This is a genomic window from Streptomyces sp. NPDC046925 (assembly GCF_040644915.1).
In the GTDB taxonomy this organism is placed as follows: Bacteria; Actinomycetota; Actinomycetes; order Streptomycetales; family Streptomycetaceae; genus Streptomyces.
In genome coordinates this window covers 1,253,194-1,368,536 of record NZ_JBEYWZ010000001.1, presented here as the reverse complement: position 1 = coordinate 1,368,536, position 115,343 = coordinate 1,253,194, and the positions used below count along the sequence as shown (strand labels likewise).

The 115,343-nt window shown below is 70.9% G+C and carries 85 protein-coding genes (2 of these 85 only partly in view); 46 read left to right on the top strand and 39 right to left on the bottom strand.

The features are described 5' to 3' along the window. From ABZ906_RS05665 to ABZ906_RS05655, 3 genes are all read left to right on the top strand, one after another. Window positions 1–297 carry the 3' portion of a helix-turn-helix domain-containing protein gene (locus tag ABZ906_RS05665; protein WP_361186009.1) on the top strand. Its footprint begins 60 nt before the window's first position, so 297 of the gene's 357 nt are visible here — the last part of the coding sequence; its start codon lies beyond the left edge, outside the window; it ends in the stop codon at window positions 295–297. Next, entirely contained in the window at window positions 294–605 is a 312-nt protein-coding gene (locus ABZ906_RS05660; RefSeq protein WP_361186006.1) for a hypothetical protein, read from the top strand. Before ABZ906_RS05665 ends, ABZ906_RS05660 begins: the two co-directional genes overlap by 4 nt. Window positions 606–830: 225 nt before the next feature. Beyond that, a complete protein-coding gene (locus ABZ906_RS05655) occupies window positions 831–2,951 on the top strand; it encodes an MMPL family transporter (RefSeq protein WP_361377710.1) in 2,121 nt (706 codons plus the stop codon). A 30-nt stretch (window positions 2,952–2,981) separates the two neighbouring features. Here the strand turns inward: ABZ906_RS05655 and ABZ906_RS05650 are convergent, their stop codons facing one another. Next, complete coding sequence (locus ABZ906_RS05650) at window positions 2,982–4,556, bottom strand: serine hydrolase domain-containing protein (protein WP_361377707.1); 1,575 nt, start codon at window positions 4,554–4,556, stop codon at window positions 2,982–2,984. Window positions 4,557–4,651: 95 nt separating this feature from the next. Between ABZ906_RS05650 and ABZ906_RS05645 the strand changes: the two genes are divergently transcribed. Beyond that, window positions 4,652–5,290: a TetR/AcrR family transcriptional regulator gene (locus tag ABZ906_RS05645; protein WP_361377704.1), complete on the top strand. Its 639-nt coding sequence runs from the start codon at window positions 4,652–4,654 to the stop codon at window positions 5,288–5,290. A gap of 12 nt (window positions 5,291–5,302) precedes the next feature. On the opposite strand, the gene ABZ906_RS05640 is transcribed toward ABZ906_RS05645, so the two are convergent. Continuing rightward, window positions 5,303–5,707, bottom strand: a complete 405-nt coding sequence (locus tag ABZ906_RS05640) for a hypothetical protein (protein ID WP_361185995.1) — start codon at window positions 5,705–5,707, stop codon at window positions 5,303–5,305. Window positions 5,708–6,237: 530 nt separating this feature from the next. On the opposite strand from ABZ906_RS05640, the gene ABZ906_RS05635 reads away from it, so the two are divergent. The 8 genes from ABZ906_RS05635 to ABZ906_RS05600 all read left to right on the top strand — a co-directional run bounded on the left by ABZ906_RS05635 (window position 6,238) and on the right by ABZ906_RS05600 (window position 15,639). Next, a complete protein-coding gene (locus ABZ906_RS05635; RefSeq protein ID WP_361377701.1) occupies window positions 6,238–8,205 on the top strand; it encodes a hypothetical protein in 1,968 nt (655 codons plus the stop codon). A gap of 212 nt (window positions 8,206–8,417) precedes the next feature. Continuing rightward, window positions 8,418–9,032 carry an alpha/beta fold hydrolase gene (locus ABZ906_RS05630; RefSeq protein ID WP_361378111.1) on the top strand — a complete coding sequence of 205 codons (615 nt, stop codon included), beginning with the start codon at window positions 8,418–8,420 and terminating at the stop codon, window positions 9,030–9,032. A 145-nt stretch (window positions 9,033–9,177) separates the two neighbouring features. Further along, a complete protein-coding gene (locus ABZ906_RS05625; protein ID WP_361377698.1) occupies window positions 9,178–10,461 on the top strand; it encodes an FAD-dependent oxidoreductase in 1,284 nt (427 codons plus the stop codon). Further along, entirely contained in the window at window positions 10,458–11,201 is a 744-nt protein-coding gene (locus ABZ906_RS05620) for a DUF1365 domain-containing protein (RefSeq protein ID WP_361377695.1), read from the top strand. The genes ABZ906_RS05625 and ABZ906_RS05620 overlap by 4 nt, the downstream gene beginning before the upstream one ends. Window positions 11,202–11,248: 47 nt before the next feature. Continuing rightward, complete coding sequence (locus ABZ906_RS05615; RefSeq protein ID WP_361377692.1) at window positions 11,249–12,472, top strand: cyclopropane-fatty-acyl-phospholipid synthase family protein; 1,224 nt, start codon at window positions 11,249–11,251, stop codon at window positions 12,470–12,472. Continuing rightward, window positions 12,469–13,758 (top strand): cyclopropane-fatty-acyl-phospholipid synthase family protein, encoded by a 1,290-nt coding sequence (locus ABZ906_RS05610; RefSeq protein ID WP_361377689.1) that lies wholly within the window; start codon window positions 12,469–12,471, stop codon window positions 13,756–13,758. The genes ABZ906_RS05615 and ABZ906_RS05610 overlap by 4 nt, the downstream gene beginning before the upstream one ends. Next, on the top strand, window positions 13,755–14,564 hold the full coding sequence (locus ABZ906_RS05605; RefSeq protein WP_361377686.1) for a DUF1295 domain-containing protein: 810 nt from the start codon (window positions 13,755–13,757) through the stop codon (window positions 14,562–14,564). The genes ABZ906_RS05610 and ABZ906_RS05605 overlap by 4 nt, the downstream gene beginning before the upstream one ends. A 325-nt stretch (window positions 14,565–14,889) precedes the next feature. After that, window positions 14,890–15,639 (top strand): GAF and ANTAR domain-containing protein, encoded by a 750-nt coding sequence (locus ABZ906_RS05600; protein ID WP_361377683.1) that lies wholly within the window; start codon window positions 14,890–14,892, stop codon window positions 15,637–15,639. Window positions 15,640–15,649: 10 nt separating this feature from the next. On the opposite strand, the gene ABZ906_RS05595 is transcribed toward ABZ906_RS05600, so the two are convergent. Then, on the bottom strand, window positions 15,650–16,993 hold the full coding sequence (locus ABZ906_RS05595; RefSeq protein ID WP_361377680.1) for a DUF11 domain-containing protein: 1,344 nt from the start codon (window positions 16,991–16,993) through the stop codon (window positions 15,650–15,652). Window positions 16,994–17,328: 335 nt separating this feature from the next. Between ABZ906_RS05595 and ABZ906_RS05590 the strand changes: the two genes are divergently transcribed. From ABZ906_RS05590 to ABZ906_RS05565, 6 genes are all read left to right on the top strand, one after another. Next, window positions 17,329–18,099 (top strand): GntR family transcriptional regulator, encoded by a 771-nt coding sequence (locus tag ABZ906_RS05590; protein ID WP_361185975.1) that lies wholly within the window; start codon window positions 17,329–17,331, stop codon window positions 18,097–18,099. 56 nt (window positions 18,100–18,155) lie between these two features. Further along, window positions 18,156–18,383, top strand: a complete 228-nt coding sequence (locus tag ABZ906_RS05585) for a ferredoxin family protein (protein WP_190086068.1) — start codon at window positions 18,156–18,158, stop codon at window positions 18,381–18,383. A gap of 80 nt (window positions 18,384–18,463) precedes the next feature. Then, entirely contained in the window at window positions 18,464–19,813 is a 1,350-nt protein-coding gene (locus ABZ906_RS05580) for an ABC transporter substrate-binding protein (RefSeq protein WP_361378108.1), read from the top strand. Next, complete coding sequence (locus ABZ906_RS05575; protein ID WP_361377677.1) at window positions 19,810–20,739, top strand: ABC transporter permease; 930 nt, start codon at window positions 19,810–19,812, stop codon at window positions 20,737–20,739. Before ABZ906_RS05580 ends, ABZ906_RS05575 begins: the two co-directional genes overlap by 4 nt. Window positions 20,740–20,742: 3 nt before the next feature. After that, a complete protein-coding gene (locus tag ABZ906_RS05570) occupies window positions 20,743–21,546 on the top strand; it encodes an ABC transporter ATP-binding protein (protein ID WP_361377674.1) in 804 nt (267 codons plus the stop codon). Between the two features lie 28 nt (window positions 21,547–21,574). Continuing rightward, entirely contained in the window at window positions 21,575–24,268 is a 2,694-nt protein-coding gene (locus ABZ906_RS05565; protein ID WP_361377671.1) for a fumarate reductase/succinate dehydrogenase flavoprotein subunit, read from the top strand. Window positions 24,269–24,277: 9 nt separating this feature from the next. On the opposite strand, the gene ABZ906_RS05560 is transcribed toward ABZ906_RS05565, so the two are convergent. Then, a complete protein-coding gene (locus tag ABZ906_RS05560; RefSeq protein WP_361377669.1) occupies window positions 24,278–24,763 on the bottom strand; it encodes a hypothetical protein in 486 nt (161 codons plus the stop codon). 241 nt (window positions 24,764–25,004) lie between these two features. Here ABZ906_RS05560 and ABZ906_RS05555 point away from each other — a divergent pair, with 241 nt between their 5' ends. Further along, window positions 25,005–27,377 carry a SpoIIE family protein phosphatase gene (locus tag ABZ906_RS05555; protein WP_361377666.1) on the top strand — a complete coding sequence of 791 codons (2,373 nt, stop codon included), beginning with the start codon at window positions 25,005–25,007 and terminating at the stop codon, window positions 27,375–27,377. Window positions 27,378–27,392: 15 nt separating this feature from the next. Here ABZ906_RS05555 and ABZ906_RS05550 read toward each other — a convergent pair whose 3' ends face one another. After that, entirely contained in the window at window positions 27,393–29,189 is a 1,797-nt protein-coding gene (locus ABZ906_RS05550; RefSeq protein WP_361377663.1) for an NAD(P)/FAD-dependent oxidoreductase, read from the bottom strand. A gap of 173 nt (window positions 29,190–29,362) precedes the next feature. Between ABZ906_RS05550 and ABZ906_RS05545 the strand changes: the two genes are divergently transcribed. Together ABZ906_RS05545 and ABZ906_RS05540 are read left to right on the top strand one after the other, a co-directional pair. Continuing rightward, complete coding sequence (locus ABZ906_RS05545) at window positions 29,363–30,424, top strand: SDR family NAD(P)-dependent oxidoreductase (protein WP_361377660.1); 1,062 nt, start codon at window positions 29,363–29,365, stop codon at window positions 30,422–30,424. An 85-nt stretch (window positions 30,425–30,509) separates the two neighbouring features. Next, window positions 30,510–31,556: an SMP-30/gluconolactonase/LRE family protein gene (locus ABZ906_RS05540; protein WP_361377657.1), complete on the top strand. Its 1,047-nt coding sequence runs from the start codon at window positions 30,510–30,512 to the stop codon at window positions 31,554–31,556. Between the two features lie 63 nt (window positions 31,557–31,619). Here the strand turns inward: ABZ906_RS05540 and ABZ906_RS05535 are convergent, their stop codons facing one another. Further along, a complete protein-coding gene (locus tag ABZ906_RS05535; protein ID WP_361377654.1) occupies window positions 31,620–32,216 on the bottom strand; it encodes a helix-turn-helix domain-containing protein in 597 nt (198 codons plus the stop codon). 136 nt (window positions 32,217–32,352) lie between these two features. Here ABZ906_RS05535 and ABZ906_RS05530 point away from each other — a divergent pair, with 136 nt between their 5' ends. Further along, a complete protein-coding gene (locus ABZ906_RS05530) occupies window positions 32,353–33,381 on the top strand; it encodes a YncE family protein (protein WP_361377651.1) in 1,029 nt (342 codons plus the stop codon). Between the two features lie 5 nt (window positions 33,382–33,386). On the opposite strand, the gene ABZ906_RS05525 is transcribed toward ABZ906_RS05530, so the two are convergent. After that, complete coding sequence (locus tag ABZ906_RS05525; protein ID WP_361377648.1) at window positions 33,387–35,036, bottom strand: thiamine pyrophosphate-binding protein; 1,650 nt, start codon at window positions 35,034–35,036, stop codon at window positions 33,387–33,389. Continuing rightward, a complete protein-coding gene (locus ABZ906_RS05520; protein ID WP_361377645.1) occupies window positions 35,033–35,869 on the bottom strand; it encodes a cyclase family protein in 837 nt (278 codons plus the stop codon). Before ABZ906_RS05520 ends, ABZ906_RS05525 begins: the two co-directional genes overlap by 4 nt. A gap of 146 nt (window positions 35,870–36,015) precedes the next feature. On the opposite strand from ABZ906_RS05520, the gene ABZ906_RS05515 reads away from it, so the two are divergent. Continuing rightward, on the top strand, window positions 36,016–36,654 hold the full coding sequence (locus ABZ906_RS05515; RefSeq protein ID WP_361377642.1) for a M15 family metallopeptidase: 639 nt from the start codon (window positions 36,016–36,018) through the stop codon (window positions 36,652–36,654). Window positions 36,655–36,887: 233 nt separating this feature from the next. On the opposite strand, the gene ABZ906_RS05510 is transcribed toward ABZ906_RS05515, so the two are convergent. The 8 genes from ABZ906_RS05510 to ABZ906_RS05475 form a co-directional block, all read right to left on the bottom strand. Next, complete coding sequence (locus ABZ906_RS05510; RefSeq protein WP_361377639.1) at window positions 36,888–38,645, bottom strand: complex I subunit 5 family protein; 1,758 nt, start codon at window positions 38,643–38,645, stop codon at window positions 36,888–36,890. Further along, the gene (locus tag ABZ906_RS05505; protein ID WP_361185937.1) at window positions 38,642–38,992 is read right to left on the bottom strand and encodes a sodium:proton antiporter; all 351 of its coding nucleotides are present in this window, start codon (window positions 38,990–38,992) and stop codon (window positions 38,642–38,644) included. Before ABZ906_RS05505 ends, ABZ906_RS05510 begins: the two co-directional genes overlap by 4 nt. Next, on the bottom strand, window positions 38,989–39,795 hold the full coding sequence (locus ABZ906_RS05500; protein WP_361377636.1) for an MnhB domain-containing protein: 807 nt from the start codon (window positions 39,793–39,795) through the stop codon (window positions 38,989–38,991). Before ABZ906_RS05500 ends, ABZ906_RS05505 begins: the two co-directional genes overlap by 4 nt. Next, window positions 39,792–40,064: a DUF4040 domain-containing protein gene (locus ABZ906_RS05495; protein ID WP_361377633.1), complete on the bottom strand. Its 273-nt coding sequence runs from the start codon at window positions 40,062–40,064 to the stop codon at window positions 39,792–39,794. The genes ABZ906_RS05500 and ABZ906_RS05495 overlap by 4 nt, the downstream gene beginning before the upstream one ends. 52 nt (window positions 40,065–40,116) lie before the next feature. Beyond that, window positions 40,117–40,578 (bottom strand): MrpF/PhaF family protein, encoded by a 462-nt coding sequence (locus ABZ906_RS05490; protein WP_361377630.1) that lies wholly within the window; start codon window positions 40,576–40,578, stop codon window positions 40,117–40,119. After that, window positions 40,575–40,769, bottom strand: coding sequence for a hypothetical protein (locus ABZ906_RS05485; RefSeq protein WP_361185926.1), 195 nt, complete (start codon window positions 40,767–40,769; stop codon window positions 40,575–40,577). Before ABZ906_RS05485 ends, ABZ906_RS05490 begins: the two co-directional genes overlap by 4 nt. 20 nt (window positions 40,770–40,789) lie before the next feature. After that, window positions 40,790–41,158, bottom strand: coding sequence for a VOC family protein (locus tag ABZ906_RS05480; protein WP_361185923.1), 369 nt, complete (start codon window positions 41,156–41,158; stop codon window positions 40,790–40,792). 252 nt (window positions 41,159–41,410) lie between these two features. Next, window positions 41,411–42,058 carry a TetR/AcrR family transcriptional regulator gene (locus ABZ906_RS05475; RefSeq protein WP_361377627.1) on the bottom strand — a complete coding sequence of 216 codons (648 nt, stop codon included), beginning with the start codon at window positions 42,056–42,058 and terminating at the stop codon, window positions 41,411–41,413. A 144-nt stretch (window positions 42,059–42,202) separates the two neighbouring features. Here ABZ906_RS05475 and ABZ906_RS05470 point away from each other — a divergent pair, with 144 nt between their 5' ends. From ABZ906_RS05470 to ABZ906_RS05460, 3 genes are all read left to right on the top strand, one after another. Then, complete coding sequence (locus ABZ906_RS05470) at window positions 42,203–43,600, top strand: MFS transporter (RefSeq protein ID WP_361377624.1); 1,398 nt, start codon at window positions 42,203–42,205, stop codon at window positions 43,598–43,600. Further along, window positions 43,597–44,829 carry an FAD-dependent monooxygenase gene (locus tag ABZ906_RS05465; RefSeq protein ID WP_361377621.1) on the top strand — a complete coding sequence of 411 codons (1,233 nt, stop codon included), beginning with the start codon at window positions 43,597–43,599 and terminating at the stop codon, window positions 44,827–44,829. The genes ABZ906_RS05470 and ABZ906_RS05465 overlap by 4 nt, the downstream gene beginning before the upstream one ends. 75 nt (window positions 44,830–44,904) lie before the next feature. Further along, entirely contained in the window at window positions 44,905–46,959 is a 2,055-nt protein-coding gene (locus tag ABZ906_RS05460) for a glycoside hydrolase (RefSeq protein ID WP_361377618.1), read from the top strand. 31 nt (window positions 46,960–46,990) lie between these two features. On the opposite strand, the gene ABZ906_RS05455 is transcribed toward ABZ906_RS05460, so the two are convergent. From ABZ906_RS05455 to eccD (ABZ906_RS05415), 9 genes are all read right to left on the bottom strand, one after another. Continuing rightward, window positions 46,991–66,748, bottom strand: a complete 19,758-nt coding sequence (locus tag ABZ906_RS05455) for a hypothetical protein (RefSeq protein WP_361377615.1) — start codon at window positions 66,746–66,748, stop codon at window positions 46,991–46,993. Window positions 66,749–66,871: 123 nt separating this feature from the next. After that, entirely contained in the window at window positions 66,872–67,249 is a 378-nt protein-coding gene (locus ABZ906_RS05450; protein WP_361185907.1) for a hypothetical protein, read from the bottom strand. Window positions 67,250–67,251: 2 nt separating this feature from the next. Next, window positions 67,252–67,707, bottom strand: a complete 456-nt coding sequence (locus ABZ906_RS05445) for a YbaB/EbfC family nucleoid-associated protein (protein ID WP_361378105.1) — start codon at window positions 67,705–67,707, stop codon at window positions 67,252–67,254. A 112-nt stretch (window positions 67,708–67,819) separates the two neighbouring features. Further along, on the bottom strand, window positions 67,820–71,473 hold the full coding sequence (locus ABZ906_RS05440) for an AAWKG family protein (protein WP_361377612.1): 3,654 nt from the start codon (window positions 71,471–71,473) through the stop codon (window positions 67,820–67,822). A 126-nt stretch (window positions 71,474–71,599) separates the two neighbouring features. Beyond that, the gene (locus ABZ906_RS05435) at window positions 71,600–72,067 is read right to left on the bottom strand and encodes a type VII secretion system-associated protein (protein ID WP_361185901.1); all 468 of its coding nucleotides are present in this window, start codon (window positions 72,065–72,067) and stop codon (window positions 71,600–71,602) included. Window positions 72,068–72,185: 118 nt separating this feature from the next. Beyond that, window positions 72,186–72,494, bottom strand: coding sequence for a WXG100 family type VII secretion target (locus ABZ906_RS05430; protein ID WP_361185899.1), 309 nt, complete (start codon window positions 72,492–72,494; stop codon window positions 72,186–72,188). Window positions 72,495–72,582: 88 nt separating this feature from the next. Further along, entirely contained in the window at window positions 72,583–72,918 is a 336-nt protein-coding gene (locus ABZ906_RS05425; protein WP_361185896.1) for a hypothetical protein, read from the bottom strand. A 487-nt stretch (window positions 72,919–73,405) separates the two neighbouring features. Continuing rightward, window positions 73,406–74,986 (bottom strand): type VII secretion protein EccB, encoded by a 1,581-nt coding sequence (gene eccB / locus ABZ906_RS05420; RefSeq protein ID WP_361377609.1) that lies wholly within the window; start codon window positions 74,984–74,986, stop codon window positions 73,406–73,408. A 94-nt stretch (window positions 74,987–75,080) separates the two neighbouring features. Next, on the bottom strand, window positions 75,081–76,487 hold the full coding sequence (eccD, locus tag ABZ906_RS05415) for a type VII secretion integral membrane protein EccD (protein WP_361185890.1): 1,407 nt from the start codon (window positions 76,485–76,487) through the stop codon (window positions 75,081–75,083). A 492-nt stretch (window positions 76,488–76,979) separates the two neighbouring features. Between eccD (ABZ906_RS05415) and eccCa (ABZ906_RS05410) the strand changes: the two genes are divergently transcribed. Next, window positions 76,980–80,981 carry a type VII secretion protein EccCa gene (eccCa, locus tag ABZ906_RS05410; protein ID WP_361377606.1) on the top strand — a complete coding sequence of 1,334 codons (4,002 nt, stop codon included), beginning with the start codon at window positions 76,980–76,982 and terminating at the stop codon, window positions 80,979–80,981. A 74-nt stretch (window positions 80,982–81,055) separates the two neighbouring features. Here the strand turns inward: eccCa (ABZ906_RS05410) and ABZ906_RS05405 are convergent, their stop codons facing one another. The 4 genes from ABZ906_RS05405 to ABZ906_RS05390 all read right to left on the bottom strand — a co-directional run bounded on the left by ABZ906_RS05405 (window position 81,056) and on the right by ABZ906_RS05390 (window position 87,694). Further along, window positions 81,056–82,297: a S8 family serine peptidase gene (locus ABZ906_RS05405; protein ID WP_361377603.1), complete on the bottom strand. Its 1,242-nt coding sequence runs from the start codon at window positions 82,295–82,297 to the stop codon at window positions 81,056–81,058. Next, window positions 82,294–85,611: a right-handed parallel beta-helix repeat-containing protein gene (locus ABZ906_RS05400; protein ID WP_361377600.1), complete on the bottom strand. Its 3,318-nt coding sequence runs from the start codon at window positions 85,609–85,611 to the stop codon at window positions 82,294–82,296. The genes ABZ906_RS05405 and ABZ906_RS05400 overlap by 4 nt, the downstream gene beginning before the upstream one ends. A gap of 146 nt (window positions 85,612–85,757) precedes the next feature. Further along, a complete protein-coding gene (locus ABZ906_RS05395) occupies window positions 85,758–86,939 on the bottom strand; it encodes a ricin-type beta-trefoil lectin domain protein (RefSeq protein ID WP_361377597.1) in 1,182 nt (393 codons plus the stop codon). Further along, a complete protein-coding gene (locus ABZ906_RS05390) occupies window positions 86,936–87,694 on the bottom strand; it encodes a type VII secretion system-associated protein (RefSeq protein ID WP_361377594.1) in 759 nt (252 codons plus the stop codon). Before ABZ906_RS05390 ends, ABZ906_RS05395 begins: the two co-directional genes overlap by 4 nt. A 536-nt stretch (window positions 87,695–88,230) precedes the next feature. Between ABZ906_RS05390 and ABZ906_RS05385 the strand changes: the two genes are divergently transcribed. From ABZ906_RS05385 to ABZ906_RS05375, 3 genes are read left to right on the top strand one after another with little or no spacing between them, the layout of a single operon-like run. Further along, the gene (locus ABZ906_RS05385; RefSeq protein ID WP_361378102.1) at window positions 88,231–89,355 is read left to right on the top strand and encodes a mannose-binding protein; all 1,125 of its coding nucleotides are present in this window, start codon (window positions 88,231–88,233) and stop codon (window positions 89,353–89,355) included. A gap of 57 nt (window positions 89,356–89,412) precedes the next feature. Continuing rightward, window positions 89,413–90,330 carry a hypothetical protein gene (locus ABZ906_RS05380; RefSeq protein ID WP_361377591.1) on the top strand — a complete coding sequence of 306 codons (918 nt, stop codon included), beginning with the start codon at window positions 89,413–89,415 and terminating at the stop codon, window positions 90,328–90,330. Window positions 90,331–90,334: 4 nt separating this feature from the next. Continuing rightward, entirely contained in the window at window positions 90,335–90,547 is a 213-nt protein-coding gene (locus tag ABZ906_RS05375) for a hypothetical protein (RefSeq protein WP_361185869.1), read from the top strand. 4 nt (window positions 90,548–90,551) lie between these two features. Here ABZ906_RS05375 and ABZ906_RS05370 read toward each other — a convergent pair whose 3' ends face one another. The 7 genes from ABZ906_RS05370 to ABZ906_RS05340 all read right to left on the bottom strand — a co-directional run bounded on the left by ABZ906_RS05370 (window position 90,552) and on the right by ABZ906_RS05340 (window position 97,096). Further along, entirely contained in the window at window positions 90,552–92,264 is a 1,713-nt protein-coding gene (locus tag ABZ906_RS05370; protein ID WP_361377588.1) for an ABC transporter ATP-binding protein, read from the bottom strand. Further along, window positions 92,261–93,022: a class I SAM-dependent methyltransferase gene (locus tag ABZ906_RS05365; protein WP_361377585.1), complete on the bottom strand. Its 762-nt coding sequence runs from the start codon at window positions 93,020–93,022 to the stop codon at window positions 92,261–92,263. Before ABZ906_RS05365 ends, ABZ906_RS05370 begins: the two co-directional genes overlap by 4 nt. 88 nt (window positions 93,023–93,110) lie before the next feature. Continuing rightward, entirely contained in the window at window positions 93,111–93,935 is an 825-nt protein-coding gene (locus tag ABZ906_RS05360; RefSeq protein WP_361377582.1) for a nuclear transport factor 2 family protein, read from the bottom strand. A gap of 80 nt (window positions 93,936–94,015) precedes the next feature. Then, entirely contained in the window at window positions 94,016–94,606 is a 591-nt protein-coding gene (locus ABZ906_RS05355; RefSeq protein WP_361185858.1) for a hypothetical protein, read from the bottom strand. Further along, entirely contained in the window at window positions 94,603–96,429 is a 1,827-nt protein-coding gene (locus tag ABZ906_RS05350; RefSeq protein ID WP_361377579.1) for an alpha/beta fold hydrolase, read from the bottom strand. Before ABZ906_RS05350 ends, ABZ906_RS05355 begins: the two co-directional genes overlap by 4 nt. Window positions 96,430–96,657: 228 nt before the next feature. Beyond that, the gene (locus tag ABZ906_RS05345; protein ID WP_361185852.1) at window positions 96,658–96,861 is read right to left on the bottom strand and encodes a hypothetical protein; all 204 of its coding nucleotides are present in this window, start codon (window positions 96,859–96,861) and stop codon (window positions 96,658–96,660) included. A 43-nt stretch (window positions 96,862–96,904) separates the two neighbouring features. Then, a complete protein-coding gene (locus ABZ906_RS05340; RefSeq protein WP_361185850.1) occupies window positions 96,905–97,096 on the bottom strand; it encodes a hypothetical protein in 192 nt (63 codons plus the stop codon). A 384-nt stretch (window positions 97,097–97,480) separates the two neighbouring features. On the opposite strand from ABZ906_RS05340, the gene ABZ906_RS05335 reads away from it, so the two are divergent. From ABZ906_RS05335 to ABZ906_RS05325, 3 genes are all read left to right on the top strand, one after another. Then, a complete protein-coding gene (locus tag ABZ906_RS05335) occupies window positions 97,481–98,437 on the top strand; it encodes an ABC transporter ATP-binding protein (protein WP_361377576.1) in 957 nt (318 codons plus the stop codon). Then, window positions 98,434–99,198, top strand: a complete 765-nt coding sequence (locus ABZ906_RS05330) for an ABC transporter permease (RefSeq protein ID WP_361377573.1) — start codon at window positions 98,434–98,436, stop codon at window positions 99,196–99,198. The genes ABZ906_RS05335 and ABZ906_RS05330 overlap by 4 nt, the downstream gene beginning before the upstream one ends. A gap of 85 nt (window positions 99,199–99,283) precedes the next feature. Next, entirely contained in the window at window positions 99,284–100,762 is a 1,479-nt protein-coding gene (locus tag ABZ906_RS05325; RefSeq protein ID WP_361377570.1) for an NAD(P)/FAD-dependent oxidoreductase, read from the top strand. A 39-nt stretch (window positions 100,763–100,801) separates the two neighbouring features. On the opposite strand, the gene ABZ906_RS05320 is transcribed toward ABZ906_RS05325, so the two are convergent. Then, window positions 100,802–101,641 (bottom strand): formylglycine-generating enzyme family protein, encoded by an 840-nt coding sequence (locus ABZ906_RS05320; protein WP_361377567.1) that lies wholly within the window; start codon window positions 101,639–101,641, stop codon window positions 100,802–100,804. A 269-nt stretch (window positions 101,642–101,910) separates the two neighbouring features. Between ABZ906_RS05320 and ABZ906_RS05315 the strand changes: the two genes are divergently transcribed. Continuing rightward, window positions 101,911–104,130 carry a sulfatase-like hydrolase/transferase gene (locus ABZ906_RS05315; RefSeq protein ID WP_361377564.1) on the top strand — a complete coding sequence of 740 codons (2,220 nt, stop codon included), beginning with the start codon at window positions 101,911–101,913 and terminating at the stop codon, window positions 104,128–104,130. Between the two features lie 156 nt (window positions 104,131–104,286). Next, window positions 104,287–105,039, top strand: coding sequence for a VOC family protein (locus ABZ906_RS05310; RefSeq protein ID WP_361377561.1), 753 nt, complete (start codon window positions 104,287–104,289; stop codon window positions 105,037–105,039). A gap of 43 nt (window positions 105,040–105,082) precedes the next feature. Here ABZ906_RS05310 and ABZ906_RS05305 read toward each other — a convergent pair whose 3' ends face one another. Beyond that, a complete protein-coding gene (locus tag ABZ906_RS05305; protein ID WP_361185833.1) occupies window positions 105,083–105,382 on the bottom strand; it encodes a hypothetical protein in 300 nt (99 codons plus the stop codon). Window positions 105,383–105,709: 327 nt separating this feature from the next. On the opposite strand from ABZ906_RS05305, the gene ABZ906_RS05300 reads away from it, so the two are divergent. Then, the gene (locus ABZ906_RS05300) at window positions 105,710–105,982 is read left to right on the top strand and encodes a hypothetical protein (RefSeq protein ID WP_361185830.1); all 273 of its coding nucleotides are present in this window, start codon (window positions 105,710–105,712) and stop codon (window positions 105,980–105,982) included. A 100-nt stretch (window positions 105,983–106,082) separates the two neighbouring features. Here ABZ906_RS05300 and ABZ906_RS05295 read toward each other — a convergent pair whose 3' ends face one another. Continuing rightward, window positions 106,083–106,580, bottom strand: a complete 498-nt coding sequence (locus tag ABZ906_RS05295) for a cupin domain-containing protein (protein WP_361377558.1) — start codon at window positions 106,578–106,580, stop codon at window positions 106,083–106,085. 89 nt (window positions 106,581–106,669) lie between these two features. Between ABZ906_RS05295 and ABZ906_RS05290 the strand changes: the two genes are divergently transcribed. The 10 genes from ABZ906_RS05290 to eccCa (ABZ906_RS05245) form a co-directional block, all read left to right on the top strand. Then, the gene (locus ABZ906_RS05290; RefSeq protein WP_361377555.1) at window positions 106,670–107,362 is read left to right on the top strand and encodes a helix-turn-helix domain-containing protein; all 693 of its coding nucleotides are present in this window, start codon (window positions 106,670–106,672) and stop codon (window positions 107,360–107,362) included. 412 nt (window positions 107,363–107,774) lie between these two features. After that, window positions 107,775–108,104 carry a hypothetical protein gene (locus tag ABZ906_RS05285; protein ID WP_361185822.1) on the top strand — a complete coding sequence of 110 codons (330 nt, stop codon included), beginning with the start codon at window positions 107,775–107,777 and terminating at the stop codon, window positions 108,102–108,104. A 59-nt stretch (window positions 108,105–108,163) separates the two neighbouring features. After that, the gene (locus ABZ906_RS05280) at window positions 108,164–108,475 is read left to right on the top strand and encodes a pore-forming ESAT-6 family protein (protein WP_361185819.1); all 312 of its coding nucleotides are present in this window, start codon (window positions 108,164–108,166) and stop codon (window positions 108,473–108,475) included. 53 nt (window positions 108,476–108,528) lie between these two features. Further along, window positions 108,529–108,921, top strand: a complete 393-nt coding sequence (locus tag ABZ906_RS05275; protein WP_361185816.1) for a DUF6507 family protein — start codon at window positions 108,529–108,531, stop codon at window positions 108,919–108,921. After that, window positions 108,918–111,548 carry a hypothetical protein gene (locus ABZ906_RS05270; protein ID WP_361185813.1) on the top strand — a complete coding sequence of 877 codons (2,631 nt, stop codon included), beginning with the start codon at window positions 108,918–108,920 and terminating at the stop codon, window positions 111,546–111,548. Before ABZ906_RS05275 ends, ABZ906_RS05270 begins: the two co-directional genes overlap by 4 nt. After that, on the top strand, window positions 111,508–112,374 hold the full coding sequence (locus ABZ906_RS05265) for an immunity 49 family protein (RefSeq protein ID WP_361185810.1): 867 nt from the start codon (window positions 111,508–111,510) through the stop codon (window positions 112,372–112,374). The genes ABZ906_RS05270 and ABZ906_RS05265 overlap by 41 nt, the downstream gene beginning before the upstream one ends. 80 nt (window positions 112,375–112,454) lie before the next feature. After that, window positions 112,455–112,745: a hypothetical protein gene (locus tag ABZ906_RS05260; protein WP_361377552.1), complete on the top strand. Its 291-nt coding sequence runs from the start codon at window positions 112,455–112,457 to the stop codon at window positions 112,743–112,745. Window positions 112,746–112,776: 31 nt separating this feature from the next. After that, the gene (gene eccD, locus ABZ906_RS05255) at window positions 112,777–114,141 is read left to right on the top strand and encodes a type VII secretion integral membrane protein EccD (RefSeq protein WP_361377549.1); all 1,365 of its coding nucleotides are present in this window, start codon (window positions 112,777–112,779) and stop codon (window positions 114,139–114,141) included. Window positions 114,142–114,150: 9 nt separating this feature from the next. After that, window positions 114,151–115,281, top strand: a complete 1,131-nt coding sequence (locus tag ABZ906_RS05250; protein ID WP_361377546.1) for a hypothetical protein — start codon at window positions 114,151–114,153, stop codon at window positions 115,279–115,281. Beyond that, a protein-coding gene (eccCa, locus tag ABZ906_RS05245) for a type VII secretion protein EccCa (RefSeq protein WP_361377543.1) crosses the window boundary here: on the top strand, window positions 115,278–115,343 show its 5' end (the start). Its footprint extends 3,942 nt past the window's final position; 66 of the gene's 4,008 nt are visible here — the first part of the coding sequence; its start codon is at window positions 115,278–115,280; the stop codon falls past the right edge of the window. The genes ABZ906_RS05250 and eccCa (ABZ906_RS05245) overlap by 4 nt, the downstream gene beginning before the upstream one ends.

Here is a 115,343-nt window from a genome sequence, read left to right as displayed (position 1 = left end):
CTGGGCAATCCGCACCGCATGCGGATCGTCGCGGCACTCACCGAGCGCCGCAATTACGTCAGCGCCCTCGCCCGTGAGATCGGCATGGGCCGTCCGCTGCTGCACATGCACCTGAAACTGCTCGAGGCCGCCGGTCTCGTCATCGGGTCGCTGGAGGTCGCCGAGGACGGCAAGTCCATGAAGTACTTCGAAGTGGCGCCGTTTCTCTACGAGTTGACGCCACAGCTGTTCGCCAGGGCGGTCCGGACGCTCTCGGAGCCCCGCTCGAAAGACACCACGAAAGAGGAAGCGAAGTGAACGGACAACTGGTGACGCTCGCGGAAGGCGATGCCGTGGGCCTCTGGGTCGGGGCCGTCGGCGCGGCCGGCTTCTTCCTTCTGCTGATCGTGATCGTCTGGCAGGTCGCCGCCACCTGGCGGGCCCGGATGCTCGCCGCCCGCGAGGAGCAGTACAAGGCCCTGGCCACGAAGTACGCACAACTCCTCGAGGACAACGTCGAGTTGCACCGGCGCTCCGTCGAGGAGCTGAAGCAGACCCGTGAGGAGCTGGCGCAGACCCGCTACTCCGTCAGCTCGATGGAGAAGATGATGCGCGAGATCGAATAGCGGCGGCACACCGCGACCACGGCCGGAGAACGGCCGGGTACGGCCGGGAGCGGCAACTCCCGGCCGTACCAGTGCGGCACACGCCCCGGGCCTCGACGGCCCGGACTCACACACCCACCCGTACGCCACGGCAGGTCATCACACCTACAGCGCCGTGGTGCGGGTCCCGTGCGCCCTGTGCCGGTCAGCGACCGGCGGCGCGCTCCCCACAGAAGGAGACTACTCATGCGTCCGCTGCTCCGGCGTGTCGCCACCGCCCCCTCGGGTCGGCGCTCGAAATGGCTGGTCCTCGCGGCCTGGCTGATCCTCGTGGTGGCCCTCGGCCCGCTGGCCGGGAAACTCGGCGACGTCGAGGACACGAGCGCCAACGCCTTCCTGCCGCGCGGCGCCGAATCCGCGCAGGTCAACACGGAGCTGGAGAAGTTCCGTGACGACACCGTCATGCCGGCCGTCGTCGTCTACACCGGCGGGGGCGTCAGCGAGCGGGTGGTCGCCGCCGACCGGGCTTCCTTCGCGGAGTTCGCCGCCAAGGGCGAGCAGGTCTCGCCGCCGGCGCCGTCGGACGACGGCAGGGCCCGACTCGTCGTGGTCCCGCTCTCCAGCGACGACGACGTGACCGACAAGGTCGACGAACTGCGCGAGATCGCCGGGGCCAACGCGCCGCCGGGCGTGGACGTCGAGGTCGGCGGTCCCGCGGCCTCCCTGACCGACCAGGTCGCCGTCTTCGACACCCTCGACTCGACGCTGATGATCGCCACCGGCAGCGTCGTCGCCGTCCTGCTCCTGATCACGTACCGCAGCCCGATCCTGTGGCTCTTCCCGCTGCTCTCGGTCGGCTTCGCCGCCGTCCTGACGCAGGTCGGCACCTATGCCCTCGCCAAGTACGCCGACCTGCCCGTGGACCCGCAGAGCTCGGGCGTCCTGATGGTGCTCGTCTTCGGCGTCGGCACCGACTACGCCCTGCTGCTCATCGCCCGCTACCGCGAGGAACTGCACCGCCAGGAGGACCGCCACCAGGCGATGGGGACCGCGCTGCGCCGCTCGGGTCCGGCGATCCTCGCGTCGGCCGGGACCATCGCGGCCGGCCTTGCCTGCCTGGCCTTCGCCGACATCAACTCCTCGCGCTCCCTGGGTCTCGTGGGCGCCGTGGGGGTGGTCTGCGCGCTCCTCGCGATGATCACCGTGCTGCCCGCGCTGCTCGTCGTCACGGGCCGCTGGGTGTTCTGGCCGTTCGTGCCGCGGCACGGCACCCCGGCGCGCAAGGAGCGGACGGTCTGGTCGCGTATCGGTGCGGCCGTCGCCCGGCGCCCCCGCTGGTCCTGGATGATGTCCGTCGCCGTCACCGGCGTCCTTGCGCTCAGCGCTGTGGGCATCAACATGGGCCTGACGCAGTCCGAGATGTTCCAGGACAAGCCCGAGTCGGTCGTCGCCCAGGAGAAGATCTCCGCCCACTACCCGTCGGGCGCGTCCGACCCAGCGAAGATCGTCACGAACACCGGGCAGACGGCGCAGGTGCGTTCGGCCGCGTCCGGCGTCGACGGGGTCGCCCGGGTCGAGAGCGGCGACCGCTCCCCCGGCGGTGAACTCACCCAGCTCTCCGTGGTGTTGAAGGACACCCCGGACAGCCAGGCCGCCAAGGACACCGTCGACGCGCTGCGTGACGCCGTGCACGCGATCGACGGCGCGGACGCACTCGTCGGCGGCACCACGGCGCAGACCCTGGACACCCAGCGCGCCGCCGACCGCGATCTGCGGACGGTCATCCCGATCGTCCTCCTGGTCGTCCTGGGCGTACTGATCTGGCTGCTGCGGTCGCTCGTCGCCCCGCTGCTGCTCCTGGCGACCGTGGTCCTGTCCTTCCTCGCGGCCCTGGGCACGTCGAACGTGCTCTTCGAGAGCGTGCTCGGTTTCGCGGGCGTCGACTGGTCGATTCCGCTGATGGGCTTCGTCTTCCTGGTCGCGCTCGGCATCGACTACAACATCTTCCTGATGCACCGCGTCAAGGAGGAGGCCGCCCGCCTCGGCCACTCCCGCGGCGTGCTCGAAGGCCTGACGAGCACCGGCGGAGTGATCACATCGGCGGGCATCGTGCTGGCCGCGACGTTCGCGGTCTTCGCCGGGCTGCCCCTGGTGACGATGGCGCAGATGGGCGTGATCGTCGGCGTCGGCGTCCTGCTCGACACGTTCCTCGTGCGTACGGTCCTGGTGCCCGCCCTGGCCCTGGACCTGGGCCGCTGGTTCTGGTGGCCGGGCCGCCTCTTCCGCGACCTGCGCGACGAAGAGGCCGACGCCGAACGGGCCGCCGTCACAGCGACGGCACCGGCCCCGACCCGGGAACCCGCCTGAGCAGCCCGCCCGGATGGCCGGGGCCGCGCGTCACGCGGCCCCGGCCATCCGCCGCTCTCGGCGGCTGCCGCTGTCTCGTCGCAGATCCAGGACACCGAGCGCCGTCCGCTCCAGGGCCAGCAGCAGGGCAAGAGCGATGGCGGCCACCAGACCCCACCCCACGTCGGGCAGCCACAGCAGCGCCATCGGGAGCGTGCCCCCGAGGAACGCGGGCAGCTGCCACAGGAGCGCCGCTGTCGCCAGCGCGGCGGCGGCCGACGCGACGGTGGTGAGGGCGATCCTGCGCCGGGAGCGGGCCCGGACCGCGGCGCGCCGTCCCGGCAGTTGGCGCAGGGCCGGGGCGACCGCGCTCAGGAGCAACACCGCGACGAGGGCGGCCGTGGCCCATGGCAGGGCGACGGCGAACCCGTCCGCCGGGGTGGTGCGGGGCGCGGCGCCGGAGAGCAGCTGCGCCGCCCCGATCGCGGCGTCGGCGAACTCCTTCGCGCGCAGCTGGTGGTAGGCGTTCTGCAGGACGATCACGGCGCGGTCGCTGTCGGGCAGCATGACCAGCATCGCGTGGTGGCCGGGCAGCGCCCCGTCGTGCCAGACCATGCGCTCACCCGTGCCCTTGAGCGTGCCGACCGACCAACCGAGGCCGTAGCGGCCCGCGCTGCTTTCGACGTGCCCGCGCTGGCTGTCGGCGATCCCCTTCGCCGAAAGCACCCGGTGGCCGTCCAGGACGCCGCCGCCCAGTTCGGCGAGGGCGAACCGGGTCAAGTCCTCTGCGCTGCCGCCCACATGGCCGTACGGGACGCCCGAAGTGTCGTAGGGCGCGTCGAACGGGACGGCGGTGCCGAAGACGGAGCGGTGGCCGGGTGCGACCCGCTCGCGGGTGAAGTCGCCTTCCGTGGCGACGGCGTGCCGCATGCCGAGCGGGTCGAGGATCTTCTGGTGCAGGTAGGTGCCGAACGGCCGTCCGGTCACCTCTTCGACCAGGGCGCCGAGTACGGCGTAACCGGCGCTGGAGTACTCATAGGAGCCGCCGGGCCGGTCGGCGGGTTCGACCCGCGCGAGATCGCGGGCCGCGTCGGCGAGGGCGCCGGGGGCATTGTCGTAGCGGTCCCCGATCTCGCCGGACGCCGAGGTGGGGATGCCGCTGGTGTGGGTCAGCAGATGCCGGACGGTGATGCGGTCGGACGCCTCCCGGTCGGAAAGACGGAACCACGGCAGATATGCGCGCACCGGCGCGTCGAGTTTCACGCGGCCCGCCTCCACCTGCTGGAGCACGGCAAGGCCGGTCACCGGCTTGGACAGCGAGCCCCACAGGAAGGGGGTGTCGGGCGTGACCGGCCGCCCCCGGCCGTCCTCGCCGAAGCCCCGCTGGTGCACGACGCGGCCGTCCTCGATCACGGCGAGCGCGGCGCCGGGTGTGTCCGTCGCGTCGAGTCGGCCGCGCACGAACGCGTCCACCTCCGACCAGTCCGCCGCCTCAACAGCCGCCTCAGCAGCCGCGACGGGTGGAGTCGGACCCGTCGCCACCACTCCCGCGAGGAGCACCACAAGTATCAACTGCCGTAAGAACGTGGGCCAATGATGCCTGCGCCCCCTCACTTCCCCTGCCATGTCCGCAGTCCTCCCCTGGTCGGCGTCCGGCGTTTTTACCATATGAGCATATGGTAAAAACGTTCCGCAAGGCCGTCGGCGGATACCCTGACGGCATGCCGAAGGTCGTCGATCACGAAGCAAGGCGCATCCAGGTCGCCGACGCCGTACAGAAGTTGGTCACCGAAGAAGGGCTCGACCGGGTCACCGTGGCGCGCACCGCCGCGACGGCGGGTTTCTCGGTCGGCCATGTGCAGCATTACTTCCCGACCAAGGACGAGATGCTGCTGTTCACCCACGAACGCGTCGTCCGGAAGATCCTCGACCGGGTCTCCACCCTGGGCGAACGGGCCACGCGGCAGAAGTTGCCGATCCGTGACGTGGTGGTCGAGGGGCTGAGCGAATGGCTCCCGGCGGACGCGCGCCGCCGCTCGGCGCACCGGGTGGTGCTCGCCTTCCTGGGCCGCACCGTCGACAACCCCCGCCTGGCCCGGTCCCACGCCGAGACGGGCAGGCTCATCCGCTCGATGCTCGCCACGGCCGTCCACAACGGCAAAGAGTGCGGCGAGGTCCCGGCCGACACCGACCCGGACCTCGCCGCCCTCGAACTCCACTGCCTGACCGAGGGACTGGCCCTGCAACTCGGCTCCGACGCCGGGACGGATCCCGACATCGCCGCGTCGCAGGCAGCCCTCGGCCTCGTCACCGCACGCGTCCGGGCCGTCTTCTCCGGCCACTGCCGCCAGTACGGGTGACGGGTAACGGGGTCAGTCGGTCAGGGTGACGCAGGGGAGGCCCACGCTGTCGCCGCCGCGGAAGCCCTCCGCGCAGAGCCGGGTGCCCGCCGGGAAGTGGCGCTGCGGGTAGGCCTGGTCCCGGTAGGTCCTGAACGCGGCGACGTCCTCCACCTTGGTGTGGGCGCTCCAGCCGTTGGTGGTCCACACGCGTGCGCTGATGCGGTGCGGCTGGTTGGTGTTGACCACCGACACCTCGACCCTGCCGAGATACGTGCCGCTGTCGTAGGTCTCGATGCAGACCGAGTGGTTGCACCACTTGCCGTCGGCCGCAGCGGGCGGCGCGCCGACGACGACGCAGCCGAGCGCCGCGGCCATGGCGCCGGTCCACGCGACGATCTTCCTGGTGATGCCGTGCATGTTGAGCAGGATGCGCATGATGAGTGCCCCTCAAGCTTTCGTCATGGCCCGGCCTGAGGTGCCGGGTCCCGGCCGACCAACGCGAGAGCAAGATCATCGGTTACGCGGCCTCCTCCGCTCGCGCCGACGGCTTCCCCCGCGCGCGCCGACCGGACAGGGCGTCGCCGTACACGTCGGCGAAGCGCGTCGCGTACCGCGGTGAAAAGGGCCAATCCGTTCCGCACGCGCCGACGAATCATCTGTGTCCGACAGGGTTGTGAGGGACCCGGACCGGACGAACGGAGGTGGCGACGGGCGCAGGCCGTCCCGGTGGAGTGGCGAGGCGTGAGCCTCCTCCGCCCGGACGCCGCCGTCGCCGCCTCCGCCCTGCCCCCTGCCGCCTGGCACCGGCACCGGCACCGGCACCGGCACCGGCACCGGCGACTTACCTCACCTGACTTGACCTGGCCTGACCCCGCGTCGGCGCGTCGGCTGTGACCATCCCAAGATTCACTCGTTTGAACGTGGTCAGGACGCAACGTCGTCAGCCTTTGGAAGGCTCTTGATCGATGAGCACATCGCAACGGCGCTCCGCGAGAGTGTCCGGGCGGGTGGCCCGTGACCAGGCCGAAGCCGTCATCGTCGACCAGTACACCCGGCTCGTACTCCTCGCCTATCTCACGCTCCCCCACACCCTCAGCAGGCACCGGCGCGTTCTCGTCGCGCACGCTCTGGTCCAGCGCTCCCTGCCCGGATTCCGCATAGCGCGAGCAGACCACCGTGTGCCGGGACAGCGAAGAAGCGCCCCCGTCCCCGCGTTGACCCGCACACGAGCGAGCGTGGTGCACGCGGCGCTCGCCCATGACCGTCGTCCGCGCGGCTGGCCGGGCTTCCTGCCGTCTCCCCGCGCACTGCGCCCCATGCTCCCGGTGGTCTGGGGGCTGAAGCTCTTCCCCCGTGCGGGCGGCGGCGAGGAGATCGCCCTGGGGCAGGCGCTCTCCGAGGTCTCCGCCCCCGCCCGGGCGGCGTTCGTGCTGCTCCAGCTGGAGGGCCTGTCCCGCTCCGAGGTCACCGAGCTGCTCACCGCGGCCGATGTGCCGGAGCCCGAGCAGGCGCTGATCGCCGCCCGCGGATTGGAGGCGACCGCGGGCGGGGCGACGGAAACGCTGTTGCGTTCGCGGGAGTTCGACGCCTGTTCCGTGCAGACCCGCCCAACCGATCTGCTGCGCCGCAGACGCCGGTTCCGGCTCGCCTGGCTCACCGCGGGGATCACCGCCCTCTGCTGTGCGGTACTGGCCACCACCGTCGGGCTCTCACCGTCGGACGAGCCAACCCGGACCATCGACGTACAGCCCGCGATCGACGCCGCCCAGTTGGTCCACACCCCGCGTGACAGCTGGGCCGACACCTCGCGCGTGGACTTCACGGCGTGGCCGGCGCGGGGCTCACGCGTCGGGGACACCGGTCTCGTCACTCGCGCCCTCGCCACCTGGACCAAGCCGCCGTCCGGCACCCGGGTCAGCGTCGCCAAGGCCACCAGCGACGAACCGCCGCCCGGCAACACCCAGTTGCTGTACGCGGGCGAGGTCGACGGGGAGGCGGTCGTCCTGTTCCACGACGGTCGGCGCGTCGTCCGCTACGTCGAACCGCCCTCCCCCCTGGACCCCGCGTCCCTGGACATCACCCGCAGCGACGAGGCCGACGTGACCACGGCCGCGTCCCTCGTCGTCAGCCGCAAGGCGGGCAAGGTCCGCTACCTCACCGCTCCCTGGATCGCCGAGGCCCAGACCCGTGACCTGCTGACCCCCAACTCCCCCGGCCGTCCGCTGGACGTGTCGGACGAGGGCGTCACCGACGCCGTCCCCGAACTGCCGGGCAAGGGATCGTGCGACAGCCTGCCGGTGCTGCAACTGCGCTCCTCCAGCAAGATCGTGGAGAAGCACGCCTTCCTCGTCGCCGACCTGGGCGGCCTCACCCCCGTACATCTCAGCTACACTCCCCTGCCCGGCACCGGAGCACCGCCCCGGCAGCCCCGCGAAGCCACCAGTACGGCGGCGCTGCTGAGTTGGGCCCGCACCGCGTGCCGGCTCCCCGAGATGCGCCACAGCGGGGTTCGGGCCGTCAACCAGTGGGACTTCGCCGAGCAGGACCTGCCCGAGCGAGGGGGCGACGCGGTGTGGTCCTGTACCCGGGCCTTCACCTGGCGCGGCCCCGGCGACATCCTCGTGCAGTTCCGTACGTCCAAGGAGTCTGCCACCGCACCGGCGAAGCTCGTCGGACAGGCACGGTCGACCGCTTCCTGCAGCCGGTTCGGCCAGCACATCGTGGCCAGCACCCCCTGGACGGCGGGCTCCGGGCAGCACTACCTCCTGGCCGCGGGCAGCCGCGAGGTCACCGGGATCGATGTGACGGGCGAGGTCAAGGCGTCCGGAAAGGACAGATCACTGGCCGTCAAGGCTCCCGCGGACCCCGATGTGACCGTGCGGGCGCGCATGAAGGACGGTGAGACCCTGGACGAGGTCGGCTCGCGGCCCTAGGCGGGCCGGGCCGATCGGAGCCGATGAGGGGCGGTGGCGGAGGCAACCGCGGCGTACGACCCATCCGACACCGGCGCGGCTCCGAATCAGTCACGTCCGGCGCGTACGGCCGGTCGCCGACATGCCGAGGAGACCCTGTGCCCTTCCGCGATGGCCCCCGTGCCGCGCTCGTGCCGCAAGGACCGGTCGAGAAGCCACGCGCCGCCGTGCTCATGCTGCACGGCGGCCGTGAGCACGGGACCGCTGCGCCCCCGCCGTGGAATCTGCCGGGTGCGCGGCTGCGGGTCTTCGAGAGCGCCATCCGCCGGTCGACGGCGGGTGGCGACGTACTGATCGGGCGGGTGCGCTACCGCCACCGCGGCTGGAACGGGGACCGGGAGGACGCGGCCCAGGACGCCCGCCGGGCCCTGCGTGAGCTCGAAGAACTCACGGGTGACGTGCCGACCGTCCTGGTGGGGCACTCGATGGGGGCCCGCGCCGCGCTGCGGGCCGCCGGGAATCCGCTGGTGCGCGGGGTGGTCGGCCTCGCCCCCTGGTGCCCCGCGGAAGACCCCGTGGAGCAACTGCGCGGCCGTCGCGTGGTGCTGCTGCACGGCGACCGGGACCGTACGACCGACCCCAGGTCGTCGCTGGCCTTCGCGGCCCGCGCCGGTGCCGCGGGCGCGGAGGCGGCCAGCGTGCTGATGGACGGCAGCGACCACGCCATGCTGCGACGGGCACCGGCGTGGCACGCGCTGACCGGCAGGGCGGTGGCCGGGTTCCTGGGGCTTGCCGAACTCCCCGCCGTGATCGCCGACCAGTTTCCCTCCACCGATACCTCCTGGTGAGACAAACCAGGACGCAGTGACGCAAAGCCGCGGCATGCCGCGGTGAAAGCAGAGATCGTGGCGCTCGTGACCAAACCATGGTCCATGCCGCTCCGAATCATCTTCAGAGCACGTCCGGCGGGTCCGGACGAGGAGATGGGACGGCATGAGAGAACAGCGACGGCGTACCGCGGTGGTCGGATCGGGGGTGGCGGGGCTCACCGCCGCCTACATCCTGCGATCCGCGCATGACGTGACCCTCTACGAGGCGGGCGACCGCCTGGGGGGTCATGCCCACACCCACGACGTCACGGCGACGGACGGCCGGACACGCAGCGTGGATTCCGGCTTCATCGTGCACAACGACCGCACCTACCCGAACCTGCTGCGTCTGTTCCGGGAACTGGCCGTCACCTCGCGCCCGGCGGAGATGAGCATGTCCGTGCGGTGCGAGGGCTGCGGCCTCGAATACGCGGGCGCGCGCGGCCCGCGCGGCCTGTTCGCGCAGCCGCGCAACGCGCTGCGCGGCCCGTATCTGCGGATGCTCTCCGAGGTACCGCGCTTCCACCGCAGGGCATCGGAGTTCCTGGCCGTCGCGGAAGACCCGGACGGCACGGACCCCGCCGAGACGTTCGGCGCGTTCCTCGCCCGGCACCGCTTCTCCGCGTACTTCGTGCGGCACTTCGCGGTGCCCCTGGTGTCGGCGGTGTGGTCCTGCCCGCCGGGCACGGCCCTGCGCTATCCGGCCCGCTATCTGTTCCGGTTCCTGGACCACCACGGGATGCTCGCCGTGACGGGATCGCCCGCCTGGCGCACCGTGGCGGGCGGCTCCCGCGAGTACGTGGAGCGCATCGGCAAGCAGCTCCAGGAGGTGCGGATATCCACGCCGGTGCGGTCCGTGCGCCGTGGTGACGGCCGCGTGGAGGTCACCACCGAGGACGGCACGACCGACGCCTACGACTCCGTGGTCATCGCGGTCCACCCGGACCAGGCGCTGCGCCTGCTCGCGGACGCGACCGGGCAGGAGCGCGAGGTTCTGGGGGCCTTCCGCTATTCGAGCAACCCCGCCCAACTGCACACCGACACCTCGGTCCTGCCCCGCAGCCAGGCCGCGCGCGCCTCGTGGAACTATCTGCTCCCCTCGTGCGCGGCCACCACCGACCACGTGCGCGTCAGCTACGACATGACCCGCCTGCAGCATCTCGACGCCCCCGAGAGGTACGTGGTGACCCTGGGCGGCAAAAGCCTGGTGAGCCCCGATCGGGTCCTCGCCCGGATGGCGTACGAACACCCCGTCTACACCCCGGAGTCACTCGCCGCGCAACGCCGGCTGCCCTCGCTGAACGGTCCTGTCACCGCTTTCGCGGGCGCTTATCACGGCTGGGGATTCCACGAGGACGGCTGCCGCTCGGGGGTCGAGGCGGCCCTGGCGATGGGGGTGCGCTGGTGAACGCGTCCCCCGGGCCGGAACCCGCGCTGTATCCGAGCCTCATCACCCATGTCCGCACGAGCCCGCGTCAGTACAAGCTCGCCCACCGCACGTACCTGTGGCTGATCGACCTGGACGCGCCTCCCCGGCTGCCCCGCGCGCTGCGTCCCCTCGCCCGGTTCGAGGGACGCGACCACTTCGGCGGCCGGACCACGGACATAAAGGCCGGGCTGGAAGCATTCCTCGCCAAAAACGGCATCACGCTCGACGGGGGCCGCGTGCTGATGCTCGCCCACGCCCGCGTCCTCGGATACGTCTTCAACCCGCTCTCCCTGTACTGGTGCCACGGCCCGGACGGGGAGCTGCGCTGTGTCGTGGCCGAGGTGCACAACACCTACGGCGAGCGGCACTGCTATCTCCTGGGCCCCGAGGCGGCACAGGACGCCGACGTGCCCAAGGAGTTCTACGTCTCGCCCTTCTTCCCCGTCGAGGGCGAGTACCGCATGCGCCTTCCCGTGCCGGACGAGCGCCTCGGCATCACCCTGCACCTGCGGCAGGGCGGCGCGCGGAGGTTCACGGCGACCGTGCGCGGAGAGCGCCGGCGGGCGACGGCCGGGGTGCTGCTGCGGGCTGCCGTCCGCCACCCCTGGTCCACAGTGGCCGTCTCGGCGGCCATCCGGCGGCACGGCATCGCCCTGTGGCTGCGCGGCCTGCCCGTACAGCACCGACCCAGACACCGTCCCCAGGAGGGCATGAAGTGAGTTCGTCCGTATCCGGTTCACCCGGCGTTTCCCGTCCGCGGGGCCCGATGGACGCCGAACGGTGGCCCGATGTCGTGGCCGTTCCGCGCTGCTCCGCGGTGCGCCTCGCGCTGACCCGGAGCGTCGTGCGCCACGCCCTGAACGGGTTGCCGCTGACGGTCGCGATGGGCGGCGGCGAACGCCTGGGCGAGGGCGGCCCGTTGCTCGAGGTGCATGACCCCGACAGCTTCATGCGGCGCATCGGGACGAACGGTCTCGTCGGTTTCGGCGAGTCGTACATGGCCCACGAATGGGACGCGCAGGACCTGGTCGCGGTGCTCGCGGTGTTCGCCGAGCACGCGGCCACGCTGGTACCGCCCTCGCTGCAGCGGCTGCGCGCCCTCTGGGCACCCAGGAAGCCGGCCGGGCAGCGCAACACCCCCGACGGCGCGCAGGCCAACATCCGTCATCACTACGACCTGTCGAACGACCTGTTCGCGCAGTTCCTCGACGAGTCCCTGAGCTACTCCTCGGCGCTCTTCGAGCGGCTGCCCGCGGCCTGGTCCGATCTGGAGACGGCACAGCACCGCAAGATCGACCGGATGCTCGACCTGTGCGGCGTGGGCCCCGGCACCCGGCTGCTCGAAATCGGCACCGGCTGGGGCGCCCTGGCCATCCGCGCGGCGGCGCGGGGCGCGGACGTCCACTCGGTCACCCTCTCCGCCGAACAGCGCGACCTGGCCGGGGAACGCGTGCGCGCCGCGGGGCACGAGGACCGGGTCCGCATCGACCTGTGCGACTACCGCCGGGTGGAAGGGCAGTACGACGCGATCGTCAGCGTCGAGATGATCGAGGCGGTCGGCGCGGAGTACTGGCCCACCTTCTTCCGGACCCTGGACACTCTCCTCGCGCCCGGCGGCTCGGTGGCACTCCAGGCGATCACCATGCCGCACGACCGCATGATCGCCGCCCGGAACACCTACACCTGGGTGCACAAGTACATATTCCCCGGCGGGCAACTGCCCTCCGTGCGCGCCGTCGAGGAGACCGCACACACCCACACCGGGCTGCGGGTGACCGCGTGCGAGGGCTTCGGCGCGCACTACGCGCAGACGCTGAAGCTGTGGCGCGAACGGTTCGCACAGCGGGACGAGGCGGTGGGAGACCTGGGGTTCGACGCCACCTTCCGGCGCATGTGGGACTTCTATCTCGCCTATTCCGAGGCGGGTTTCCGCTCCGGCTACCTCGACGTGCACCAGATCCAGCTGACCGGACAAGGAGCAGAGCAGTGACTTCGACCGCCGAAAGGCTGGGCGGCCTTCTCGCCGACGTTCTCGGCGGCCCCGTGCCGCTTCGGCTGCGCGCCTGGGACGGCAGTGAATGCGGACCGGCCGGGGCCCCGGTCGTGATCGTCCGCTCCCGCCGCGCGCTGCGCCGACTGCTGTGGCGGCCGGGCGAACTCGGCCTGGCCGAGGCGTACATCACCGGTGACATCGACATCGAGGGCGACCTCGCCGACGGGCTGCGGACCATGTGGGCCGGAGCTCGTGAGCAGCGGCTCTCCCCGACCAGGCCCGGTGTGGCGCAGTTGGCGTCCGCCCTGAAGGCGGCGGCCAGGCTCGGTGCGGTCGGCCCGCCGCCGAAGGCACCGGCGGGCCGCGCCCGGTTGCGCGGAACACGGCACAGCACGGCCAGGGACCGCGCGGCCATCAGCCACCACTACGACGTGTCCCACCGCTTCTACGAGTTGCTGCTCGACTCCTCGATGGCGTACTCCTGCGGCTACTGGGAGAGCGAGGACCCGCGCTACGGTCTCGCGGAGGCCCAGCGCGCCAAGCTGGAGCTCATCTGCCGGAAGCTGGGCCTGGCCCGCGGAACCCGGCTGCTCGACGTCGGCTGCGGCTGGGGGGCTCTCACCCTTTACGCGGCCGAGCAGTACAAGGCGCAGGTCACGGCGGTGACGCTCTCCCGCGAGCAGCGGAACTTCGTGCGGGCGCGGGTGCGGGAACGCGGTCTGGAGGACCAGGTCGACGTGCAGCTTCGGCACTACCGCGACATCGAGAGCGGGGAGTACGAGGCCGTCAGCGTCATCGAGATGGGCGAGCACGTCGGGGACGAGGAGTATCCGGGGTTCGCGGCCCAGCTGTTCGGTCTGCTGCGGCCGCAGGGCCGGATCCTCGTCCAGCAGATGTCCCGCGGCTCCAAGGCGCCGGGCGGCGGCGCGTTCATCGAGTCGTACATCGCGCCGGACATGCACATGCGGCCCGTGGGCGAGACGGTCGGCCTGTGGGAGGCGGCGGGCTTCGAGGTGCGTGCGGCCGAGTCGCTGCGCGAGCACTACGTACGCACCGTCGACGCGTGGCGCGTCACGCTGGAGGAACGCTGGACGGAGTTCGTCTCGCTGGTCGGGACGGAGGCGGCCAGGACGTGGCGGCTGTATCTCGTGGGCGGATCGCTCGCGTTCGAGGAGAGGCGCATGGGCGTGGACCAGATTCTGGCCGTACGGACCGGTGACCGGGGCCGGTCGGGGATGCCCGCCACGACGGCTGACTGGTACCGCGGGGACGGTGCGTCGTGAGCGGCTTCGACTGGGGCGCGTTCGGCGTCAATCTCGGCTTCGCCGCGCTCACTTCGCTGGCCGTCCTGTTGATCACCTTCGCGTGCGCGCTGGTCCGCGGGCTGCACCGGATCGTGGACATCGCCTGGGGGGTCGCCTTCGCGGCCGTGGCCCTCACGACGTACGTCCTCTCGGCGGGCCACGGCGACGACGGGCGGCGGCTGCTCGTGACGGCCCTGACGATGGTGTGGGGCCTGCGGCTCGCGGGGCACATCGCCTGGCGCGGCCGGGGCCACGGCGAGGATCCGCGCTACGAGCGGATGCTGTCCAAGGCTCCGGGCAGCCGGGCCGCGTACGCCCTGCGCATGGTCTATCTGCTGCAGGGCGGCCTGGTGTGGCTGGTGTCGCTGCCCGTGCAGGCCGCCGCTTACATCACGGGCCCGATGAGTGCGCTCGCCGCCGTCGGGGGGCTCGTGTGGCTGGTCGGCCTGGTCTTCGAGGCGGTCGGAGATCACCAACTGGCGCGGTTCAAGGCGGATCCGGCCAACAAGGGCCGGCTCATGGATCGCGGCCTGTGGTCCTGGACGCGCCATCCGAATTACTTCGGCGACTTCTGCGTCTGGTGGGGCCTGTTCCTCATCACGTGCGAGGCGCCCGCGGCGGCGGCCGCCACGATCGTCTCGCCCCTGGTCATGACGTATCTGCTGACGCGGGGCAGCGGCAAGGCGCTCCTGGAACGGCACATGGCCCAGCGGCCCGGCTACGCCGCCTACCAGGAGCGCACTTCGGGATTCTTTCCCATGCCACCGCGAACGAAGGGACCGTAATCCTTCTTTCAACAGAAAGAATAGGAACCGGTTAATTGCGTTCCTTACTACCTTCCGACCGAATCTGTTCGAAATGTGTCCGATATGAGGAGACCGTTCGCGGTAGCGTGGAGAGGATTCCGTGAATTCCTCAACTGGAGCATGAACGCGGTTCTGTTGCTGGCATTGGGCGACCGTCGACAAGGGGGACCAAGGTTCCGTCGCCAGCGGGACACATCCCCCGGTCCCCTGCGGCCGGCCCCTCACACCGCCTTCCGCGCGACGAAGCCTCGGCTGACGGTCGCCGGATGCTGTGGACGGTGTGCCCACGGAAGGGAGAGGCGGCATGACCGCCATGTCCGAGTGGCAGCGCGAGGAGCGGCTGGCGTCCGCGTTCGGGGATCTCGCTGCCCCGATGGTGCGGGACGTGAGCGCGACCGACGTTCTGCACACGCTGACGGAACACTGCGTGGAGCTCCTGGACGTGTCGGCGTCCGGTGCTCTGCTGGATGTTCCGCACGGCCGCGGCGCGGAGGTGGTGGCCTCCGACGAGTACACCCGCGCTCTTGAGCTCTTCGGTCTCGAATGGGACGAGGGCCCTTGCCGGGACTGCTGTGACTCCCGGACTCTCGTCTCCGAGACCCGGTTCGACGCCGAGAACGCCTGTCCGCGCTGGCCCCGGTTCACGCCGCGCGCCCTGCTGCTCGGCTTCACTTCGGTCGCCACGATCCCGCTGCGCCACCAGGACACGGTGGTGGGCGCCCTGAGTCTCTACCACGACCAGCAAAGACCCCTGGACGATGCCGAGTTACGGCTGGCCGGGGCGCTGGCGGACAGTGCCGCCATCTGCGTGGTCCAGCAGCAGGTCGTGCACGAACAGATGACGCAGATCGCGCGGCTCCAGACCACCCTCGACACCCGCATCGTCATCGAGCAGGCCAAGGGATACCTCTCCAACTCCCGTAAATGCAGCGCGGACCAGGCGTACGCCCGTATGCGGACGTACGCCCGGAACCGTCAGCTCAAGCTCACCGACGTGGCACACCAGGTCCTGAACGGCAACGCCGGGAACACGCTCCTCGACCCCGAGCGCTGAGCCCCTGCCCTCAGCGGCGCCTGAGAGTGCGCCTGAGCAGGATGCCGATTCCCACCAGAGTGATTGCTGCGAATCCGATGCCAAGGAGCGCGATGTCGCGCTGCCCGCTCTCGGCCAGCTCGTCGGGGTGCGAGCCCGGATAGGTCGGAGAGGGGGACTCCGGACCGCCGGTGTCCGAGGGAGCGGGGGTGGGGGTGGGTTCCCGCGTCGTGGACGGGCTGGGCGCGGGCTCGTCCGTCGATGTGGGCTCGTCCGTCGGCGTCGGCTCGTCGGTGGGGGTCGGCTCGTCCGTCGGCGTCGGCTCGTCGGTGGGAGTCGGCTCGTCCGTCGGCGTGGGCTCGTCGGTGGGGGTTGGGGTCGGCTCTTCCGTGGGCGTCGGCGTGGGCTCGTCGGTCGGCGTCGGCGTGGGCTCGTCCGTGGGAGTCGGAGTCGGCTCGTCGGTCGGCGTCGGGGTCGGCTCGTCCGTGGGCGTCGGCGTGGGCTCATCGGTGGGCGTCGGGGTCGGCGTGGGCTCGTCCGTCGGCGTCGGCGTCGGCGTCGGGGTGGGTGTGTCCGGCGGGACTACGTCCGTGGTGGCGCAGGAGCGGTTGTTCTCGGTGTTGTTCTCCCGCGAACCGGTGTAGACCTGGGCGCAGTTGGGGATGGCCTGGCCCTCCGCGTCGGGGTTCGCGCGCATGGTGACGGTGAACGTGCGCGTCTCGTCCGGGGCGAGGGTACCGAGAGGGCAGGTGATGGTGAGACCGGAGTCCGGGCACTCCTCGGGGCGCTCCACGATGGAGGAGAGGTTGCCGTCCGTGGGGTCCTGGACGGTGACGTCGACGGCGTTGGAAGGGCCGTGATTGGTCACCGTCAGAGTGAAGGTGTAGGTCCCGTCCGCCTCGACCTGCGGGGTCGCCGTCTTCGTGATCTCCACGTCCGTCAGGGTGGTGGACTGCGAGATCAAGGTGGTGGAGGCCCTCTGTGAGCCGTCCTGGAGGACATCGGCCTGGTTCCTGATGTTGGTTCCGTCGGAGAGGGACGGGTCCACGGTGACCGGGATCCGGAACTCACGCGTGCCGCCCGCCGGTACGGTGACGCCCGAGCCTCCGCAGGTGACCGTCTGCCCCTGTGCCGTGCAGGAGTCCGGGAGTCCGCCGACGCTGACCCCGTCCCCCAACTGGTCGCTCACCGTCACGCCCGAGGCGTCCTCGTCACCGCTGTTCGTCACGGTCAGGGTGTAGACGGCGTCGTCGCCGATGACCAGCGGATCGGGTGTCACCGACTTCGAGATCTGCAGATTGGCCGCCGCCCTCACACCGGTACCGGTACCGGCGTCGATCGGGACGGCCTGCCCGGTGGAGGCGACTGCGGACATCACCACTGCGGCGGAAACGGTCGCTCCGCGGCTCAGCTTCGCAAGCCTCACGTGTGCCTCTCGCTCGGGGATCTCGTTCGTTCTCCGCAGGCCGCGGCCCGGGAGTTTTACCGCACTACATATAGACGGATAATTCGCAACTTACCCGGCGACACTCCAAGGCCCTGACCGAAAGGGCGCTCTCCTCGCCCGGCGGGACCACAACCCGGCCCGTCGTGGCAGATCTCCCCGCCGGATTCACGAACACACAGGTCAGAGCCGGTACGCGGGGTCCGCCGAGTGGCGCAATACTCCGGCAACACCACGGCCGGGGTGGCGTCGGTATGGTCCCTCGCATGCCAGCCGAACGTATCCGCGAGCACACTGTGCCGGTCGCCGCCGCACGACGGCGCCGGCTGCGCGCGGACCAGGCGCGGCAGCTCGCCGACCTGTTGCGTCACCAGGTGCGCACCGGGGGCTTTCCCAGCGGTGTGCTGCCGCTGGAGGGCACGCTCGGCAACGACTACCGCGTGTCCCGGAACACCGTCCGGCAGGCGCTCGATCTCCTTCGTACGGAAGGGCTGCTCGAACGGCAGCCCGGTGTGGGCACCGTCGTGGTGTCCGAGAAGTACCCGCACGGCCTCGACCGGTTGCAGGGCCTCGCCGAGACCCTGCACGAACACGGCGACGTCACCAACGAAGTCCGTACGGTCGGCCCCGTCCCCGCGCCCGCACCCGTGGCCCGGCGGCTGGGCCTCGTGGAGCACACCGACGTGCTCTACATCGAGCGGCTGCGCAGGCTGAACGGCCTGCCGCTCTCGCTCGACCTCACCTACATCCCGATGGACATCGGCGCCGGTCTCATCGGCTGCGACCTGGAGAACACGGATGTGTTCCGGCTGCTCGAGACCCTGACCGGGCAGCCGCTCGGCACCGCCGAGATCACCCTGGAGGCCGTCAACGCCGACGTGCACTCCGCCGCCGTTCTCGAAGCCCCGCGCGGTGCTGCCGTGCTCATGCTCGAACGCCTCACCTCGCTGTCCGACGGGCGCCCCGTGGACCTGGAGTTCATCCGCTTCCGCGGTGACCGCATCGCCATGAGCGGGCTGCTGCACCGCGCCCTCTGACCTGCTGACCTTCTGACCTTTTACTTTTCCCCGCCACCACTTTCCGGGAGACAGCCATGCCTCTGGCCCCCCAGCGCGCCGACGTGCCCGTGACCATCGACGAGTCGAAGTGCATCGACGGCTGCACGCTCTGCGTCGACATGTGTCCGCTCGACTCGCTCGCGATCAACCCGGAGAGCGGCAAGGCCTTCATGCACGTCGACGAGTGCTGGTACTGCGGGCCGTGCGCGGCCCGCTGCCCCACCGACGCGGTCACGGTCAACATGCCCTACCTGCTCCGGTGAAGCCGCCGACGAAGGCCGCCGAAGGCCGAGAGGTTCCCCCTTCCATGAAACGCACGGCTCCCCCGAAACACACGGCTCCTCTGAAACGCACGGCACTCAACACGGCCCTCGCCGCCCTCCTGACGGTCCCGCTCGCGGGCTGCGGCGGGGCGAGCGCGGACGAGTCCGGCACGGTCACCGTCACCATCGGCTATCAGTCCAAGACCATCAACACCGTCACCGCGGGCACGCTCCTGCGGTCGCTCGGCTACTTCGAGCGCGAACTCGCCGCACGCGGCAAACGCGAGGGCGTCACCTACAAGGTGAAGTGGCAGGACTACGCCACCGGCGCACCGATCACCGCACAGATGACCGCCGGGAAGATCGACATCGGTTCGATGGGCGACTTCCCCCTGCTGATCAACGCGGCCCGCGGCACCCAGCTGAACCGGCCGACGAAGCTCGTCTCCGTGACGGGTTACAACCTCCGCGGTGGCCTCAATACCATTGTCACCGCGCCTGGTTCGAAGCTTTCGTCGCTGTCCGACCTGCGCGGCAAGAAGGTCTCGACGAGCGTCGGATCGGCCGCGGACGGCACGCTCGTACGGGCGCTGCGGCAGGCGGGTATCGACCCCGAGGAAGGCATCCGCAAGCTCAACCAGCAGCCCGCGGTCGGCGCTTCGGCGCTCCAGGCGGGCAGTGCCGACGCGCTCTCGCAGTTCGTGGCGTGGCCGGGTCTGCTGGCCTTCCAGGACCGGGCACGGGCGCTGTACGACGGCGCGGAGCTGAATCTGCCGACCTTCCACGGGGTCACCGCGCGCGAGGACTTCGCGAAGAAGCGGCCAGGCGTCCTGGAGGACTTCCTGCGCGCGCAGAACAAGGCGACCGGCTATCTCAACAAGCGTCCGGTCGCCGCGGCCGAGTCGGTGGCGAAGGCCACCGGCCTCCCGGCCGAGGTCGTCTACCTCTACAACGGCGCGCACGGCATCGCCACGTTCGACCCCACGATCAAGCCCGCGCTGGTGGCCGCGCTGAAGAAGGACGTGCCCGTACTGAAATCGGCGAAGCTGGTGGGCGACGTGGACGTGGACGGCTTCGTCGACGAGCGGTACGTGAAGAAGGCGTACGGCGACGGATACGCCTCCGCGCTGAGCGCCACCCCGAAGCCGCCCCGCAGCCAACTCTGGCTCAAGGGCGAGAGCAGGACCCGGTCCTTCGACAGTCCGGCGGAGCTGCTGCGCCAGGCGGCGGCACGGCAGGGCAAGGTGCGCGCGGCGTACGTTCCCGACACCACCACCGGCACACCCTGGTTCGCCGACAAGGCCGTGTGGGTGGCGGACGGCGAGAAGCTGCTGCCCTTCGTCACTCCCGCCACCGCCGGCGCGTACATCAAGGCGCACCCGGGTGCTCGTAAGATCTCATACAACAAGGCGCTGGAGCGGGCGTCATGACGGTTCGTCATCTGATACGGCTCCTTTCGCTCGCCGCCGCGCTCGGCCTGTGGCAGCTCCTGACCGCGTTCGACGTCAGTGTGTGGCTGCGTTTCGAGCAGTTCCCGACGGTCGTCGACGTCGCGCGGGAGTTCGGGGAGCGTGTCGGCAGCGAGGCGTACTGGCAGGACCTCACCGACAGTCTCAGCCGCATCGTCACCGGCTTCGCGCTCGCGGCGGTCGCCGGGGTGGCCGTCGGCACGGCGATCGCCCGCTCGCGGCTGGCGGCCGATCTGCTCGGGCCCGTCCTCGAAGTGCTGCGGCCCATACCGGCGATCGCCCTCGTGCCGGTGGCGATCCTGCTCTTCCCCAGCAACGAGCAGGGCATCGTCTTCATCACCTTCACCGCGGCGTTCTTCCCCGTCATGGTCTCCACGCGGCACGCGGTGCGCGCTCTGACGCCGGTGTGGGAGGAGGCGGTCCTCACGATGGGCGGCGGGCGCTGGCGCGTCCTCGGCTCGGTGGTCCTGCCGGGGGCGCTGCCGGGCATCCTCGGCGGGCTCTCCGTCGGCATCGGCGTCTCGTGGATCTGTGTGATCTCGGCGGAGATGATCTCCGGGGAGTACGGCGTGGGCTACCGCACCTGGCAGGACTACACGGTGGTCGACTACCCCGGCGTCTTCGTCGGCATGGTCACGATCGGCGCGCTCGGCTGGCTGACGTCGACGGCGGTGGAGGTTCTGGGCCGCCGTGTGACGCGGTGGCTCCCCCGCACGGAGTCCCGCACCGAGGCCCTGGTGCCACGCCGGTCTCCCTCGCGAGGGCCGCGCCGCGCGCTGCCCGGGGCTCCGGACCCGGAGCCTCTGCCCGGGACTCCGAACCCCGCGTCTCCGCCCGCCGCTCCGGACCGCGAGCCCCTCACCTCGACGAAGACGAAGGAGGCGTGAGCCATGACCACTCCCCCCGAGACCGCCCTCGCCCCCGTCCTCGCCCCGCCGCGCGGCACCCGGCTCACCCTGCGCGACGCGTCGATCGGGCGGCAGGGCACCCCCGTACTCACCGGGCTCGAACTGGACGTCTCCCCCGGCGAGATCCTCACCGTGGTCGGCCCTTCGGGGTGCGGGAAGTCCACCCTCCTGCGCACCCTCGCCGGACTGCTGCGGCCACTGGGCGGTGAGGTCACCCAGGACGGCGACCCCATCACCGCACCGCACGCCGAACGGGCGCTGATCTTCCAGGACGACGCGCTGCTGCCGTGGCGCACCCTGCGGGCCAACGTCGAACTGCCCCTGGCCATCAAGGGGGTGGGACGGAGCGAGCGCCGCGCCCGGGCCGAGGGCTGGCTGGCGCGGGTCGGCCTCGACGGGCACGGCGCCAGGCTGCCGCACCGCGTATCGGGCGGGCAGCGGCAGCGCGTCCAGCTCGCGCGCGCCCTCGCGGGCGAGCCCCGGGCCGTGCTCATGGACGAGCCGTTCGGCGCCCTCGACGCACAGACCAGGGCCGGGATGCAGCAGCTGCTCGCCGATGTGCTGCGCGGCACGGGTGCCACCGTCGTCTTCGTCACCCATGACGTGGACGAGGCGCTCTTCCTCGGCGATCGCGTCGCCCTCCTCGGCTCCGGTACCGGCCGGGCCCCCGGCGCCCCCAACGCCCTCGACGTGCTCGACGTGCCGCGCCCGCGCGACCGTACGGCTCACGGCGACCCCGCCACCGCAGAGCTGCGCCGCACCGTTCTGACGTCCCTCGGCACCTGATCCCCCGGCACCTGAGAGGCCCCCTTCCATGCACATCCCCGCAGTCACCGACGCCCTGGAGCTCTCCTGTGACGTCCTCGTCATCGGCGGCGGAACGGCCGGCACGATGGCGGCGCTCACCGCGGCCGAGCAGGGCCGGGACGTCCTCCTCCTGGAGAAGGCCCACGTCCGCCACTCCGGCGCCCTCGCCATGGGCATGGACGGCGTCAACAACGCCGTGATCCCCGGCCGCGCCGAGCCCGACGACTACGTCGCCGAGATCACCCGCGCCAACGACGGCATCGTCGACCAGTCCACCGTCCGCCAGACCGCGACCCGCGGCTTCTCGATGGTGCAGCGCCTTGAGTCGTACGGCGTGAAGTTCGAGAAGGACGAGCACGGCGAGTACGCGGTGCGCCAGGTGCACCGCTCCGGCTCGTACGTCCTGCCGATGCCCGAGGGCAAGGACGTCAAGAAGGTCCTCTACCGGCAATTGCGCCGCCGCGAGATGCGCGAGCGCATCCGCATCGAGAACCGCGTGATGCCGGTACGGGTGCTCACCGCGGAGGGGAGGGCCGTCGGCACGGTCGGATTCAACACGCGTACGGGCGAGTTCGTGACCGTGCGCGCGGGGGCGGTGATCCTCGCGACGGGCGCGTGCGGCCGGCTCGGCCTGCCCGCGAGCGGATACCTCTACGGCACGTACGAGAACCCCACCAACGCGGGCGACGGCTATGCGATGGCCTACCACGCCGGTGCCGAACTCACCGGCATCGAATGCTTCCAGATCAACCCGCTGATGAAGGACTACAACGGCCCCGCCTGTGCCTACGTCGCCAACCCCTTCGGCGGCTACCAGGTCAACCGGCACGGCGAGCGCTTCGTCGACTCCGACTACTGGTCGGGGCAGATGATGGCGGAGTTCGCCGCCGAACTCGACTCCGACCGCGGTCCGGTGTATCTCAAGCTCAGCCATCTCCCGGAGGAGTCCATCAGCGCCCTGGAGGGCATCCTGCACTCCACCGAGCGCCCGACGCGGGGTACGTTCCACGCGGGCCGCGGCCACGACTACCGCACCCACGACGTCGAGATGCACATCTCCGAGATCGGCCTGTGCGGCGGCCACTCGGCGTCGGGCGTCCGCGTGGACGAGCACGCGCGCACCACCGTGCCCGGTCTGTACGCCGCCGGGGACCTGGCCTGCGTGCCGCACAACTACATGATCGGCGCGTTCGTCTTCGGTGACCTCGCGGGTGCGGACGCCTCTCGATTCGACGTCTACGAGGGCGAGTTGCCCACGGCCCAGGTGCGGGACGCCCACGACCTGATCTACCGCCCGCTGCGCAACCCCGACGGTCCTCCGCAGCCGCAGGTCGAGTACAAACTGCGCCGCTTCGTGAACGACTACGTGGCGCCGCCCAAGACGGGCGCCCGGCTCTCGCTGGCCGTCGACCACTTCGAGCGGATGCGCGGCGAGATCGACGAGATGGGCGCCACGACCCCGCACGAGCTGATGCGCTGCGCGGAGGTGAGTTTCATCCGGGACTGCGCCGAGATGGCGGCCCGCTCGTCGCTGGCCCGCACGGAGTCCCGCTGGGGTCTCTACCACGAGCGTACGGATCACCCGAAGCGCGACGACGACGGCTGGCTGCACCATCTGGACCTGTCCAAATCCCCTTCCGGGGCGATGGAGTTCACGGCACGCCCGGTGGAGCCCTACCTGGTCCCGGTCGATGAATTCACGCCCGGCGGCGGCGCCTCACGCCATCTGGGCGAGGTGCACCCGGAGAACGTGGCCACCGCCGGGCAGCGCGACATCGCCCCGGTCGGTTCCGGCATCCGCACCGCCCCTTCGCGCGGCACGGTCGCCGCCTCACACTCCCCGCGCATCCTGGAACTGCTCGCCCTCACCGAGGACGAGCCCGAACTCCCGCTACTGCGGCCCTTTTTGACCGACCCGGATCCCGCGGTACGCCGGGCGGCCGTGGCCACGCTCACCGAGACCGTTCCGGCGGGCACGGGCCCGGCCCTCGCCGATACCCTCGCGGACCCGGATGCGGGCGTGCGCGCCGCCGCTGCCGCTTCCCTGCTCGAACTGGTCGAAGTCCTGCCGCCAGAACGGGAGTTGTCGCGCGGGCTGCACGACGCCCTCGGTCACGAGGACGCCCTGGTCCGGGCTACCGCCCTCGACGTGCTGCGCGCCCTGCGCCTCGGCGAGCCCGACGCCTACGCCCTCGCGCTCGGCGACCCGGACATCGAGGTCCGCATCGCGTCGGTCCGCGCCCTGGTCTCGGTCGGCGACCTCGACGCCGTGGCCCGCGCGGGCGCCGACCCGGCCCGCGAGGTCCGTGTCACGGTGGCACGCGGCCTCGACAACCCCGGGGCGCTGGCTCCGCTGCTCCGGGACACGGACGTCCTGGTCCGCGCCGCAGCGCTGACGGCCCTGGCCACCGTGGGCTGCCCCACCCCGTACGACGAGACCGCGCTGGCCGCCCTGACCGCACCGCCCTGGCAGGTCCGGGCCGGCGCCGCGGCGGCCCTGGGCGCTGCCACCGCCGAGCGCGCCGTACCCGCCCTGACCGAGGTGCTCGGCGACCCCAACGCCGACGTCCGCAAGGCCGCCGTCCTGGCCCTCCTCAGGCACACCGCGAGCGAGGAGGCCCGCACGGCACTGGCCACCGCGGTCCTTGACCCGGACGCCGACGTCCGCGCCTACGCGGCACGGGCGGCGGCCCCTGCCTGAATCCGGATCTCATCGCCCCAATTGCTCGCGGCACAACGCCACGGTCGCGGGGTCGGCCACGCCGTTCGCCATCCGGCACACGATCTTGCCGTCGTACGTCTGCCGGGGACGCGCGGGACGCGGTGTCACCGGCTCGGGGCGTCGCTCCGGGCGCTGGGTCACGGGCCGGGGCGGTGCCGGTGCGCGGTGGGCGGGGGAACGCGGCGGGGCCGGGGCCGGACGCTGGTAGTCGACGGCGGCGGGCTTCTCGGGGCGGGGCGCCGTCTGCCGGGACTTCGAGAGCTTCTCGGGCTTCTTGGGCTTCGGGCTGCCCATGCTGCTCTTCACCAGCGCGTCACGCGCCGACGGCTGCACGGCGGCCGGTGTGCGGGGCCCGGAGAGCGACGGGGGCGCGCCGCCTGCCGGTCCGGGCGGCTGGCGGGGTGGTAGCCGGTCCGGCGGTGTCACGGAGGTGCACCCGGCGGTGCTGAGCAGGGCGAGGGCTACGAGGGTCACGATCCGGCGATGCACGCGGCCACTCTCCCCCATGACGGGCCCGGAAGCGGGACCGTCACGGCCGGGCCACCGGTCCGAGTGGTCACCGGTGCGACCGGTCGACGCCGCTTGATCCGACTCGACGCCGCTTGGTCCGACTGGCCCTGTGGCGCCTTCCCCGGGCGCGGGTGGGCGTACCGCGGTTGTGTCTCCTGCGCGGGCAGCGGATTCTGTAGGGGATGAACGGGGCTGATGTGGCGCCATGACGGCATGGAACGAGGAACAGAGAACCGACTTTCGTAGTCCCCTCGACGTCACCAGGGCGGCCACGGCGGTCGTCGACGCCCGCGACACGGTCATCGGCTGGAGCCCCGCGGCCGAGCGGCTCCTCGGCTACCGGCCGCAGGAGATCGTCGGCAGGCCCGTGGACACGTTCCTGACACCGGGCCCCGTGCCCTCGGATCTCCCCGTCCCCGCCGAGCTCCGGAGCAACCAGATCCGCGTCGCCCTGCACCGGGACGGGCGTGAGCTGATCGTCGCCATCGCGGTGTGCCCGCTGCCGGGTGCGGGGACCGTGCAGCGGGTTCTCGTCGCGACGGAGCTGAAGGACCTGCGGCTGTGGGAATCCCGGCTCGCCCTGTTGCACGGACTGACCACGCAGTCCCCCGTCGGCCTCGCCATCTACGACACCGACCTCTGCCTGACCTGGTGCAACGCGGCGTACGAGCGGGAGATCGGACGGCCCTTCGCCGAGTTCCGCGGCCGGCGGGCCGATCAGCTGTACTCCGAGGGGAAGTTCGTGAGCAAGGGGCATCCGCCCACGCTCGACGCGGTCATGCGGCACGTCCTGGACACCGGCGAGTCCTTTCTGGACCTGCACTTCCAGGGGCGGCCGCCCAGCGACCCGGGGACGGACCACCTCTGGTCGTGCGCCTACTACCGGCTCGAGGACGCCGACGGACATGTATTCGGAGTGTGCGAGGACGCCTACGACATCACCGACCGCCACCGGGCCCAGCGGCGGCTCGCCCTGCTCGTCGAGGCCGGCCGCGGAATCGGGAACGGCCTCGACGCCCTGGTCACCGCCAACAAGATCACCGAGGTGGCGGTGCCGGAGTTCGCCGCCACGGTGACGGTCGACCTCGCGAGGGTGGTCCTGGCGGGCGAGCTGCCCGCCACCAGCGGCTCGGCGGCGGGCTCCCTCGTACGGGCGGCCCGCTGCCCGGCCGGGGACACCGACCGCGCGCCCGGCAACGACTCCCCCGTGGAGTACCCGCCGGGGTCGCCGCAGGAGCGCAGCCTCTCCTCGGGCGGGACGGTGCTCGACGGCAAGGTCCTCGTCGTGCCGCTGCGGGCCGGGAACAGCACGCTGGGGCTCGTCACCTTCACCCGCGGCGCCGCTTCGGCCACCTTCGACAGCGGCGAAGTGGCACTCGCCGACGAGCTCGTCGCCCGTACGGCCGTATCCATCGACAACGCCCGCCGCTTCACCCGCGAGCGCACCGCGTCCCTGGCCCTCCAGCGCCAGCTCCTGCCGCAGCACGTGCCGGAGCAGTCGGCGCTCGACGTGGCCCACCGCTTCCTCCCCACGGACGACGTGACGGGGGTCGGCGGTGACTGGTTCGACGTCATCCCGCTGTCCGGGACCCGGGTGGGACTCGTGGTGGGCGACGTGGTCGGCCACGGTCTGCAGGCGGCCGCCACCATGGGACGGCTGCGTACGACCGTGCGCGCGTTCGCCCAGATGGACATGGACCCCGCCGAGCTGCTTTCGCGGCTCGACGACCTGGTGGCGCAGGCGGCGGAGGAGCAGCGCGGCGAGCTGGGAGCACCCGACGGCGACTACGCCGACGTGACCACCGGTGCGACCTGTCTGTACGCGGTCTACGACCCGGTCTCGCGGCGCTGCTGCATGGCCAGGGCAGGCCATCTGCCGCCCGCGGTCGTCGACCCGGACGGCGAGGTGACCTTCCCCGACCTGCCCGCGGGGCCGCCCCTGGGCCTCGGTGGCCTGCCGTTCGAGGCGGCGGAGCTCGAACTGCCGGTGGGCAGCCTCCTCGCCCTCTTCACCGACGGCCTGGTCGAGGCCCGCGACCGCGACATCGACCACGGCCTGCAGACGCTGAGCCGGGTGCTCGGCAACCGGGACGCGTCGCTCGAAGAGCTGTGCGACCGGGCGGTGGCGGAGCTCCTGCCGGACGGCTCGACGGCCGACGACACCGCTCTGCTGCTCGTGCGCACCCGCGAACTCGACAGTTCGCAGGTCGCCCAGTGGGAGCTGCCCGCGGAGCCGGTCACCGCGGGCCGCGCCCGCGATCTGGCCACCGAGCAGCTGCACGCGTGGGGGCTGGAGGAGCTGTCGTTCGCGACCGAGCTCGTCGTCAGCGAGTTGGTGACCAACGCGGTCAGGTACGCGGCGGGGCCCGTCCACGTACGTCTCATCCGCGACCGGACCCTGCTGTGCGAGGTCGCCGACACGGGCCACACCTCACCGCACCTGCGCCACAGCGGCGAGGAGGACGAAGGCGGGCGCGGCCTGTTCATCGTCGCGCAGCTCGTGCAGCGGTGGGGTACGCGCTACACCCCCACCGGCAAGACGATCTGGACCGAACAGGCCTTTCCCGCCACGGGTTGAGACGGCCCCCCGCTGCTACACCCGCAGCGCCTCGCCCATGTTCTCCTCGCGCCAGCGGCGCAGCAGTTCGTGGAAGGCGACGGCACCGTGCGGGTAGGCCGTCGGGCCGTTCGGGCGGCCGCGCCCCTCGGCGTTGTAGTAGCCGGGAGTGCACTCGGCGTGGAACCAGGCGTGGTCCGGGGCTCCCTGCGCGCAGACGTCGACCCAGGCGTCCTCGGCCTCGGGGGCGGGCTCCACGACGGCGCCCTTCTCCCGCGCGGCGGCGATCAGGGCGGCGGCGTGCACGGCCTGCTCGTCCAGGATGTGGGTGAAGTTCACGCTGCTGGCGTTCTGCAGCGAGCCCATCCGGATCAGGTTCGGGAAGCCCTGGCTGATGAAGCCGTGCAGGGTGCGCGGGCCCCGCTGCCGCCAGGAGTGCAGGAGCTGGACGCCGTCGCGGCCGGTCACCGGCAGCCGGCCCGAGGTGATGCCGGATGCGCCCACGGAGAACCCGGTGGCGAACACCAGGCAGTCGACCTCGTACTCCGTTCCGTCCACGACGACGCCGCGTTCAGTCATGCGCTCGATGCCGTGGGTGTCGGCCGTGTCGACGAGGGTGACGTTGTCGCGGTTGAACGCGGGCAGGTACTTGTCGGAGAAGGTGGGGCGCTTGCACGCGTACCGGTACCAGGGCTTGAGGGCCGCGGCGGTGGCGGCGTCGGTGACTTCGGCGGCCACGCGTGCGCGGATCTGGTTCATCGTGGCGTGGTCGGCGGCCTCGTAGGCGATCTCGAAGTCCGGCTCGCCGTGGCGGCGGAAGCTGGGCAGGAGCTTTTCGAGGAGGCCTGCCGACTCGGTCCACCGGTCCGCGACCAGGTCGTGCCCGGCGTGTTCTCCGGAGCAGATCCGCAGGAAGTTCTCGCGGCGCTCGGCGGCCCAGCCGGTGCGCTCCGCGCCGACTTCCCCGGGCGTCATCCGCCGCTGGCCGCGCACGTCCACGGCGGAGGGGGTGCGCTGGAAGACGTACAGGTGTCCGGCGTCCTCGGCCAGCATCGGGATGACCTGCACCCCTGTCGCGCCGGTGCCGACGACGCCGACCCGTTTGCCCGCGAGGCCGGTCATGCCGCCCTCGGGGCTGCCGCCGGTGTACGCGTAGTCCCAGCGGGAGGTGTGGAAGGTGTGACCCCGGTAGTCCTCGATGCCGGGGATGCCGGGGAGCTTGGGCTCCGAGAGCGTGCCGGTGGCGGTGATGACGTAGGCGGCGCGGAACTCGTCGCCCCTGTCGGTCGTGACGGTCCATTGCCGGGCCGTCTCGTCCCAGGTCAGGGAGGTGACGGCGGTGGAGAACAGGGCGTGCTCGTACAGACCGAACTGCTCGGCGATGCGCACCGCGTGGCGGCGGATCTCCTCGCCCGGCGCGTATTTCCACTCGGGCACGTAGCCGGTCTCGTCGAGCAGCGGCAGATACACGTGCGACTCGATGTCGCAGTGGATGCCCGGATAGCGGTTCCAGTACCAAGTCCCCCCGACATCACCGCCCTTGTCGATGACCCGCACCGTCGCCACGCCCTGGTCGCGCAGCCGCGCAGCCGCCAGAATCCCGCCGAAGCCGCCGCCGACGACCGCGACGTCCACCACGTCGTGCAGCGGCTCTCGCTCTGCCGCCTCACCGGTGTACGGGTCGGCGGCGAAGTAGCCGAACTCCGCCTCCGTGGAACGGTATTGGGCCGTGCCCTCGGGGCGGACGCGGCGTTCGCGCTCCAGGCGGTAGCGCTCGCGCAGGGCGGCGGTCTCCTGCGGGGTGGGCGGGTTGGCGCAGTGCGGCAGAGGCATGGTGCGGACGTCCTCTCGTGGGGGTGCATCGGGCTGCGCGCAGGGGTGATCGCCGCCCTCGCCGGGGCGTCCCGCGCGGTCCCAGGTACGGTAACCCAGCAACCGGACAGTGTTGTCCGGTTGGGGTCGTCTCCCCCTGGCCCGCCCCGCCGTCCTGACCCGAAAGGCCCGCGATGCCGAACCTCTCCCCCGCCTCCCCGTTGCGCGACTGGCTGGCGGAACCCACCGCCGGACAGGTCCTGCGCGGCATGCTGGCCGCACAGGGCCACAGCGAGGAGGCCCTGGCCCCCGCCCTCGGCCTGCCGCTCGAACAGCTCGTGCGGATGTCGGGCGGCAAGTTCCCGCCGGAACTCGTGGACGTGCTGGTGACCGCCGCCGAGACCGGACAGCTCCCCGAGGGTCTGCCGACCGCGCCCCCGGTCGAGGCCGCCACGGCCGTCGAGCCCGGAACCGGCGTCGAGATCGGCACTCCCGAGCCATGGACCGAGCAGGTCACGCCGAGGCGCTTCGGCGGCCAGACCGTCGTCGTCACGGGCGCCGCTTCCGGCATCGGCAAGGCCGTCGCGTCGCGCATCGTGCGCGAGGGCGGCCGCGTGATCGCCGTGGACGTCTCCGCCGAAGGGCTCACGGCGCTGACCGCGGAACTGGGGGCCGCGGTCGTGCCCGTCGCCGCGGACATCACCGGGCCCGCGTCCGCCGACGCGGTGCTTGCCGCCGCGGACGGTCGCGTGCACGCCCTGGCGAACGTCGCGGGTGTGATGGACGACGACGCGGCCGTGCACGAGGTCGACGACGCGATCTGGGAACGCGTCATGCGCATCAACGTCGAAGGACCCATGCGGCTGATGCGCGCCGTCGTGCCCGGCATGCTCGCCGCGGGCGGCGGCCGGATCGTCAACGTCGTCTCCGAGGCGGCCCTGCGCGGTTCGGCGGCCGGTGCCGCGTACACCACCTCCAAGCACGCCCTGGTCGGCCTGACGATGTCGTCGGCCTACCAGTACGCGGGCACCGGCGTGCAGATCAACGCCGTCGCTCCGGGCGCGGTCGCCACCGGCATCCCGGTGCCCGCCGCCGCCCCCTACGGCTCGGCCCGCACCGCGAAGATGCGCGTGGCGATCCCCGGTTTGGCCATGGCGGAGGAACTGGCCGCCTCCATCACGTTCCTGCTCAGCAGGGACTCCGTGAACATCAACGGCGCCGTACTGCCCTCGGACGGCGGCTGGTCGGCGGCCTGACGGCGACCGGCCGCCCGGAGCCTCCCGCCTCACGTCCCCCGCGCGTCTCCTCTTGCCCCCACCTCGGAAGGAGCACCACCCCCGCATGCCCACCTACCGCGCACTCCTCCCCCGCCCCCGCACCGCCCTGACGGGTGTCGCCGCCCTCGGCCTGCTGGCCCTGACCGCGTGCGGCACCCAGACCACCACCGCGGCGTCGGCCTCGCACCCCGAGCCGTCCGGCGAGGGCCGGACCATCAAGGCCACCCGGGTCGCGCATGTGACCGACCCTCACGAGGCCACCGGCAGGACCCTGTTGGAGGGCCCGGTCCTCCAAGAGAACGGCGACCTGTACGTCGTGGACGTCACCGCCCCCGCAGGCGAACCCAAGGTCCTCTCCGTCGACCTGGCCACCGGCAAGCACCGGAGCGTCCACACCGACAAGACCGGCGCCTATACCTCCGCGCAGATCAGCCCGTACGACGGCCGCCTCTACCTGACCGACTACACCGGGCCGGTCGTCAGCATGGAGCCGGACGGATCAGATCCGCGCACGTTCTTCTCCGGCGAGGTGGACGGCTCCGCCATGAACCCCGACGACATCGCCTTCGACGACGAGGGCAACCTGTACGTGAGCGATCTGCACGGCATGAAGCCCGGTGAAGCCGAGGGCCGCATCGTGCGCATCGACCGCGACGGCAAGAAGACGACCGTCCTGGCGGACGAACTCGCCCACCCCAACGGGGTGATGTTCGACCCCGCCACGCGTGGCCTGTGGATCAGCGAACTCGCCGAGAACACCGTGTCCTACCTGCTCCTCGACGCCGACAAGACCGCGGTGGCCTCCCAGCACGAGGCCATCCATGTCGACGCGGGCGTGGCGCAGACCGACTCCATCGCCGTGGACGCCGACGGCAACCTCTACCAGGCACTGCACGGACGGCCGGCCATGGCCGTGTACAGCCCGCACGGCGAACGCCTGGCCACCGTCGAGATTCCGGCCAAGGCGGCCAAGGGCCTGGAGTCGGCGACCAACGTCGCGATCTCGCCGGGCGGCAGGAAGGCGTACATGACCGTCAGCGGCCCCGACGGCGGTTACATCTACCGCTTCACCGCGCTCGCCGACGGCATACGGCAGTCCAACGGCGGCTAGCGGGAGCTGCCGGCGGCTGTCGGCGGCTGTCGGCGGCTGTCGGCGGCTGCCGGCAGCTGAGGTTCACGCGTCGTCGACGGTGGTCTCGACGGGCCGCATCGGCCCCACCTCCACGCCGAGCAGGCTCCATGCGGCCAGAGCTCGGCGTTCCCGGTCCTCCGGGGTGGGGCCGCCGACGGCTCCGGAGACCATCGCGACGGCAAGCATGACGTCGTCGGCGGTCAGGCGATGGCCTGTCGGCAACAACCGGGACAGGACGGTGTGGACGCGCCCGGCCAGCGCCCTGGCGTGCTCGCCGTCGCCCCGTATGCGCAGCAGGTCGACGAACGCGGTCGACCGGGTGATGTGCCAGGTGACCACGCCCAGGACGCTCGCGAGGTCCGCGCCGGGCTCGGCGGCGGCCTGTTCGACCTGCTGGACGTTCTCCTCCAGGACGGCGGTGGCCAGCGCGATGCGGTCGGCGAAGTGCCGGTAGAGGCTGCCCTGCCCCACCCCGGCACGGCGGGCGACGGCCGAGAGCGGGGCGTCGAGGCCCTGTTCGGCGAAGACCTCGCGGGCGGCGGCGATGAGGGCGGCTCGATTGCGGGCCGCGACCCGCCGCCCCTGATTGGCCGGCCGACCCGCGTCGTGCGGCTCCTCGGGCTCGGTGGGGTTGATCACGCCGGAAGCGTAGTACGAGCACGAAACGACCACGCAACCTCATCCGCCTCACGAAGGCGATCTGGACGCCGCAGTCCCGCGTCGAGCAAGCTCGTCTCGCGATGGCGACCATGGATCAGGATCGGGGTGCGGGACTGTGACGACACGCAGGACAGTGATCAAGGCGGTGGGTGCCGGAACGGTGGCGAGCGGGCTTTCCACGCCCGCGTCGGGCGTCTCCGGCGCTCCCCGGGCGGCCAGGACCGACGTACTGGTGGTGGTGGAGAAGAGCAACCACTCGGTGAGCTTCTACGACGCCGTGACGGGAGAGCGCCAGGAGACGATCCGCCTGCCCGAATACCCCCATGAGATGGTCGTCGACTCGCGCGGGCGTTTCGCCTACGTCGGGCACTACGGGGTGCGCATGGCTTCCACCGTCGGCGAGGGCGGCTCCGCGGTCTTCGTCGTCGACCTGGCCGAGCGGACCCTGGCCCGGACCATCGACACCCGCCCCTTCAACCGCATCCACGGCATGGGCATCGACCGTCACGACCGGCTGTACGCCCTGAGCGAGGAGAAGGCGGTATTGCTCGGCTTCGACGCGCCGTCCACCGACACGGCACCGACCAGGGCGGTGCCCACGCAGGGGGTGAAGACGCACCTGTTCGCGCTCAGCCGTGACGGCGAACGGGCCTATGTGACCGGCCTGTTGTCCCACACGGTGAGTCTCGTACGCCCTCACGACGCCTCCGTGGCGCCCGTCCTGGTCACTCCCGGCCTGCTGCCCGAGAGCAGTTGCCTGAGCCGGGACGAGAAGACCCTGTTCGTCGGCGCCCGCAAGAGCTCCGCGCTGGTCGCCGTCGACACCCGCACCATGAAGGTACGCCGGACCAAGAGGGTCGGCGGCGACCCCTTGCGGGTCTACATGATCGACGACGAACGACTCCTGGTGACGGACATCGCCGCCAAGACCCTCACCGCGTACAGCACCGACCTGCGCCCGCTGCGCACGCTCCACCTGAACGGAACCCCGTCCGCGGTGACCCTCCACCCCGGCAGGCCGCTGGCGTACGCGTCCCTGCTTGACACCAACGAGATCGCCGTCGTCGACCTGAACCGCTTCACCGTCACCCACACCTTCGCCACCCACTCGGAACCGGACGCCGCCGTGCTGCTGGCCCGTTAGCGCGCTCAGTGACCGCGGAATGCCTCCTCGAGCCACCATGCTCCGCGCTCCCGCACCACCTTGGCGTCGACGAGCAGCGGTGTGGTCCGCGGGCCCGCCACCCAGTCCCGCACGGGCTTCAGGTCGGCGGGGGTGCGTACGGTCACCGCGTCGAAGCCGTAGCCGCGGGCCACGGCGGCGATGTCGGTGGGCGGGAACTCGACCGTGGAGAGCGGGAATCCGTCCGGGCCGAAGTGATGCACCTCGGCTCCGTACGCGTCGTCGTTGTACACGACGATCACCATCGGCAGTCCGATCCTGCGCACCGTGTCGAGTTCGACGGCGCTCATCAGCGCCCCGCCGTCGCCGAGCGCGGCCACCGCGAGCCGGTCCGGGCGGGCCAGGGCCGCGCCGATCGTGGTGGCGAGACCGAGGCCGATGGACTGGAAGGCCTGCGTGAAGCACAGGCCCTGTTCGTCGGGGACGGACAGGTACATCGTCGGGTAGCCCATGAAGTTGCCCGAGTCGACGCCGATGACCCGTTGCGCGGGAAGGATGTCGTCGAGGGCGGCGCTGAGCGTGCGCGGGTCGATGCGGTCGCGGGTGCCGGTGTCCTCGTACGGGATGTCGCGCCAGCTCAGTCGCTCGGCGAGGGCGTCGGCGATGTCGGGGGTGCGGTAGCCGGGGCCGCCGTCCTCCTCCAGTGCGGTGCGCGTCCTCTCCGCCGTCAGGCGCACGTCGCCGGTGACTCCGAGGTGGACGGGGCGGTGCGCGCCGAGTGCCGTGGGGTCGTCGTCGACCTGGACGAGGGTCGTGTCCGGGCCGATGAGGCCGCCGTGCCGTGTCGTCCACATGGTGAGCGAACAGCCCAGGGCCACGATCACGTCGGCGTCCCGGATCAGTTCGGCGGCGAGCGGCGAGGAGAATCCGCCCGCCACGTCGAGCGACCACGGGTTGCCACGGAACAGGCCGCGCGCCACCGCCGACGTCGCGAGCAGCGCACCGCACCGCTCGGCGAGCGTCTCGATCGCCCGGCGGCAGTCGGGTCCGCGCGCACCGCGTCCGGCGACGATCACCGGGCGCTCGGCGTGCGCGAGGATCGCGGCGAGGGCCGCGACGTCGTCGGCGGCGGGTTCGACGGCGCGGCGCGGCGGCGGAGGTGCGACGGCGGCCAGGGCCCGGTCCGCGTCGGGAACGTCCAGTGCCTGTACGTCGAGCGGCAGGTTGAGCACGACGGTGCACCGCTCGTGGACGGCACGGAGGACGGCGCCCGACGTCTGGGCGACGGCGTCGGCCGCCGACGTGACGCGGACGCTCAGGGCACCGACCGCCTGCGCCAACGCGCCCTGATCGACGTGGAAGTTGGAGTGCGGTTCGGTCGCCTCGGCCGCGAGCACGACGAGCGGCGTCCGGCTCTTGGCCGCTTCGCCGATTCCGGTGAGGGCGTTGGTGAGCCCGCACCCCTGGTGCACGCTGACCACCGTCACCGCGCCCCGCACCCGGGCGTACGCGTCGGCCATGGTGGCGGCGCCGCCCTCGTGGCGCGCCGCGACGAACCGGGCGCCCGCCGCCACCATCGCGTTGGTGGTGTGGAAGTTCCCGGAGCCCACCACCCCGAAGACCTGGCCGACTCCGGCCGCGACCAGGGCCCGCCCGACTGCTTCGGCGACCTTCACGACGACCGTCCCGCCCGTTCGACGAGGGCCAGGACCCGCGCGGGCGCCCCCGAGCCCGTGACGATGGGCAGCGGCCCAGCGATCACGACGGCCCCGGTGGGCGGCAGTTCCGCGAGATTCTGAAGCTGTGTCAGGCCGTATTTCCCGCTGCCCATGAGGTACGAGTGACAGGGGAACGCGGGCTCGAAGGCGTGCGCGCGGCCCGCGTCGGTGCCCACCGTCTCCACGCCGAGCCCGATGACGGGCGACTCCTGGGCCACCCAGCGGGCGCAGGCCGCGGACAGGCCCGGCGTGTGCGGGCCGTTCTCGTCGGCGTTGAGGAACGGCTCCTGCGCGTACGCCCTGCTGTCCCACCCGGTGCGCACCAGGAGCCAGCCGCCGTCGGGCAGCGCCCCGTACCGGTTCTGCCAGGCCTGTATGTGCTCGACCTCGATCAGGAAGTCGGGGTCCTTGGCTGCCTCGTCGGTGACGTCCAACACGGCTGCGGGAGCTACGAGTTGACCGGCGGGCACCGAGGCGACATCGGCGAGGTCCTTGCCGGTGACCCAGTGGTTGGGGGCGTCGAAGTGGGTTCCGGTGTGCTCGCCGGTGCGGATGTTGTTCCAGTACCAGGCGGGGCCCCGGTCGTCGTACCGGCTGATCTCCTCCAGCTCGAACACCTGGGTCTGCCCGAACTGGGGCGGCAGTTCGAGCACCGGTGTGGTGGACGACAACGGCGCGGTGAGGTCGACGACTTCGATACCGCCACCACGCAACCCGGCCACCAGGGCGGCGAGAACGGAGGGTGTCGACGGCCCGGACGCTGCTGCGGATGCTGACGTTGACTCAGGCATGCCTGCATCCTGAAGGCACCGGCAACCCCGCACAAGCGTCCCGTCCCCAGCGCACGCATGTCGCTGATGCTACGAGTCGGCCCGTATCGCCGGTGTATCAAGAACCGCATACGTGCCGACAACGCCGTGCTGCCTTGACTTGCGGCATGAATCGATTACCGCAAGCAGCATCGACAACGCCCCGCCGGACGAGCCGACTTCCGGTCGTCGGCATCATCATCGTCCTGGCGGCGGTCGTCGCCTTCCTCGGCTACCGGGTGGCGGAATCCTCGTCCTCCTCGGCCGCCGCGGCAGCTTCCAGTGCCCTTCGCGATGACCAGCGCGGTGGGCTCGGCGAGGCCGACGGTGTCGTCCCCGACGGCGTGACGGTCTTCGACGACACGACGCCCGCCGTGGCCGAACTCGATCCGGATCTGCTCACAGCCCTCCGCCGGGCCGCGACGGCCGCCGCCGACGACGGAATCACGATCTACGTCAACAGCGGCTGGCGTTCCCCGGAGTACCAGAAGCAGCTCTTCCGCGAGGCGGTCTCCGAGTACGGGTCCGAGGACGAGGCCGCCCGCTGGGTGGCGTCCCCGGCAACATCGCCCCATGTGTCGGGGGACGCGGTCGACGCCGGACGCTCCGACGCGACGCGGTGGCTGTCCGAGCACGGCGCCGGTTACGGGCTGTGCCAGATCTACGAGAACGAGCCCTGGCACTACGAACTGCGCACCGCCGCGATCGCCGATCACTGCCCGCCCATGTACGCGGACGCCACGCAAGACCCGAGGATGCAACGGTGACCGAGCAGGCCGGTCCGTGACGTGGGGACTCATACCCGGCGACTGAACGTCCTCGGCCGGGTCACAGCCCCGTACAGCACACGCCGCATGCGCCTGATGGTCCGCATGATGTGGTTTCCCCTCTTCTGATCCCTGCCGTCGTTCCGCCGGGTCTGCCCGGGCAGCTTCCCTTCAGTGCCCCGCTTCGCGGATCTCTAACAGGCAAAGACGCACCAGTCGTCCCGTGGCGGAAATCAGGGGCCGGTGCCGACGACTCCCGGCAGCGCCAGCGCGCCCATGACCGCCGTGCCGAGCACGAACCAGGCGACGTAGTCCCCGATGTGCCCCGAGTGCAGACGAAGCAGTGTCGCCGTCCACGCGGAGGGCTCTCCCGGCGCCGCCCGCCGCACGGCGAGGGCGGCGCATCCGGCCGCGCAGGCCGTGGCGAGCGCGCCGGTGAGCAGAGCGGCCGGCGTCCAGTGCGGAGCGGGGGCGTCCGGGCCCGCGAAGGCCCTGCCCGCTCCTGCCGCAAGGGCGGGGACCAGCCCCACGGCCAGCGCGCCCGCCAGAAGGGCGGCGGGTACGGCCACCATCGGCAGCGGAACCCGCCTGCCCAGCGGCTCGCGCGTCTCGGGCTCCTCGTCCCCGGACGTCGAGTCGGGCGACTTCGAACGGTCGGGCTGCGGACCCGCACCCAGAAACACCCGCGCCCCGGCGCGCATCACGGCCGCGCCGGTGACGACGGAGACGGCGAGGAACAGCGCGGTGGCGGCGCCCGATGCCTCCTCGGCCACCCCCTTGCCCAGGGCCGTACCGAAGGGCGGCAGGCCCGTCAGGGCGAACGCGGCCATGCCGTAGAGCACGGCGACGACGGGCAATTCCCGCCCTTTGCCGTGCAGTTCGCGTTCGTCCACGCTGCCGTAGCGGTCGAGCAGGATTCCGGTGCACGCGAACAGTGCGGCCTTGGTGCCCGCGTGGCCCAGCACGTAGAGGGCGACTCCGGCGGTCGACTCGGGCCGCAGCAGGCCGATCCCCACGAGGAAGAGTCCCGTGTGGGCGATCGTCGAGTAGGCGAGCATGCGCTTGAGGTGGCGCTGCCGCCAGCACAGCACCGCGCCGAGCAGTGCCGTGGCGGCCCCGAGGACCACGAGGCAGCGGGTGAAGTCGGCGGCGGGCAGACCGCCCGCCCCGGCGAAGACGACGGTGTAGACCCGCCAGACGCCGTAGACACCGAGTTCGACCATGACGCCGGACAGCAGCATGCAGACCGGGGTCGGCGCCACGGCGTGCGCGTCCGGCAGCCAGAAGTGGAAGGGTACGGCCGCGGCCTTCACCAGGAGCCCGGTCATCACCAGGACGAACGCGCCGAGAACGAGTGCGTCCGCGGGCTCTCCGGTCCGCAGCGCGTCGCCGATCTGCCGCATACCGAGCTCGCCGGTACGGGCGTACAGCATCGCGATCCCCATCAGCGTCGCGTACGCGCCCAGCGAGTTGACGACGCCGAAGGTGAGGGCGCCCTGCACCGCTTTGGGCTCCTCCACCCGGTAGCCGGTCAGGGCGTAGGCGACGACGCTCATCAGCTCGAAGAAGACGAACGCGTTGAAGAGGTCACCCGTCAGCGCGAAGCCGCACATGCCCGCCTGGAAGAGGAGCACCAGTGCGGGGAAGGCTCCCGCGCGGCCCTGCGGCACCTCGTCGAAGTAGCGCCAGGAGTAGGCCAGTACGGACACGGTCAGCAGGGAGACGAGTGCGGCGAGCCCGGTGCCGGGTGTGTCGCCGACCAGGACGATGCCCACGCTCTTGCCGTCGCCGCCGGGTTCCCAGCCGCCGACCCACTCTGTGGCGCCCGGTGACGCGTGGGCGAGGAGCAGGACGGCGAGGGCGGTCGTGGCGACGGCCACCGCTGCGGCGATGCCGTCGGCGGCGATGCGCGGCAGCAGCCGGCCGACCGCGACGAGGAGGGCGGCGCCAAGCAGGGGCAGGACCACGACCAGGGGCAGCAGTTGGCTCATCCGCGCAGCTCGGAGAGTTCGTCGGGGTCGGCGGTGCCGTGCCGTTTGGACACCTGGATGACCAGGGCCAGGAGCAGGGCGGTGACGGTCGCGCCCACGACCACGTCGGTGAGTGTGAGCGCCTGCACCACGGGGTCGACCAGGGGGCGGGAGCGCGGGGTCAGGTCGGAGTGGACGGGCGCGGTGCCGCCGTCGCGGTAGCCGACGGCCAGGAGCAGGACGTAGGTGGCGGACTGGCAGACGGCGAGGCAGCCGACGGCGTGCACCAGGTGGCGGCTCGTGGCCAGTCCGTAGCAGCCGACGAGGAAGATCCAGCCGGAGATCAGGTACGGGAAGGCGTCCATCATTCCGCGCCCGCCTTTCCCGGATTCTTGTCTGTGTTCTTCCCGGCGCTCTTTCCGGCGCTCTTCCCCGCGTTCGACGGAGCCTCGGTGATCTCCACGGCCTGGTCGAGGAAGCAAGCCACCAACACCACTACCGCGCACGCCACTTCGATGCCGACCGCCAAGTTCAACAGGGGCACGGTGCCGCCCGACGCCAGGGTGTTGAACGTTCCGTACGGCAGCACGTTGGCCAGGAACGCGGTGCCGCCGATCAGCCCGGCCACACCGACAAGGAGGTAGGCGGCTTCGCCGATCGCGTCACCCACCGCGTACAGGGAGACCGGACGGATGCGTTCGAGAGCCCGGTAGTCCACCCCCACGTACAGAAGGTGCACGGCGGTGGCCACGATGACGCCGCCCTGGAAACCGCCTCCCGGGCTCAGTTGTCCGTGTGCGACGACATACAGGCCGACCACGAGGGTGATGGGGAGCGCGATGAGGGCGTAGCGCCGTACACCGGGGTCGACGGCGGCGGACCGGGGAGGCACCCGGTCCTCGTCGCGGGTCTGCCGGAGCAGGACGACGGTGCCGAGGACGGCCGCGAACAGGATGGACTCCTCGCCGAGGGTGTCGAAGGCACGCAGGTCGAAGTTGATCGACGCCACCACGTTGGAGGTGCGCCGGGCCAGGGCCGCGTCGGTCGCACGGTCGCCGTAGGGATGGAGGGCGCCGCCGAACCGCGGCAGACGCAGGAACGCGGCGACGAACAGCGACGCGAGGCCGATCGCGCCGATGCCCAGAACCCAGCGCCGCGTCCGGATGTTCACTGCTCGGCCCCGTCACCGGCGCCGGGGTGCCCGCGGCGTCTGACCTTGCGGACGGACAGCAGGATCATCAGCGGCGTGATGACGGACCCGACGGCGAGTTGGGACAGTGCCACGTCCGGCGCCTGGAGGACCGTGAAGAGGGCGGCAAGGGTGAGCCCGAGGACCGCGAGGACCAGGGCCTGCCGGGCCGGCTCCCGCACCGCGACCGCCACCGTCGCCGACGCGGCCACAAGGACGAGGCACAGGGAGATGATCAGATCGTTGCCCACAACGCTTCACCTCTGGTTCTGCCGGGATGAGTCTGCCGTGCGTGCGCGCCGCTCATCGCGCCGCGTCCGCTTCGTCCACCACGCCCACGGACAGGGCGCGCGAGGCGATCACGTTGCCGATCGCCACCAGGGCTCCGATGAGGACGAGCTTCGCCGTCGGCCTGCCGAAGGCCGTCGCCGCGCACACGGCGACGGTCACCGCCAGCGAGGCGGCGACGCTGAGGACCGTCACCGCCGTCGCCCCTCGTGGCCTGCCTCCCTGAAGGTCATCGGCAAGGAGCCGGACGCACACGAGGGTGCCGACGGGACCCAGCAGCGCGAGGACCAGGGACAGATCGGCGTACGAGGGCCGCCCGTACCCCTGGGCGAGCAGGAGGAAGGCGAGGGCGACCACGGTGCTGCCCGTGTTCTGCGCGAGGACCCTGCGGCCCAGCGGCCCGGACGCCACGCCCCAGATCACGGCGGGCAGCCCCGACGCCAGCAGTGCGGCCCCGCACCACAGCCAGGCGTTCACCCGGAGCCCGCCGCGCGCCGGGCCGCCGTGGCGGCCAACGCCCCGGCCAGGCCGCAACCGGCCCCGACCGCAAGCTCCAGCACGTCGACCTCGGTGATCAGCACGAGCCACAGCGCGAGGAGAGCAACCCACCAGCACACAAGTTCCGCGGCGGCTGACCCGAGCCCGCCGCGCCACCGTCCGGTTCCCATGGCGTACGACGGGCAGCGCGTCAGGCGCGGCACAGACAGAACGGGTGGCCCGCCGGGTCGGCATAGACGCGGAATCCGCGCTGTCCGTCCTGGTCGTCGAGGTCGAGGGGCACGGCACCGAGCGACAGGGCAAGGGACTCGGCCGCTCCCATGTCCGTGACCTCGAAGTCCAGGTGCATCTGCTGGGAGTTGTCGCCGCGGGGCCACTGGGGCGGCTGCTGGCCCTCGGCCCGCTGGAAGGCGATGCGGTGGCCGCCCGGCGCGTACAGGTCGTACCAGTCGTCGCTGTCCTGTTTGAGGTCGCCCCCGAGGAGCGCGGCGTAGAAACCTGACAGGGCAGCGGGATCGGGACAGTCCACGGCGACGAGACAGTAGGTGGCTACGGGCATGGTGTTCTCCTAGTCCACGTCTGCGACACGTTCTCTCGGCGGCTCCGGGGTACCCCGGGCCGGAGCTCGCACACGGCGGTGCCGCCGCGGAATCCGGGACAACGCGTCAAAGCCGCTCCGGGGCCCGCAGAGGCGGCTGACGGAAACGCACTCTCCCATGAACCCCCTCTTCAGGGGCTTCATCCGGAGCCGCGCCTGCGTGTCGGCCTGCGCGGCACGGACCTGCGGGGCGCGGACCTGCGGGGCGCCGGGCTACGCGGCGCGGTACGCGCGCAGGAAGGTGCGCACTCCCTCGACCACGAGGGGGCGGACACGGCTGTCCTCCGTGGCATTCGCGGAGCCGAGGCGGTCCAGCGCGACGCCGAAGGTCAGCGCGATGAACTGGTCGGCCGCGAGGCGGGGGTCGGGGACGTGGAGCAGTCCGGCGTCGGCGAAGGCGGCGAACCGCTCGGCGATCGCTTCGTCGGGGGTGTCGGCCATGGAGTTGTAGCCCCGGTGCGGCAGGTTGCCGGACTCCGCGCGGACCAGGCGTTGCAGCGTTGCGTACTCCGCCGAGCCGAGCATGTCGGTCGCGATGCGCATCGAGAACGTGACCAGGGCGTCTTCCAGGTCGGCGCCCTCGGGGAGGTCGGTGAGGGTGTCGTCGAGGGTGCGCCGGATCGTGGTGATCATCGCCTCGCCGACAGCGTCGACGACTGCTTGCAGCAACGTCCGCTTGTCGCCGAAGTAGTCGTAGACCGTCCGCTTGGACACCTCGGCCCGGGCGGCGACCGCGTCGACGCTGGTCCGGTCGAAGCCGTCGGCGAGGAACAGTTCCCGGGCCGCCGAGAGGATGGCGGCCCGCTTCTGTGCGGATCCCTCGCGCAGGGTCTTCGTGGTCGGCGTCTTCGTTGTCGGCATGGGCTCATCCTAGCCGCCCACCGAACTACACTGCACGGTGTAGTGTAATACTGGTTCAGCAAATCGCCCGGCCCACTCGCCCGGTGACTCGCCCCGCCCGACTGCCGCCCGGCCCACCCGCCCGGCAATGACGGAAGGACGTCCATGACCGCAACCCTGACTCCGCCGGTCCGCATCACGAAGGCCGCCATCTGGGCCCTCGGCCTGCTGGCCCTTGCCACCGGCGCCCTGGAGTCGGTGGTGACACCGACACTCCCGCTCCTGCAACGCGAGTTGGACATGAGTCCGGCCGAAGGGGCGTTACTCAGCATCGTTCTCCTCATCACCGGCGCGCTCATCACGCCCGTCGCAGGCAAGTTCGGCGACCGCTACGGCGGAAAACGGGTCCTGATACGGCTGATGGCGGTGGTCTCGACCGGCGGCCTGGTCTCCGCCCTGGCACCCAACCTGCCGGTGCTGCTGCTCGGTCAGATCCTCCAGGGAGCGATGGTGGGCGCGCTGCCCCTGTCGTTCATCCTGGTGCGCAAACACCTCCCCGCCGGCGAGGCGAAGGTGGCCATCGGCACGGTCAGCGGATTGTTCGTCGGCGGCGGGATGGCGGGCACGCTGTCGGCCGGGCCGGTGGCGGAAGGTCTTTCGCGGCACTGGATGTTCGCGCTTCCGACGCTCGCGGTCATCGGGGCGACCATCTTCGTGAACCGCCTGATGCCCCATGACGCGCCGGTCCGGTCGGACGACGCAGGGATCGACTGGGCGGGACTCGTCCTCCTCAGCGGGACGCTGGTCACGCTCATGCTCGTGCTCGCCCTCGCGCCCGATCTCGCCTCGCAGCCACTCGCGCTCGGCGCCCTCGTCGTGGTGCTTGCCGCCTTCGTGACGGGATGGACGGCCGTCGAGCGCCGCGCGGCCTCACCCATGGTCGATCTGCGGATGCTGGCACGGCCCGCGGTGTGGAAGTCGTGCGTGTTGACGTTCGTGATCTGCGTCGGCACCTCGGTACCGGTCTATCTCGTCCCGCAGTTGTTCGATGTGCCTGCCGACGCGTACGGATTCGGGGCCAGCGCCACCGAGATCGGCTTCTACCTGCTGCCCGGCGCCGTGGCCGCGTCGCTCGCCGGGCCGATCGGCGGGATGGGAGCACGGCGTTTCGGGTCGCGTGCCGTCGTCACCGCCGGGATCGTCATCATGGTCGTCGGTCTGACCGGCCTCGCAGCCGTCCACACCGAGGTCTGGCACCTCGTCGTCGGCAAGATGCTGATCGCGCTCGCCAACGGCCTGTGCGTCACGGCGATGGTGACGAGCACCGCCACCTCTGTCGACCAGAGCGACACCGGCATCGCCACCAGCCTCGTCCTGGTGACCCGCGTGCTCGGCTTCGCCGTGGGGTCGCAGGCCAGTGGTGCGCTCCTCACCGCCGCGACCCCCGCCGGATCGGATGTACCGGCCGAATCGGCCTTCGTCACCGGCTTCGTCATAGCCGGCGTCGTCACGGCACTGGCCCTGCTTGTCGCCCGCACCATGAGCAAAGGAGTCAAGGAATGACCCGCACCGGTCTGTTGAGGGGCGTCGGTACGACACCGAGGCGTACGGCACTGATATCGGGGGCCAGCATCGCGGGACCCGCCCTCGCCTACTGGCTCAACCGCTACGGCTTCGCGGTCACGGTGGTCGAGAAGGCGAGCGCCCTGCGCGGCGGCGGCTACCCCATCGACGTACGCGGCACCGCACTTGAGGTCGTACGGAAGATGGGCATCCTGCCGCGGCTGCGGGAGGCGCACATCGATCTGCGTCGGCTCACTTTCCTTGACGCGGACGGCGGCGAGGTCGCCTCGATCGACCCGCACGCCGTCACCGGCGGAGTCGCGGGACGCGACATCGAGGTGCGGCGCGGGGACCTGACCGACGCGCTCTACGCGGCCGTCCGCGACGACGTGGAGTTCCTCTTCGACGACTCCATCGCCGCCCTGGACCAGTCGTCCGGGCACGGGGTCGACGTCACCTTCCACGGGGGCGGCAGGCGCACGTTCGACATGGTCTTCGGCGCGGACGGCATGCACTCACGCACCCGCGAGTTCCTGTTCGGCCCCGAGGAACAGTTCCATCGGTACCTCGGCTACTGCTTCGCGGGATTCACCATGCGCAACACGCTCGGGCTCTCCGACGAGCTCATGATGTGGAACACCCCGGGCAGGGCGGCGGCCCTCTACGCCGTGGGCAACAGCGACCACGTGCACGCCTTTCTGAACTTCGCCCGTCCGCAACCGCCATACGACGCGTTCCGGAACCCGGCGGCCCAACGGGACCTGGTCGAGGCCGTCTTCGCCGACGCGGGCTGGGAGGTGCCGGGCATGCTCGCCGCCCTGCGCGACGCGGACGACCTGTTCTTCGACGGGGTCAGCCAGATCCGTATGCCCCGCTGGTCGAGCGGCAGGGTGGCGCTGGTGGGCGACGCCGCGTACGCGCCCTCGTTCCTCACCGGGCAGGGCTCGAGCCTCGCGCTCGTCGGCGCGTACATGCTCGCCGGTTCGGTGGCCGACCGGGACCACACCGCGGGCTTCGCCGCCTACGAACACGACACGCGTGGCTTCGTGACCGTGAACCAGGACCAGGTCGGCAAGGGCGATGCCGCGCTCTTCCCGACCACCGCCCGGGCCCTGGAGCAGCGCAACACCATGCTGCGCAATCTCAGCGCCAGGCCGTCCGCGCCGTCCGGGGAGGGGCGACCGGCTCATTCGGCGCTCGCCCTGCCGGAGTTCATGCCGGTTCCGTAGCGCAGAAAGGCGGCTCTTCACCGGCGCCGAGCCGCTCTTAAGAACTTCTTACCCTCAGCCCCGATGCTCTCCCCCGTGGATCACGTGAAGAGCAACAGCAGTCAGACACCCACAGCACGGCACGGTGATGTCGCGGGCGCGACGCGTCGGCGCCGCATCCGTACGTACGGCATCGCCGCGGCTGTCGTGCTGACCGTCACGACGGCGTCGGCCGGATATCTGGCCATGGCCGAGCCGTCGGCCGACGGCGGCACGGCGGCCGAACCGCCCCAAGTGCACGGCAGCGCGGTCGACTTCACCGTGCGGGGCGGTGTCGCGCGCGTGGACACCGGGTCGCTGCGCGTCACGGGGCGCACCGACGACGGGGCCTCGCTCCCGGTGTCCGGCGCGGCGGGACAGCGGCTCGGCAAACCGGGCAAGGTGACCGTGGACGGCGGCTCGGCCCGCTGGTCGTACCCCGGCAAGAAGCTCACCGTCACTGCGGGAAGCGTTCACGGCCGGCTGCGCATGACGGTGCACTCCGATGCCGACCAGAACCTGTCCTGGCCCAGTACCGCGCCCGGGGCGGGCGGAGCGCTACAGATTCCCCGTGGCGAGGGCCTGCGCGTCCCGGTCGGCGACACCTTTTGGAACTCCGCCGAAGCCGGCCTGAAGGACTCCGAGGCCGAGCTCTCGGGCGGCCTCACCCTTCCCGCCTGGGGCTACACGCGGGGCAAGCACGGCGTCAGCTACATCGTGCCGGAGGAAGTCGGCACGTCCCTGGGCTTCGCCTCGAAGGACGGCCGGATCGGCTCCACGGCGCGGCACGAGTTCTCGCGGCACGAGCAGACCCGCGACTACACGGTGCACTTCTCCCTCACGGACTCCTCCCCCGTCTCCTCCGCGACCGACTACCGCGCCTACCTCGACGAGCACGGCAAGCTGAGCTCCTTGAAGCAGAAGATCAAGGAGAACCCGAACATCAGCACGATGCTCGGGGCCCTGCACGCCTACGCGTGGGGCGACGCCCGTACCGCGAAGGGCGTGAACGAGCTGCACAAGCTCGGCGTCTCGCGGCTCTGGCTCGGTTACGACGCCGACGAGCAGCCGATGGACAAGCAAGCCGTGCGGGCCGCGAAGCAACACGGCTACCTGGTCGGCCCGTACGACTCCTACGCCAACGGCCAGCCCTCCGCGAGCGCCGACAACCCCTCCTCGAAGTGGCCTGGTTCGGTCTATCCGGACTTCTGCGTACGGAACTGGAAGGGCGAGATCAAGGAGGGCTTCGGCGGCCGGGGCTGCTACCTCAGCTCCCGGGCCTTCAAGCAGGCCGAGCCCGGCAAGCACTACCTGGACGATCGGGCGAAGAAGATGACGGCCAACGGCGCCGACAGCTACTTCCTGGATGTCGACGCGGCGGGCGAGCTGTTCTCGGACAGCAGCAAGGGCCACCGCATGAACAAGAAGCAGGACCGCGCCAACCGCCTGGAGCGGATGCGGAAGCTCGCGTCCGACGACAAGTTCGTCCTCGGCTCCGAGTCCTCCGGCGCCTGGGCCGCCCCCGTGCTCAGCTTCAACCACGGCGGGCAGACACCGGTCGCGGACGGTTTGTGGAAGCTGGAGAAAGACAAGGAGAAGTGGGGCGGTTACGCGCCGCAGGGCGAGCCCGCGGTCTTCTTCAAGCAGGTCAAGCTGCCGTCCGCGCTCGCGAAGGCGATGTACGAACCGCGCTACCGCGTCCCCCTGTACGAAACCGCCCTGCACGACTCCGTCATCAACACCGACCGCTGGGAGATGCCGTACAACAAGCTTCCGGACCAGAAGACCGACCGGGCGTTGATGTCCGCCCTCTACAACACTCCGCTCAACTTCACGCTCGGCGGCACGAATCTGACGTCCACGGGCAAGGAGATGGCTGCGCTCCAGCGCTACTTCGCGCCCCTGCACAAGGCCGTCGGCACGGAGCGGATGACGGGCTACCAGCGGCTCACCGGTGACGGCACGGTCCAGCGCTCGGAGTTCGCCGACGGAAAGCTGACCGTGACCGCCAACTTCGGGGAGCAGCAGTACGGTTCACTGCCCGGCGGCTGCGTGGACGCCAAGCTCAAGAGCGACGCGAAGCCCCGGCGCCTCTGCCCCGAGCTTCTCTGAAGGGGACTGCTGAAATCGCCTCGCCGTGGGATCAGTCCGGGACGGTGGGCTGTCGGATGCTGTCGCCGCGGTTGTTGGTTCCGACGCTGGTGGCGAGGGCGGCGAAGTCACCCAGGACACCGAACCGACCCTTGTCGGCGGGCAGCAGGGGCCGTACGGGGCTGTCCTCGGCAAGCTGCTCGGCCAACTGCGCCTTGTAGGCGTTGTAGGCCCTGGCCGTATAGCTGGGGTCGGTGACCGCCTTCGCCCGGTGGTCATTGGTCACCGCGATGGACGCCAGGTCCATCAGATAGGTGTCGATCAGGTCGGTGACGTCCTTGGCCTTGGCACCCGCCACTCCCACCCGCGCGTGCTGAGCAAGCACCCGGGCCATCTCCAGCACGATGTCTCGGTAGATGCCGTGCCGGATGGTGTGCGGGAACGCCGCCATGACGTGGTCGGCCTGGCCCGCATCCAAGGTATTCATGAACCGCGGCGTCTTCAGCGTCTCAAGCCCCGGCACCATGAGCGGCATCCCCGCGTACAGCTCCTCTTCCTCGGGGATCTTGGTGTTCGCGGAGGCCAGCGGGTGCAGCCCGATCTCGTGGGCCAGCATGCCCATCACGTAACCGATGTCGTACTTCTCGAAGTAGTAGCTGGCCAGATTGATCTCGACGCCTTGGTCACCCCGGTCATGCACGTCGGCCGGGGTCTCCGTCGTCCGCACATGCAGGGTGATCCGGACGGGCCGGCCGCCGACAAACTCCTTGATGGTGGCGTGCTCGTCCAGCAACTCGACGATACGCATCGCCTTCTCGACGTACTTGTCCGTCTGATTCAGGTTGGTGAACTCGTAGTTACCCAACTTGAAGGTGGCCGGGGCGGCTGGGGCGGCAGGGGGCGCCGTGTTCTCGGTGTCATCGCTCTGGGGCAGTCGGGGGCGGGCTTCGCCGGTGTTGTCCCGGGTTTGGTCCGGGGCTACGGGCTTCTGGATGCTGTCGCCGCGATTGTTGACCCCGACGCTGGCGGTCAGGCCCGCGAAGTCGCCCAGCACGCCCGCCGCGCCCTTGTCGGCGGGCAGCAGGGGTCGTACGGGGCTGTCCTCGGCAAGGTGCTCGGCCAGTTGAGCCTTGTAGGCGTTATACGCCCTGGCCGTGTAGCTCGGGTCCTTGATTGCCCGCGCCCGATGGTCATTGGTCACCGCGATCGACGCCAGGTCCATCAGGTAGGTATCGATGAGGTCGGTGACGTCCTTCGCCTTGGCACCCGCGACCCCCACTCGCGCATGCTGGGCAAGCACCTGGGCCATCTCCACGACGATGTCACGGTAGATGCCATGCCGGATGGTCTGCGGGAAGGCCGCCATCACGTGATCGGGCTGCCCCGCATCCAGCGTGTTCATGAATCGCGGCGTCCTCAGCGACTCAAGCCCCGGCACCCGCAACGGCATCCCCGCATACAAGTCCTCCTCCTCGGGAATCTTGGTGTTCGCCGAGGCCAACGGGTGCAGCCCGATCTCATGGGCCAGCATGCCCATCACATAGCCGATGTCGTACTTCTCGAAGTAATAACTCGCCAGGTTGATCTCGACGCCCTCGTCGCCCCGGTCGTGCACATCAGCCGGCGCCTCCGTCGTGCGCAGCCGCAGCGTGATCCGGACGGGCCGGCCGCCGACGAAGTCCTTGATCGTGCTGTGCTCGTCCAGCAGCTCGACTATTCGCATCGCCTTCTCGACGTACTTGTCCGTCTGATTGAGGTTGGTGAACTCGTAATTGCCCAGCTTGAAGGACCGGAGGCTCGGTTCCGGCGCGGCGGGTGCCGCCGTGTCCGAGTCCTGTGGGGCGTGGGCCGGGACCTCGGTGGTCTCCGTGCCGTTGGTAGGCCGGGGCAGGGAGACCGGATCGACCCAGATGGATTCGCGCAGTTCCTCGACGGCGGAGCTCCGGGCTTCCGCCCAGCTCTGGTCGGCTTGGTCACTGTCGTTGTCGTTCCGAGGCGCCGGGGTTACGTCTCCGATGAGCGCTCCGAGCAGGGCCAGGTGCCGGTCGCGCAGGCCGGAGGGGGCGAGGGACGGGTCCTCGGGAGCCTCGTTGAGGTCGCCGAGGAGGCTGCCGAGGATGTGGGGGCGCTGCGGGGAGTCGGTGTCCCGGTACTCGTCACGCAGGCCGAGCTGGTGCGTGAGTTCGTGCACCAACTGCACCGGTGCGGCATCGGCCCACCACGTGGTCTGATCCATCCCCCGGTCCCGACCCGCCAGGTCCACCGTGAGGTGCGGGGCATCGGCGGGGTCGACGTACTCGACGGTCACGTGCAGACGGTCGCCGTTGAACAGGCGGTACTGCGGGCCGTTCAGGAACTCCTCCACCCCTGCACTGAGTTGGTCGAACACGTGCGAGGCCTGGTCGCTCTTGCCGCGCAGGGCGACACGGACGGTGAGGTCGGTGACCGGCTCACCCTGGTACGAGAACCGTCGCGCGTCGAATCCGGAACGCACCACGAACCGGGGGCGGTTGTCACGCGGGCCGCGGGTCTGCGGGGTGGCGGACGGTGACGCGGGCTGCGGGAGCCGGGGTCGGGCCTCGCCGGTGTTGGCGCCTGTTTCCGGGGCGGCGGGCGGTTGGATGCTGTCGCCTCGGTTGTTGGTCCCGATACTGGTGGCGAGTTGGGTGAAGGAACGCGCGACGCCGAACAGGGTCTTGTTCGACGGCAGAAGGTCTCGAAGCGCGGGGTTCTCCGCCAACTGGGCGTGGAGCATCTCCTTGTAAGCGTTGTAGACCCGCGCCGTGTAGTTGGGCTCCTTGACGGCATTGACCCGGTAGTCGCTGGTGACCGCGATGGAGGCGAGATCCATCAGGTAGGTGTCGAAGAGGTCGGTGACGTCCCGGGACTTGGCTCCCGCCACGCCGACCCGCGCGCGCCGTGCGAGCACCGTGGCCATCTCTATGACGATGTCGCGGTAGATGCCGTGGCGGATGGTGCGGGGGTAGGCGGCCATGATGTGGTCGGCCTGACCCGCTTCCTCGGTGTTCATGGTGCGCGGCGTCGCCAGATCGGTCAGCCCCGGCACCGGCAGCGGCATGCCTTGGTAAGCCTGCTCCTGCTCGGGGATGTCCGTGTTGCGGGACGCCAGCGGGTGCAGGCCGATCTCGTGGGCCAGCATGCCCATCACGTAACCGGTGTCGTACTTCTCGAAGTAGTAGCTGGCCAGGTTGATCTGCACGCCCTCATCACCCAGGTCGCGTACGTCGGCCGGGGTCTCGGTCGTGCGCAGGTGCAGGGTGATCCGGACGGGGCGGCCGCCGACGTAGCTCTTGATGGTGTTGTGCTCGTCGAGCAACTCGATGATGCGGACCGCCTTGTCGATGTACCGGTCCGTCTGATTCAGGTTGGTGAATTCGAAGTTCCCCAGCTTGAAGGTGGCCGGGGCGGGGGTGTCGGCGGGCGCCGTGCTGTCGGTATTGGCCTGAGGCAGCCTCGGGCGTGCCTCGCCGGGGTTGCCAACGGTGTCGGTGCTGGTGCCGGTGGCGGTGCTGGTGTCGCCGCCGGTGATGGTGTCGGTCTGGTCGGGGGCTGCCGGTTGTTGGATGCTGTCGCCGCGGTTGTTGGTCCCGACGCTGGTGGCGAGGGCCGCGAAGTCACCCAGGACACCGAACCGACCCTTGTCGGCGGGCAGCAGCGCACGAACGGGGCTGTCCTCGGCCAGCTGCTCGGCCAACTGAGCCTTGTAGGCGTTATACGACCTCGCCGTGTAGCTGGGATCCGTGATCGCCCGCGCCCGGTGGTCGTTGGTCACCGCGATCGACGCCAGGTCCATCAGGTAAGTGTCGATCAGGTCGGTGACGTCCTTCGCCTTGGCACCCGCCACTCCCACACGCGCGTGTTGAGCAAGCACCCGGGCCATTTCCAGCACGATGTCTCGGTAGATGCCGTGCCGGATGGTGTGCGGGAAGGCCGCCATGACGTGGTCGGCCTGGCCCGCCCCTTCGGTGTTCATGAAACGCGGTGTCTTCAGAGTTTCCAGGCCAGGTACCAGCAAGGGCATGCCCGCATACAGCTCCTCTTCCTCGGGAATCTTCGTATTCGCCGAGGCCAGCGGGTGCAGGCCGATCTCGTGGGCCAGCATGCCCATCACATAGCCGATGTCGTACTTCTCGAAGTAGTAACTCGCGAGGTTGATCTCGACACCCGCGTCACCCCGGTCATGCACGTCAGCCGGGGTCTCCGTCGTCCGCACGTGAAGCGTGATCCGGACCGGACGGTCGCCGACGAAGTCCTTGATCGTGCTGTGCTCGTCCAGCAGCTCGATGATCCGGACTGCCTTCTCGACGTACTTGTCCGTCTGGTTGAGGTTGGTGAACTCGTAATTGCCCAACTTGAAGGTGGCCGGGACCGCCGGGACGGCGGGGGTCGCCGTGTTCTCGGTGTCGTTGCTCTGGGGCAGTCGGGGGCGGGCTTCGCCAGTGCTGTCGCCGGTGCCGGTCTGATCGGGGGCGACGGTCTGATCGGGGGCGGCAGTCTGCTCGGTGGCGGCGGGCTTCTGGATGCTGTCGCCGCGATTGTTGGCCGCGACGCTGGCGGTCAGGCCGGCGAAGTCACCGAGCACACCCACCGCGCCCTTGTCGGCGGGCAACAGGGGTCGTACGGGGCTGTCCTCGGCAAGGTGCTCGGCCAGCTGCGCCTTGTAGGCGTTGTACGCCCTGGCCGTGTAGCTCGGGTCCTTGATCGCCCGCGCCCGGTGGTCATTGGTCACCGCAATGGACGCCAGGTCCATCAGGTAGGTGTCGATCAGGTCGGTGACGTCCTTGGTCTTGGCACCCGCGACCCCCACCCGCGCATGCTGGGCCAACACCTGAGCCATCTCCACGACGATGTCGCGATAGATGCCATGCCGGATGGTCTGCGGGAACGCCGCCATCACATGGTCCGCCTGACCCGCATCCAGCGTGTTCATGAAACGCGGCGTCCTCAGCGACTCAAGGCCCGGCACCCGCAACGGCATCCCCGCATACAAGTCCTCCTCCTCCGGAATCTTCGTATTCCGCGAGGCCAGGGGGTGCAGGCCGATCTCGTGGGCCAGCATGCCCATCACATAGCCGATGTCGTACTTCTCGAAGTAGTAGCTGGCCAGGTTGATCTCGACGCCGTCGTCGCCCAAGTCACGTACGTCGGCCGGGGCTTCGGTCGTGCGCAGGCGCAGGGTGATTCGCACGGGACGGTCACCGACGTAGCTCTTGATCGTGCTGTGCTCGTCCAGCAGCTCGATGATCCGGACTGCCTTCTCGACGTACTTGTCCGTCTGATTGAGGTTGGTGAACTCGAAGTTGCCCAGCTTGAATGTCCGGAGGCTCGGCTCCGGCGCTGCGGGCGCCGCCGTGTCCGAGCCCTGCGGGGCGTGCGCCGGGACCTCGGTGGTCTCCGTGCCGTTGGTAGGCCGGGGCAGGGAGACCGGATCGACCCAGATGGACTCGCGCAGTTCCTCGACCGCGGAGCTCCGGGCTTCCGCCCAGCTCTGATCGGTGTTCTGCTGCGGCGCCGGAGTCACGTCGCCGATGAGCGCCCCGAGCAGAGCCATGTGCCGGTCACGCAGCCCGGCGGGCGTCAGCGAGGCATCTTCTGGGGCTACGTTCAGGTCGCCGAGGAGGCTGCCCAGAATGTGGGGGCGCTGCGGGGAGTCGGTGTCCCGGTATTCGTCACGCAGACCGAGCTGGTGCGTGAGTTCGTGCACCAACTGCACCGGTGCGGCATCGGCCCACCACGTGGTCTGATCCATCCCCCGGTCCCGACCCGCCAGGTCCACCGTGAGGTGCGGGGCATCGGCGGGGTCGACGTACTCGACGGTCACGTGCAGACGGTCGCCGTTGAACAGGCGGTATTCCGGGCCGTTCAGGAACTCCTCGACACCCGCGCTGAGCTGGTTGAACACGTGGTCGGTCTGGTCGTCGGTACCGCGCAGTGCGACACGGACGGTGAGGTCGGTGACCGGCTGCCCCTGGTACGAGAACCGCCTGGCGTCGAATCCGGAGCGCACCACGAACCGGGGACGGCTGTCGCGCGGGCCGCGCGGCGATGAGCTTGTGGGCGGCACGGCCCGGGGCGCGGTGTCGGCGCCGGTCTGCGGCAGTCTGGGGCGTGCCTCACCGGTGTTGCCGCTGGTCTGCTCCCCGGTCTGGTCCGGAACGACGGGCTGTTGGATGCTGTCGCCACGGTTGTTGGTCCCGACGCTGGTGGCAAGGGCGGCGAAGTCACCCAGCACACCGAACCTGCCCTTGTCCGCAGGCAGCAAGGCATGCAGGGGGCTGTCCGGCCCCAGGTGCTCGGCCAGCTGGGCCTTGTAGGCGTTGTAGGACCTGGCCGTATAGCCCGGATCCGTGACCCCCCTCGCCCGGTGGTCATTGGTCACCGCGATCGACGCCAGGTCCATCAGATAGGTGTCGATCAGGTCGGTGACGTCCTTCGTCTTGGCTCCAGCGACCCCCACCCGCGCATGCTGGGCCAACACCTGAGCCATCTCCACGACAATGTCCCGGTAGATGCCATGCCGGATGGTCTGCGGGAACGCCGCCATCACGTGATCGGGCTGCCCCGCATCCAGCGTGTTCATGAAACGCGGCGTCCTCAGCGACTCAAGCCCCGGCACCCGCAACGGCATCCCCGCATACAAGTCCTCCTCCTCGGGAATCTTCGTATTCGCCGAGGCCAACGGGTGCAGCCCGATCTCATGGGCCAGCATGCCCATCACGTAACCGATGTCGTACTTCTCGAAGTAATAGCTGGCCAGGTTGATCTCAACACCCGCATCACCCCGGTCATGCACATCGGCCGGGGTCTCCGTCGTCCGCACATGCAGCGTGATCCGGACCGGACGGCCGCCGACGAAGTCCTTGATCGTGCCGTGCTCGTCCAGCAACTCGACGATCCGCATCGCCTTCTCGACGTACTTGTCCGTCTGATTGAGGTTGGTGAACTCGTAATTGCCCAGCTTGAAGGAACGCAGGGTCGGTTCCGGCGCGGCGGGTGCCGCCATGTCCGATGAGGTTGTGGGGACGTCCGTGTTCGTGTCGTTGCCGGACAGCGTACTCAGTTCGTACGCCTCCTCCTCCAGGATGGCGGGGAGGTCGCTGCCCTTCGGTGACGGGGGCAGCGGAATGGCCGCCGGGTCCTGCGAGACCGGGGCGGGTGCCGGGGTGTGGAGGGTCAGGGGTACGAAGTCTCCGCCCCGGCGGCGGAGCCGGATGTGCGGGCCGCTGTCGCCGCCCGGGCCCGCGTAGGTGTGGGCGGTTCCGTTCTCCTCGATCAGGGTGACGGTGGTGCCGGTCGCGGTGGCGGCCCACTCCGCCACCGCACGGTCCGCGCCGGGGCCCCACGGGGCTTCGGCGAGGTGGCGGCGCAGGTGGCCGTCGCGGGCGTCCTGGCTCGGTGTCGGCGCGCCGGGGCGGACCCGCAGGGGTGGGGGCGTGAAGAGCGAGTCGTGCTCCGCCCGGCTGCCGGGCAGGCCGTTGAGGCGCATCAGTTGGGCGGGCGTCGCCCCGGCGCGGGTGCGCAGTCGCGCCGCTTCCTTGGGGGCAAGGCCCGGCTGCTCCGCGGCCTGGCTCAATGTGGTGGACAGTGCGCCGAAGAAGCCGTTGCCGCGGCCGGTGGGGGTGCCCTGGGTGTAGGTGGCGCCGTCGGGTGCGGTGAGGACGCCGTCGCGAGCGAGGCGGTAGCGCGGGCCGCTGCTGTCGGCGGGCGGCAGCCAGGGCGCAGTGGTGTGGCTGCGGTGCGCGGGCGGCTTCGCGGAGTTCCCCGTATCCGTACGGGAGCCGGCCGTGGTCGTCGCACCCGGCAGCGCGGTGGTGACCGGGGCCGGAGTGCCGGTCGGGAGTGCGGCGGAGAAGAAGCCGTCCGTGGCGAAGAGAACCGGGTCGGCGGCGGGGTCGACGGCGGCCGGGTCGGTGCCGTGCGGCAGGAAGAGCTGGTCGCGGCCTTCGCCGGTCACCACGGTGAGCGGTGTGCCCAGGACGCGGGCGGCGAGGGCGGGCAGCAGGTCGGCTCCCCCGTGGTCACCCGCGCGGCGCTCGGGGGGTGTGCCGTTCGCGGAGGGTGTGCCGTTCGCGGGCGGCTCGACGGCGAACGGGCGTGACAGGGCCGCGACGGCGAGCGCCGCCCGCTGGCCGGGAGTCGGCCAGTAGGTCTGCGGGAGCCGGCCGAAGGCGTCGAACTCGGCCTGCTGGGCGGGGGTGAACTTCACACCGGCGGCGTTCAGTTCGTCCTGTGTGAAGGTGTCCGCGGCGTCCAGGGCGAGGGCGTCGAGCAGGTCTTCGTTGCTGTCGTCGCCAAGGGCCCAGGCGAGGCGGTCACGGGCGGCGCCGATCGCTTCGGCGGTGATGGCCGGGTCGCCGGGGGCGTTCGTGAACCGGTCGGCGAGGTCGGTGCCGAGCAGGTGGGGCAGGCGGCCGCGGTTGTCGGCGGCGGACAGGAGCGCGTGGAAGAACGAGGCGCCGTCGTGCGGCATGGCGTGCACCTCGCGCACCGTGGCGCCGTCCGGCGAGGTGAGGGTGCGCGGGCCGGGGCCGGCGCCTTCGGTGCTGACGCCGTCGGTGATGACGTACGGCTCGGGTGCCTCGGACTGCCAGGCGGGCTTGGTGTACTTCTGCGGCTGGTCAGGCGACGGGCCGGATGCCGGGCCGGTGGCCGGGCCCTGGTGGTGGGCGGTGAGACGGGAGGCGGCGAGGTGCAGCCGGTGGTGGTCCGCGGCGGCGGCAGTGGTGTGCTGCTCCCAGCGGTGGACGTCTTGGCGGGCGTTCTGCCAGGCGACGACGGCCGGTGACCAGATCACGTCCTGCGGGAGGTCTGTCGGCGGGCCGGAGTTGTCGTCGCCGAGTGCGGTCTGCTCCGCCGCGCTCAGGTCGAGCCATGTCTCACGGGCCCGCGCGCGGGCATCGTAGTAGCCCTTCTCGGCCGCGGCGAGGTCGGCTGCGGCCTTGGCCTGGTCGTCCCAGGCCGTGCGGGCCTCGGGGGTGAACGTGGTGTCGTCCAGGAGGCCGTAGTCGCGGGCGAGGTCCTCGCGCAGCCAGACGAGCGCGGTGGTCTCGGCCTCGACGGCGCGCGGGCCGCGCTTGGCCTTGCCGAGCGCGTGCAGCGGGCGGCTGTCGGTGAACCGGTGGTCCACCTCGGCGACCGAGAGCCAGCTCACCGGCACCGCGAAGAGCATGCTGCGGTCGGTGACGACCTTGAGGTGGGTGCCCAGGGTGGTGTCCGCGGCGCCCTTGAGCGTGGTGCCGTCGTTCGAGCCGCCGATCGGGACCGTGGCGCCCGGGTTGGTCACGCCGGCGTTGCTGGTGCCCGCGAGGGGTGCGGTGCCCACGGCGCCCTCGACGTTGTCGGTGATGCCCGCCTCCGACGCGTCGGAGGTCTTCGCCCGCTGCATGGCTTCCATGCGGGGCTTGTTCTCCACGGCGAGCAGCCGCGCGCCGCTCCGGTGCATCTTCGCGTAGAGGCGGGAGTCGGCGGTGTGGGACTGACCGAAGAGGTGCGACGAAGCCTGCGTGGGCAGGGATGCGCCGTTCGCGCCGAGCGCCTCGCGGAAGCCCGCGGTCAGGCCCACTTGGGTGGTGGCCTCCTCCTGGGCCTGGGCGGGCGCGGTACCGATGCCGGTCAGCGGCGTGAGGCGTGCGGTGCGCAGACGGCCGTCGAGGACCTTGCCGGTGTGCCGCTTGCCGAGGTCGGTGTCGCCGAGGCCGTCGGCGCGCGCGGTGGCGAGGGTCAGGGCGTCCCGTACGTTGCCCGCGCCGCGGATGTCCACGGCGAGGATGCCGGAGCCGATCTGGTCGTCGAAGGGCAGTACGTCGGATGCGGTGCCGTCGGTGGAGGTGTCGCGCCAGGCGGAGATGTTCTCCGGGCGGGCCTGCTCGGCGGTCAGCATCCGCACCGCGCGCTCGGGCTCCGGCACGTCCTGCTCGGTCAGCGCGCCGTCGGCGCCTTCGCCGTCCGGGGTGAGCAGGCTCGCGGGCAGGATCTCGTTGAGGCTGCCGACGGGGGTGGCGTCGACGCGGGGGGCGAGCTGATCGCCGGTCGCGTCCGTCATGGTGACGGTCAGGGTGTAGCTGGTGACGACCTCGGCGTGCGCCTGGGTGGTGGCGATGTTCGGCATCGAGGTGGTGCCGGAGGTCTGGGTACGGGTGCTCGCGCGCTGCTTGGCCGCGGTGCCCTGGAGCGACGGATTGGCGACGAGGATGCCGCTGTCCGCGGCGCGCTCGCCCCCGCTGAGCGTCACGTCGGCGCCGCGGTCCTGGGAGGTGCCGTCGGCGTCGTCGCGGGCGGTGGTGCGGTAGTCCTCCAGCTCGAAGCCGGTACGCAGCCTGTCCACGGTGGTGGTGACCGGCGTCAGCTCGAACCGGAGCCGGCCGGGGCTGCCGCCGACCGGCAGGTGGAACGGGCTCGACCAGGTGCGGTAGCGCACCGGCAGGGTCATGCCGCCGGTCGTCAGCTCGTGCAGATGCGATTGGAGGAAGTCCGGGGAGAGCCGCTGCAGGGCCTGCTCCCGGTCGTGCGAGGGCACCCCGATCTTCGCGAGCTGTGCCGTCAACTGCTGTGCCGCGCCGCTCGCGTCGAGCTGCCCGGTGGGGTGGGTGGGGAAGCGCCGGCCGCGCAGGTAGGGGGGCACGCGGTAGCCGCCGCCGAGGTTGTGCGGGGTGGAGGTGCCGAGGCCGTCCGGGGCGAGGCCTGCCTCGATGACGTCCTGCATCGGCAGGTGGAACATCACCGCGTCGCGGATGCGCTGCAACGCTGCGGCGGCCCGGCGCGGGGCGAGGCTGTCGCCCAGGCGCTCGGAGAGCCGCCCGGCCGCGGAGCTGATGCGGGCCCCGGCGCGGGTGCCCACCGCGCCCATCGCGGCGGTCCAGCGGTCCCGTACCGCGATGGTCTCGGTGGTGTCGGCGACCACCAGGTACATCCGCCCGGCGAAGGAGAGGGTGGTGTTGCGGCCGCGGGTGAGGGTCTGCGAGATGCCGCGCCCCTTGCCCCACGCGTACTGCAGGGCCGTCGAGTAGGAGCCGACCACCGCTTGTTGGCCCGGCGCCTGCTTCAGCGGCATCTCGGTGCCCTGGAGGCCGAGGGTGGTGTGGGTGACGGTGCTCGCGCTGCCGAGGACGCGGTGCTCGTTGCCCACGGTGGACTCGAGGCTGGCGGGCTTCGGGTCGCTCTTGACCCGGAAATTCCCCAGTTCGCCGCGGACCGCCGCCTTGAGGTAGTGGGTACGGAAGGGTCCGGCGCCGTTGAGTCCGGTGACGCGGGATCCGAACGGGCCCAGATACTGGCCCAGTTGTCCGGCCACACTCAGGTTCGCCATGGCCCGGCGCAGCGCGGTGCGCACCGGGGCGCCGGGCGCGCTGACGTGCCAGGAGGTGCCCGTCGCGCGGTCGGCGGTGTCCTGCATGAGCTGCTGGCGCTGCGGGCCGCCCTCGGTGCTGAGCACCACGTGCGGGACGCTCAGGAGCTTGCCGGTGAGCTGCCGGTCGGCTTGGGTCGTCCTGGCCAACGGGGTTACGCCGTCGAGGAGTTGGTCCGCTTCGACGGACGAGAGATGCCGCGGTACGGGGGCTGCGGTCGTCGGCGTCGTACTGCCCGGCGGCGGGACGGCGGGCGCGTGGCGGTCGGAGCCGTGCGCGGACGGCACGGCGAGCTCCACCCGGCCGACGGTCTCGCCGCCACGGCCGAACAGCGGCTGCTCCTCGACCTTGCTGACGAAGACACCCGCACCGAGGAGGCCGACCGAGGCGAGCCTGGCCCAGCCGCGCGGGCGGCGGTGGCCCTCGAAGGAGGCATCGAGCTCCACCCGGTAGCTGTAGAGGTCGGCGCCGGTCTGGAACATCAGGTGGTCGTGGGTGACCGCGACCGTGTTCCGGGTCGCCTTCTGGTCGGTCCTGGCGTGCCGGACGCCGACCGACACGCTGCCCGCCTGGCGCGGAAGGCCGACCTCGGGCACCTTGTCGTGGTCGCGCGGCGAGACGCCCAGCTCGACACCGCCGGAGAGGGTGGTGGACGCCTGCTGCCCCTGCCCCGAGATCTCGGTGCCGATCACCGCGTTGCGCAGGGCGCGTTCGCTCATCGTGGTCTCGAACTGCCGGTCGGTGAGGCGTGCCCGCAGGATGAGCGTGTGGTGGCCGCGGCGCACCTTGCCGTCCTCGGTGAGGGTGACCGGCACTCCGGTGGTGGTCAGGTCGTCCAGGCTCTGCGCCAGCGTGGGCCGGTTCAGCGCCTCGCGCACCTGCCGGTCGTTGTGCAGCGCGGTCCGCATGCGCCCGTCGCCGTACCAGAACTTGGCGAGACGCGGGTGCCGCAGCATCATCGGCGGGACGAACAGCGACGGATGCGCGCGGTGCAAGGTGTCCAGGACGGAGTCCGCGAAGGCCCGCATGGGGTCTTGGGGAGCGGGTTGCCCGGTCTGCTGGGGCTGGGACTCGGTCTGCGGGGGCTGGGACTCGGTCTGTGCGGGCCGGGACTCCGTCTGTGGGGGTTGGGACTCGGTCTGCGGCTGCGGATCCGACTGCACCGGAGGCTGCGGCTGGGTCTGCGGGCGTACGGGCCGGAAGCCCTCGGCGCGGACCTGGCCGCTCAGGTGCACCGGGTCCTCCCGGGAGAGGTACCACGGCACCGGCGGCTCGGCGTCCGGGTCGGGTCCGGTCTGGCCGGGCGTGCGGCCGTCCCAGCCCGCGAGGCGCCGCGCGTCCTGGGTGGAGATCCAGTCCAGGCTGACCACCCGGACCGGGCGGGCGGCCGACGGCAGCTCACCGGGCTTGCGCACCATCAGGGTGCGCTCCACCCGGTAGAGCGCGACGGGGGTGTTGCGCAGGCGCCCGGTGGTCTTGCGGGCCGCGTCGGCGCCGAGATAGTGGCCGCGCCCTGTGGTGAGGTCCGCGCGGACGAGCGGGCCGCCCTGGAGACGTACATCGGTGTCCGGGCCGATCAGGGTGTAGTTCGGCCCCGAGGTCACCTGGACGCCAAGGCGGGTGTCACGGACGTGACCGCGCTCGTTCTGGTACGTGGTCTGGGTCAGCTCGCGCAACTCCGCCTTGACCGACTCGGTGACCAGGGTGGCCCGGTGCGGCACCGAACGCTCCACGATCAGGTGCCCGAGGGGATGCTGCCCGCTGCCCCGGCTCAACTCGGGCCCGGTGACCGGCCCGGAGAACCGGCCGAACAGAGCGAGGAGCCGCCCCGGCCGGACGTACGAGACGAGCGTGCGGTGCGCCGAACTGCCCGGCCGGACACCGGAGATGGCGAGCGCCACGTCTTCCGGCGGGTCCGTCAGGTGCAGCCCGGTGGTGTCGGTCATCCGCGGCTCGATCCCGTCCGGGAAGGTGAGCGTCTCGGGCGCCCGCCGCGGTCCGTTGTAAGGCACGGTGAGATCGTCCGGCAGCCGCCAGCTGAGCCCGTCACGCATCGCGAACTCCGCTGCGTGGACCTGGTTACGCCGCCAACTGGGCTGCGACTGAGCCGGGTTGGCCGGTCCCGTGGTCACCGGCGGCGCCTCGGTCACGCGGTGCACCCGTACCCGGTAGTGGACGTCGTCCAGGTGCAGGTGCGAGCCCTCGTGGGCGCGCCACTCGCTCTGGTTGTACGCCGCGGTCCCCTGCGCGTAGTCGGTCCTGCGGGTCCAGCCCAGCGAAACACCCAGCTTCAGGAGCCAGTTGAGCGGCGGGCCCATGCTCAGCCCGCCCGCGATCCGGCGCCCGAAGCCGACGCTGCGCCCGCCGCCCGTACCGGCCTGGCCGCGCCGCGCGGTGTCGAGACGGACGGTGCCGCCGCCCACGTCGGAGAAGCGTTCCCAACGGTGGTACGGGATGGCCTCTACCGTCATCTCGTGGCCGACTGCGGACTTCTCGCGGCCCACGAAGCGCGCGCCGCGCGGGGCGGTGAAGGCGCCGGGCTGTTCGGTCAGCAGGCGCAGCAGTTCCGCCTCGTCGAACTGGCTGCGCAGCTTGGCGGGCAGCTTGCCCAGGATCTCCTCGGCCACCTGCTCGGGCGAGCGCAGGGTGGTGGTGCCCGGCCCGGTGAGCAGTCCGGCGGGACCTTGCCGCGCGGTCCCGGCTGCCGGGTCGGAGTCCGGGCTGATCAGGACCGTGGGCAGGCGGCTGCCGTCCTCGAAGGTGACGGTGGACGGCATCGGGCCCGGCGGCCGGGCGTCCGGGCCGGTCAGCAGCCGGGCCGGCCGGTACCGGTCGAGCTGGGTCTCCAGCGGTACGGGGTCGCCCTGGTCGGGGGTCTTGGCGGGGTCGGAGACGTCCGTGGTCTGAGTGGTGGTCGGATCCGGAGGGGTTGTATCCGGGGTGGTGGTATCCGGGGTGGTCGTGTCCGGGGTGGTGGTATCCGGCGTAGTCGTGTCCGGGGTGGACGTATCCGGGGTGGTCGGGGCGGGGATGACCGGATCCGGAGTGGTGGTCTTCAGGTTGGGGTCCGGAGTCGGGTCCGGGGTCGGGTCCGGGTCCGGTACGGGGGTGAGCGGGGCCGAGGCCGGGATCAGCGCGTCGTAGTGGTCGGTGCCGTTGTAGGCCAGGTGTACGGCGGGGCCGCGGGCGCCGGGGTTGAGGTTGTGGACGAGGGTGGTGCCCGGTGCCCGCCGGTCGGGCTGTACGAGCCGCAGGTCGAGGTCGAGGGTGTGCGCCAGGGCTTCCGGGAGCAGGTCGGCGAAGGGAGAGGACCACAGCGCGGGGAGATCGGCCGCCGAGGCGACGAGCCCCTTGGCGCCGAGCCGCCTCGCGTCGGCGGGGGTGGGCGCCACGTCGGCGAGGTGCGGGTAGTTGCTCTCCCGGATGATCCGCTGCCATGCGCCCGTGTCGCCGTTGGTGACGACATCCTGTGCGATCTGGTTCCAGAGCCGGGTGATGCGGCTCTGTTCGGCGGGGTCCCGTACCCCGGCGATGGCGCGCATCCGCAGGTCGTCCACCACGGCGAAGACCGGGTCCGGGATCGCCAGGGACACGGTGTCGCCCAGTTCGGACCCGGCGATCCGCTCGCTCAGCAGGCGGCGCAGTTCCCGGACGTTCCGCGCGGCCCAGGCAGGGGGTATGTCCTGGCTGCGCGCGCTGTCGAGCAGCGAACGGAACAGACAGTTTCCGCCGCCCGGCGTTTCCAGCCGCCGCAGGGCAAGGCCGTCCGCGTGCACGGTGTCCGCGGTACCGGGTGTGGTCTTGCTGAGGAGGGTCAGGTCCTGGGCCAGGCTCTCCGGGCGGCTCGGCGCGGGCGCCAGATCGGGCCTGCGGCGGGCGAGTTCGGCGGTGTCCTCGGAGCTCAGGCCCAGCTCGGACAGCGGCAGCGGGGTGCTGGAGAGCGACCAGGTGATCTGTGCGGACGGCGCGTAGGCCAGGCCCCGTACGTCCTCCGGCGAGACCAGGGTGGTCGGCGGGAGTGCGGGCGGCGGCGGGGGCAGCAAGGCGTCGAGTGTGGTGTCGGGCCCCGCGGTGTTGCGCAACTCCGCTGCGGCGCCCAGGAATTCGGTGTACTGCTCGGTGGTGGGACCGGTCTCCGGGTCGGGGGTGACATCGCCGGTGGCACCGCCACGGTCGACGACCATCCGGCGCAGCAGATCCGGGGTCATACGACCGTCGCCGTAGCGCGCCGCGGTCTCGGGACTCTGCCAGCGCAGGCCGTCCACGAACGCGAGCCCGGCGAGCAACTCGGCGTTCTCCGGCCGCTGTTCGGCGTCCGGGCCGAAGGCGTCCCGCAGCGTGCGGATCTGCTGGAGCGTACGTGCCCGGGCGAAGGCGTCGGCGGGATCGGGGCCCGCGTGCAGGCCCGCGACACGTGCGAGGGCGTCCAGGTCGGCGCCGCTGGGCTCCGGGCTGAAGAGCCGCCAGTGTCCCGGCCCGTCCGGGCCCTCGGTGAGCACCGCGCGGACGTCACCGTTTCCGTCCCGCGCCGTGCCCACCTCGGTGGTGGGCGCGTACACCGGCCGCCCTGTGCGGTTCGCCACGTGCTGTGCCACCGGGAGGCCCGCGATCTCCGGCTGACGTCCGGTCTCGCAGGAGAAGAGCACCAGCGGCCGGTCCTGATCGCCGTCCGCCGCCCAGGACTTGAGCACTTCGCCGAGCTGCACGCCGCTGACCTTCACGGCGGGGTGCCGCGCGTCTTCGGTACCGAGCGTGACGGTACGGGGGGTGCCGTGCCCCGCGAAGTAGTCGGCGCCCCGCCGGGTGCCCGACCCGGGGAGTGCGGTCGGCGGGCCGGTGAACACCGTACGGCTGACGGGCTCAATCGCTGCCGTCTCCGTAGCCGGGGGTACGGATGTGGTGCGTACCCCTCGGAAGGTGTCCTGGCCAAGGAGCTCGCGCCGCCCCGCGCTGTGCGCGGTACCGTCTTCGGCCGCGCTCTGCGAGATGGTCAACGTCTGTACGGCGCGCCCTGGTTGGGGCGTGATGTTTGCGTCAGGCACCCAGCGGCGCAGCTGCGCGACGGGCACGGTGTGCCCGTCCAGGGTGGTGACGACCGGCTCGCCCTCGGGCGTGGGGGCTGTGTTGGCGTCGTCGGAGGTCTCGCTGCCGGTCGCGGGCCGCACGACGATCCGCCCCGTGGGCGGGAGCGATACGGGCGGTGCCGTCGGAGAGTTGTCCGGTGCGGTGGTGGACGGCGGCGGAGGAGGTGGCGGCGGGGTGCCGCCGTCGCCGGGCCCGCGCCCGCGCCCCGGCCCGCTGGTTGTGTCGCCGTTGCCTTGGCCCGACTCAAGGTGGAGGTCGGTGGCCGGTTCGACCCAGGGGCGGGACAGGGTGGCGAGCTTGGCGGCGCCGGGGTCGACGGGGACGGTGGCGTTGGCGGAATCCGGGCCAAGTTTACTGTCGTGCAGCGCGGTTGGCGGACCCGAGACCGTCTTCGGGCGGGCGTCCGGGGCGAGTACGGCCTTGTCGCCGTCCGTCGACACGGTGCCTTGCGTGACGGGGTCGGATATCGCGGAGGGCCCCGCACCGAGGGCGTCGGCCAGCGGCAGCAGCACGTCCGCGCCGGGGAACGCGGTGTCCGGAGCAACCGGGGTTCCGTCCGGCGTCACGGCGGTCGGGGGCCCTGCCAGCGGGCGGACCTTGACCGGAGCGCCCGGCCCCTCGCGCGTCAGCTCGGCGGCGGCACGTACCGGGCGGCCCGCCCCGTCCTGCGCGACCGGGGGGCCGAGCACGACGGCCCGGTCGACCCCGGCTCCGTCCAGCAGCTCGGTGGCTTCCGGCGCCCCCTCCCCCGGCGGCGGCACCTCCGATACGACGATCGTCAACGGCGGAGACTTGGCGGGCGAAGGGCCCCCGGCGAGATCGACGCCGAACCCGGCCTCCATGTCGCTGCTCGGCCCGCTGACGTCGCCTGCATCGCCCGTGTCGGTGCCCGTGTCGGCGTACGACCCGGTGGTGCTCACCTTCGGCGGTGCGGTCGCGAGATCCCCGTCCGGGGTGGGGGCACTCTCGGCGGTGCTCGAAGTGCCTTCGTTGCTGGCCGAGTTGACGACATCCGGGGCAGCGGTGACGTCCGACGACGTGTCGACCCCCGGAGACGTATCGCTCTCCGGAGGAGTGACGGTTTCCGGCGGCGGAGAGGTCTGCGCGCCATCACCGGTCGTGGCCTGCGAGCCGTCCGGGTTACGGGCACCCGACGGCTGAGCGGCAGAGGGGTTCTGGGTGCCCCCTCCGGCGGGGGTACCGCTCGGCTGGGCCCCTGTCCCTGTAGCGGTTGGTGAGCCTGTCCCCATCCCGGCCGAGCCGGAGTTGCCGGGGGCATTCAGGCCAACGGGACCGCCGACGCCTTGCCCCGGCCCCGACACCGCACGGTCACCGCCCTGCCCGGCCACCTCATCCGGCGAGTTCTGCACGTCCGGCGAGTTCTGCACGTCCGGCGAGTTCTGCACGTCCGGCGAGTTCTGGACGTCGCCCTCCGGGCCGCCCAGCCCCGAACTCTCCGGAGCTCCCCCGAGCGCGGGAGGACCGTCCGGGGAAGCCGTCGTGAGCGGGGGATCCACCGTGACCGGGGTGCCGAAGCCGTCCAGGGCCCGGCGGACCTCGTCGACGTCCAGCTGGCCGTCGGCGGAGTTCCCCGCGGGCACCACCCGGACCTCGGGCACCTGCGACAGGTTGCCGTGCAGGTTGTCGCGCACGCCGATCTCGGTGCTGCCGGGCGGCTGGGATCCACGCAGGTCGGCGAGGTCGCTCAGGGCCTGCTCGCGAACCTCGGGGGGACCGTTGTGAACCTGCTGCCACAGCTCGTTCTCCGCGGCGGTCACGGGCAGCGGGGCCGGCGTGTGAGACGGCGAGGGCAGGGGGCTGTACGGCGGCGGGGCGTCGATGGAGTAGGGCGGGGGTGACTGGCTGCCGGTGAAATCACCCTGGCCGGTGTTCTGTTGCGTGACCGGCGGAGGAGATGAGTCGAGCGTCGAAACGCCACCGCCGGAGGTGCGCGAGGGGCCGTCACCGCCCGAGGTGCGCGGAGGGCCGTCCGTACTGCCGGACGAGCCACCGGAGCGCGTGGAACCGTCAGAGTCGGAGTCGGAGTCGGTGCTGCCGCCCGACACGGTGGGCGGCGGCTGATTGCGCAAGTTGTCGATGACATTGCGCAGTTCGGCCCCGGTGTTCAGCGCGCCGCCGGTGAGCGTCGACTCGACCTGGCTGCTGATGCCCGCACCGACGAAGGTGGACCAGCTCGTGGACCAGTCGCCGTCGAAGGCCCCCTTGATCAGGATCTCCGCCAGCGCCTCGCCCGCACCGGCCGCGACGAAGTCGGCCGTCCCCTTGATCCCGTAGTGCCCCGCCAGCGCGCCCGGCCGGTGGGAGAAGTTGTTCAGGAGGTAGTTGTTCCGCCACAGGTTGGGGTTGTTGAAGAAGGAGAGCGGGTTGTTCGTGAGGTTCGGCCCGCTCCCGTTCGGGGTGGGGTTCGGGGTGTTGTTCGGGGTGGGGCCGGGTGTGGGAGTGGGGTTGGGATTGGGGGTGGGGTTCGGCGTGGGGGTGGGGGTCGGGCTCGGAGTAGGGCTGGGGGTGGGCTCGGGCGTCGGCTTGGGGTTCGGCTTCGGGTCCGGGATGTCGTTCTTGGGGCCGGGCCCCGGCGTGTTCGGGCCGCCCGGGCCGTTCTTGAAGTCGTTGCCCGGGCCGTTCTTGAAGACGTTCTTGTCGTAGCTGTTGACGATGTTCTTCGCGAAGCCGTTGAAGATGCTGGTGAGGCCGCCGGCGGCGGCGCCGAACGCCGCCGACTTGAGGATGTCGCTCCAGTCGAAGCCGTCGGGGCGGCGGCCGTCCGGGGCGAAGTTCATCATGGCGAGGCGCACCGCGAAGGTGGTGAAGGCTTCGGCGAACGCCTCGGTCAGCGAGGGCGCGATGTGCAGCCGCTGGAGCAGGTGGGTGAGCGTGGTGAGGATCATGAACCGGCTGCGCAGCTTGGCCATCATGATCTGGCTGGCGGACGCGCCGCCGGTGAAGAAGGACATCGCCAGGTAGATGGCGATCTCGATGAGCAGCCGGATGACCTCGGCGATGACCTGCCATTTGGACTCCATGATGTCCATGGAGGTCTTGCGCCGGCCTTCGGCGATCTTGTCGAGCTGGTCGGCGAATTCGAGGAGGTAGTTCTTGCCGCCGTCGCCGGTGAGGGTGCCCATGGCTTTGGCGTACGACTTCGACAGGTCGTCCGGCATGGACTCGGCGATGTCGTGCACCGACTTGTCGATGAGCGAGGACATCCTGTTGAGCTTGCGGCCCAGGCCGGAGTAGGGCATCCGGCTGTCGTAGGCGAGGTCCTCGTCGGCGTCGATGAGCTTCTCCCCGGTGAGGATGAAGATCATCGCGTTGACCTCGGGCGAGACCTGAATGCTCATCGCGGGCCACCCTGAGGCCTGCCCGGAAGCCCGCCCTCAGCGCAGGCCAGGGGTCCGCCCGGAGACCACGAACCGGCCGCTCCCGGCAGCGTGCTGCGGGAGCGGCCTGCGGTGCAGTGGTGGTCAGCGGCGTCCATGCCCGCCCGTGCCGGCGTCACCGTCGAGGCCGTTGGCCTCGAGCCGGTTCGTGCCCTGCTCGATGTCGTCGATGTTGCGGTCGCGGGTGTCCTTCACCATGCGGACCTGGCTGACGGTGGCGTCGGTGATGCTCGTCAGTGCGTCGCGGATGGACAGCATGGTGTCCTTGGTGGTCTGCCGCTCCTTCTGCTCCTGCGGCTTGGCCTTCTCGGCGAACTCACCGCTCGTACCGGGCCAGCTGACGGTGGGGGCCAGTTCGTCGAGGAACTCCTCGGTCATGCTCCTGGCCAGGGTGCCGATCTCCTCCAGCTGTCCTGCCAGTGCCTCGATGCGCTGCGGGTCGACGTAGTACCGCTCACCCATGGTCAGTTCTCCCCGTCCTCGCCGATCGCGTCCCGCCAGGCGGGGGTCGGCTGACCGCCGCGTGCCGTGTCCTCGCCGTCCTCGCGCAGTACCTCGGGGCCGAACATCTTCTCCCAGTCCAGTTCGAAGCCCTTCAGCTCGGGCACTTCGCTGCTGGCTTCGGTGAAGGGCGCCATCGCCTTCATCACATGGCGGTTCATCTTCAGGCGCGCGGCGCTCGCCGCCTCCAGGACGCTGGCGGCGAGCTCCTGGGGCGACATGTCGCGGTACTTGTTCTCCAGGAACTCGATCCCGGTCAGCTCGCCCTGCGGGCCCACGGTGGCGCGGACCGCGCGGTCGGAGGAGAGCACGGCGAACGACGCCTGCCGCAGCTCGCGTTCGGTGCGCGCGACCGCTTCCTGGGCCGTCCGGAGTTCGGCCATCGCCTTCTCCAGACGCTTCTCCAATGGTTCCATCAGGACCGCGCCTCCCTTTGCTGCTGATCTGATCTTGCCTGGTGAGGGCTGTGTTGCGAAAGCCGGGGTCCGCGATGCCGTCGTCGCCCGATGACAGCCCGGGTCCCCGGCACGGTCATCGACCGATGACCGCCGGGGTGCCGCCCTCCTCGGTTCCCCATACGTCGTCGTCCTCCTCCAGGTAGTCGGCGGAGGAGGTGGCCCTGCGGCCCGGCTCCGCCTCTTCCTCGGAGCTGTCGCCGCCGGTGGTCGCCACGCGGGAGGCCGGCGCCAGGAAGGTGTCGCTGTCCTCCTGGCGGTTCCACGGGCTGCGCCTGCGGCGGTTGCGCCGCTCGCTCTCCTCCACCGCGTCGACCAGTACGGCACGCACCCGCTCGCCGTTGCCCTTCTCGCCGCCCGCGCCCATGCCGCCCATGCCGCCACCCATCGGCATGCCGGGCGAGCCGGGCGTGCCGGGGGCTCCGGGTGTGCCGGGCCCGCCGCCGGCAGCGACCGGGCCGTTCGCGGAGGCCCCGTCGGACAGCGGGGCCGCGCCGCCCGCGCCCAGACCGTCCAGCGCGGAGCCGCCGAGGCTTGCGCCTGCACCGACGGAGGCCGCGCCGCCACCGCCGGAGCCCGCGCCGCTGCCGCCGCCGTTCAGATCGGGGAACGTCACCTCCCGGCTGGTGGAGCCGCCGCCACCGGGGCTGCCCAGGCCGTCGGGGATGTCGAGACTGTTCTTGTTGCCCGCGGAGTTGAGGTCGTGCAGGTCGACCGTCTTGGTGTGGCCCTGCGGGTCGGTGACGGTGGCGATGCCGGTGTCCGGGTCGATGACCTGCTTGCTGCCGTCCGGGTTCGTGGAGGTGAGCATGCCGTTGTCGAGACTGGTGACGGAGCCGTCCGGGTTGGTCACCTTCGCCCCGTGGGTCAGGTCGGTCAGCGTGGTACTGCCGTCCGGGTCGGTGGAGGTGAGCATCCCGCTGTCCGGGTCGAAGCTGGCCTTGCTGCCGTCCGCGAACGTGGTGGCGAAGTCGCCGTGGTCGAGCGAGGTGTGCGCGCCGGTCGAGCTCTCCAGGCCGGACGGGCCGCCGTTGAGGTCTCCGAGGTTGCCCAGGTCGCCGATCGACTGGGTGTCCGGACGGGAGTTGAGGTCACCCAGGTCGCCGAGGTCGCCCAGATCTCCCGGACCGTTCCCGCCGTTGAGGTTGCTGAGGTTGCCGAGGTTCTGGGTGGTGGTGTGGCCGTTCGGGTCGGTGGTGACGGCCTGCCCGGTCTGGGGGTCGATGCTCTGGCTGGTGCCGTCGGGGAAGGTGGTGGTCAGCTTCCCGTCGTCGCCGAGCGAGGTCACCGAACCGTCGGGGTTGGTCACCTTGGTGCCGTCGCCCAGGTTCTGCGTGGTGGTCGACCCGTCCGGATTGGTCGTGGTGAGCGTCCCGCTGTCCGGATCGAAGCTGGTCTTGCTGCCGTCCGGGAAGTCGGTGCTGAGCTTGCTGCCGTCGAGCTGGGTCTCGGCACCCGTCGGGGAGTCGAGCACGCTGTCACCGCCGCCCGCGCCGCCGTTGAGGCCGTCGAGGCTTCCCAGGTCGGTCGTGGTGGTGGTGCCGTCGGGGTTGGTGGTGGTGCTCTGCCCGGTCTGGGGGTCGATGCTCTGGCTGGTGCCGTCGGGGAAGGTGGTGGTCAGCTTCCCGTCGTCGCCGAGCGAGGTCACCGAACCGTCGGGGTTGGTCACCTTGGTGCCGTCGCCCAGGTTCTGCGTGGTGGTCGACCCGTCCGGATTGGTCGTGGTGAGCGTCCCGCTGTCCGGATCGAAGCTGGTCTTGCTGCCGTCCGGGAAGTCGGTGCTGAGCTTGCCGTTGCCGAGCTGGGTGTTGCCGCCGGTCGGGGTCTTGAGGGAGCCGCCGAGACCGTTGTTGAGTCCGCCGAGATTGCCCAGGCTCTGCACCATGGGCGGGGCGTTCCCGGGCCCGTCGCCCTGCCCGTTCAGACCGCCGAGGTCGCCCAGGTTCTCGCTGACGGACGGCGGGACGTTCGATGTTCCGGGCGGGCCTTCACCGTTGATGCCGCCCAGGTCGCCCAGGCTTTCGGTGACCGGCTTGTTCTGGTTCAGGAGGTCGTCGAGGCCGTCGAGGTTCTGCTGGTTGGGCGAGTTGGGATCGTTGAGCCCGCCGAGGCTCTCCTCCATGGCCTTGGCCTGCTCCTCGGCCTCGCGCTTGGCCTCGTCCTGTTCCTTCTTCTGTTCCTCGCGCAGTTCGTCCTGGTACTTGCGGTCCTCGTCGCGCTGCTGGTTCTGCTCGTTGCGCAGGTCTTCCTGGAGGCGCTTGGCCTCGTCCTGCTCCTTCTTCTGCTCCTCGCGCAGCTCGTCCTGGTACTTCTTGTCCTCTTCCCGCTGCCGGTTCTGCTCCTCGCGCAGTTCCTCCTGGTACTTCTTGTCCTCCTCCCGCTGCCGGTTCTGCTCCTCGCGCAGCTCGTCCTGGTACTTGCGGTTCTCCTCGTTCTGCTTGTTGATCTCGTCCTGGTCCTCCTTGAGCTTCTTCTCCTCGTACTCCTCCGCGGCCGTGCTGGTGGACTTCGGCTTGGGGACGTTCTCCGAGAAGTCCTTGCCGAGGTCGATGAAGTGGTTGTTCAGGTCGGACTGCACCTGGGCGGCGGGCTTGCCCAGGTACTCGTCGACGCCCTGGCTCCAGATCTTGACGGCCTTGTCGCCGACCTTCGCCCAGTTGGCGATGTCGGTCAGATCGCCGTACTCCGGATGCACCTGCGAGAAGCCGTCCTGCGGGTTGTGCCGGACGGTCGTGGTGTATTGGGTGGTGGTCGACGTGATGTCCGTCTTGGCGACGTTGTTCGCGTCCGCCCACTGGGCGAGGTCGTCAAGGACGTAGCGCAGCACCTGGTGCGGGTCGTAGTAGGAGGACTTGGCCCAGTCGAGCCACGCGTCGAGCAGCTTCGACGCCGAGTCCTCCAGGTACTTGCGGCCCAGCGACAGGGCTCGCGAGTACACCGTGTTGCCGGTGCCCGTCTCGTCGCCCGTACCGGCCGATGAGTCGAAGGTCTCGACGTAACTGTCGTAGTTCTCGCGGATCTTCTTCAGCAGACTGCGGAAGACCTCCGCCGCCTCGCCCTTCCAGCTCGCGTCGTCCCGGCCGAAGCGGTCCTCCCAGTCCTTGAGGACCGTCGCGTGATCCCTGAAGAACTTGGCGGCGAAGTCGAACGAGTCCCCTGTGGTGTCGAAGGAGTTCAGGTCGACGACACCGCCGCCCTCCACGCTCAGGTTGCTGAAGCGGGCGTCCTGGGTGCCGCCGCCCAGCAGAGCGAGCAGCGCGGTGCGCGGCCCGTTCATGTACCGGGCGAGGGGGATCGTGCTCATCTTGTCTTTGTTGTAGTCCGTGAATTCATTGCCCTCACGGACCTGGGCGTCATGGACGTTGTCGGACCCGGGGCCGTCGAAGATGATCTCCTCGCCGGCCTTCACGCGGCCCTCGAAGACGATCCGGGCCTGCATGATCGACATCTTCTTGCCGCTGTCGAAGAAGTAGATGTCGTAGTCCTCGCCCTTGTTCGTCAGGAACCCGGAGTCCTTGACGACGAGGCTGAGGCTGCGCTCCTTGATGTCCATCCGGAAGAGCTTGCCGCCGTGGTCGGAACGGAGCGTGTCGAAGACGGTGCCGCGGTCCGGCACCGGATAGCCGGTGATGTGCTTGACCAGGGTGGCCCAGGTGTCGCCCGACGGGTCTTTCGCGTCGTCGAACTTGTCGAGGTTCTCACCGGACTTGGGATCGTACCGATCGGCCACCGGGCGCCCTTTCTGGTCGGTTGTCGTTCGTGCCGGCGCGCCCCGTCGTCGTACGGGCGGGGCGGCAGGCGTCTTTCACAGGGCGCGCCGGACGGCCGTGGCGTCGGCCGGCGCGAGCGGCTGGGGTCAGTCGTCTTCCGACTCGCCGGAGGTCCCGGCGGTCAGGGTGTCGACCTCTTCGAAGGTCTGCAGGAGCGTCTGCGCCTCGATCGCGCTCAGGTTCTTGTCCTTGGTCTTGCCGGCTTCCTCGATGGTGTCCGAGAGCGCCTCCTTGAGCTCCTTGAAGAGCTCCATCTGGTCGCCGAGGAGCTTGTCGATCGACTCGGCCGCGGCACGCACGCCCTCGATCAGCTTCGGTCCCGAGACCAGCGGCTCGGTGACCATCTTGCCGATACGCAGCAGCTGCTTGTCCTGGTCGAGGTTGTCGGCGGTGGTGTGCCCGTCGATGAGCTGTCCGAGCGGACGGATGGAGGATCCGTCGCCCTCCTCGCGGTGCTTCTTCGCGGCGGTGTACACCGGCTGCACCTCGTTGTCCCGGAAGTTCTCCATCTGCTTGAGATCGAAATGCTTGACGTCGGCTTTCTCACCAGCCATGGGACGTTCTCCTGCTGCTCGGTGCCGGACGGGGACACGAGGTGGTCCGGCGGTCGCGCCGCGGACGGGCGACCGCCGGACCGGGTGCGGACCCTCGTGCCGGATAGGCGGTCAAGGACTAACGGGCGCGCACGCTGCCCCAGTTGTCGGCGCTCTTGCGCTCGTCGCGGGAGTGGTTGTCGTGGATGGACCGGATCAGCTCGCCGTTGTCACCGAGGAGACGGGCCATGTTCTTGGTGGCCTGGTCCCACTCCGCCTGGACCTCACGGTACTTCTCCTGGTCCGCGCCCTCCCAGGAGGTCACGAGCGGCTTCAGCTCGTCCTCCAGGTTGTTGAGGGTGTTGATGATCAGCTGGGTCTGCTCGGTCAGCTCCTCGATGGCCTGCTGGACCTTGGGATACTGCAGATCGATGATGCCTTCGGACATGACGTCTCCTCTGGAAGGCCGGGCGCCGGGCCCGGGAAGCTCACGAAGTCCGGCCGTACACGGGGGGTGGCCGGTGCCGCGGTGGGGGTCAGCTCAGCGCTTCGAAGACGCCCTGGCTGGTCTTGCTGTTGAGAACCTCGGTCAGGTCCTGGTTCTCCTTCGCCAGGCGGTTGGCGGAGGTCACGTTCTCCTGGAGCGCGTCGATCATCGTGCTGATCTGGACGACGACCTTCTGTGCCTCGGTGTTCCAGCTGCGGAAGAGCTTCAGCAGGGCCTGGCCCTCGTCACCGCCGACGCCCGAACGCGCGGCGATCTCGGCGACGTTGTTCTGCACCTTCTCGACCTGGTCGCGGGCCGTCTCCAGAGAGGAGACGCCTCCCAGGCCCTTGGCATAGTCCGCTTTCCTTGCGGCGCTGTCCGGCATGGCGCACTCCTTTCGTTCAGGTGCGTTCTTCGCACCGTTCCCGCTGAGGCTAGAGAGAACCCAGTGTTCCGCGCAACGCGAGTGCGGAAGATCTGAGCATCGGCGGACCAGTTGAATTCAGCCGTGTGGCAACGGAGTTGTCCAAGGATTGCAGCGGGATGAACAGATGCCCCTGACCGGACCCGGATTCGCGAAGCCACCGGCGGACCGACGGCTCGTGATACGGGCGGAAAGCGGGCACCCCAAGGCGCCGAACGGTCACGGAGATGGTCGATTTCGGCGACATCCACGGGATTACGCGGGCACGGCTGCCCGGAATATTTGAGCTTCCCCTGAGAGTTGGCGCGCCTATCCGGCATCGCGCCGACGGCACGGCGGGACCGAATTCACGATCCCGTGCCGCATTCCCCTCGAACTTTTCCCCGCTATCGCCCCTTTCCTTTCGTTCGGGCCCCTATGCGCGCCTTGCCGGAATCAACGCGCCGGGTCAGTCCCGCGACGCCGCGCCGGCCTTGCCCGCGTCGGCGTCCCCGCCGCCCTTACCGTCCTGCCCCGATCGGCCGGTTTTACCGCAGTCCGGGGCGGTGACCTTGGGTTTCGTCGCGCCGGACGCGGCGGCCGGATCGAGGTCCGCGCCCGTCGGGAAGGCCGCGAGGAGCGGTGCGGGGACCGAGTCGATGTCCCCGGCGCCGTACCCGAGCGCCGCCAGTGAATTCTTGTCCGAGACCCGGTACTTCACGCCGTTCTCCGCGACCAGATAGGTGGTGCCGCCGTGCGCGGCGCCGCTCGCGTGCAGGGCCCTGACCAAGGCGCCGCGGCCGGGTCGTACGACCGTGGCGTCGGTCGGGACGCAGGCCGGGCTCAGCGGCTGTGCGGCGCCGTCCGCCACCGCGACCGGGGCCAGCCGGGTCAGCGGGACCAGGACCGACCGGATCCGGGCGCCGCCGTCGCCGCCGTCCACCTGCGCGCAGAGCGCGGTGCCGCGCGCCGCGCTCTGCGGGGTCGGCGGCGCGTCCGGCAGTTCCGCGGACGCGGCGGGGCCCGGGTTCTTCGCCCGGTGCTCGCGCAGCACGGCCGCGCCGACCGTGCGCGCCTCCGGTGACTTGCCCTGGTAGGCGTCCTTCTGGGTGGCCGGGTCGCCGAGCACCAGGGCCGCGCCGAGCCGGGTCAGCGGCACCGTGCCGTCCTTGCGCAGCAGGTGGTAGGTGCTGCCGCCGCCGGGCACGACGACCTTGAAGACCTGGCCGATCCGGCTGGCCCCGCCCTCGATGTCCGGGCCCTTCCCGCCGCGGCCGGGCACCTTGGGCGGGCTCAGGGCGGGGCCGGGAGCCAGGGCGTCGAGGAAGGCCGCGGAGACCGGCATGGGCTCCTTGGAGCCGTAGCCGAGCGCGTTGCGGGCGTCGGACGCGCGGTCAAGGGCCAGCCTGCTGCCGCGCCACACCAGGTACTCGGTGCCGTCGGGGCCGCGTACGAGCACCCCGCGGTCGCTGCCGACGTCCTGCGTGTCCAGCGGCGCCCCGGCCACGATGCTGGTGGCCCCCGGCTTGTTCACCCCGGTGTCCCGCACGGCGCCGGAGGTGTCGGGCAGCGCTCCCCCGGCCCCGGTGACGCACATGTGCCAGGCGCCGGAGTCGAGTTCGCCGGGCCCCGGCACGGTGTCGGGCAGGCCGGGTATGCCGACCGGGCTGCCCACCGGGACGTCCTTCAGCGAGGCGGTGCGGACGTCGACGGCCGCCAGGTCCGAGCCCCCGACCAGCCGCGCCGACGCGTAGTTGCGCACCGGGTGCAGGACGCCGTCGGTGTCCGTCCACAGATAGCGGGCGCCGGTGTCGCTGTTGACCACCAGGTGCTTGCCGTCGCGCCAGGCGTCGTTGCCGCCGGGGCGCAGCAGCCCGTACACGACGGTGCCCGCGGCGATCAGTGCCGTCACGAGCACGCCGAAGATCACGCCGCGGGTGGTGCGCCCGAGGGGGCTCTCCGGGGCGTCGGGGTCGGCCGTGAGCAGGCCCGAACTGAGTCTGCCCATCATGAAACTGTGGGCGTGTACCTGGTCTCGTTTGGACTGCACGGCCTCTCCTGTGACTCCTTGTCCGTGTCCCGGCGGGCGGGCTCCGTACCCCGTCGGGCAGCTGCCCCCGGGGCTTCCCGGTGGGCGGGTGTGCTCAGCCGAACAGGCCGCGCAGCCAGCCGAAGAGCCCCGCCACCCAGCAGCTGAGCGGCAGCAGCGCCACGGCGAAGAGGGTGTGCGCCAGTTCCGCCGCACGGCCCCAGTACGGCAGCATCCGGCGTCCCGGCACCGTCCAGGCGGCGATCACGAGTCCGGCCGCGGCGGCGAACAACACGGCGAAGACCACCAGGCGGCCGGTGCCGTCGCTGTCCACCGCCCAGGCGCGGGCGAGCAGCAGCAGTCCCCAGACGCCGGGGACGGCCAGGGTCAGGCGCTGCCCGATGTGGACGAGGCCGCGGCAGTGCAGGAGCAGCAGCAGGCTCAGCACGAGGGAGACGAGGACCGCGGGCAGGCCGGGGCGGTGGGTGAGGACGATCAGGGCGGCCGCGGCGATGGTGCCGGTGGCGGCGAACAGCGCGGTGACCCAGCGTCCGGCGAGCTCGGTGCGCTGGGCGACCTCGTCGCCCGCGTACGGGTCGATGCCCTCCTGCAACTGGCCCGCGGTGGACGGCAGTGCGGGCAGCCGCAGGCCGGCCAGTTTGAAGGCGAAGGGGGCCACCGCTCCGGCGGCGAGCGTGACGAACGCCGCCACCAGTGCCACCGCGGCCGGGGCGCCGAGGCCGCTGTAGCCCATCAGGGCCCCGGCGATCGCGGTCGCCACCGACACCAGGGCGGTGGCGAGCAGGGCCGGGGCGCCGACCGCGGTGGCGGCGAGGGCGAGGACCGCGCCGCCCGCGCCCGCGGCGCCCGCGGCGAGCAGCCGCGCTCCGGCGACCCGCACCGCGTCCGGGCCGCTCAGGTCGCCGCCGGGCAGCAGCCAGCCGGCCAGGGCCAGGCAGGGCGCGACAAGCAGGCCGAGGGCGGTCGCCGAGAGGCGGTCGCCGACCGCGCGGCTCGCCGATCCCGCTCCCGCGAGCAGCAGCAGCCCGGCCACGGCGGCACAGGCGGCCTGCCGGGAGCCGGAGTCGGTGACGCCGGGCCAGAGCACCAGGACGAGGGCGGCCACCACGGTCGCCACCGCGGTGCCCACCAGGGCCCCGCGGGCCGCTCCGGCATGCCAGGTGTGCAGCTTGCGGCCCGCGGTGTCGGCTATCCCGTCCACCAGGTCGTCGAGGCGCGCCTCGGGCAGCGCCTCGGTGTGCGGGCGCAGATAGAGCACGTCACCGTCGGCGAGCCCGGCGCGGGCCAGGGTGGCCTCCTCGTCGAGGGGGGCGTCGCCGAGCCGCTGGAGCACCCAGCCGGCGTGGTCGAGCCCTGCTTCCTCGGCCTCCTCGCCGACGTAGCGCAGCAGGGTGGGCAGGAGGTCGGCGACCGGCACATCGGCGGGCACGGCCAGATCGACGGACACGCTCGGCGCACGTACGGTCAGGCGGCACAGTTCGGCCACCGCACTGTCGGTCATCAGCTGAACTCTCGTCTTCCGTGGTGGCTTTGCCGGGAGGACTTCCCCGGGAGTGAGGACGCGCGAATAATACGGAAGACCCGCGCGGCCGGGAACGTGGGTGCCGGACCGGGGAATTGTGTCCGCGCGAACCGCGAACACCTCCCCGCGTGGACAGGGCACGTTCCGTGAATGCAGACTACTGCCTACGCCCACCGGGTCGTGCTGCGGTCCGGACGCATTGTCCGGAAGAGACCGGAAGAGAGTTGCCCATCACCGGAGTTGCCTCTCCCCGTTGTCCGTCACGGGAGTTGCCTCTCCCCCGCTATCCTCCCGAACCATTCACCCGGCGTTCACCGCGTCATGCGGGTCCCGGAGAATCAGCATGGTGCGGTCATTCCCGTCGCCGAGCGCCCCGGTATTCGCTGCGGGCCTGAAAGCCAGTAAAAGCGGAGGTTCTGTTCCTTGAGTGTGGTGCTGTTTCGCCGTCCGGCCCGCAGGCGCGGACCGGAGATGCCCGAGGGACAATTGACCCTTCAGGAACCGCCGGTCCTCTCCGAGACAGTTCCGGACACCTCGGCCATATGGACTTATCTGCCGATGGCGCTCATGTCGGTGTCGATGATGCTGATGTTCCTGCGCCCCGGCGGCGGCAACGGCGTCTTCATGTATCTGGCGATGGGCGTCATGGCGTGCTCCGCCGGTGCCATGCTCCTGGGTCAGCTCATGCGCCGCTCCAGCGAGCGCAAGCAGCGCCTCAAGGGCGAACGCCGTGACTACCTCCGCTACCTCGCCCAGACCCGCAAGCGGGTCCGGTCCACCATCGTCGAGCAGCAGCGGGCTCTCGCCTGGCGCCACCCGGAGCCGGCCTCGCTGCGCTCCCTGGCCCGCACCTCGCGGCTGTGGGAGCGCCGCCCCGCCGACGAGGACTTCGGCGAGATACGCCTGGCGGTGGGCGAACAGCAGCTCGCGCTCGCCCTCAACCCGGTCTCCACCCGCCCGGTGGAGGACCTCGAACCCCTCTGCGCGCACGCCCTGCGCCGCTTCATCCGCGCCTACTCCACGATCCCCGGACAGCCCCTGGGCCTCTACCTGCGCTCCTCCGCGCGGGTCCTGCTGCGCGCCGGGGAGAGCGCCGAGGAGACGCCCGGTACTCAGACACCCGAAGCCTCCGGGGCCTCCGAAGCCGACACCGAAGCCGTACGCGCCCTGGTCCGCGCCATGCTCGGCCAGCTCGCGGTGTTCCACGCGCCCGAGGAACTGTGGATCGCCTTCTGCGTCAGCGACGAGCGCCGCCCCGACTGGGAGTGGGCCAAGTGGCTGCCGCACACCCTGCACCCCTACGAGGAGGACGGCGCGGGACAGGTCCGGCGGATCACCGCCGACCTCACCGAACTCGACGACCTGCTTGGCGCCGAGTTCGCCGAGCGCCCCGGCTTCGACCCCGACGCCCGCCCCGGCCGTGACGAGCCCTACACGGTCGTCGTCCTGGACGGCGTGACCGTCCCCGAGGGCCACCGCTGGGAGGGGCACGGCTACCGCAACGCCCTGATCCTGGACGTCTCCGGTGCGCTGCGCTGGCGCCCGGGCCGCAACACGCTGCGGCTGACCGCGGGACCCGACCAGGTCAGCCTGGTGCGCACCGACCGCAGCCGCAAGGAGCGTTCCGTACCCCTTGGCCGGCCCGACCGCCTCGGCCCGCACGGCGCCGAGTCCCTGGCCCGGCTGCTCACCAGCCGCCGTATCAGCCTGGGCAGCGACATCGCGCAGCCCCTTGACTCCGACGTCGAACTGACCACCCTGCTCGGCATTCCCGACCTGCACCGGCACGACCCGCAGGCGCTGTTCGCGCGCAACACCGGCTCCGCCCGCCTTCGGGTGCCGATCGCGGTCGGCGTCGACGGGCGCCCGGTGGAACTCGACATCAAGGAGTCCGCGCAGGGAGGCATGGGCCCGCACGGCATGCTCATCGGCGCCACCGGCTCCGGCAAGAGCGAACTCCTGCGCACGCTCGTCCTCGGCCTGGCCCTGACCAACTCCTCGGAGACCCTCAACTTCATCCTGGTCGACTTCAAGGGCGGCGCCACCTTCCTGGGCCTGGAGGAACTGCCCCACACCTCCGCCGTCATCACCAACCTCGCCGACGAGGTCGCCCTGGTGGAACGCATGCAGGACGCACTGCACGGCGAACTCATGCGCCGCCAGGAACTGCTGCGCTCGGCCGGCAACTACACCTCCGCCCTGGAGTACGAGCGGGCCCGCGCCGGCGGGGCCGACCTCGCCCCGCTGCCCAGCCTGTTCGTGGTGGTCGACGAGTTCAGCGAGCTCCTTTCCGCACACCGGGAGTTCATGGACCTGTTCGTGATGATCGGCCGCCTCGGCCGCTCCCTGGGCGTGCACCTGCTGCTGGCCTCGCAGCGCCTGGACGAGGGCCGCATGCACCAGCTGGAGAGCCACCTCTCGTACCGCATCGGTCTGCGCACCTTCTCGGCGATGGAGAGCCGGGGCGTCCTGGGCGTGCCGGACGCCTACCAGTTGCCCGCCCAGCCCGGCAGCGGCTTCCTGAAGTCCGGTGTGGAGGCCCTGACCCGCTTCCGCGCCGCCTACTCCTCCGGCGGCTACGCCCGCCGCACCGGCGCGGTCGTACAGGCCCGGGTGGCCAGCCAGGTGGTGCCGTGGACCAGCGGCTGGGTGGTGCCGCGCACCCTGGAGGCCGCGCCCGACCCGGAGCCGGACGCCGAGGAGAACGGCCCCGAGGAGACCCTGCTCGAAGTGGCCCTGGACCGGCTGCGCGACGCCGGGCCGGCCGCCCACCGCGTGTGGCTGCCGCCGCTCGCCGAGCCCTCGCCGCTCGACGACCTGCTGTCCGGCGTCGCCCCCGACCCCGAGCGCGGCCTGAGTGCGGGCAACTGGCCGGGCACCGGCAAGCTGCGGGTCCCGGTCGGCCTGGTGGACAAGCCCTTCGAGCAGCGCCGCGACCCGCTGGTCGTGGACCTGTCCGGGGCCGGCGGCCATGTCGCCATCGCGGGCGGTTCACAGAGCGGCAAGTCCACCCTGGCCCGCACCCTGATCGGCGCCCTCTCCCTGACCCACACACCCGCCGAGATCCAGTTCTACTGCCTGGACTTCGGCGGCGGCGGGCTCTCGCAGCTCGCCGGGCTTCCGCACGTCGGCGGGGTCGCGGCGCGGCTCAACCCCGAGCGGGTGTACCGGGCCGTGGCCGAGGTCATGACGCTGCTCGCCCGCCGTGAGCAGTTCTTCGTCGACCACACCCTGGACTCCATGCAGTCCTACCGGCGGCGCCGGGCCGCGGGGGAATTCCCCGACGAGCCCTTCGGCGACGTGTTCATGGTGGTCGACGGCTGGTCCACGGTCCGGCAGGACTACGACGACCTGATCCCCAAGTTCAACGAACTCGCCGCCCGCGGCCTCAACTACGGCATCCATCTGCTCATCACCACCACCCGCTGGGTGGAGCTCTCCGCCCAGGTACGCGACCAGGCCGCCACCCGCCTGGAGCTGCGGATGGGTGATCCGATGGACTCCGAGATCGACACCCGCAAGGCGCGCTCGGTGCCGCGCAGCGGCGGCCGCGGCATCACCGCGGACAGCAAGATGCACTTCCTGGCGGGGCTGCCCCGCCTCGACGGGAGCGGCTCCCTGGAGGATCTCGGCGACGGCGTCGCGCATCTGGTCGCCGAGGTCTCCCGGCACTGGCAGGGCCCGTCCGCCCCGCAGGTACGGATGCTGCCGCACCGCCTGCCGCTGGCCGAACTCCCCGCGCCCGAGGCCACCGAGGGCGGCGGCATGCGGCTGCCGCTCGGCATCGACCAGGACGCCCTGGAGCCGGTCTGGCACGACTTCAGCCGCACTCCGCACCTGATCGTGGTCGGCGACAGCGAGAGCGGCAAGACCAATCTGCTGCGCGGCATCACCGCGGGCATCACCGCCCGCTACGCACCCAACGAAGCGAAGATCATCGCGGTGGACTACCGGCGCACCCTGGTGGACACCATCCCCGAGGAGTACCGCATCGGGCACGTGATCTCCCTGGACAACCTCAAGGAGACCGTCGACGGCGCGGCCCGCGCGATCAAGACCCGGGTGCCGGGCGCCGACATCGCACCGGCCCGCATGCGCCAGTGCGACTGGTGGACCGGGCCTCGTCTGTTCATCCTGGTCGACGACTACGACATGGTCTCCGGCAACGGTTTCCAGAGTCCCTTCGAGCCCCTCTTCGAGCATCTGGCCCTGGGCTTCGAGACGGGCCTGCACCTTGTCGTCGCCCGCAGCGCCATGGGTGCGGGACGCGGCCTGAGCGACGCTCTGCTGCGCCGCCTGGACGAGGCCAACAACCCGGCCGTGCTGCTGTCCTGCCCGCCCACCGAGGGCCGCCTGTTCGGCAACGCGAAACCCCGCAACCTCCCTCCGGGCCGTGCCCTGCACATCGCCCGCCGCCGCGAGCGCCTGATGCAGACGGCGCTGGTGGAGGAGGCTTCGGGCCACAGCAGCTGAGCGCAACGGAAAGCGGGGGCCACTCCTGGTGGCCCCCGCTTTCCGCTGCCCCGGTCTTTGCCCCGGCCCTTCGCTCAGTCCTTGGCCGGTCCGCCCGCCTGCGCAGGGCGCCAGCCCCTGCCGCGGGCCCGGGGCAGCGCGAAAGCGCCCCAGAGGACGGCCAGTACGCCGGCGGTGCCGAGCAGCACGAAGAGGGTGGCGCGATCCGTCGCGCGGTCGACGCCGGAGGTGTCGCGCACGGTCACCGCGTCCGCGGCGTGCCGGGCGCCGGTGGCCTCGGATGCGCCGAGGACCGTGGTGACGGCGGCGTAGGCGTCCAACTGCGGGATGTCCGCGGGATAGGCGGTGGCGGTCAGGCGGCGCGCGACGACCCCGGGCGATTCGCCGGGGTGGGCGGCGCGGACCACCGCGGCGGCACCGGCGGCCTGGGCGGCGGCCACCGAGGCTCCGGCGCCGAGATAGTGGCCCTTGCCGCGCGGTCCCCCGGAGACCACTCCGGCGCCGGGTGCGGCCAAGTCGATGCCGCCGGTGGGCAGGGCGGCGTCCGGGCGGACGCCGGCGGGCAGCATGTCGGCCACCGAGAGGACTCCGGGCTCGCCGGCCGGCCAGTAGGTGCGGGGCGGGACCTCCTCGGTGCCGCGCCCGGTCGGATCCGGGGTGGCCGCGGCGATCACCACGGCGCCCGCACGCCGGGCCTCGGCGACGGCGCGGGTCAACTCCTTGTCACGGCGCGGCAGGGCCACGGCGATCGCGATGACTCCGGCGCGCGCCTCGGTCGCCTCGCGCAGTGCCTCCGCGACCAGGTCGGCGCTTGCCTGCCCGCGTTGGCCGGTGCCGCGCAGGGCCAGGATCTTCGCGCCGGGCGCTACTCCCGCCAGGCGCGGGCTGCCTCCGCCGTTGCCAGCGATGAGCCCGGCCAGGAACGTGCCGTGGCCCACGCAGTCGTCACCGGCCGAGCCTGCGGCGGTGACCCGGCCCTTGAGCCCGGCGGCGTCCGGGGCGACGCCGGTGCCGATCAGGGCGACGGTCACGCCCGCGCCGGTGCCGTACTTGTGCAGCCGGTCCAGGTCGAGGCGCTGGCGCGACCAGTCCTGCTTCTCGGCCTTCTCCCGTGATGCGGGAGTGCAGGGCGTGTCCTCGGCGTCCGGGTCGAGCGCGGAGGGCATGCCGGGCAGTTCCTGGCCCTTCTTCCCGTCGGCCGTCGCCGGCCGCGAGAAGGGGGCCGCCGGGGCCGGGGCGGACACGGTGAGCAGCAGCGCGGCGGCCAGACCGGCGCCGCTCAGCAGGCGGGCGCCCGTACGGGCGGGCGGCTTCATCGGGGTGCCGCCTTCGGTGCCGCGGACGCGACGTCTTCGGGGACGAGGATGCGCAGGTCGTCCAGGGTGGGTGCGGCCAGTGAACTGAGCCGTCCCGCCTGGCGGGTGACCATCGACTCGACCACCTGGCGGGCCAGGCGCGCGTTGCCGAAGGAGCGGTCCCTCGGCAGCGAGTCGAAGTACTCCCTGAGCAGCGGCCCGGTGCCGGGACCGCATTCGTAGCCCATGCCCGCGGCCTGCGCGCGCACGATGGTGACCAGTTCTTCCGAGGAGTAGTCGGAGAAGCCGATCCGGCGCGGGAAGCGGGAGGACAGGCCGGGGTTGGAGGCGAGGAAGCGTTCCATCTCGTCGGTGTAACCGGCGACGATGACGACCACCTCGTCGCGGTGGTCCTCCATGAGTTTGAGCAGGGTGTCCACCGCCTCCTGGCCGAAGTCGGCGCCGCCGCCCGCCGGGGTGAGGGTGTAGGCCTCGTCGATGAACAGGACGCCGCCGCGGGCCCGTTCGAAGACCTCGCGGGTGAGCTGGGCGGTGTGGCCGATGTAGCGGCCGACGAGGTCGGCGCGGGCCGCCTCGATCAGCTGGCCCCGGTCGAGGATGCCCAGCTGCGTGAGGATCTCCCCGTAGAGGCGGGCGACGGTGGTCTTGCCGGTGCCGGGCGGCCCGGTGAAGACCAGGTGGTTACTGAGCGAGGGCACCGGAAGTCCGGCGGCGGCGCGGTGGCGGGCGGTGGTGATGAGGTTGACCAGGTCCGCGACTTCGCGCTTCACCTCGGCGAGGCCGACCATGTCGCCCAGGCGCGTCAGCGGGTCATCGGCCGGGGCGGCGGTCTCGGCGCCCTTGGCCGCGGCGGCGGTGGAGACGTCCTCGGGCAGCAGCAGCCGCAGGTCGCTCTCGCCGACCTGCGACAGGGTGGCGAGCCGTACCGCCTGTCTGTCCACCATCTCCTCGAACACCCCGCGCGCGGCACGGCCGTTGCCGAAGCCCGCGTCGCGCGGCATCGCCTCGAAGTGCGCGGCCAGCGCCTCCGCGGTGCCCTCGCCCAGCTCGTACTGGTGCTGGGAGCACATGTTCTCCATGATCGCGACCAGTTCGGGCACCGAGTAGTTCTCGAACTCGACGGTCCGCGAGAAGCGCGATGCCAGGCCCGGGTTGGAGCCGAGGAAGGAGTCCATCTCGCGGGAGTAGCCGGCCGCGACCACCACCACGTCGTCGCGGTGGTCCTCCATCAGCTTGAGAAGGGTGTCCACCGCCTCGCGGCCGAAGTCCGCGCCGCCGTTGCCGCTGTCCGCGGTGAGCGTGTACGCCTCGTCGACGAACAGCACACCGCCGAGGGCACGCTGGAACGTCTCGGTGGTCTTGATGGCGGTACCGCCGACGACCTGGGCGACCAGGTCGGCGCGGGAGACCTCCACCAGGTGCCCGCTGCGCAGCGAGCCCAGTTCGGCCAGGATCGCCCCGTAGAGGCGGGCCACGGTGGTCTTGCCGGTGCCGGGCGGCCCGGCGAAGATCAGGTGGCGGCTCATCGGCGGCGCCGACATGCCCAGTTGTTCGCGGCGCTGGGCGAGCTGGGTCAGATTGACCAGGGTGCCCACCTGCTGCTTGACGTTCTCCAGGCCGATCAGGGCGTTCAGGGCGCCCAGCGGGCCGTCCTCGCGGTCCGGCGGCGGCGCGTCCCCGGAGCCGGAGCCCGCCGGGTCGGTGTTCTCGGCGCTGCCGGTGCCCCAGGCGTCGCGCTTGCCGTTGCCGACGCTGTTGAGGCCTTCCACGGCGAGGCGTTCGCCGGGCGCGGTCTGCACCAGGCCGCCGCCCGCGTTCTCCCTGGCCAGGCAGTTCACCAGGGAGACCGGCGCGGTGGACTCCACCCGGAAGCCGTCCTGTTCGCCGCCGGAGACCTCGCAGCCGCTGAGCGAGGCGAGCGCGCCCTCGCGGAGCAGGAAGCCGTGGCTCTTCGCGGCGTGCACCGTGGTGCGGTTGGCGGTCAGCTCGCCGCCCGCGGCGACGACCACCCCTTCCTCGCCGGATATCTCGACGCGGAAGTCGCGGACGGTGACGTTGCCGCCGTCCTCCACGACCAGGCCGCCGGTGGCCGTGTCGGAGACTCCGCCACCGGCCAGGTAGAGGGTGCTGCCGGAGGCCACGCGTACGCCCGCGCCCTTCGGCCGGACGACCTCGCAGTCCTCGGCGCGGCCGCGGGCGTCCTTGGCGGCCGCGATGCCGTCACCGGACGGCTCCACCAGGCGGGCCCGGCGCAGCAGCGGGTTGGCGCCGCTGCGTACCGCGATCGCGGGCGAGCCGCCGATGACCTCCAGGCGGTCGAGTTCGGGCGCCGAGTCCTCCTCCAGGAGCAGCGCGGTCCCTTCGGAGTCGCGGACCGTGAGGCCGGTCAGCGCCGGGGAGGCTCCCCCGGCGACCCGCAATGCGGCGCCCTGCGCGCCGTCCACCCAGCAGTCCTCGAAGGTGCCGCGCGCCCGGTCGGTGACGAGCAGGCCGTGGCCGCGGGTGCGCGAGACCCGGCAACGGCGCAGGACCGGGTCGCTGCCGCCGGCCAGCGCGATGCCGTTGCCGGACGCGCCGGTGACGCGGACGTCCTCGAGGGTCGTACGGCCCGCGCTGCTCAGGTGCACGCCGGTGCTGGTGTCATGCACCACGGTGCGCACCACCGTGAGGGAGGAATTCTCCTCCAGGGCGATGGAGGGCTTGTCGGTGGAGGAGAAGTCGCAGTCCTCGACCGTGCCGCGGGCCTCGCCGTTGGCGAGCAGGCCGTTGCCGCGGGCGCCGCGCACCGTGCAGCCGCGCACGCGCGCGTCGCCCTCCTCCGCGAGGACCAGGCCGCTGGTGCCCAGGTGTTCGAAGTTGCAGGACTCCACGGTGGTGGGCGTGGTCGAGGTGACCACGATGCCCGCGCCCTGCGGGTTGCTCACCCGGCAGTCCCGCAGCGCGAGCGAGCCGGTGCCCCCGGCCAGCATCGCGGTCCAGGCGGCGCCGACGACCTCGCAGCCGTCGAGCGCGGCCTGCCCGCGCCGCACGTCCACGGCGGGCAGCTCGGCGTCCCCGCCGCGCAGCGTCAGTTCGGAGAGCATCACCGCGTCGGCGCGCAGCGTGAGCACGCTGCCCGAGCGCGGCCGGATCTCCACGGTGCCCCGCCCCTCGGCGGCGGTGAGGGTGACCCGGGTATGGATCACGAGGTTCTCCGCGTACGTACCGGGCCGCACGCTGATGAGCGCGCCGATCCGGGCGGCAGCGAGTGCCTCACCGATCGTCCGGTAGCGGTCCTGGCTCCCCGGACCGACCGTCAGTACCTGGCGCGACACGCACCAACCTCCTTGCCATGGCGGCCTCTGCAGCGGGGCGCCCCTCACCCGGGGGCGCGTGTCGGCGAGCCGACGGTGCCATCATGCCTCGCCCGCGGCGCCGGGCGGGCGCCGGGAGTGGTGTGCTCCCGGTCCGGAGCGTCCGGTCAGACGCTCCACTTCTGGTTGTCCCTGCCGGTGCAGCCCCACAGTTCCAGGGGAGCGCCGTTGTCGCGGTTGCTGCCGTTGATGTCGACGCACTTGCCGACCACGGTGTTGACCAGGTCGTGGCTGGCGTTCAGCGCGAACTTCTGGGCGTCGTTGCCGTTGCACCAGGCGATCTGGATGGCCGAGCGGTCGTTGAAGTTCGCGTTGGCGACGTCCAGGCACTTGCCCTGGATGCGGATGGTGCCGTCGGAGGCGAACTGGAACTTCTGCGCGGGGGCGTTGTTGCAGTCCCACATCTTCAGCTGCCTGCCGTCGCTGAAGTTGCTTCCCGGTACGTCGATGCAGCGGCCCGAGAGGTGGCTGCGGAAGGAGACGGGGGCGCTGAGCGTCAGGCCGGGACCGGTCTTCTTGGGCGTGTCCTTCTTCCCGTCGGACTTCTTCTCGCCGCTCTGCTTCTCCGTCCGGGTCTCCTTGCCGTCGTCCTTCGCCTTGTCCTTCTCGCCGTCGTCCTTCTCCGGGGCGGGCACGGCGGCTTCCTTCGCCGGCTTCTTCGGCTTCTCGGACTCCTCGGCCTTCTTCTCGTCGTCCTTGGAGCCGGTGTCGGGCGCGGTCTGTGCGAACTCGCCCGGTGCCTCCTGCTCGTCGCCGCCGAGGACGGTTCCCGCCGACGCGGTCGTCTTGCGGTCCTTGTCGTCGTCACCGCCGAGCGTCAGCAGCGGCACCGACACGAGCAGCGCTCCGGCCACCGCGGCTCCGGCGAGCACCGCCCTGCCGGGCCGGCCCACCGGCCCGGCCTGCTGCTGCGGCTTGCCGATCGCGGTCGCGGACACGGTCCGTACGAGCGCGGGCAGCCGGCTCTTGGCCGCGCTCGCGGCGCCGGGGTCGGCCTCGGGCTCCGTACCGGCCGAGGCGCCGCTCCCGGCGGCGGTCTCCCCGGACTTGGCGGCCTCGGGCTCGGACTCCGTCTCGGGCTTGGACTCGTTCTCGTTCTCGGCAGCCGCCTCGCCGGACTCGGCCGCGGGCTTCGACTCCGGCCCGCTCTTCGACTCCGGCTCGCTCTTCGGCTCGGACTCCGGCTTCGGTTCGGCGGCGACGGCGGCCGTCGCGGTCGTCGTCTCTTCGCCGTCGGGACCGGTCTCGGCCTTCTGGGGCTTGGGGGGCTGCTGGGCAGAACTCGTCACGAGATCCTCCCGGTGGTGTGGGGGCGGGGTTCAGGGGAGGTCGCGGCGTCCGCTGCGGGAGTCTCCCCGGCTCCCGGCGCGTCCGCGGGGCCCAGAAGACGGTCCGCGGGTACGAGCATGGGGGCCGCGGCTCCGGCGTTGACCGACAGCCATGTGCCCGAACCGCTCAGCGTACGGGCCAGCTCCCGCGCCGGGAGCATGTCATGCGCAAGTGCCGCGGACATGAACTCGTGTGCCGGTGAGGTGAACGCAAGCACAACCGGGGCCCCGTCCCGCCCGGCGGCCCTGAGCGGACCGCCGTCCGGTCCGCGCACCACCGTGAGCTCCGCCACGGCGAGCGCCGCGAGCGCCTCCTCCACCGAGCCGTAGCCGGTGGCGGCCCGCTGCGCCGCCGCGTCCACGGGGTCGGTGGGCTCCGGCCAGCCGAGGACTCCGGCCGATGGCCGGTAGGCGGGGTTGGCGCGGTAGTCGCCCACGCCGCCGCTCTCGTCGGACTGCCATTCCCCGAGCACCGCCCAGTCCGGCGGGGTGCGTTCGTCGGTCCACTCCGGGTCGACCACGCCGATCCAGTGACCCGGCGCCCGGCGGGCGGCGGCTCGTACGGCCTCGGGTATCTCGGGCGTGACGTCGGCTTCGGGCGTCGTCGCGGGTGCCTCGTCGGCGGGGGCGGCGGGGGCCGCGGCCGGTACCGGTCCGTCGGACGTCACGGGCCGGACGGCATCACGCCTGCCCTCTTGCCGTTCTCCGGGCCGCATTCTCACCTGAACTCTTCGGTCCGTACGCATCGTTGGGCGCCGGACAACAGGCGCGCACGCCGACACTGATCACGTCCGGGAGTCAACAGAATGCCACACGCGTCCCTCCCGTTGGGCGCCGGGGAAGTTCCGTTTCGGGCTCGGGCGTGCCCGTTTGATGCCCGAGTGGGGAACTTTCCGGGAGCAGTGAGGCATGAGGGGACAAAGCGAAAGGTCCGTTGTGGCGGGAGGGGCGGCCGTGGCCGCCGTGACGGGCTAGGTTGGGCATGCTGTCGGCCACGCCGACGTGCAGTGCGTTCCGGCCGGGCGACCAGGCCAGGGGCGTACGGGAATTAACTCGCAGCCCGGAAGCGTCGGACCGGCCTGCGGCCGCCGCCGCGGCCGACCACGCGGCGAACGGCATCAAGTACCGGGCCCCACCGGCTCATTTCGACGCGACTCCCGCCCAACACCCGTGTGGTGACCGGCGCTCGACCGGCCCGGCCGCCACGCAGGCCCGTGCTCACCCCGACAGCTCCGCCACCGAGGAGTACCGCATGTCCCCCCAGCACCGCACCCCCGGCGCGAACGCGGAGACGGCCGCCACCCCCACCGAAGAGTCCGGAAAGCCGGCCGAGCCCGCCGCCCCGGACAACGAGGCAGCCTCCACCCCGACCGGCGAAGAGGCCGCCCCCACCGCACCGGAGACGAAGGCCGCCGCCCCCGCCCCGAAGGGGAACGCCACCCCCACCGCACCGGAAAAGTCAGAAGAGCCAGAAGAGCCGGAGGAGAAGGCCGCTCCCTCCGCCTCGGCCGCCTCGGCCGCCCCGGCCGCCTCGGAGACGAATCCCGCCCCCGAGTCCGCCCCCAAGGCCACGGCCACCCCCGAGGCCAAGGCCACCCCCGCTGCCCCCGACGGGAACTCCGAGGCGCCCGAGGAGGGCGTCGCCGTGGCGGCGGCCGTCGCGACGGCGCCCCCGAGCGTCAAGTCCGGCACCGGCGTCGACACGGGACGCCCCCGCAAGCCGGTCCTGGCCGGTGCCGCGATCGCCGGCGCCGCCCTGATCGCGATACCCCTGCTCCTCGTCGGCAGCGGGCGGGACGACAGGCCCCCGAACGACGGCAAGGAGCTGTCCGCGGGAGACACCGTGCTGAACCCGAACTCCGGCCCCGCGGCCCTCGACGACTACAAAGCCACGAAGCCCAGTCCGTCGACGTCACAGAAGAAGCCGAAGAAGACCGAGCAGCCGAAGGCCGCGGTCCCCAAGGCCGCCGTGCCCGCCCCGCAGCCGAGCCCCAGCAAGTCGCCCGAGAAGAAGGCCGAGTCCAAGCCCAAGCCCAAGGCGGCCCCGAAGCCGAACTGGAGCACCGAGACCATCTCGGCACCCAGCGTCCTCGAGGTCAATCAGGCCTGGACCACCAACCGCATCCGCATGGTCATGCAGACCGACGGCAACCTCGTCGTCTACAACGAGAAGGGCAAGCCCATCTGGGCGGCCATGACCTTCGGCCAGAACCACCGGGCGATCTTCCAGCAGGACGGCAACCTCGTCATCCACAACGGCGACGACCGCCCCATCTGGGCCTCCAAGAGCCACGGCCACGAGGGCGCCCGGCTGGTCCTACGGAGTGACGGCAAGGTGGTCATCGTGCACAACGGCCGGGTCATCTGGTCGACCTGACACCACGGGCTGCGCCATTCGGCACCTGGCCGCGCCCGCGTGGGCGAGAATCGGCGGGTGCCGGAGTACAGCTCGATCACCGCGTTGGACAGGCTTCTCGACGACTTGCCCGTCGGCGAGGCCCGTCGCCGACAGCTCGGCATGGTCCGCGGCGAACTGCTGCGGGCCCTGTCGCGCGACGCGCTGCCCGTCGGCGCCCGGCGCTCCCTGCGCCGGCTCCTCGAACGCGAGACGCTCGGCCCGTATCTGCGCATCGCGGAGTCCGGCGTCCTGCGGGCCCGGCTGGTCAAGGGCGCGCGGCCGCCCACGTCGGAGCCGACCAACGAGATCCGCAGGCAGTGCGTCGACGTGCTGCGCGGGTCGATCGGCCTGCCGCCGCTGCGCCTCGGCGGCGGCGCGCTGACGCTGCAGCCCACCCCGGAGTTCGGCGACCTGGCAGCGCTGCGCAACCAACTCGACAAGGACCTCGGCAGCGGTCATCTGCCGCCGGGCCGGACCCGCCTGACCGCGGTGCTCGCCCTCATCCTCGACGCGGCCCCGCGCTCCGGCGAACTGGTCGCACTGCGCCTGACCCACCTCACCCCCGACAACCGCGCGGTCTACATCGAACGCCACCCCCAACACGGCAGCAGCCAACCCGCGCAGGGCGACTGGTTCGCCCTCACCTCGCTGAGCCGGGCCGCGCTGGAGCGGTGGCTGCCCCTGCGCACACAACTGGTCGAACAGGCCCACGGCACCAGCAAATTGTGGGTCAGCCTGCGCCCCAACCACAGCGGACTGCTCGACGACGACGGCCTGGCCACCCTCCGCCCGGCCGGGCTCCCCCTCGAAGAGAACGGCCTGATCACCAGCTACCGCCGCGGCCGCGCCCAGTACGACCTCACCGCCCTGCTCCCTCCGAAGCCGGAACAGCTGCGCCGGGCCGTCGTCGCCGAGACGCCCCGGCCCGTGGTCGCGCGGGCGAAGGCACAATGACCACATGGAACGAAACGAAGGCGGCAACAAGAAGACGACGGCGAATGCCATCGCGCTCGGCGTCCTGTTCGGCCTGTCCGCGGGCATCATTTTCGGGCTTACGGTGTTCGACAATTTCGCCGTCGGCCTCATCTCGGGCATCGGCGTCGGCGGTGTCGCCGGCATCGCCTTCTCCTCGTCCCGCCGGCAGCAGGACACTCCGGCGGACGAACACTGACCCCTCACTGACCCCCGGCGGGGGCGAGTTGCTGACTGGCGAGGCGCCGGTAGGTGGTGTCGCGGTCCATCAGCTCGGCGTGGGTGCCGCCGGCGCGCAGCCGGCCGTTCTCCAGGACCAGGATGCGGTCGGCTCCGATGGTCGTGGAGATGCGGTGCGCGATGGTGACCACCTGGCAGCGGGCGCCGATGGTGCTGATGGCGTCGCGCAGCGCCGTCTCGGAGTCCGAGTCCAGGTTCGCCGTGGCCTCGTCGAGGAGCAGCACATCGGGTGAGGTGAGCAGGGCGCGCGCGATGGCAAGGCGCTGTCGTTGGCCGCCGGACAGGCCGTTGCCGGATTCGCCGAGTTCGGTGTCCATGCCCTGCGGGAGGGCGTCGATGACCTCGGTGAGGTGGGCGTCCCGTACCGCCTGGGTCATCTGTTCGGGGGTGGCGTCGGGGCAGGCGTAGGTGAGGTTCTCGCGGATGGTGCCGCGCATGAGCGGGGCGTCCTGTTCCACCAGGCCGATGCGGGAGCGCAGATCGGCCAGGGGCAGGGCGGCGACGTCGGTGCCCGCGATGCGGATGGTGCCCCGGTGCGGGTCGTGGAACCGCTCGATGAGCTGGAACAGCGTGGTCTTGCCCGCGCCGGAGGGGCCGACGACGGCCGTCACGCCGGTGCGCGGAAGCTCGAAGGAGACGTGGTCCAGGACGGGGGCGGTGTCGTCCGCGTAGGCGAAGGAGACGTCGTCGAACGCGATGGAGACGGCCGTGTCCGCGGGGCGGGGTGTGTCGTGCGCGGAGGATTCCTGGTCGATGTCCGCCAGATCCCTGACCCGGTCGATGGCGGCCCGGCCCTGCTGGAGTTCGCCGAGGGCCATGAACAGCATGACCAGCGGGGAGACCAGATAGAAGAGATACATGATGAACGCGGTGAGGTCCTGGATCGGCAGCGATCCGGTGGCGGTGCGGGCCATGCCCCAGGTGATGACGACGGCGAGGGACACCTGGGTGCCGACGTTCATCGCGGGCATCAGCATGGCCGACAGGCGGGTCACCCGGATGCCGCTGCCGCGGGCGTCGTCGGCCAGTGCCCGCAGGCGCCCGGCCTCCCGCTGCTCGGCGCGCGAGGCCTTGACCGTGGTCAGTGCGCCGAGTACGCGCAGCAGGCCCGAGCCGAAGTGGCTGGTGTCCTCGCGGTTGGCAAGGGCCGCGGTGCGTACGGCGCGGGCAAGGCCCAGGGCGGCGGCCGACGCGACGCCGAGGCAGCCGGCGGTGACCAGGAGCATCCGCCAGTCGATCCAGGCCATGACGGCGATGCAGCCGATGCTGGTGAATCCGGCCGTGAGCATTTGCGCGACGGACGAGGACAGCGCGATGCGGGCGATGGAGGTGTCGGCGACGGTCCGGGTGAACACATCGCCGTGTTCGAGCCTGTTGAACTCCCTGACCCGGGAATGCAGGAGCCGTCCTGTGAGGGTCGTACGCATGTCGAAGACGATGTTCTCGCCGGCACGGCCGATGAGATAGGCGTGGGTGGCGGCGAGCAGGGCGTCGGCGGCGAACAGCGCGGCGATGATCGCGATGGGGCCCGCCACGGACCTGTCCTCGGCGACCGCTTCGATCAGGTCGCCGATGAGGAGCGGCTGCAGGAGCGTGGCCGCGGTCCCCGCCAGGCCGAGGAGGGCGCCGATGCCCAGGAGCAGGCGCTGGCCGCGGACGATGTCGCGGATGTTCATGCGGTCTTGGTGTAGGTCGCCAGGAACATCGGGTACTGCTCCGTGTACGGCGCGAGGTCCCAGTTGCTGTAGTGCGCCTCGGGGGTGAGCCCGGCGGTGCGGGCGTAGGCGTCGACCTCTCCGGGGGTGGTCAGCCGGGAGAGTTCGTTGCCCACCCGGGTGCTGCCGTCGGACTCGTACCAGATGTGGGAGCACTGCCACAGGTCGGAGCCGGGCGGGAGCGTGGAGTGGGTCTGCAGTCCGGTGCCGGGCTCGGGGTAGGGGGTGAACAGGGTGGTGCGGGCCAGGCCCTCGTGGATGGCCTCCACCGCGGGCCGGTTGCCCGTCTCGATGACGAGGCGGCCGCCGGGCACCAGGCGCTCGGCCGCCCGGTGGATCGCTGCCTGCTGGTCCTCGGGGGTGAGCAGCATGGACAGGGTGCCGCACACCGCGTACACCAGGCCGTAGTGGCGGGTTTCGGTGTAGTCGCGGATGTTGGCGCGTACGCCGGTGACATCGGTGGCGCCGGGTGCCGCGGCCAGCAGGTCGAGCATCTCGGTGGAGGAGTCCACGCCGGTGATCGCGCCCACCTTCGCGGAGAGCGGGATGGCGATGCGCCCGGTGCCGACACCGAATTCGAGGGTGCCGGCCGCGGGGTCGGGGTGCAGGCGGCCGAGCACGTCCGCGGCGGCGGTCGCCTCGGCGCCCATGGGGAAGAGCCGGTCGTACCAGGCCGCGAACTGCCTGCCGTAGCCGATGTCGTCGACGGTGCTGTTCATGGTGCTCGGGTCCTAACTGGTCTGTGGGAATGGGCGCGGTCGCCGCGGCCGTCGCGGCGACCGCGCCGGTGTCGGGAGCAGACCGTGATCAGGTCGGCCAGTAGCCGCTGCCGGTCTGCATCACGGAGCGCAGCAGGCGTACGCGTCCGTCGTCGGCGAACTCACCGAAGCTGAAGACCTCCAGGTCGCCGAGGCCGCGGCGGCCTTCGACGGGCACCATGGTGTAGCGGGCGGCGAACCGGTTGGCTTCGCTGAGGGACGTGTGGATGTCCAGGCGGTAGGCGAGGCCTTCCTTGCGGCTTGCTTCGAGGGACTGGAGGATCGCGGGGCGCTGCATGGCCGCGCCGTTGATGTACTGCACGGCGTCGGGGGTGTGGTAGCTGTCGTACGCGTCCTGCAGCGAGGTGCCGCTGTCGCTGCTCAGCCGCGCGAAGTCGGTGAGGTAGGCGGCCGGGTCGGCCGTCACCGCGGCGGGGGTGCCGGGCGCGGGGCGGGCGTCGCTGTCCCAGGTCTCGCCTTCGGGGTGTCCCCAGCCGTAGGTCATGCGGGCGGTGGAGACCGTGGGTCCGACGCGGCCGTCCTCGGCGAGGTCGGCGAAGATGACGACTTCGGTGGTGTGGCGCACCTGCATGAGCAGGGACCTGCTGACGGTGTAGCGGGCGGCGGCCCGGTCGCCGTCCACGACCGCCTCGTGGACGCGCAGTTCGTAGGGGGCCTGGTCGGCCCGCCACTTGGACAGGTTCTTCAGGGATTCCTGGCGGTCGCGGTGCTCGTGGTTGACCACGTGCGGGGCGTCCGGGACGTGGTAGCGGTCCCATACGTCCTCGAGCGGCAGGTTCTGGTCGAAGGCTTCCGCCGTGTAGGACCGCAGGTATCCGACGAAGTCCTCGGCCGGAGTGGGGGGAAGGGTCACAACGCTCTCCAGGGTGGGTTGCCGGGCGGGCCGGCGGTGTGGGACGGGCGGGGCGGCGCCGCGGGCCGGCGCCTTCGCCTTCAGGCGGCCGCGGTCAGGTGAGGGCGGTCGTCCGGCTGCATCGGTGTGTAGGGCGAGACGAACAGGGTCTCGGGGGCCTCCGTGGTGTCGTGGCCCGAGGCGCGCACCACGCCGAACTGGAAGCCCTTGACCTTGGCCGGGTCCGGCTCTCCTTCGCGGATCCGCCCGCGGATGAACTCGGCGAGCACGCGGTAGGAGGAGTTGCTCTGGATTCCGGTGATGCCCGAGCGGGTGGCCCGCTGCAGGATGGCCGTGCAGAGGTCGAAGACCGCCTTCTCGGGGCGGCGCGTGGCGAACCAGAAGGCCTGGTGCACCTTGCGCGGCTCGATCATCTCGATCTCTGTCCACTCGCTGGTCTCGCCGGCGAGGTCGAGGGTCCGGTACACGTAGTGGAAGTCGTGCACCGCGGGGTTGGGCGCGAAGAACTTCCAGTTCGGTATCTGCGAGAAGACGTCCTTGGAGATCGCCCGGTTGAAGGCGGGGTGCGGGTGCTGGGCGGCGACCGTGGTGATCAGCGCCGCCGCGCCCGCCCAGCGGGCCAGGGAGCCCGGTCCGGTGAAGGTGTCCTTGAGGAGGGCGCTCGGGTTCACTGCTCGGCTCCTGCCTGCGCGGTGGGGTGGGTGGCGCCGTCGGCGTCGGCGTCGCCGGAGACCGCGGTGAGGAAGTCGGCCATGAGTGCTGCCGCCTTGTGCGCGAAGCGGGCGTCGGTCAGGAGCGAGTCGTGGTCCGCGTCCTCGACGACCTTGAGGCCGCCCTGTCCCAGACCGCGGTGGGCCTGGACGAGCTCGTTGTAGAGCAGGAGCTGGTCGGGGTCCTGGTCGACCGTCTGCTGGGCGGCGATGACCAGGCCGGGGGCGGTGATGGGGTCGATGTCCCCGTCGAAGGAGCGGAAGTCCTCCTCCACCGCGGCCCATTCGCGTTTCGCGGCCTTCCACAGCCGCGCGTCGGTGTACTGGGCGAACACCTTGTCGCGGTAGCGCGAGGGCAGCTTGTCCACCCACTCGGGGCGGCTCATCACCACGCCGGTGCCCAGCGTGAGGTAGCGGGTGGCGTGCGCGATGGTCTCGCGCAGGTCCTTGGCGCCCACGCTCTGCCGCTGCGAGCGCTGGAGTTCGGCGGGGTGTGCCGGATCGAGGTAGACGAGCGCGGCGATACGGTCGGCGAGCCGGGGCGAGACCCGGCGGATCAGTTCACCGCCCAGTGAGTGGCCGACGAGGATGACCTTGCGGTTCTCGGGCACCACCTGCCGGACGAGGTCTTCGAGGTCGTCGACCGATTCGCCCAGTTCGTAGGGGCCCGTGCTGTGCCGGCGGCTTCCCGCGTATCCGGAGCGGGCGTAGGCCACCACGGCGTGGTCGGAGTCGTAGGCGAACTGCTCGGTGATCCAGGCGAAGTGCTCCGAGGTCGAGGACAGGCCGGCGCAGAACACCAGGACGGGGGTGTCGGCGTCGTCGCGGCCCCCCGTCTCGTACTGGAGCTCGTTGCCGTGCCGGGTGGTGACCGTGCGGGACGTGGGCCAGCCCTCCAGGACCACGGAGCGGCGCTGGGCCGCGAGGGCCGCGCTGAGGGCGATGCCCGCGGCGAGCAGGATGCCGGCTGCCCTGACCGCCCGGTCGTCGCGTCCGGCGACGGCCGGGTGCGAGACGGGGGCCGTGGTGTAGGCGACCATCGGGTGCATCGAGGTGAAGGCGGTCATGAACCGCCCGAGGCCCATCACGAAGGCGTTGGTGACGTGGAAGCTTCCGGCGGCGGCCAGCACGGGCCGCGTCAGGCGTCCGCGCGCCAGGTACACCAGGGGGAAGAGGCATTCCAGGGCCAGAACCCCGTGCTGGACGTACTTCGCGGTCCTGGGATGTTTCTGGGTCAGGCGATAGGCGCTCTCGGAGCCGTACGTACGCGTGCGCATGACGCCGGGCAGCGCCTCGCCCGTACGCCATTTGTCGCCCACGAGTTTGACCCAGCCCGAGACGCCGTAGGAGAGGGTGGCCTGCATCGCGACGTACCACAGCAGTGCGTCCTGGGTCTGCGGTGTCCTGGAGAGGCGGGCCAGTCCGGTCGCGCTCTGCACCAGGGTCGCCACCTGGTCCGAGCCGTCGGTGCCGTAGCGGTGGCGGGCCTGCAGCAGGCCCGTGGTGCCGCTCAGGAAGAGGTTTCCCGCGCCGCGCCACCGGCTGCTGCCGGGCAGCAGGAGTCCGGCGCTGACCGCGGCGCGGGCGGCGTGCAGGGCGACGGTGGTTCTGCGGCCGCTCACGATGTCGGTGAGTTTGCGGAGTGCCGGATTCTTGGACTCCGGGCTCTCCCGCATGATCTCCCAGTCGTTGAGTCCGCCGGATTCCAGCTGTTTACGCTGGTGCAGATATTCGAGGGAGGAGGAAAGCGTGGTGAGGGCGGCAAGTCTTTCCGATATTCCCATGGCCCTGTTGCGGCTCACCGGGACGGGCTGGAAAACCGCGGAAGCAATTCTCTTTACATATCTCAAGAACAGTCCTCTCAACTCGCCCAGATTCAGTGAGCTAGCATGGGCAGGCTGTCGGGCCGCGATTCCGGCGCGGCCCGACAGCCCTGATGCACTCACATCAAGACAGCTGCGAGTTTCTCTGCGGTCCCTTAATTACAATTTCCGGGGCCGTTGCTGAACCTGTTACTTGCCGGCTCCGGCCGCGCGGCCCGCCTCGTAGGCGGCCACGGTCACGCCGCCTGCGGCGAGGCCGCCCGCGGCGTAGGGGCACGTGACGAGGATGGCCGGGGTGAAGGCCACCGGCATCATCGGCTCGACCCGGTCGCCCGCGGCTTCGGCCAGCGTCGGCGCGGTGGTCGCGCGGACGCTGTCGATGATTCGACTCATTGGATCTCCCTTGGGTGGAGTTCTGACTGACCTGCGAAAAGGGTCAGTTGACGACCCGGCCGGCCACGTAGGCGCCCACCGGGACGGTGAAGGCGACGACCGCGGCGGTGATCTTCGCGGTGACCGGAACGGCCACGGCCGGGGTGGCCATGACGGGCACGCCGTCGGCCACCGTCAGGCCCTGGTCGATGGGGCCGAGCTTCTGCTCGTTCATGAAATCGGCGATCTTGGCCACAATTACCTTCCTTAGCGGTACGACGCCGAAAAACGGGAAGGCGAGCCCACGGCGAAAAGCGTGGGCGAGAACACAAAACGGGGCACTGCCCCTATAACTACGCAGGCTCCTCAAGTGTTCGGAGTACCGCGTCACTTCCCCGTTAACCGACGCATGGGTCAGATGCGTGATCTTGCGAGGCCAACAATAACGATCATTACCTGCGCTATAGCAAGTCTTTGCCTATGTGACGCGCATCACATCGATACGGAATGGACTATTCCGGAAAATCTCCGGTAAGAATTCGATCAATGTCAACGAGGGCGTGCGCGAACGACCCGCGGCATGTTCTCCTGACTGAATCCACCCCGCATCCACCCCCCGCACATCACGGATCGGACATCCATGCATGAAGCGACAAAAAGTCATATTCACGTAGAAGACCTGTGGCGCCGCTACGGAAGCGCCGCCAAGGGCTTCGACGCGGTGCGCGGCATCAGCTTCTCGGTCATGCCCGGCGAACTCTTCGCCCTCCTGGGCACCAACGGCGCGGGCAAGACCTCCACGGTGGAGCTCATCGAGGGCCTGGCGCGCCCGCACCGGGGAACGATCCGGATCTTCGGTTCCCACGACCCGGTCACCGACCGCCGCCGCATCCGCCCCCGTACCGGCGTGATGCTGCAAGAAGGCGGCTTCATCTCCCATCTGACGGTGCGGGAGACCGTACAGATGTGGGCGGAGTTCACCACACGACCGCGTCCGATCGCCGCGGCACTGGAACTGGCCGGGCTCGCCCACCGCGCCGACGTCATGGTGCAGAACCTCTCCGGCGGCGAGAAGCGCCGCCTCGCCCTGGCCACCGCGACCCTGGCGCGCACCGAGATCCTCTTCCTCGACGAACCGACCGCCGGCATGGACCCGGAGGGACGCCACGCCACCTGGCAGCTCATCAAGAAGCTGCGGGGCGAGGGCGTGACCATCCTGCTGACGACGCACTACCTCGAAGAGGCCGAATCCCTCGCCGACCACCTGGCGATCATGCACCGGGGCCGGATCGCCGCCTCCGGCACCGTCTCCGAGATCGTGGCCGAGCACCCCTCCACCCTCTCCTTCGGCCTCGGCGGCCACCACACCGCGCACGACCTCCCGGTCGGCGGCGAGGTGACGGACGACGCGAACGGACGCGTGACCGTGACCACGGACAGCCTCCAGAAGGACGCCGCACGGCTGCTCTCCTGGGCCGAGGAACATGACGTGGTCCTGGACCGGTTCACCGCGCGACCGGCCTCCCTCGAAGAGGCCTTCATCAGCCTTGCCGGTGACAGCGACGACACCCGCGAACAGGAGGAGGCCGCCGCATGAGCACGCAGACCGCCCAGCACATGAAGGCGATGTTCCGCATCGAGTGGAAGCTCTTCAACCGGCTCAAGGTCAACTACCTGTACGCCGTCTTCGTCCCGCTGATGGTCCTCGTGGCGCTCCAGTTCGCCCAGGAACAGATGAACCTCGACGCCAGCGGCCTGAACCCGGGGCCGGTCATGGTGTCCACCTCGGTCGGCGTCCTGCTGGTCTTCTCCCTCTACTCCTTCATCACCAGCCTCTACGTGGCCCGCAGGGAGGAGCTGGTCCTCAAACGGCTGCGCACCGGCGAGGTGTCGGACCGGGTCATCCTCGCGGGCGGCGCGTCCATGTACGTCGTCGTGTGCGCCGTACAGCTCCTGGTCGTCGTCACGGGAGTCTCCGTGATCTTCGGCATCGCGCCGCGCCAGCCCCTCGCGGCCCTCGCCGGAATCCTCACCGGCCTGGCCCTGATGACGGCGATGGCAGCCGCCACCGCCGCGCTGTGCCGCACCATGGAATCCGTCGCGGTCGCCACCCTCCCGGCGATGTTCGTCCTGCCGATGATCTCGGGCGTCTACATCCCGCGGGAGATCCTGCCGGACGCGCTCGGCGACGCCCTGCTGTTCGCCCCGATGTCCTCCACGGTCGACCTCGTACGCACCGGCTGGACCGGCGACCTGACCCTGCTCGACGCGCTGACCCGGATACTGCTGGCCGGCGCGTGGACCGCGCTGTTCGCGTGGATCGCCGTCCGCAAGTTCCGGTGGGAGCCGCGGGTCTGAGAGCCCGGCCCCGGGCCCTCGGGGCAGCCGGCACGCGCGGGGACACCCCGCACACCACGACCTGGTACGTCCGCGAGAGGAACCAATGAGCAACCGACCTGATGCCGCGGTCATCGGCACCGGGCCCAACGGACTGGCGGCAGCCGTGACCCTGGCCAGGGCCGGCCTGCGCGTGGAACTCCACGAACAGGCCGACACCATCGGCGGCGGCCTGCGCACCCAGCCCCTCTTCGCCTCCGACGTCACGCACGACATCTGCGCGGCGGTGCACCCCATGGCCGCCGCCTCGGCGTTCTTCCGCGCATTCGACCTGGCGGCGCGCGGCGTGCGGCTCATCCAGCCCGACATCGCCTACGCCCATCCCCTCACCCGTGGCCGCGCGGTGGCCGCCTACCGCAGTCTGGAGCGCACCGCGCAGGAACTCGGCCCGGACCGCGGGCGATGGCTGCGGCTGATGGAACCGCTGGTGGCCCGGAGCAGCGGCGTGGTCGACCTCATCCTGTCCGGCCAGCGCGGCATGCCGGACGACACAGCCGCCGCCCTGCGCCTGATCCCGCGCGTACTGGCACACGCCGCCCCGCGCTCCCCGCTGCGAACCGAGGAGGCCACGGCGCTGCTCACCGGGGTGGCCGCCCACAGCGTGGGCAAGCTGCCCTCACTGGCATCCTCCGCCGTGGCGCTGCTGCTGGGACACCTGGCCCACTCCACGGGCTGGCCGCTGCCCGAGGGCGGAAGCGCCCGGATCGCGCAGGCGATGGCCGACGACATCGTCGCCCACGGCGGCACCCTGCACACCGGACACCGGGTCACCGACCTGCGCGAGTTCGACGGCGTACCGCTGGTGTTCTGCGACACCAGCGCCAAAGGACTCCTGGCCATCGCCGGCGACCGGCTGCCCGCCGGCTACCGGCGCAGCCTGGAACGCTTCCGCTACGGCCCCGGCGCCGCCAAGGTGGACTTCCTCGTCAGCGGCCCCATCCCGTGGACCAACCCCGTGGTGGGCCGCGCCGGAACGGTCCATCTGGGCGGCAGCCAGGCCGAGATGCGCCGCACGGAGAACGACACCGCACGCGGCAGACCCGGCGACCGCCCGTTCGTCCTCGTCGTCGACCCGGCCGTCACCGACCCCGGCCGGGCGAGCGCGGACGGACGGCGCCCGGTATGGGCGTACGCGCATGTGCCCGCCGGCGACCCGAGGAACCCCGTGGACATGGTCCGCCGGCACATCGAGCACTACGCGCCCGGCTTCGGCGACACGGTCATCGCCGAACGAGGCGTACCGGCAGCCGAGTTGGAGAGCTACAACCCCAACTACGTCGGCGGTGACATCGGATCCGGCGCCATGACCCTGCGACAGTCCCTGCTGCGCCCCGCCCCACGCTGGGACCCCTACCGCACACCGCTGGCAGGCGTATACCTGTGCTCCGCGTCGACCCCACCGGGCCCCAGCGTCCACGGCATGTCCGGCTACCTGGCCGCCCGCTCGGCCCTGCGCCGCGAACACCACCTCGCGCCTCCCGCCCTGGCCCCGACCGACGCTCACCTCGGGGACATGACCTCGTAGCTTCACCCGTACGCCCCCACAGTCCGCGGACCTGACGGACTACGCCTCCGCCGCGCACCTGAAGCCGCAGTTCCCGCTGCTCGAATCCGGGGTGTTGGAGGTCCGGGCCGCCACCCGGTAGCGGTTGCAGTACGAGTCGTGGCACAGGTACGAGCCGCCCCGCATCACCCGGGCGCCGCCATCGACAGGTCCTCGCGGGTCGACCGCGGGAGCCACGTCGTGCAGAGCCGTGAAACGGTCGCCGACCCACTCCCACACATTGCCCACCACGTTGAACAGGCCGTACGCGTTGGGCCGGTAGGCATCCACCGGCGCCGTGCCGGTGTGGCCGTCCTCGCCGGTGTTCACCACCGGGAACTTGCCCTGCCAGATATTGCACCGCCACCGGCCCCGCGGCGTCAGCTCGTCGCCCCAGGGGTAGCGCGCCTGGTCGAGGCCGCCCCGCGCGGCGAACTCCCACTCCGCCTCGGTGGGCAGCCGCTTGCCCGCCCAGGCGGCGTAGGCGCTCGCGTCGTCCCAGCTCACATGCGTCACAGGGTGCCGCGCCCGGTCCCCCACACCGGAGCCGGGACCCTCCGGCGCCCGCCAGGTGGCGCCCTGCACCCCGCGCCACCAGGGTGTCCCGCCGGGCGCGGGCGTCGCGCGCACCTGCTCGGGCGTCAGGAAACCCGCAAAGACGTACGACCATCCGAACCGCTCGGCGGCGGTCACGAATCCCGTCTCCTTCACGAAAGCGGCGAACTGCGCGTTGGTGACCGCGTGTTCGTCGATGCGGAACGCTGAGACGGTCACCTCCCGTACCGGCCCCTCCCCGTCACCGGGGTTGGCGTACGCGTCCTCGTTGCCCATCCGGAACGTGCCGCCGGGCAACGTCACCATGCCCCAGCCGGAAGCACGACGGGCCCCCGGTACGGGAGCGGAGGCGGAAGCGGCAACGGGAGCGGGGTCCGGCGGGGCCGGCTGCGCGCCGCCCGCACCCCGACTCGCCGCGCAGCACGCCGACACCTCCGCCGCCCCCTCGCCGGCTGTCACAGAAATGTCATACGCAGTCAATGGTCTCCACCTCGTCCGCACACAGATGATCGTGGTCGTCCGACCCGATCCACTCCTCGCCGCCCCGTCCGATCCGCTGCCCGTGAAGGAGCCCCATGCCCAACCGCCGCCAGTTCCTCACCGGTTCCGCCGCAGCACTCGGCATGGCCACCCTCCCCGCACGACCGGCCTCCGCCGATCCTGGCACGTCCCACCGCGCCCCGAACATCGTGGTGATCCTCGCCGACGACCTCGGATACGGCGAGCTCGGCGCGTACGGGCAACGACTCATCGCGACACCCCGGCTCGACCGGCTCTCCGCCCAGGGCCTGCGCTTCGACCAGGCATACGCGGCAGCCGCAGTCTGCGCCCCCTCACGCTGCTCGCTCCTGACGGGCCTGCACGGCGGCCACGCGGCCGTGCGCCAGAACCCGTTCGACGGCCCGCAGGGCTCCATCGGCGACGACGACACGACCTTCGCGGAAGTACTGCGGGCACGCGGCTACCGCACCGCGTGCATCGGCAAGTGGGGCTTCGGCCCCGACGAGGCCGACCAACCGAGCCACCCCAACAACCGCGGCTTCGAGGAATTCTTCGGCTACATCGGCCACGGCCACGCCCACGAATACTTCCCCGCCTACCTCTGGCACAACGGCGCGAAGACCCCGCTGCCGCAGAACGAGGACGGCAAGAAGGGGGCCTACGCCATCGACCTCATCGAACGGCACGCCCTCGACTTCATCGACGATCACTCCGACGAGCCGTTCCTGCTCTTCCTCACCCCCAACATCCCGCACGCCCCGTCCGACATCACCGACACCAGCCAGTACGACGACCGGCCCTGGCCCGCCGCCGACAAGGGCCACGCCGCCCAGGTCAGCCGCCTGGACACCCTCGTCGGCAACGTCGTGGACCGGCTCGCCAAGCGCGGCATCGACCGGCACACCCTCGTCCTGGCCACCAGCGACAACGGCCCGCACGAGGAAGGCGGCCTCAACCCCGACCTCTTCGACGCCAACGGCCCGCTGCGCGGCTACAAACGCAACCTGTACGAAGGCGGAGTACGCGTCCCGCTCATCGCCTGGCAGCCCGGCACCGTCCCACACGGCACCACCGACCGGCCCACACCGCTGATCGACCTGCTGCCCACCCTCGCCGAACTCGGCGGCGCACCCGCGCCGCGCGACATCGACGGCCTGTCCGCGGCCGCCCTGCTCAACCGAACCCCCACCAAGCCCCCCGCCGCCAAACCCCCGCTGCACTCCCACCTCTACTGGTCGCGCAACGACCCCGGATCCACCAAACGCGCCAACGCCGTCGACAAGGGCCGCATCCTCAAGCTCGCCGAAGCGGTACGCAAGGGCGACCTCAAAGCGGTCCGCTTCGCCCCCGCACGCGACCGCACCGCCCCGGACAGCCAGTGGCAACTGGAGCTCTACGACCTCGCCGCCGACCCGGGCGAGACCAACGACATAGCCGCCGCACATCCGGCAACCGTCACCGAACTGACCGCTCTGCTGCGCTCCTCCTGGACAGAATCCCACCACCGCGAAGCCTTCGGCATCAGCATCCACTCCCCCGAACTCAGCCTGCCCGGCCAGCAGTTCACGGTCACCGTCACCTTCGGCAACTCCTCCGCACACACCTGGACCGACGCCCGACTGCGCCTCGACGTGCCCGACCGCTGGCGCGCCCGCCCCGCATCCCCGCGTACGGCAGACCGCCTCAAGCCCGGCAGCACCCTGACCGCGACCTGGGACGTCACGGCTCCCGCGGACGTCGCACCGGGCAGCCGGTTCCCGCTGCGCGCCGAGGCCACGGCAACGTACGACGGCAAACGCCTGCACCACACGAGCACCCGCACCACCAGCACACCACCCCCGCCCCCCACCGCCGACGGCTACCTCAGCGACCTCGACTGGGTGTCGGCGACCAACGGCTGGGGCCCCGTCGAACGCGACACCTCCAACGGCAAGAAGCCCGCGGCGGACGGCACACCGATCAGCTTCGGCGGGACCGTCTACTCCAAGGGCCTCGGCGTGCACGCCCCATCGGAGATCGTCTATTACCTGGGCGGCAACGCGACACGGCTTACCGCGGTCGTCGGCATCGACGACTTCTCCGCACACCAGAACAGCACGGGCGGCACCCGCGCCCGGATCTTCGGCGACGGCGTACAACTCTTCGACAGCGGCCCCCTCACCGCGGCGGGAGGACCCAAGGGCGTCGATACGGACGTAAGCGGCGTGCGCCTGCTGCGACTCGTCGTCGAGGACGCGAACAACAACACCTCCTACGACCACACGTCATGGGCGGCGGCATACATAAAGGTCTGACACACACCCCCGCCCCACTCCCACACCTCCTCGCCCCACCCTCCCCCGTACGGGAGTGATGGGGCGCACGGTCCCTGCGGCCGCCGACGAGCGAGTTGATCTCTGTTTGGTGACGGCGGCTGTGCAGGCCGCAGCAGGCTGCATAAGGTCTGGGACATGGCTCTGCGACCGGTAAACGTGAACATGAAGGCCCTCGACGAGTGGGTGGTCGGCCGGTTCTGGGCACAAGCGCTCGGCTGGGAGGTGTCCAGCGAGGGACCCGGCGTGACCAACGTCGAACCCGGCGGCGACTTCACCTGGCCGGACCCGGCCGCCATCTGCGTCGACGTCGTCATCGTCCCCGAAGCCAAGACACCGGCGAAGAACCGTGCGCACATCGACCTCGCCACCACCTCCGCCGCCCACCAGGCGGAGCTGATCGCCCGCCTGAAGGATCTCGGCGCGACACCCGTCGACATCGGCCAGGGCGACGTGCCGTGGACGGTCCTCGCCGACCCGGAGGGCAACGAGTTCTGCGTACTCGAACCCCGCGAGATCTACCGGGACACTGGGCCGATCGCCGCAGTGGTCATCGACTGCGTGGACCCGCGCGCCATGGCCCGGTTCTGGGGCGAGGCGACCGACTGGAACGTACACGAGGTCACCGACCAGCACGCCCGGCTGCGCTCCGCCAAGAACGTCGGCCCGTACATCGAGTTCCTGCGCACGCCCGACGTGAAGACGGTGCCGGACCGCGTCCACATCGACCTGTTGCCGTACACGGGCGACGACCACGAGGCGGAGGTGGCCCGGCTGTACGCCCTCGGCGCCCACGACCTCGACCTCGGCCAGGGCGACGTCCCGTGGAAGTGCCTGACCGACCCGGAGGACCACGAACTCTGCGTCCTCGCTCCCCGCCGGACGCCCTGAGGCACTTTTCGCCCCCCGGCGGGCGTCCTGAGGTGTAGGCCCGTCAGCCGCGAGCGCCGGTCCCCGCCTCGCGCAGCAGCCGGGTCAGCAGCAGCGCGCCTCCGGTCGCGGCTCCTACCGCTCCCGCGGCCAGGAAGCCGCCGGAGGAACGCCAGGACAGAACCGACCACCGCGACTGCGCGGAGAACAACGATCCCGTACTGAGCCACGACCCGGTCGAGATCAGGGACAGGGACGACCCGATCGAGCCGACCGAGAGGGCGCTTCCGATCGAGCCGACCGACAGGGCCGAGCCGACGGACCCCACGGACAGCACCGACCCCACCGAGCCGATAGACAGCACGGAGTCCTGCGACCACAAGGACAAAACCGACCCAGAACCAGAACCGGAATCAGAGTCAGACTCAGAGCCAGATTCAGAGCCAAAGGAAGCAGGACGGACCGACCGTACGGGCAGCTTTGTCATGGGGCCATCCTCCCGCAGACCGCTGGATTCCGGGGTTTCGCGCAAGCCATCTTTCACGCCGCGGAATGGCGCGGCACCTGTGTCGCGGGCGCACCGGCTGCTCCGCCGCTGTACGAGTGAAATGCAGCGAGGCACGTCTGTGCGGTGGCGGAAGAGGGGAGAAACGGGGCACACCCCCATGATCGCGTACCTGAAAGGGACCCCATGCGTATCCGTACCGCCCTGGCCGTCACCGCCCTCGCCGCCGCTGCCCTGATGGGCGCCAGCGGCACCGCCCTCGCCAACGACGACGAGGGCTACCACGGCGGCTTCGCCTACGAGAACCTCGGCGGCCCGGCAGGGATCACCGAGGCCGGCGGCTACCGCTCGGCCGACGACGACAGGGGCTGGAGCGCCGGCTTCGCCTACGAGAACCTCGGCGGCCCGGCAGGCATCACCAAGGCCGCGGGCCACGGCGAGGGCGGCTTCGACGACTGAGCACCACCAGCAGCCAGCAACACCTTGAGGGGGCCCGCCACGAGCGGGCCCCTTCCTCGTGCGCCCCCACCCGTCCGTGCGCCAGGCGCCCAAGGGCTTGTTATTGCTTAAGCTCGGCGGGTGTGGTTCCCGGCGGCCCGAGGAGGATGTCACCCATCTCCTCGGCCACCGCGCCGAACAACTCGGCATCCAACTCGGTGGTGTCGGTGGCCAGATGGAGCGGGGTGGCGGTACGGGCGATGACCTCGGCGAAGCCGGCCGGCGTGGAGATGTTGAGGGCGCGGGCACCGTCCGCCCCGGCCGCTATGGCATGCGGGACCCGCAAGGGGATGGTGTAGAAGTCACCCGAGCGCAGGGTCACCTTCTCCTCCCCCGCCCACACGGTCAGCGACCCCGACGAGACCCACAGCCGCTCCTCGTAGCGGGTGTGGGCATGCAGCGGCGTTACTCCCCCGGCGGCCATGAAGGAGTCGACCACATCATGACGACCGTCGGTCTCCTCCGCCGAGGTAAGAACGGATACCCGCAGCTCCTGGCCCAGTTGGTACTGACGGTCCGGGTGCTCGGGATTGATGGACAGGGAGGGAAAATAGCTCACTGGTCTGGTCACCCTTCGGCAGAGATCAGAGCGTAGGAATCTGAGCGCAGTCATTCATTAGAGCCGCACTATAACGAAAGTGGGATCACGTGCAGCAGCAGCGCGCCGCGCGCCGTGAGGACGACCCTCAAGAGCCACGCCCCCGACGCGCCTATCACGCGCCGCGTCGCGCGCAGGCGGCCACGGAGACCCGGCAGGCGATCCTCGACGCGGCGGCCCGGCTGTTCCTCGACGAGGGGTACGCGAACGTCACCGTCGCCGCGATCGCGAGGGAGGCGGGGATCGCGGTCCCCACGGTGTACGCAAGTACGGGCGGCAAGGGCGCCATCCTGTCGACCCTCATGGAGCAGGGCATGCAGAGCTCCGCATCCGGGGAGACGCTCGCTTCGGTACGTGCGACCGGGGCGCCCCGCGCTGTGCTCGCGGCGACGGCTCACGGCACGCGCGTGGACAACGAGCGGCATCACCGTCTCGTGCGGGTGATGGCAAACGCGGCACACACGGACGAGTCCGCGGCCACGACCCTGGCCCACACGGACGAGGCCTACCGGGACGCCCTCGCCACGGTGACCGCGCGACTGCGCGAACTGAACGCACTACGCCCCGACCTCACGGACGCCCAGGCCACAGACATCCTCTGGTTCTACCTGGGCCACCGCTCCTGGCACGAACTGACCACAGAACGGGGTTGGCCCTGGGACACCGCAGAAGGATGGCTCACGGAACAACTCACAACGGCGCTGCTACGCCCCCTTGATCCCCAGTCAGGTGCAGATTCCTGATTCGGAGCTCTTAAGCCCCGTTGACTCCAGTACGAGCCGAACGCGGAAGTACGACGCCGCCGGTACCGTCTCGGCCATGGCAACCGCGACCAACACTCCGCCCACCAACGGCCGTAGCCGACCCCCCTCGATGACAGCGCACCGTCGGGCAGGCACATGTGCAGTGACACCACTCCCCTACCTGCGCAACCCCGTCCATCGGACATCGCATCCCCGTAGCGTCAATTCCCGGCCCGGAGGTATGCCCCATGGCACAGATCACGCCATCTCACCCCTAACTGCGTTGCGTCTGCAACGCACGATGGGAGAGGATGTTCGATACACTACGGGGCGTGAGTGGCAGGTGTGGATGCCGTGACGGCGTAACCACCCACGACGCACCACACATTCGGGGATACACGGGGGTGAACTCATGAAGTTCGACATGGGAGACACGACTCTCGCGGTGCTGGGGAAGAACACCGCGGGGTCGAGCGACGATCTCGGGACGCTGATCAGTCTGCTGGTCCAGGCGGCGGAGCCGCTGGAGGGCAAGTTCAACGGGGCGGGCAAGGCGACCTTCGACTCGTTCAAGCTGCGTGCGGACGAGATCACTTCGGATCTGAACGGGGCGCTGTCCTCGATCCTGGGCGGCCAGGCCGGCATGGACACCGCGTTCGGCTCCGGTGACCAGGAGCAGTCCGACAACGCCCACCAGAACATGGGCGCGGCCAACTTCGACGGCGCCCGCTTCTCCGCCTGAGCCCGCCGAGTTCGGCCGGCTCGCACGCCCAACACTTCACACACAGGGGGAATTTCGCCATGGCTGGAACCCAGGACCGCCGCTCCTACGACACCGGCGCCTCGGCCGACGTACAGGGCGGCCTGCAGATCATCATCGGCCAGCTGGAGCGGGTGCTCGGCGACCGCGACCGCGCGGTGAAGGCCGCGATGGCCGACTACCAGGCCGACGGCGTGTCAGACGACTACCACGGCAAGGAAGTCCGCTGGAACAAAGCGGCCACCGAGGTCCGGGAGATCATCCGCCTCGTGCGCACCACGCTGGAGCAGAACGACGGCACCGCACAGTCGACGCTCGCACGAGCACGCGCAGCGGTCGACAACATCGGCTGAACGACAACACCGAGCTGCTGGGCTGAATTACGGGGATCAGTAGGGGGTTTGGCATGCCTGCGTGGGACATTTCACCGTCCGGGGTGGATTCGGTGACATCGTTGGTGGGGCTGGCGATGGACGACTTGGCCAAGGACGTCAAGGCGTACGGGACCGACACCGAGAGTGCGGCCACCTCGGCCGGCACCATCAGCTCGGGATATTGCGGAAACGTGCCCGTCGGGCCGATCGGCGTGGCGCTGGCTCTGTTCGTGGACAAATCCGCGGAGGATGCGCTCTTCCCCGGCGCTCGGGCCGCGAAGTCGGTGAACGGAGCGATCGAGGCGACCAACCACTACGTGCACGGGGACCTGGAGCAAGCCGCGACCGCACAGCGCAATGCTGAGAAGGCCCCGGACATGAAGGCAATTCTCGCCGACGCCCGCAAGAAGGGCGCCGACAAGTGAAGATGATCGAGCCGGGTGGCATACCGACGTTCATCGGTGACTTCGACCAACTGGACAAGGACGTCTCCGCGCTGCGCAGCGACGCCATCGGGATCCGCAACGGCGGGGCCGATGTGCACTCCCGGTTCCAGATGCTGGGGGCCTACTACACCGCGCCGGAGGCAGACGATCTGTTCGCCTCCACCCAGCCGGTGATGGACAGGGCCGACACCTTCGCCGCGGATCTGGAGACGGTGGCCGACGCCCTTGACACCTTCTCCAGCGAGGCGCGCCCGCTGGCCGAGCGCCTGGAGACGCTGGAGGCCGATGCCAGGAAGTTCGTCGCCAGCGTCGAGGGCGACGACGACTGGCACTACGACGACGAGAAGACCGACCGTAACAACGAGCTCATGGACGACGTCGCCGTCACCAAGACCGCCTTCGAAGCGGCCGAGCGTCGGGCCGCGACCAAGATCTCGGCGCTTGTGGGCGGCCCGAAGTTCATCGAGGACGACGGCAGTCACAAGGCGACAAAGAAGACCGTGATGTACGGCTACGACGCCGACCTCCTCAAGCAGGCCAAGGAAACGCCCTGGGGCAGTCACGTCAGTGAGTCCATCCACGCGTGGGAGATCCACCGGCACATCAAGCACTACGTCTGGGACGGCTTCATCGTCGGCGGTGGCGGAGCCACCCTGGAAGGCCTGGGCCACCTGGTCGGCATCGGAGGCTCGGCCAAGGATGCCTGGAGCGGCCTCGCCGATGTCTTCGGCGGAATCGGCCAGTACACCATGACACCCTACGACTGGGTCATGGACCACACGATCGGCCCGGACGAGGAAAGCGCCGACGAGAAGCGCCAGAAGACGGCCGCCCGCGAGTTCGCCAAGTCCATGGTCGCCTGGGACCAGTGGGAAGAGCACCCCGTCCAGGCCGCAGGAACCACCACCTTCAACTTCCTGACGATCGGTGTCGGTCCGCTGAGTGCCATCGCCAAGGGTGGCAAGGCGGGGGCAGCCTCCAAGGCCGCCGGCGTCGCGGCGAAGATCGGCACCTACGCCGACCCGCTCTCCGCCGGTCTCACGGTGGGCGGCAAGGCGTTCAGCAAGCTGCCCAGCGTCGCCGACCTCACCTCGCGCGTTCGCACCGGCACCGACGCCACTCCCGAGCTCCGTCGCGTACACACCGACCTCGAGTTCGACGGTTCCAGGGTCCGCGTCGAGGACGGCAAGTTCATCCGGCTCGACGCAGAGGGCAAGCCCATCAGGGAGACAGCTCCGAGCGAGGGGTCTGCTGCCCAACGGACGAATACCGAGGGAACACCGTCCCGGCGAGAGCCTGCACTCGTCGGCGCCGGAGCCCGAACGCCGGGGGCTACCGCACACGCAGGCGGGGGCGCATCGCCACAAGCCAGCCATGCTGCACCAGCTACTAGTGGCGGTGGCAACGCTGCAAGGGGCGCCGATGGCGTATCCGGCAGCACCGGCCGTTCTCACGAGCCGGTGGGAAGCTCCTCTGCCAGTCACGATCACGCCGGCAATTCCAGCGACACCCGCACCGGAGGACCACACAGTCGTCAGAATTCTGGAGGGGGACTCGGGCGCGACGGACGAACGAGCGGAGACCAGGGCTCGGGTGCCGACGGCCCCGGAAATCCACAGAAGCGGCAGTTGACTTCAGATGAGCTGAAGAAGATCCAAGACGAGCACGTTCGCAAAGCTAACGAAGATCCCGCTTGGCGCGCGAATCACTACGACTCAATCGGTCGACGCAAACCGGGCATTGGGCTGGTAGACGGCGCCGAACTTCCTCAGCTCGCGAAGAACGCGCAGGGGCTGTGGGTCGCTAAACACAACTTGCCGAACGGCCCCTCCGAAACTCGCTTCGGATCGACGCCTCTCCCGCGAGAAACCGCTCCAAAGGACGTACTGTCCACTCTGGACACCGCGGCAGCAAACCGTGAGGCCTACAGAAACCTCATGAATACGCAAAAGGCGTACGAGAAAACGCCTTCAGCCTCGAACCGTGAAGCCCTCGCAACAGCTCAGGATACCTACGCTCGAAGACTCGGCGACACACCACCCAACACCAAAATCTCTGAGACGTTCGGCGAAAAAGCCTCCCAACTGCATATAATTCCGCACGAATTTGAGATCGTCGAGGTAATCGAGCTCCCGAAGACAAATAACGGGGCCAATATGTTCGACGGAGCATACAGGCTTAAGGACGACCAGATCCTCATCGCCGAGGACAAGGCGCCAGGCAACGACCTAGACTGGCGAAATGGTCGCGCCGACCCGGAGGATCTCAAGAACCCTGGCGTCGGAGACGACGGCGGAGCTGCAGGTATGCGGGTCAAACAGGGGACGATGCCGTATCTTAGGACCATCTTCGCCGAGATGACGAAGCGCGGCGGGCGCGATGCCAAGCTTGCGAAAGAGTTCCGCGATGCTCTGAAGGCTGAAAAACTGCAGTACGTCCTGGTGAAGGCGAACGAGCCCCTGGTAAAGGCGAACGACGGCCTAGTGAAGGCGAACGACTCCGACATCATCAGCTACGCTGGCGGCGTGCTGGAACATTTGAGGATCTACCCAGAAAGGGGGGCAAATGGCAATCCTGATTCCCCGCCACAACTTCCCCGTGGATAACGCGGTTGAAGCCATGGAACCGATCGTCGAGAGCGCTGAAGACGCACTCTCTGAGATCGAGTCTTCAGAGTTTGACCGCTTCGACGCTCTGGACCTTTCTCTCACAGTTGCTAAATGGGCCAGCCTGACAGACCCCAAGGTTGAGGAATTCTCGACATGGGAGGCCTGGGTTACTGCCATGCAGGTCGGGTCCGGCCTGTTCATCTCCGGATCGGCTACCGAAGGACCTGTCCCCTGCCGTATCGGAAGCCACGACGAGGTGAAGAACCTACCCGCGACAGGACCCCAGGAGTATCTGCACGCCGGAAACTGGCTCACCACCTACTACTTGGCAGCGATTTGTCGCGAAAACGAGCGCCTCGAACAATTGGCCAGTATCCCCGTCTCCTTCCTGCGTGCTTCAGGCATGGAGTTCGATGACTACATCTACGCGTGGGTGGAAACGCTGCAGAATGCGTGGTTCGGTCGCCAGGAAACGTGGGATACCTTGGCCACGGCCATCAACGGCACCGATCCTGCAGCCCCTCACATCGCCAGCGCCGAACTCATGCTCAAGGTCCTCTACCCGCCTTTGGAGATGTTTCACCGGTACCAGAGGCAGGATCCGGAACCGTTCAATGCTGCGCTCAGCGAGGCTCTCACCTGGCACAAGGAGTACTGGTCCGACGACGAGACCCGGTCCAAGAGCAGCGAGGGCCTTGTAGCCCTCGGCCCTCTAGCGATCGCATGCATGGCTTTCGATGCCGATATGCCGCTCGAAGTCGAGTCTGAGTACCTGCCTACAGCCCTTCTGCAGCGCAGGTGGGTAGGCGAGTTCAATACTTGAGCACGGTGAGCAGTGAGGGAATGGGGACTCCGTACCCCTAAGCCATGCGGTAAACGAGTTGGGAAGAGAAGCATATAGCGGTGCCAGCCCAGGATTACGACAGCCAATTGCTGGAGTCGGTGTCAGTACGACGCCGACGGCTGCGTGATGCGTCGCTGTTCGGTGCGCAGCGGCAACGACGCACGGTGGATGAGCGGTTGGGGAAGGTGTTCGCCGGGGTGGTGATCGCGGCGGTGTTGTGTGCCGGGTGTGTGGGGTGGTCGTTCATTTCGAACCGGCTCATCGGCAAGAGCCCCTACAGCACCTCCGTACCTCCATCCCCGCCATCGGCTACCTCCCCCTCGCCCTCCGTAAGCCCTTCTCCTCGATGATAGGTTCGAACGCGTGATATCTGCGGGGCCGTTGAGCCGCACGAGCGGTACGAGTCATACGGCCTTGAGCCGGGTCACTCTGGTGGGAGAGCAGCGGCGGGTGGATCTCGTCCTTCCCTCGCAGGAGCCCATCGGGCTGCTGCTTCCGGAGGTTCTGCGGCTGCTCGATGATCGGGCTGCCGCTCGGCCCATGCTGCGTCACCTGGTCACTGCGGACGGTTCCGCGCTGGCGCACGACAGCAGCCTGGAGTCCGCCGGTGTCGCCGACGGTGCCGTGCTGCGGCTGGTGCGCGTCGAGGACGCCCCGTCCGCGCCCGTGGTGCATGACGTCACCGATGAAGCTGCCGATGATCTGGATGTGCGGGCCTGGCGGTGGCGGCCCGCTGCGCGGCGGGTGACGGCGGGGCTGGCCACCGTGTTCTGGGTGGTTGCCGCGGGGGTGTTCGCTGCCGGTCAGTTCGAGTTGGCGACTGCAGGCAATGCGCTGGTGGCTGCCGCCGAGCTGCTGGGGCTTACCGGCGCTCTGCTGGGGTGGCGGAAGCAACCCGGTCTTGCCACCACGTTGATTGTGTCTGCTGGTGCATCGGGCATCCTCGGGGCCTGGACGCTGGGCGATGCCCACGACTGGGGCTCTCCGGTGCTGGTGGCGGGCGTCGCCGTCAACGTCGTACTCGCGCTGCTCCTTCTGGGATGGTTCTCGCCTTTGGGACGCGGTGCGCTGATCGGGGCCGCAGCCGCCCTGGGGTGCCTTGTCCTGTGGGAGGCGGCTTTCGCGCTGCAGGACGGCGGCCGGACCGGTGTCGAGCAGGCCCGTATGGGGGCGTTGCTCGCCGTTGTGTCCGTCGTGGTGCTTGGTGTACTGCCTCGGCTTGCTCTGATGGCATCGGGATTGTCGGGGCTCGATGACCGGCGTACCGGTGGGGCCTCGGTCAGCCGGTACCGGGTGGGTACGGCGCTGACCGCCACGCATCGTGGACTGGCGCTCGCCACTCTCGTATTGGCCCTCTCCGCTGCGGCGGCCGGGCTGATGGTGTTGCGTGACCCCTCCGTGTGGACTGTGCTCGTGGCTGTGGTCACCGCCGTGGTCCTCGGGCTGCGGGCGCGCGCCTATCCGCTCGTCGCGGAGGTGGTGGGGTTGTTCGCCGCCTCGGCCGTAGTCGTAGTGGCCCTCGTCGGGGTGTGGCTGGAGCGGTCGGCCGCCGGTGGGCCGTTGGCCCTGCTGGTCGTGCTGGCGCTGGTTCCTCTGGTGGTGCTTGCGGTTCAACCCGCCGAGCACGTACGGGTGCGGCTTCGCCGCGTCGGTGACCTGCTGGAGTCCGTCGGCGTCATTGCCCTGCTGCCGCTGGTCATCGGGGTGTTCGGTGTGTACGGGCGACTGCTCGACACCTTCGCGTAGGGGTGCGGCATGGCTCAGCAGGATAGTGATTGGCAGCGTGACGTGCTGAGGGAGTTGGGGGCCGCGCCCGCACAGCCCGCTGCCGAGCTCCCACAGTCCGTCCCGGAGCACGCGCGACAGCAAACGCAGGAGCCGCCGCGGACCGCTGCTCCAGCACCCCGACCGTCGGCAACCTCCCAACCGGCACCTCGCGCCCCCCGCGACCCTCGTCTCCCCCTGCCCACCCCCGAGTCCGTCCCCACCGTCGATCCACGCCTGGCCCGGGCCCTGGGCAGCCCGCAACACGGGGACTCCGCCGTTCGGCGCACGGGGCGTTCGCTGCGCAAGCTGACCGCCTCGGCCGGCCAGGAGGTCGCCGAGCAGACCCGCCTCGCCCGCGAGGTACAGCAGCCAGTGACCACCGGCCGCGTCATCGCCGTGACCTCCATCCGGGGCGGCGTCGGCAAGTCCACCGTCTCCGCCCTCCTCGCCCGGACGTTCAACCACTACCGGCACGACCCCGTCCTGGCTCTGGAGGCCGACGCCGCGCTCGGCACTCTGCCGGTGCGCCTCGGCGCGGAGTCGGTGCGCTGGTCCTGCGCCGACCTGGCCCGCATCCTGAGCCCCGAGATGCAGCTCACCGACGTCACCGGCTACCTGGTGCCGGTGGCGGACGGCGGCTGGCTGTTGCCCGCCAGCCAGGGACGCGTAGGCGCGCCGCTCGACGTTCCCACCTATCGCACCGTCACCCTCGCCCTGCGCCGCTACTTCGCCATGTCGGTGGTCGACTGCGAGACACTGCCCGGCGAGGTGGCGCGTACCGCGATGGACACCGCCCACGCCCGCGTGGTGGTCGCCCCGATGACCGCCGAGGGCGTCAACGGCACCCGCATGGTCCTGGACTGGCTGGCCCAGCTGCCGCATTCGGCGCTGGCCACCACCGTCGTGGCCCTGTCCGCGAACTCCCCCGATACGACGCTCGACCTGAAGACGGCCGCCGCGCATCTTCGCGAGACGGGCGCCGCCGTGGTGCCCCTCCCCTACGACCGTCATCTGGCCCAAGGAGGCCCCATCCACACCGGCATGCTCAGCCAGAGCTCGCGCGACGCCGCCGTCCAACTGGCCGCCGAGGCGATGGGGCGGGCGGTGCGGGTGCGATGACCCAACACCTCATACACCGTCCCGCCCGCTCCACCCGGCCGCAGGCCGCCGCCCCCGAGCGC

Coding starts and splice junctions, on each gene's coding strand:
- ABZ906_RS05455 (WP_361377615.1), bottom strand. CDS start 66,748: ATGAGCATTCAGGTCTCGCCCGAGGTCAACGCGATGATCTTCATCCTC.
- ABZ906_RS05325 (WP_361377570.1), top strand. CDS start 99,284: ATGAGCAACCGACCTGATGCCGCGGTCATCGGCACCGGGCCCAACGGA.
- ABZ906_RS05595 (WP_361377680.1), bottom strand. CDS start 16,993: ATGTCCGCAGTCGCCTCCACCGGGCAGGCCGTCCCGATCGACGCCGGT.
- ABZ906_RS05630 (WP_361378111.1), top strand. CDS start 8,418: ATGCTGCACGGCGGCCGTGAGCACGGGACCGCTGCGCCCCCGCCGTGG.
- ABZ906_RS05465 (WP_361377621.1), top strand. CDS start 43,597: ATGACCCGCACCGGTCTGTTGAGGGGCGTCGGTACGACACCGAGGCGT.
- ABZ906_RS05365 (WP_361377585.1), bottom strand. CDS start 93,022: ATGAACAGCACCGTCGACGACATCGGCTACGGCAGGCAGTTCGCGGCC.
- ABZ906_RS05510 (WP_361377639.1), bottom strand. CDS start 38,645: ATGAGCCAACTGCTGCCCCTGGTCGTGGTCCTGCCCCTGCTTGGCGCC.
- eccCa (WP_361377606.1), top strand. CDS start 76,980: ATGCCCGAGGGACAATTGACCCTTCAGGAACCGCCGGTCCTCTCCGAG.
- ABZ906_RS05345 (WP_361185852.1), bottom strand. CDS start 96,861: ATGAGTCGAATCATCGACAGCGTCCGCGCGACCACCGCGCCGACGCTG.
- ABZ906_RS05275 (WP_361185816.1), top strand. CDS start 108,529: ATGCCTGCGTGGGACATTTCACCGTCCGGGGTGGATTCGGTGACATCG.
- ABZ906_RS05615 (WP_361377692.1), top strand. CDS start 11,249: ATGGACGCCGAACGGTGGCCCGATGTCGTGGCCGTTCCGCGCTGCTCC.
- ABZ906_RS05335 (WP_361377576.1), top strand. CDS start 97,481: ATGCATGAAGCGACAAAAAGTCATATTCACGTAGAAGACCTGTGGCGC.
- ABZ906_RS05590 (WP_361185975.1), top strand. CDS start 17,329: ATGCCAGCCGAACGTATCCGCGAGCACACTGTGCCGGTCGCCGCCGCA.
- ABZ906_RS05435 (WP_361185901.1), bottom strand. CDS start 72,067: ATGGCTGGTGAGAAAGCCGACGTCAAGCATTTCGATCTCAAGCAGATG.
- ABZ906_RS05330 (WP_361377573.1), top strand. CDS start 98,434: ATGAGCACGCAGACCGCCCAGCACATGAAGGCGATGTTCCGCATCGAG.
- ABZ906_RS05505 (WP_361185937.1), bottom strand. CDS start 38,992: ATGATGGACGCCTTCCCGTACCTGATCTCCGGCTGGATCTTCCTCGTC.
- ABZ906_RS05320 (WP_361377567.1), bottom strand. CDS start 101,641: ATGGTGACGTTGCCCGGCGGCACGTTCCGGATGGGCAACGAGGACGCG.
- ABZ906_RS05315 (WP_361377564.1), top strand. CDS start 101,911: ATGCCCAACCGCCGCCAGTTCCTCACCGGTTCCGCCGCAGCACTCGGC.
- ABZ906_RS05540 (WP_361377657.1), top strand. CDS start 30,510: ATGCCCACCTACCGCGCACTCCTCCCCCGCCCCCGCACCGCCCTGACG.
- ABZ906_RS05550 (WP_361377663.1), bottom strand. CDS start 29,189: ATGCCTCTGCCGCACTGCGCCAACCCGCCCACCCCGCAGGAGACCGCC.
- ABZ906_RS05390 (WP_361377594.1), bottom strand. CDS start 87,694: ATGCGGCCCGGAGAACGGCAAGAGGGCAGGCGTGATGCCGTCCGGCCC.
- ABZ906_RS05310 (WP_361377561.1), top strand. CDS start 104,287: ATGGCTCTGCGACCGGTAAACGTGAACATGAAGGCCCTCGACGAGTGG.
- ABZ906_RS05265 (WP_361185810.1), top strand. CDS start 111,508: ATGGCAATCCTGATTCCCCGCCACAACTTCCCCGTGGATAACGCGGTT.
- ABZ906_RS05375 (WP_361185869.1), top strand. CDS start 90,335: ATGGAACGAAACGAAGGCGGCAACAAGAAGACGACGGCGAATGCCATC.
- ABZ906_RS05300 (WP_361185830.1), top strand. CDS start 105,710: ATGCGTATCCGTACCGCCCTGGCCGTCACCGCCCTCGCCGCCGCTGCC.
- ABZ906_RS05600 (WP_361377683.1), top strand. CDS start 14,890: ATGACCGCCATGTCCGAGTGGCAGCGCGAGGAGCGGCTGGCGTCCGCG.
- ABZ906_RS05430 (WP_361185899.1), bottom strand. CDS start 72,494: ATGTCCGAAGGCATCATCGATCTGCAGTATCCCAAGGTCCAGCAGGCC.
- ABZ906_RS05250 (WP_361377546.1), top strand. CDS start 114,151: ATGGCTCAGCAGGATAGTGATTGGCAGCGTGACGTGCTGAGGGAGTTG.
- ABZ906_RS05575 (WP_361377677.1), top strand. CDS start 19,810: ATGACGGTTCGTCATCTGATACGGCTCCTTTCGCTCGCCGCCGCGCTC.
- ABZ906_RS05585 (WP_190086068.1), top strand. CDS start 18,156: ATGCCTCTGGCCCCCCAGCGCGCCGACGTGCCCGTGACCATCGACGAG.
- ABZ906_RS05570 (WP_361377674.1), top strand. CDS start 20,743: ATGACCACTCCCCCCGAGACCGCCCTCGCCCCCGTCCTCGCCCCGCCG.
- ABZ906_RS05635 (WP_361377701.1), top strand. CDS start 6,238: ATGAGCACATCGCAACGGCGCTCCGCGAGAGTGTCCGGGCGGGTGGCC.
- ABZ906_RS05520 (WP_361377645.1), bottom strand. CDS start 35,869: ATGCCTGAGTCAACGTCAGCATCCGCAGCAGCGTCCGGGCCGTCGACA.
- eccD (WP_361185890.1), bottom strand. CDS start 76,487: ATGACCGACAGTGCGGTGGCCGAACTGTGCCGCCTGACCGTACGTGCG.
- ABZ906_RS05640 (WP_361185995.1), bottom strand. CDS start 5,707: ATGCGCATCCTGCTCAACATGCACGGCATCACCAGGAAGATCGTCGCG.
- ABZ906_RS05485 (WP_361185926.1), bottom strand. CDS start 40,769: ATGGGAACCGGACGGTGGCGCGGCGGGCTCGGGTCAGCCGCCGCGGAA.
- ABZ906_RS05285 (WP_361185822.1), top strand. CDS start 107,775: ATGAAGTTCGACATGGGAGACACGACTCTCGCGGTGCTGGGGAAGAAC.
- ABZ906_RS05370 (WP_361377588.1), bottom strand. CDS start 92,264: ATGAACATCCGCGACATCGTCCGCGGCCAGCGCCTGCTCCTGGGCATC.
- ABZ906_RS05565 (WP_361377671.1), top strand. CDS start 21,575: ATGCACATCCCCGCAGTCACCGACGCCCTGGAGCTCTCCTGTGACGTC.
- ABZ906_RS05555 (WP_361377666.1), top strand. CDS start 25,005: ATGACGGCATGGAACGAGGAACAGAGAACCGACTTTCGTAGTCCCCTC.
- ABZ906_RS05350 (WP_361377579.1), bottom strand. CDS start 96,429: ATGGGAATATCGGAAAGACTTGCCGCCCTCACCACGCTTTCCTCCTCC.
- ABZ906_RS05515 (WP_361377642.1), top strand. CDS start 36,016: ATGAATCGATTACCGCAAGCAGCATCGACAACGCCCCGCCGGACGAGC.
- ABZ906_RS05280 (WP_361185819.1), top strand. CDS start 108,164: ATGGCTGGAACCCAGGACCGCCGCTCCTACGACACCGGCGCCTCGGCC.
- ABZ906_RS05425 (WP_361185896.1), bottom strand. CDS start 72,918: ATGCCGGACAGCGCCGCAAGGAAAGCGGACTATGCCAAGGGCCTGGGA.
- ABZ906_RS05645 (WP_361377704.1), top strand. CDS start 4,652: ATGCCGAAGGTCGTCGATCACGAAGCAAGGCGCATCCAGGTCGCCGAC.
- ABZ906_RS05450 (WP_361185907.1), bottom strand. CDS start 67,249: ATGGGTGAGCGGTACTACGTCGACCCGCAGCGCATCGAGGCACTGGCA.
- ABZ906_RS05545 (WP_361377660.1), top strand. CDS start 29,363: ATGCCGAACCTCTCCCCCGCCTCCCCGTTGCGCGACTGGCTGGCGGAA.
- ABZ906_RS05650 (WP_361377707.1), bottom strand. CDS start 4,556: ATGGCAGGGGAAGTGAGGGGGCGCAGGCATCATTGGCCCACGTTCTTA.
- ABZ906_RS05480 (WP_361185923.1), bottom strand. CDS start 41,158: ATGCCCGTAGCCACCTACTGTCTCGTCGCCGTGGACTGTCCCGATCCC.
- ABZ906_RS05385 (WP_361378102.1), top strand. CDS start 88,231: ATGTCCCCCCAGCACCGCACCCCCGGCGCGAACGCGGAGACGGCCGCC.
- ABZ906_RS05625 (WP_361377698.1), top strand. CDS start 9,178: ATGAGAGAACAGCGACGGCGTACCGCGGTGGTCGGATCGGGGGTGGCG.
- ABZ906_RS05475 (WP_361377627.1), bottom strand. CDS start 42,058: ATGCCGACAACGAAGACGCCGACCACGAAGACCCTGCGCGAGGGATCC.
- ABZ906_RS05405 (WP_361377603.1), bottom strand. CDS start 82,297: ATGAAGCCGCCCGCCCGTACGGGCGCCCGCCTGCTGAGCGGCGCCGGT.
- ABZ906_RS05655 (WP_361377710.1), top strand. CDS start 831: ATGCGTCCGCTGCTCCGGCGTGTCGCCACCGCCCCCTCGGGTCGGCGC.
- ABZ906_RS05470 (WP_361377624.1), top strand. CDS start 42,203: ATGACCGCAACCCTGACTCCGCCGGTCCGCATCACGAAGGCCGCCATC.